Annotated in this window: 101 protein-coding genes, 7 tRNA genes and 1 pseudogene (1 of these 109 only partly in view); 66 read left to right on the forward strand and 43 right to left on the reverse strand. The window is 49.3% G+C overall.

What is annotated here, in order from left to right; all coding sequences use genetic code 11:
* Positions 1-220 precede the first annotated feature (220 nt).
* The 6 genes from hpnD (at position 221) to apaG (ending at position 5278) form a co-directional block, all read left to right on the forward strand.
* The gene (gene hpnD, locus ACTHS8_RS09020) at positions 221-1069 is read left to right on the forward strand and encodes a presqualene diphosphate synthase HpnD (protein ID WP_440373514.1); all 849 of its coding nucleotides are present in this window, start codon (positions 221-223) and stop codon (positions 1067-1069) included.
* The gene (gene hpnE, locus ACTHS8_RS09025) at positions 1066-2373 is read left to right on the forward strand and encodes a hydroxysqualene dehydroxylase HpnE (protein WP_440373515.1); all 1308 of its coding nucleotides are present in this window, start codon (positions 1066-1068) and stop codon (positions 2371-2373) included. The genes hpnD and hpnE overlap by 4 nt, the downstream gene beginning before the upstream one ends.
* A gap of 95 nt (positions 2374-2468) precedes the next feature.
* The gene (locus tag ACTHS8_RS09030; RefSeq protein ID WP_003682583.1) at positions 2469-3188 is read left to right on the forward strand and encodes an SDR family oxidoreductase; all 720 of its coding nucleotides are present in this window, start codon (positions 2469-2471) and stop codon (positions 3186-3188) included.
* 187 nt (positions 3189-3375) lie between these two features.
* Positions 3376-4332: a thiamine-phosphate kinase gene (gene thiL / locus ACTHS8_RS09035; RefSeq protein ID WP_440373516.1), complete on the forward strand. Its 957-nt coding sequence runs from the start codon at positions 3376-3378 to the stop codon at positions 4330-4332.
* Positions 4325-4813: a phosphatidylglycerophosphatase A family protein gene (locus ACTHS8_RS09040; RefSeq protein WP_440373517.1), complete on the forward strand. Its 489-nt coding sequence runs from the start codon at positions 4325-4327 to the stop codon at positions 4811-4813. Before thiL ends, ACTHS8_RS09040 begins: the two co-directional genes overlap by 8 nt.
* Positions 4814-4909: 96 nt before the next feature.
* Positions 4910-5278, forward strand: a complete 369-nt coding sequence (gene apaG, locus ACTHS8_RS09045; RefSeq protein ID WP_003682575.1) for a Co2+/Mg2+ efflux protein ApaG — start codon at positions 4910-4912, stop codon at positions 5276-5278.
* Between the two features lie 69 nt (positions 5279-5347).
* On the opposite strand, the gene ACTHS8_RS09050 is transcribed toward apaG, so the two are convergent.
* Positions 5348-5644: a DUF2288 domain-containing protein gene (locus ACTHS8_RS09050; protein WP_440373518.1), complete on the reverse strand. Its 297-nt coding sequence runs from the start codon at positions 5642-5644 to the stop codon at positions 5348-5350.
* Between the two features lie 270 nt (positions 5645-5914).
* Here ACTHS8_RS09050 and ACTHS8_RS09055 point away from each other — a divergent pair, with 270 nt between their 5' ends.
* From ACTHS8_RS09055 to ACTHS8_RS09070, 4 genes are all read left to right on the forward strand, one after another.
* Positions 5915-6640 carry a metal ABC transporter ATP-binding protein gene (locus tag ACTHS8_RS09055; protein ID WP_440373574.1) on the forward strand — a complete coding sequence of 242 codons (726 nt, stop codon included), beginning with the start codon at positions 5915-5917 and terminating at the stop codon, positions 6638-6640.
* 76 nt (positions 6641-6716) lie between these two features.
* Positions 6717-7592 (forward strand): metal ABC transporter permease, encoded by an 876-nt coding sequence (locus tag ACTHS8_RS09060; RefSeq protein ID WP_003685375.1) that lies wholly within the window; start codon positions 6717-6719, stop codon positions 7590-7592.
* A gap of 79 nt (positions 7593-7671) precedes the next feature.
* Positions 7672-8577 (forward strand): metal ABC transporter solute-binding protein, Zn/Mn family, encoded by a 906-nt coding sequence (locus tag ACTHS8_RS09065; RefSeq protein WP_049336292.1) that lies wholly within the window; start codon positions 7672-7674, stop codon positions 8575-8577.
* Positions 8578-8844: 267 nt separating this feature from the next.
* Entirely contained in the window at positions 8845-10182 is a 1338-nt protein-coding gene (locus tag ACTHS8_RS09070) for a sodium-dependent transporter (protein ID WP_440373519.1), read from the forward strand.
* A gap of 142 nt (positions 10183-10324) precedes the next feature.
* On the opposite strand, the gene ACTHS8_RS09075 is transcribed toward ACTHS8_RS09070, so the two are convergent.
* Entirely contained in the window at positions 10325-12301 is a 1977-nt protein-coding gene (locus ACTHS8_RS09075; protein WP_440373520.1) for a TonB-dependent copper receptor, read from the reverse strand.
* A 428-nt stretch (positions 12302-12729) separates the two neighbouring features.
* Here ACTHS8_RS09075 and ACTHS8_RS09080 point away from each other — a divergent pair, with 428 nt between their 5' ends.
* Both ACTHS8_RS09080 and ACTHS8_RS09085 read left to right on the forward strand, forming a co-directional pair.
* On the forward strand, positions 12730-13503 hold the full coding sequence (locus tag ACTHS8_RS09080; protein ID WP_440373521.1) for a FadR/GntR family transcriptional regulator: 774 nt from the start codon (positions 12730-12732) through the stop codon (positions 13501-13503).
* Positions 13504-13613: 110 nt separating this feature from the next.
* A complete protein-coding gene (locus ACTHS8_RS09085; protein WP_440373522.1) occupies positions 13614-14807 on the forward strand; it encodes an amino acid aminotransferase in 1194 nt (397 codons plus the stop codon).
* A gap of 91 nt (positions 14808-14898) precedes the next feature.
* On the opposite strand, the gene ACTHS8_RS09090 is transcribed toward ACTHS8_RS09085, so the two are convergent.
* A tRNA-Arg gene (locus ACTHS8_RS09090) sits at positions 14899-14974 on the reverse strand.
* A 285-nt stretch (positions 14975-15259) separates the two neighbouring features.
* Here ACTHS8_RS09090 and ACTHS8_RS09095 point away from each other — a divergent pair.
* Together ACTHS8_RS09095 and glmM are read left to right on the forward strand one after the other, a co-directional pair.
* Positions 15260-16111 carry a c-type cytochrome gene (locus ACTHS8_RS09095; protein WP_440373523.1) on the forward strand — a complete coding sequence of 284 codons (852 nt, stop codon included), beginning with the start codon at positions 15260-15262 and terminating at the stop codon, positions 16109-16111.
* Positions 16112-16309: 198 nt separating this feature from the next.
* Positions 16310-17647 (forward strand): phosphoglucosamine mutase, encoded by a 1338-nt coding sequence (gene glmM / locus ACTHS8_RS09100; RefSeq protein ID WP_070589678.1) that lies wholly within the window; start codon positions 16310-16312, stop codon positions 17645-17647.
* A 76-nt stretch (positions 17648-17723) separates the two neighbouring features.
* Here glmM and lolA read toward each other — a convergent pair whose 3' ends face one another.
* Positions 17724-18344, reverse strand: coding sequence for an outer membrane lipoprotein chaperone LolA (lolA, locus tag ACTHS8_RS09105; RefSeq protein ID WP_003682545.1), 621 nt, complete (start codon positions 18342-18344; stop codon positions 17724-17726).
* 289 nt (positions 18345-18633) lie between these two features.
* Here lolA and ACTHS8_RS09110 point away from each other — a divergent pair, with 289 nt between their 5' ends.
* The 4 genes from ACTHS8_RS09110 (at position 18634) to ACTHS8_RS09125 (ending at position 22438) form a co-directional block, all read left to right on the forward strand.
* Entirely contained in the window at positions 18634-19464 is an 831-nt protein-coding gene (locus ACTHS8_RS09110; protein WP_440373524.1) for a ferritin-like domain-containing protein, read from the forward strand.
* A gap of 16 nt (positions 19465-19480) precedes the next feature.
* Positions 19481-20425 (forward strand): cation diffusion facilitator family transporter, encoded by a 945-nt coding sequence (locus ACTHS8_RS09115; RefSeq protein ID WP_440373525.1) that lies wholly within the window; start codon positions 19481-19483, stop codon positions 20423-20425.
* A 69-nt stretch (positions 20426-20494) separates the two neighbouring features.
* The gene (locus ACTHS8_RS09120; RefSeq protein WP_063076243.1) at positions 20495-21145 is read left to right on the forward strand and encodes an HAD family hydrolase; all 651 of its coding nucleotides are present in this window, start codon (positions 20495-20497) and stop codon (positions 21143-21145) included.
* A gap of 99 nt (positions 21146-21244) precedes the next feature.
* Positions 21245-22438 carry an amino acid aminotransferase gene (locus tag ACTHS8_RS09125; RefSeq protein WP_070588069.1) on the forward strand — a complete coding sequence of 398 codons (1194 nt, stop codon included), beginning with the start codon at positions 21245-21247 and terminating at the stop codon, positions 22436-22438.
* Between the two features lie 65 nt (positions 22439-22503).
* On the opposite strand, the gene ACTHS8_RS09130 is transcribed toward ACTHS8_RS09125, so the two are convergent.
* Positions 22504-22917 carry a YqaA family protein gene (locus ACTHS8_RS09130; protein ID WP_440373526.1) on the reverse strand — a complete coding sequence of 138 codons (414 nt, stop codon included), beginning with the start codon at positions 22915-22917 and terminating at the stop codon, positions 22504-22506.
* A 272-nt stretch (positions 22918-23189) separates the two neighbouring features.
* Between ACTHS8_RS09130 and ACTHS8_RS09135 the strand changes: the two genes are divergently transcribed.
* The 4 genes from ACTHS8_RS09135 to nth all read left to right on the forward strand — a co-directional run bounded on the left by ACTHS8_RS09135 (position 23190) and on the right by nth (position 27454).
* Entirely contained in the window at positions 23190-24413 is a 1224-nt protein-coding gene (locus tag ACTHS8_RS09135; RefSeq protein ID WP_440373527.1) for a sugar MFS transporter, read from the forward strand.
* 91 nt (positions 24414-24504) lie between these two features.
* Positions 24505-25128: an alpha/beta fold hydrolase gene (locus tag ACTHS8_RS09140; protein ID WP_440373528.1), complete on the forward strand. Its 624-nt coding sequence runs from the start codon at positions 24505-24507 to the stop codon at positions 25126-25128.
* A gap of 180 nt (positions 25129-25308) precedes the next feature.
* Entirely contained in the window at positions 25309-26688 is a 1380-nt protein-coding gene (gene nhaC / locus ACTHS8_RS09145; RefSeq protein WP_070837379.1) for a Na+/H+ antiporter NhaC, read from the forward strand.
* A gap of 136 nt (positions 26689-26824) precedes the next feature.
* Positions 26825-27454, forward strand: coding sequence for an endonuclease III (gene nth, locus ACTHS8_RS09150; RefSeq protein WP_003685196.1), 630 nt, complete (start codon positions 26825-26827; stop codon positions 27452-27454).
* A 56-nt stretch (positions 27455-27510) separates the two neighbouring features.
* Here the strand turns inward: nth and putA are convergent, their stop codons facing one another.
* From putA to ACTHS8_RS09170, 4 genes are all read right to left on the reverse strand, one after another.
* Entirely contained in the window at positions 27511-31116 is a 3606-nt protein-coding gene (gene putA, locus ACTHS8_RS09155; RefSeq protein WP_440373529.1) for a bifunctional proline dehydrogenase/L-glutamate gamma-semialdehyde dehydrogenase PutA, read from the reverse strand.
* Between the two features lie 225 nt (positions 31117-31341).
* A complete protein-coding gene (gene putP, locus ACTHS8_RS09160) occupies positions 31342-32868 on the reverse strand; it encodes a sodium/proline symporter PutP (RefSeq protein ID WP_070646705.1) in 1527 nt (508 codons plus the stop codon).
* 456 nt (positions 32869-33324) lie between these two features.
* Positions 33325-34119, reverse strand: coding sequence for a formate/nitrite transporter family protein (locus ACTHS8_RS09165; RefSeq protein WP_070630334.1), 795 nt, complete (start codon positions 34117-34119; stop codon positions 33325-33327).
* Positions 34120-34370: 251 nt separating this feature from the next.
* Positions 34371-36584, reverse strand: a complete 2214-nt coding sequence (locus tag ACTHS8_RS09170) for a RelA/SpoT family protein (RefSeq protein WP_440373530.1) — start codon at positions 36582-36584, stop codon at positions 34371-34373.
* A gap of 88 nt (positions 36585-36672) precedes the next feature.
* Between ACTHS8_RS09170 and grxB the strand changes: the two genes are divergently transcribed.
* A complete protein-coding gene (gene grxB, locus ACTHS8_RS09175) occupies positions 36673-37383 on the forward strand; it encodes a glutaredoxin 2 (protein ID WP_440373531.1) in 711 nt (236 codons plus the stop codon).
* A 55-nt stretch (positions 37384-37438) separates the two neighbouring features.
* Here the strand turns inward: grxB and ACTHS8_RS09180 are convergent, their stop codons facing one another.
* The 3 genes from ACTHS8_RS09180 to ACTHS8_RS09190 are packed head-to-tail and all read right to left on the reverse strand — an operon-like array spanning position 37439 to position 40925.
* On the reverse strand, positions 37439-37957 hold the full coding sequence (locus tag ACTHS8_RS09180) for a PqiC family protein (RefSeq protein ID WP_070646708.1): 519 nt from the start codon (positions 37955-37957) through the stop codon (positions 37439-37441).
* Positions 37957-39618 carry an intermembrane transport protein PqiB gene (gene pqiB / locus ACTHS8_RS09185; RefSeq protein ID WP_440373532.1) on the reverse strand — a complete coding sequence of 554 codons (1662 nt, stop codon included), beginning with the start codon at positions 39616-39618 and terminating at the stop codon, positions 37957-37959. Before pqiB ends, ACTHS8_RS09180 begins: the two co-directional genes overlap by 1 nt.
* On the reverse strand, positions 39615-40925 hold the full coding sequence (locus tag ACTHS8_RS09190; protein ID WP_084824337.1) for a paraquat-inducible protein A: 1311 nt from the start codon (positions 40923-40925) through the stop codon (positions 39615-39617). The genes pqiB and ACTHS8_RS09190 overlap by 4 nt, the downstream gene beginning before the upstream one ends.
* Positions 40926-41328: 403 nt before the next feature.
* On the opposite strand from ACTHS8_RS09190, the gene ACTHS8_RS09195 reads away from it, so the two are divergent.
* Both ACTHS8_RS09195 and ACTHS8_RS09200 read left to right on the forward strand, forming a co-directional pair.
* Positions 41329-41952 carry a biliverdin-producing heme oxygenase gene (locus ACTHS8_RS09195; protein ID WP_063068912.1) on the forward strand — a complete coding sequence of 208 codons (624 nt, stop codon included), beginning with the start codon at positions 41329-41331 and terminating at the stop codon, positions 41950-41952.
* Positions 41953-42127: 175 nt separating this feature from the next.
* Entirely contained in the window at positions 42128-44500 is a 2373-nt protein-coding gene (locus ACTHS8_RS09200) for a TonB-dependent hemoglobin/transferrin/lactoferrin family receptor (RefSeq protein ID WP_440373533.1), read from the forward strand.
* Between the two features lie 77 nt (positions 44501-44577).
* On the opposite strand, the gene mnmC is transcribed toward ACTHS8_RS09200, so the two are convergent.
* A complete protein-coding gene (gene mnmC, locus ACTHS8_RS09205; protein WP_440373534.1) occupies positions 44578-46188 on the reverse strand; it encodes an FAD-dependent 5-carboxymethylaminomethyl-2-thiouridine(34) oxidoreductase MnmC in 1611 nt (536 codons plus the stop codon).
* Between the two features lie 125 nt (positions 46189-46313).
* Here mnmC and ACTHS8_RS09210 point away from each other — a divergent pair, with 125 nt between their 5' ends.
* On the forward strand, positions 46314-46904 hold the full coding sequence (locus ACTHS8_RS09210; RefSeq protein WP_308880930.1) for a tyrosine-protein phosphatase: 591 nt from the start codon (positions 46314-46316) through the stop codon (positions 46902-46904).
* Positions 46905-46977: 73 nt separating this feature from the next.
* Here the strand turns inward: ACTHS8_RS09210 and cysE are convergent, their stop codons facing one another.
* Positions 46978-47796 (reverse strand): serine O-acetyltransferase, encoded by an 819-nt coding sequence (gene cysE, locus ACTHS8_RS09215; protein WP_070583842.1) that lies wholly within the window; start codon positions 47794-47796, stop codon positions 46978-46980.
* A 150-nt stretch (positions 47797-47946) separates the two neighbouring features.
* On the opposite strand from cysE, the gene grpE reads away from it, so the two are divergent.
* The 3 genes from grpE (at position 47947) to ACTHS8_RS09230 (ending at position 51238) form a co-directional block, all read left to right on the forward strand.
* On the forward strand, positions 47947-48519 hold the full coding sequence (gene grpE, locus ACTHS8_RS09220; protein WP_440373535.1) for a nucleotide exchange factor GrpE: 573 nt from the start codon (positions 47947-47949) through the stop codon (positions 48517-48519).
* Between the two features lie 304 nt (positions 48520-48823).
* Positions 48824-50752 (forward strand): molecular chaperone DnaK, encoded by a 1929-nt coding sequence (gene dnaK / locus ACTHS8_RS09225; protein WP_440373536.1) that lies wholly within the window; start codon positions 48824-48826, stop codon positions 50750-50752.
* A gap of 267 nt (positions 50753-51019) precedes the next feature.
* On the forward strand, positions 51020-51238 hold the full coding sequence (locus tag ACTHS8_RS09230; RefSeq protein WP_440373537.1) for a hypothetical protein: 219 nt from the start codon (positions 51020-51022) through the stop codon (positions 51236-51238).
* Positions 51239-51311: 73 nt separating this feature from the next.
* On the opposite strand, the gene ACTHS8_RS09235 is transcribed toward ACTHS8_RS09230, so the two are convergent.
* Both ACTHS8_RS09235 and ACTHS8_RS09240 read right to left on the reverse strand, forming a co-directional pair.
* Positions 51312-52652: a DUF2868 domain-containing protein gene (locus ACTHS8_RS09235; protein WP_440373538.1), complete on the reverse strand. Its 1341-nt coding sequence runs from the start codon at positions 52650-52652 to the stop codon at positions 51312-51314.
* A gap of 120 nt (positions 52653-52772) precedes the next feature.
* Positions 52773-52857 (reverse strand) — tRNA-Leu (locus ACTHS8_RS09240).
* Positions 52858-53018: 161 nt separating this feature from the next.
* Here ACTHS8_RS09240 and ACTHS8_RS09245 point away from each other — a divergent pair.
* The 4 genes from ACTHS8_RS09245 (at position 53019) to ACTHS8_RS09260 (ending at position 54580) form a co-directional block, all read left to right on the forward strand.
* Positions 53019-53684, forward strand: a complete 666-nt coding sequence (locus ACTHS8_RS09245; RefSeq protein ID WP_440373539.1) for a hypothetical protein — start codon at positions 53019-53021, stop codon at positions 53682-53684.
* Positions 53677-54270: a GTP cyclohydrolase II gene (gene ribA, locus ACTHS8_RS09250; protein ID WP_003747497.1), complete on the forward strand. Its 594-nt coding sequence runs from the start codon at positions 53677-53679 to the stop codon at positions 54268-54270. The genes ACTHS8_RS09245 and ribA overlap by 8 nt, the downstream gene beginning before the upstream one ends.
* Before the next feature lie 125 nt (positions 54271-54395).
* Positions 54396-54471: transfer RNA gene (locus ACTHS8_RS09255), tRNA-Val, on the forward strand.
* Positions 54472-54503: 32 nt separating this feature from the next.
* A tRNA-Asp gene (locus ACTHS8_RS09260) sits at positions 54504-54580 on the forward strand.
* A 197-nt stretch (positions 54581-54777) separates the two neighbouring features.
* Here ACTHS8_RS09260 and parE read toward each other — a convergent pair.
* Positions 54778-56763 carry a DNA topoisomerase IV subunit B gene (gene parE / locus ACTHS8_RS09265; RefSeq protein WP_440373540.1) on the reverse strand — a complete coding sequence of 662 codons (1986 nt, stop codon included), beginning with the start codon at positions 56761-56763 and terminating at the stop codon, positions 54778-54780.
* 68 nt (positions 56764-56831) lie between these two features.
* Positions 56832-57368, reverse strand: coding sequence for an RNA pyrophosphohydrolase (locus tag ACTHS8_RS09270; RefSeq protein ID WP_004520487.1), 537 nt, complete (start codon positions 57366-57368; stop codon positions 56832-56834).
* A 328-nt stretch (positions 57369-57696) separates the two neighbouring features.
* On the opposite strand from ACTHS8_RS09270, the gene ACTHS8_RS09275 reads away from it, so the two are divergent.
* The 3 genes from ACTHS8_RS09275 (at position 57697) to ACTHS8_RS09285 (ending at position 60593) form a co-directional block, all read left to right on the forward strand.
* Positions 57697-58842, forward strand: a complete 1146-nt coding sequence (locus tag ACTHS8_RS09275) for a polyamine ABC transporter substrate-binding protein (protein WP_440373541.1) — start codon at positions 57697-57699, stop codon at positions 58840-58842.
* A gap of 107 nt (positions 58843-58949) precedes the next feature.
* Entirely contained in the window at positions 58950-59222 is a 273-nt protein-coding gene (locus tag ACTHS8_RS09280) for an ACT domain-containing protein (RefSeq protein WP_063076269.1), read from the forward strand.
* 15 nt (positions 59223-59237) lie between these two features.
* Positions 59238-60593, forward strand: coding sequence for a PFL family protein (locus tag ACTHS8_RS09285; protein WP_440373542.1), 1356 nt, complete (start codon positions 59238-59240; stop codon positions 60591-60593).
* Between the two features lie 52 nt (positions 60594-60645).
* Here the strand turns inward: ACTHS8_RS09285 and ACTHS8_RS09290 are convergent, their stop codons facing one another.
* Positions 60646-61134: a GNAT family N-acetyltransferase gene (locus ACTHS8_RS09290; protein WP_036472879.1), complete on the reverse strand. Its 489-nt coding sequence runs from the start codon at positions 61132-61134 to the stop codon at positions 60646-60648.
* Between the two features lie 130 nt (positions 61135-61264).
* On the reverse strand, positions 61265-62794 hold the full coding sequence (locus ACTHS8_RS09295) for a helicase HerA-like domain-containing protein (RefSeq protein WP_440373543.1): 1530 nt from the start codon (positions 62792-62794) through the stop codon (positions 61265-61267).
* Between the two features lie 241 nt (positions 62795-63035).
* On the opposite strand from ACTHS8_RS09295, the gene ACTHS8_RS09300 reads away from it, so the two are divergent.
* From ACTHS8_RS09300 to ACTHS8_RS09310, 3 genes and pseudogenes are all read left to right on the forward strand, one after another.
* The gene (locus ACTHS8_RS09300; RefSeq protein WP_188208627.1) at positions 63036-64265 is read left to right on the forward strand and encodes a multidrug effflux MFS transporter; all 1230 of its coding nucleotides are present in this window, start codon (positions 63036-63038) and stop codon (positions 64263-64265) included.
* Positions 64266-64326: 61 nt separating this feature from the next.
* Positions 64327-65136, forward strand: coding sequence for a glutamate racemase (murI, locus tag ACTHS8_RS09305; protein ID WP_049331752.1), 810 nt, complete (start codon positions 64327-64329; stop codon positions 65134-65136).
* A gap of 11 nt (positions 65137-65147) precedes the next feature.
* Positions 65148-65339, forward strand: a pseudogene (locus tag ACTHS8_RS09310) (UvrB/UvrC motif-containing protein); the annotation flags it as partial.
* Between the two features lie 71 nt (positions 65340-65410).
* Here the strand turns inward: ACTHS8_RS09310 and ACTHS8_RS09315 are convergent.
* A complete protein-coding gene (locus tag ACTHS8_RS09315) occupies positions 65411-65662 on the reverse strand; it encodes a helix-turn-helix domain-containing protein (protein WP_063068896.1) in 252 nt (83 codons plus the stop codon).
* A 66-nt stretch (positions 65663-65728) separates the two neighbouring features.
* Between ACTHS8_RS09315 and ACTHS8_RS09320 the strand changes: the two genes are divergently transcribed.
* From ACTHS8_RS09320 to ACTHS8_RS09330, 3 genes are read left to right on the forward strand one after another with little or no spacing between them, the layout of a single operon-like run.
* Positions 65729-66043, forward strand: coding sequence for a hypothetical protein (locus tag ACTHS8_RS09320; protein WP_198341516.1), 315 nt, complete (start codon positions 65729-65731; stop codon positions 66041-66043).
* A complete protein-coding gene (locus ACTHS8_RS09325) occupies positions 66015-66233 on the forward strand; it encodes a hypothetical protein (RefSeq protein ID WP_157686116.1) in 219 nt (72 codons plus the stop codon). Before ACTHS8_RS09320 ends, ACTHS8_RS09325 begins: the two co-directional genes overlap by 29 nt.
* A 2-nt stretch (positions 66234-66235) precedes the next feature.
* Entirely contained in the window at positions 66236-66373 is a 138-nt protein-coding gene (locus ACTHS8_RS09330) for a hypothetical protein (RefSeq protein WP_157686115.1), read from the forward strand.
* Positions 66374-66627: 254 nt separating this feature from the next.
* On the opposite strand, the gene ACTHS8_RS09335 is transcribed toward ACTHS8_RS09330, so the two are convergent.
* The 4 genes from ACTHS8_RS09335 to ACTHS8_RS09350 form a co-directional block, all read right to left on the reverse strand.
* A complete protein-coding gene (locus ACTHS8_RS09335; RefSeq protein ID WP_157686114.1) occupies positions 66628-66777 on the reverse strand; it encodes a hypothetical protein in 150 nt (49 codons plus the stop codon).
* Positions 66778-66882: 105 nt separating this feature from the next.
* Complete coding sequence (pgmB, locus tag ACTHS8_RS09340; protein ID WP_440373544.1) at positions 66883-67548, reverse strand: beta-phosphoglucomutase; 666 nt, start codon at positions 67546-67548, stop codon at positions 66883-66885.
* A gap of 12 nt (positions 67549-67560) precedes the next feature.
* On the reverse strand, positions 67561-69819 hold the full coding sequence (locus ACTHS8_RS09345; RefSeq protein WP_440373545.1) for a glycoside hydrolase family 65 protein: 2259 nt from the start codon (positions 69817-69819) through the stop codon (positions 67561-67563).
* A 74-nt stretch (positions 69820-69893) separates the two neighbouring features.
* Positions 69894-71246 (reverse strand): SLC45 family MFS transporter, encoded by a 1353-nt coding sequence (locus ACTHS8_RS09350; protein ID WP_107810734.1) that lies wholly within the window; start codon positions 71244-71246, stop codon positions 69894-69896.
* A gap of 339 nt (positions 71247-71585) precedes the next feature.
* On the opposite strand from ACTHS8_RS09350, the gene ettA reads away from it, so the two are divergent.
* On the forward strand, positions 71586-73262 hold the full coding sequence (gene ettA, locus ACTHS8_RS09355; RefSeq protein WP_440373546.1) for an energy-dependent translational throttle protein EttA: 1677 nt from the start codon (positions 71586-71588) through the stop codon (positions 73260-73262).
* 65 nt (positions 73263-73327) lie between these two features.
* On the opposite strand, the gene mtrR is transcribed toward ettA, so the two are convergent.
* Entirely contained in the window at positions 73328-73963 is a 636-nt protein-coding gene (gene mtrR / locus ACTHS8_RS09360) for a multidrug efflux system transcriptional repressor MtrR (protein WP_440373547.1), read from the reverse strand.
* Positions 73964-74187: 224 nt separating this feature from the next.
* Here mtrR and ACTHS8_RS09365 point away from each other — a divergent pair, with 224 nt between their 5' ends.
* The 3 genes from ACTHS8_RS09365 to ACTHS8_RS09375 are packed head-to-tail and all read left to right on the forward strand — an operon-like array spanning position 74188 to position 80143.
* Complete coding sequence (locus ACTHS8_RS09365; RefSeq protein WP_296185541.1) at positions 74188-75456, forward strand: efflux RND transporter periplasmic adaptor subunit; 1269 nt, start codon at positions 74188-74190, stop codon at positions 75454-75456.
* Positions 75457-75467: 11 nt separating this feature from the next.
* Positions 75468-78680: an efflux RND transporter permease subunit gene (locus ACTHS8_RS09370; protein ID WP_440373548.1), complete on the forward strand. Its 3213-nt coding sequence runs from the start codon at positions 75468-75470 to the stop codon at positions 78678-78680.
* Between the two features lie 56 nt (positions 78681-78736).
* Entirely contained in the window at positions 78737-80143 is a 1407-nt protein-coding gene (locus ACTHS8_RS09375) for an efflux transporter outer membrane subunit (protein ID WP_440373549.1), read from the forward strand.
* Positions 80144-80216: 73 nt separating this feature from the next.
* Here the strand turns inward: ACTHS8_RS09375 and ACTHS8_RS09380 are convergent, their stop codons facing one another.
* Together ACTHS8_RS09380 and ACTHS8_RS09385 are read right to left on the reverse strand one after the other, a co-directional pair.
* Positions 80217-81554 carry a GTPase/DUF3482 domain-containing protein gene (locus ACTHS8_RS09380; RefSeq protein WP_440373550.1) on the reverse strand — a complete coding sequence of 446 codons (1338 nt, stop codon included), beginning with the start codon at positions 81552-81554 and terminating at the stop codon, positions 80217-80219.
* A 575-nt stretch (positions 81555-82129) separates the two neighbouring features.
* Positions 82130-82591, reverse strand: a complete 462-nt coding sequence (locus ACTHS8_RS09385) for a winged helix-turn-helix transcriptional regulator (protein WP_003747450.1) — start codon at positions 82589-82591, stop codon at positions 82130-82132.
* A gap of 206 nt (positions 82592-82797) precedes the next feature.
* Between ACTHS8_RS09385 and alr the strand changes: the two genes are divergently transcribed.
* On the forward strand, positions 82798-83856 hold the full coding sequence (alr, locus tag ACTHS8_RS09390) for an alanine racemase (protein ID WP_440373551.1): 1059 nt from the start codon (positions 82798-82800) through the stop codon (positions 83854-83856).
* 59 nt (positions 83857-83915) lie between these two features.
* Here the strand turns inward: alr and ACTHS8_RS09395 are convergent, their stop codons facing one another.
* Positions 83916-84659, reverse strand: coding sequence for a pseudouridine synthase (locus tag ACTHS8_RS09395; protein WP_371509346.1), 744 nt, complete (start codon positions 84657-84659; stop codon positions 83916-83918).
* A 330-nt stretch (positions 84660-84989) separates the two neighbouring features.
* Between ACTHS8_RS09395 and ACTHS8_RS09400 the strand changes: the two genes are divergently transcribed.
* Together ACTHS8_RS09400 and ACTHS8_RS09405 are read left to right on the forward strand one after the other, a co-directional pair.
* Positions 84990-87071, forward strand: a complete 2082-nt coding sequence (locus ACTHS8_RS09400) for a carbon starvation CstA family protein (protein ID WP_440373552.1) — start codon at positions 84990-84992, stop codon at positions 87069-87071.
* Entirely contained in the window at positions 87061-87255 is a 195-nt protein-coding gene (locus ACTHS8_RS09405; RefSeq protein ID WP_128581713.1) for a YbdD/YjiX family protein, read from the forward strand. Before ACTHS8_RS09400 ends, ACTHS8_RS09405 begins: the two co-directional genes overlap by 11 nt.
* Positions 87256-87372: 117 nt before the next feature.
* On the opposite strand, the gene ACTHS8_RS09410 is transcribed toward ACTHS8_RS09405, so the two are convergent.
* From ACTHS8_RS09410 to ppsA, 5 genes are all read right to left on the reverse strand, one after another.
* Positions 87373-87663 (reverse strand): chaperone modulator CbpM, encoded by a 291-nt coding sequence (locus tag ACTHS8_RS09410; protein ID WP_003685006.1) that lies wholly within the window; start codon positions 87661-87663, stop codon positions 87373-87375.
* A 15-nt stretch (positions 87664-87678) separates the two neighbouring features.
* Positions 87679-88638 carry a DnaJ C-terminal domain-containing protein gene (locus ACTHS8_RS09415; protein ID WP_063068882.1) on the reverse strand — a complete coding sequence of 320 codons (960 nt, stop codon included), beginning with the start codon at positions 88636-88638 and terminating at the stop codon, positions 87679-87681.
* A gap of 192 nt (positions 88639-88830) precedes the next feature.
* Positions 88831-89325, reverse strand: a complete 495-nt coding sequence (locus tag ACTHS8_RS09420) for a hypothetical protein (RefSeq protein ID WP_036491298.1) — start codon at positions 89323-89325, stop codon at positions 88831-88833.
* A gap of 173 nt (positions 89326-89498) precedes the next feature.
* Positions 89499-90203, reverse strand: coding sequence for a peptidoglycan DD-metalloendopeptidase family protein (locus tag ACTHS8_RS09425; RefSeq protein WP_440373553.1), 705 nt, complete (start codon positions 90201-90203; stop codon positions 89499-89501).
* A gap of 270 nt (positions 90204-90473) precedes the next feature.
* Positions 90474-92858: a phosphoenolpyruvate synthase gene (ppsA, locus tag ACTHS8_RS09430; protein ID WP_440373554.1), complete on the reverse strand. Its 2385-nt coding sequence runs from the start codon at positions 92856-92858 to the stop codon at positions 90474-90476.
* Between the two features lie 417 nt (positions 92859-93275).
* Here ppsA and ppsR point away from each other — a divergent pair, with 417 nt between their 5' ends.
* The gene (gene ppsR / locus ACTHS8_RS09435; protein WP_440373555.1) at positions 93276-94097 is read left to right on the forward strand and encodes a posphoenolpyruvate synthetase regulatory kinase/phosphorylase PpsR; all 822 of its coding nucleotides are present in this window, start codon (positions 93276-93278) and stop codon (positions 94095-94097) included.
* A gap of 55 nt (positions 94098-94152) precedes the next feature.
* On the opposite strand, the gene dcd is transcribed toward ppsR, so the two are convergent.
* From dcd to ACTHS8_RS09455, 4 genes are all read right to left on the reverse strand, one after another.
* Positions 94153-94719: a dCTP deaminase gene (gene dcd / locus ACTHS8_RS09440; protein ID WP_003680541.1), complete on the reverse strand. Its 567-nt coding sequence runs from the start codon at positions 94717-94719 to the stop codon at positions 94153-94155.
* 125 nt (positions 94720-94844) lie between these two features.
* Positions 94845-95276: a hypothetical protein gene (locus tag ACTHS8_RS09445; protein ID WP_440373556.1), complete on the reverse strand. Its 432-nt coding sequence runs from the start codon at positions 95274-95276 to the stop codon at positions 94845-94847.
* Between the two features lie 24 nt (positions 95277-95300).
* Entirely contained in the window at positions 95301-96083 is a 783-nt protein-coding gene (locus tag ACTHS8_RS09450; RefSeq protein ID WP_440373575.1) for an ADP-ribosylglycohydrolase family protein, read from the reverse strand.
* Between the two features lie 77 nt (positions 96084-96160).
* Positions 96161-97060 (reverse strand): recombination-associated protein RdgC, encoded by a 900-nt coding sequence (locus ACTHS8_RS09455; RefSeq protein ID WP_049329148.1) that lies wholly within the window; start codon positions 97058-97060, stop codon positions 96161-96163.
* Between the two features lie 132 nt (positions 97061-97192).
* Between ACTHS8_RS09455 and ACTHS8_RS09460 the strand changes: the two genes are divergently transcribed.
* Both ACTHS8_RS09460 and serS read left to right on the forward strand, forming a co-directional pair.
* A tRNA-Glu gene (locus tag ACTHS8_RS09460) sits at positions 97193-97268 on the forward strand.
* A 126-nt stretch (positions 97269-97394) separates the two neighbouring features.
* A complete protein-coding gene (serS, locus tag ACTHS8_RS09465) occupies positions 97395-98690 on the forward strand; it encodes a serine--tRNA ligase (protein WP_440373557.1) in 1296 nt (431 codons plus the stop codon).
* A 65-nt stretch (positions 98691-98755) separates the two neighbouring features.
* On the opposite strand, the gene ACTHS8_RS09470 is transcribed toward serS, so the two are convergent.
* The 3 genes from ACTHS8_RS09470 to ACTHS8_RS09480 all read right to left on the reverse strand — a co-directional run bounded on the left by ACTHS8_RS09470 (position 98756) and on the right by ACTHS8_RS09480 (position 100253).
* The gene (locus ACTHS8_RS09470; RefSeq protein WP_440373558.1) at positions 98756-98992 is read right to left on the reverse strand and encodes a putative hemolysin; all 237 of its coding nucleotides are present in this window, start codon (positions 98990-98992) and stop codon (positions 98756-98758) included.
* Between the two features lie 129 nt (positions 98993-99121).
* The gene (locus tag ACTHS8_RS09475) at positions 99122-99925 is read right to left on the reverse strand and encodes a basic amino acid ABC transporter substrate-binding protein (protein ID WP_049332057.1); all 804 of its coding nucleotides are present in this window, start codon (positions 99923-99925) and stop codon (positions 99122-99124) included.
* A 76-nt stretch (positions 99926-100001) separates the two neighbouring features.
* Entirely contained in the window at positions 100002-100253 is a 252-nt protein-coding gene (locus ACTHS8_RS09480) for an NGO1151 family protein (protein ID WP_308186797.1), read from the reverse strand.
* A 162-nt stretch (positions 100254-100415) separates the two neighbouring features.
* Between ACTHS8_RS09480 and ACTHS8_RS09485 the strand changes: the two genes are divergently transcribed.
* From ACTHS8_RS09485 to ACTHS8_RS09500, 4 genes are all read left to right on the forward strand, one after another.
* Entirely contained in the window at positions 100416-101216 is an 801-nt protein-coding gene (locus ACTHS8_RS09485) for a hypothetical protein (RefSeq protein WP_440373559.1), read from the forward strand.
* Between the two features lie 121 nt (positions 101217-101337).
* The gene (locus ACTHS8_RS09490) at positions 101338-101898 is read left to right on the forward strand and encodes a DUF3465 domain-containing protein (protein WP_440373560.1); all 561 of its coding nucleotides are present in this window, start codon (positions 101338-101340) and stop codon (positions 101896-101898) included.
* A gap of 113 nt (positions 101899-102011) precedes the next feature.
* Positions 102012-103181 (forward strand): O-succinylhomoserine sulfhydrylase, encoded by a 1170-nt coding sequence (metZ, locus tag ACTHS8_RS09495; RefSeq protein ID WP_440373561.1) that lies wholly within the window; start codon positions 102012-102014, stop codon positions 103179-103181.
* A gap of 88 nt (positions 103182-103269) precedes the next feature.
* Positions 103270-103476 carry a DUF2788 domain-containing protein gene (locus ACTHS8_RS09500; RefSeq protein ID WP_003747401.1) on the forward strand — a complete coding sequence of 69 codons (207 nt, stop codon included), beginning with the start codon at positions 103270-103272 and terminating at the stop codon, positions 103474-103476.
* Between the two features lie 67 nt (positions 103477-103543).
* Here ACTHS8_RS09500 and ACTHS8_RS09505 read toward each other — a convergent pair whose 3' ends face one another.
* Positions 103544-104335 (reverse strand): Cof-type HAD-IIB family hydrolase, encoded by a 792-nt coding sequence (locus tag ACTHS8_RS09505; RefSeq protein WP_440373562.1) that lies wholly within the window; start codon positions 104333-104335, stop codon positions 103544-103546.
* Between the two features lie 197 nt (positions 104336-104532).
* The gene (locus ACTHS8_RS09510; RefSeq protein ID WP_440373563.1) at positions 104533-105924 is read right to left on the reverse strand and encodes an exonuclease domain-containing protein; all 1392 of its coding nucleotides are present in this window, start codon (positions 105922-105924) and stop codon (positions 104533-104535) included.
* A 115-nt stretch (positions 105925-106039) separates the two neighbouring features.
* Between ACTHS8_RS09510 and ACTHS8_RS09515 the strand changes: the two genes are divergently transcribed.
* The 10 genes from ACTHS8_RS09515 to bioD form a co-directional block, all read left to right on the forward strand.
* Positions 106040-106116 (forward strand) — tRNA-Arg (locus ACTHS8_RS09515).
* Positions 106117-106128: 12 nt separating this feature from the next.
* A tRNA-Glu gene (locus tag ACTHS8_RS09520) sits at positions 106129-106203 on the forward strand.
* Positions 106204-106371: 168 nt separating this feature from the next.
* Positions 106372-108597, forward strand: a complete 2226-nt coding sequence (locus tag ACTHS8_RS09525) for a DNA internalization-related competence protein ComEC/Rec2 (RefSeq protein ID WP_440373564.1) — start codon at positions 106372-106374, stop codon at positions 108595-108597.
* Positions 108598-109014: 417 nt separating this feature from the next.
* Positions 109015-109635, forward strand: coding sequence for a phosphoribosylanthranilate isomerase (locus ACTHS8_RS09530; protein ID WP_308880977.1), 621 nt, complete (start codon positions 109015-109017; stop codon positions 109633-109635).
* A 36-nt stretch (positions 109636-109671) separates the two neighbouring features.
* The gene (locus ACTHS8_RS09535; protein ID WP_440373565.1) at positions 109672-110274 is read left to right on the forward strand and encodes a DNA glycosylase; all 603 of its coding nucleotides are present in this window, start codon (positions 109672-109674) and stop codon (positions 110272-110274) included.
* Positions 110275-110278: 4 nt separating this feature from the next.
* Positions 110279-110689, forward strand: a complete 411-nt coding sequence (locus ACTHS8_RS09540; protein ID WP_440366991.1) for a hypothetical protein — start codon at positions 110279-110281, stop codon at positions 110687-110689.
* Between the two features lie 111 nt (positions 110690-110800).
* Positions 110801-112003 carry a tryptophan synthase subunit beta gene (gene trpB, locus ACTHS8_RS09545; protein WP_440373566.1) on the forward strand — a complete coding sequence of 401 codons (1203 nt, stop codon included), beginning with the start codon at positions 110801-110803 and terminating at the stop codon, positions 112001-112003.
* A gap of 194 nt (positions 112004-112197) precedes the next feature.
* Positions 112198-113103: a DMT family transporter gene (locus tag ACTHS8_RS09550; RefSeq protein ID WP_070590726.1), complete on the forward strand. Its 906-nt coding sequence runs from the start codon at positions 112198-112200 to the stop codon at positions 113101-113103.
* 52 nt (positions 113104-113155) lie between these two features.
* Complete coding sequence (bioA, locus tag ACTHS8_RS09555) at positions 113156-114445, forward strand: adenosylmethionine--8-amino-7-oxononanoate transaminase (protein WP_440373567.1); 1290 nt, start codon at positions 113156-113158, stop codon at positions 114443-114445.
* On the forward strand, positions 114442-114765 hold the 5' end (the start) of the coding sequence (bioD, locus tag ACTHS8_RS09560; protein ID WP_440373568.1) for a dethiobiotin synthase. The gene runs 333 nt beyond the window's last position; 324 of the gene's 657 nt are visible here — the first part of the coding sequence; it begins with the start codon at positions 114442-114444; the stop codon falls past the right edge of the window. The genes bioA and bioD overlap by 4 nt, the downstream gene beginning before the upstream one ends.

Here is a 114765-nt window from a genome sequence, read left to right on the forward strand (position 1 = left end):
ATAGGGCAACTGTACAGAGGGGCTATTCTTTGATACAGCTGTTGGTGGTGATATTGGTGGCTTCGATATTGGCGACGTAGGATATTAGGCCGTCTGAAAGATACTTAAAATCAGCTTTCAGATGGCCTTGTTGTAAGATGAATTTTTGATATTGGCGTACTTTTTTAAATACAGATAAAATCCCTGCTAATTATTTATAACGATATTTTTAGGATACACAGTGCTTGCTTTGGATTATTGTCATCAAAAGGCTGCAGAAAGCCATTCCAGTTTTTTATCCGGCTTTCGTTTTTTATCGGTAGAAAAACGGAATGCGATCACTGTTTTATACGCTTTTTGTCGTGAACTAGATGATGTGGTTGATGGCTGTACCGATCCAAATGTAGCTCAGATAACGTTGAATTGGTGGCGCAGTGATTTGGAGAAAGTCTTTAACAATGAGATGCCTGAGCATCCCGTTCATCAAGCTTTAAAAGATATTTGGGCAAATTTTGACTTGCCGAAGAATGAATTTGAAGCTTTGATTGATGGCATGCAGATGGATTTGGAGCAGGCTCGTTATGGTAGTTTTGATGAATTAAAGCTGTATTGCCACCGTGTTGCAGGGGTAGTAGGGCGTCTTATTGCGCGGATTTTAGGTTTTTCCAATCCGAAAACTTTGGAATATGCGGACAAAATGGGCTTGGCTTTGCAGTTGACGAACATTATTCGCGATGTGGGCGAAGATGCGCGACAGGGAAGAATTTATCTGCCGATAGAGGAAATGCAGAAGTTTGATGTTCCTGCCAACGTAATTATGCAGTGCAAACCGACAGACAATTTTGCAAAATTGATGCAATTTCAAGTGAATAGGGCGCGTAAAACTTATCGTGAGGCGATGATGCTTTTGCCGGCTGCGGATAAGAAATCGCAAAAAGTTGGCCTAATTATGGCGGCTATTTATTATGCGTTGTTGAATGAAATTGACCGTGATGGTGCGCAAAATGTGTTGACTTATAAAATTGCGATTCCTTCTCCACGTAAAAAACGTATTGCTTTGAAAACTTGGCTGTTTGGATTTAAACCATGAATACTAAGCGTCCAAAAATTGCTGTGATTGGTGCCGGTTGGGCAGGTTTGTCTGCAGCGGTTTCCCTGATTCATCGAGCCGATATTTCTTTGTTTGAGGCCGGGAGACAGGCTGGCGGTAGGGCGCGTGCCATAGCAGGGAAAGATGATGGATTCAGCTTTTTGGATAACGGGCAGCATATCTTGTTGGGTGCGTATCATGGTGTTCAAACTTTGATGCAACATATTGGCGTTCAACCTGAATCAGCCTTTTTACGCCAGCCTTTGCGATGGTACATCCATGAAGGATTACAGTTTCAGACGGCCTCTCTGCCTGCACCTTGGCATTTGCTTGTCGGCATCCTGCGTGCGAAAAATCTTTCTTTTTCATTGAAAATCAAATTGCTGTCGGATATGTCAGCATTGCAACGTTGGGCAGCTCATCATAAAACCGATTTGACGGTTGCAAAGTGGTTGAGAACACGAAATGTTCCCCGCAGCCTGCTTGGCCAATTTTGGCAACCTTTGGTTTGGGGTGCTTTAAATACTCCGTTAGAACAGGCATCGCTGCGCATTTTATGCAATGTATTGAATGATGGCGTGTGGTCTGAAAAGGCGAACAGCGATTATCTTTTGCCTAAGCAGGATTTAGGGCGGATCGTAGCCGAACCAGCTTTGGATTTTCTGCACAAACATGGTGCAAAGATACATCTTGAAACTCGTGTTTCCCATTTAAACCATCATATTGATGGCCGAATTGAAATCAATGGTGAAATATTTGATGCGGTTGTTTTGGCTGTTGCGCCATATCATGTTGACGCGCTTCTGCCTGAAGATACGCCTGACTATATTCAGACGGCCTATCAATCGTTGCACTATCATGCGATTACCACGGTTTATTTGCGTTATGCCCAAGCAGTTAAACTGCCTGCGCCTTTAACCGGGTTTGCCGATGGTACGGCGCAATGGGTGCTACATCGGGGGACGTTGGGCTTGCCGGATAATGAAGTCGTAGTCGTTATCAGCGTTTCCGATTGTACCGAGGCTTGGAAGGATAAAGATTTGGCCGAGAAAGTTCATGCGGACATTAAGCGGGTTTGTCCGGATTTGGATAAACCCGAAGCCGTACGCATTATTACGGAAAAACGCGCGACTACGGCTGCAACGGTTGATTTTATACAACCTGATTTCTCATGGTTGCACCATCGCCGTATTTATCCGGCCGGCGACTACCTCCATCCACGCTATCCGGCAACATTGGAGGCTGCGGTTCAGTCGGGCTTTGCCGCGGCTGAAAAGCTTATGCTAGATTTGCGGTTTGAATAAACTGAGGCCGTCTGAATGTTCAGACGGCCTTTTTGACTTTACAAAACTTACTAAGCCGATACAATATCCGAAACCATAAAGTTCAAGGAACAGTCATGACGACATTAGCGAACAAAACCATCTTGATTACCGGCGCATCCCAAGGCTTGGGCGAACAGGTTGCCAAAGCCTATGCAGCTGCCGGAGCGACTGTCATTTTGGTGGCGCGTCATCAAAAGCGTTTGGAAAAAGTATATGATGCCATTGTGGCTGCGGGCAGCCCTGAGCCGTTTGCCATTTGCTTTGATTTGATGAGCGCTGAGGAGAAAGAGTTTAAGCAATTTGCGGAAACTATTGATGAAGCAACCGGCGGAAAATTGGATGGCGTGGTGCATTGCGCCAGCTATTTCTATGCCTTGTCGCCATTGGACTTCCAAACCGTATCGGAATGGGTCAACCAATACCGTATCAATACCGTTGCGCCTATGGGCTTGACCCGTGCGCTGTTCCCATTGTTGAAGCAATCCGAAGACGCTTCTGTGATTTTTGTCGGCGAAAGCCACGGCGAAAAACCGCAAGCCTATTGGGGCGGTTTCGGTGCTTCCAAAGCCGCGCTCAATTATTTGTGTAAAGTGGCCGCAGACGAGTGGGAACGTTTTGACAATCTGCGTGCCAATGTTTTGGTGCCGGGTGCCATCAATTCGCCGCAACGTATCAAATCGCATCCGGGCGAATCGAAAAGCGAACGTAAAAACTACGAAGATGTCCTGCCGCAATTTATTTGGTGGGCAAGTCAAGAGAGCAGGGGGCGGACAGGCGAAATCGTCTATCTGTAAATATACCTGCTCAGAGTGGTTTGAAAACATGAGGCCGTCTGAAATCTGTATTTTCAGACGGCCTTTAACTTATTGAGTTTTATATCTGAATAATATGGAAGTTTGATGTTTGACGTGTTAGCAGGCAAACATTAGGCTGGCACAAAATTAGATATAGTAATCTAAGTTATAGTTGTATTGGATAAATATGACGGAATTTGACTTTATCAGACAATATTTGCAGCGACAAAAATCGGAAGGTCTGATTTTGGGCATAGGGGACGATGCCGCTATTATTCGCCCAAGTAACGGATTTGATTTATGTTTTAGCGCTGATATGTTGGTCAAAGGCAGACATTTTTTTGAAGATGTTTTGCCTGAAGATTTGGCATGGAAAATGCTTGCAGTAAATTTATCCGATATGGCCGCTATGGGTGCCAAGCCGCGTTGGGTGTTGCTCAGTGCTGCCTTGCCTGAATTGAATCAAGACTGGCTCAAACGTTTTTGCGATAGCTTTTTTGCTTTGGCTGCGCGTTTTGATACGGTGTTGATTGGTGGCGATACCACCAAAGGCGATTTGGTCTTTAATGTAACGATAGTAGGTGAAGTTCCGACAGGGTGTGCCCTGCGGCGTGATGCGGCCGAAGTCGGCGACGATATTTGGGTATCGGGTCGGTTGGGTTTGGCTGCCGCTGCTTTGAACCAACATCTGGGGCATTATCCATTGCCGTCTGAAATCATGGCGGTTTGCGATGATAAATTGCTCCGTCCAGAGCCGCGCGTTTCATTGGGGCAGGCATTGTTGCCGTTTGCCCATGCCGCGCAAGATGTTTCAGACGGCCTGGCTCAAGATGTGGGGCATATTTTGAAAGCCTCTGCTGTCGGGGCGGAAATATTTGCCGATTGTGTGCCGTCGTTGCCTGAATTGAAAAATGTGTTGTCGCGCGAACAATGGTTGTCGGCGGTATTGGCCGGCGGCGATGACTATGAACTGATTTTTACCGCTGCTCCAGAAGACAGGGAACGTGTTTGTCAGGCAGCGGAACAAAGTGGCGTACCAGTCGCTCGAATTGGTAAAATTACCGACTCAGGCCGTCTGAATATTTTAGATGCCGAAGGCGGCGTATTGGAACTGACTTCTTTAGGATTTGATCATTTTGGCTGAACGTAAACCTACTTTTTCTTGGCTGTTGCACAAACCATTGTGTTTTTTAGGATTCGGTTTCGGCAGCGGCTTGTCGCCGGTTGCGCCGGGTACGGCCGGAACGCTGGTAGCATTACCTCTGGCTTTTGTATTGTGCCTGTTGGGCATAGACGGCTGGATATTGCTTTTATTGTGTATTGCCTTGTTTTTCTGGGGCATCCGCATTTGCGGTTATACCGAGAAGGAGCTGGGCATTCAGGATTACGGCGGTATCGTTTGGGATGAAATTGTCGCGATGCTATTGGTGCTGTCGCTGATTCCGTTTAAATGGAGCTGGTGGCTGGCGGCTTTTGTTATTTTTCGCTTGTTTGATGCGTTGAAACCATGGCCGATCAAATGGTTTGACCGGCGGATTCATGGAGGTTTAGGCATTATGCTTGATGATTTGATTGCGGCTGTGATGACCTTGATGGTCTTGGGCCTGTTTTATTGGATTGCGTGATGCGTTTTAAGTGTTTCGACCCTTTGCAAAAATAGGGCAGACACGCCGGAATTATCCGGATTGAAATAAAATAAATACCATACGGGGTAAACAATTATGAATGAAATCGAGATTAACGTGGAGCCGCGTTATATGGCCGGTCAGAGCGACGTCTATCGCGACCGCTATGCCTTCAATTATCTGATTACCATCTGCAACCGCAGTGATGAAATCATTACTTTGCGTCAGCGTTTTTGGGAAATTACCGACGGACACGGTGAGACAGAGCAGGTCGGTCATGCCGGCCTGATTGAAGAGCAACCTGTTTTGTACCCGGGCGAAGCCTATGAGTATAACAGCGGTTCGCAAATCAGCACGCCTTGGGGCAGTATTGAAGGTGCGTATGAATTTGAAGACAGCATCGGCAAACGTTTCGTTATCGGGGTGCCGAAGCTTGAGTTCAAAGCAGGCTTTACTTTGCAATAGGCCGTCTGAAAAAATGGAAAACCGGAACATTTCGCATGTTCCGGTTTTTTATTTTTCAGACGGCCTTATTCAGTCTTTGCAAGGCTGTACCAATACCCACGGCGCCACGACAACCGCCCACATTTCCTGCTTATCCGCTAAAAATGTGCGCGCCATATCATCGCTGATGGCACCGAATCTGCCTTGTTCCATCCATTGTTTCAATGATGCGGCTTCATCTTCGGCAACATGGCGGGCAACGGCAATCAAATCCAAATCAGGCGCAACATAGACGGCGGCACCGCGTGCGAAGTGGGGTTGCAGCTCTTCCCATGAAATGCGGGCGGTTTCGGTATTGAGTTTTTCGTTTAAGAGTGGAATAGACATAGGACAATCATCAAATAAAAAATGGATTGTAACCGATATTCGGCCTTTTGCCCGATGCCGTCTGAAAACGAAAGAAATTTACAGGGTTAACGTTATACAGTATCATTTTAATGTTTTAATTTTCTTTCAGACGGCCTGTTGTCCGTATTCGGGCAAGGGCGGTTTTAGGCTTATGAATTCTGTATTGTTGACCGGATTGCTGCAAAGGCTGCTGATTGCGCTTGTTGCATTGGCGGCGTTGTGGGCTGTATATTTTTGGGCGGTATCGCCATGAGTATCGTGGTGGAGAATCTGACGGTCAGCTATCAGCGCAGGCCGGTGGTGCATCATGTCGATATGGTGTTTGAAGATGGCAAGATGTGGACGATTTTCGGACCGAACGGCGCGGGCAAATCGACTTTGCTCAAAGCCATTATGGGCTTGCAGAAGACGGACACGGGCAGTGTGCACTATGAAAATATGGCGCGCAAGGATATTGCCTATCTGCCGCAGCAGTCGGACATTGACCGCAGCCAGCCGATGACGGTGTTTGAACTGGCAGCGATGGGGTTGTGGTATGAAATCGGCTTTTTCGGACGCGTGAACGCGGCGCAGAAAAAGCGCGTAATGGCGGCGTTGGAACGCGTAGAAATGCAGGATTTTGCCACGCGCCAAATCGCGCACTTGTCCAATGGTCAGTTCCAACGTGTATTATTCGCGCGGATGCTGGTGCAGGATGCCAAATTTTTGTTGCTGGACGAACCGTTTAACGCGGTGGATGCGCGGACGACTTATGCGCTGTTGGAAGTTTTGCGCCAGTGCCATCAGGACGGTCAGGCGGTGATTGCCGTGTTGCATGATTACGAGCAGGTGAGGGCATATTTTGCCAACACGCTGCTTTTGGCACGTGAAAAAGTGACTGCCGGTGCGACGGAAAATGTGTTGACCGATGAATTTTTGGCACAGGCCAACCGAATGATGCAGAAACAGGAAGCGGCCGATTGGTGCGCGGTTTAATGGACAAGGCCGTCTGAAAGTAAGTATTTTTCAGACGGCCTAAGGCTTTCAGAGATTAATAAAAAAGCGATAAAACATGGATTTATATGATTTGGTCGTCGCGCCGTTCGCCGAATTTGACTTTATGCGCTATGCCTTGGCGTCGATTTTCTGCCTGGCATTGAGCGCGGCGCCCGTCGGTGTGTTTTTGGTAATGCGCCGCATGAGTTTGGTGGGTGATGCCTTGAGCCATGCGGTTTTGCCCGGTGCGGCCATTGGCTATATGTTTGCCGGTTTGAGTTTGCCTGCGATGAGTGTCGGTGGTTTTGCGGCCGGTTTGCTGATGGCTTTGTTGGCCGGTTTGGTCAGCCGGTTTACTTCATTGAAAGAAGACGCGAACTTTGCCGCATTTTATTTGAGCAGTCTTGCCATCGGCGTGGTTTTGGTCAGCAAAAATGGCAGCAGCGTCGATTTGCTGCATTTGCTGTTTGGTTCGGTGTTGGCGGTGGACATTCCGGCTTTGCAGCTGATTGCCGTTTCTGCGAGTGTCACCATTTTGCTGATGGCGGTCATGTTCCGCCCGCTGGTGTTGGAAAGCATAGACCCTTTGTTCCTCAAGGCTGTCGGCGGTAAGGGCGGTTTTTGGCATGTGCTGTTTTTGGTGCTGGTCGTGATGAATCTGGTTGCCGGTTTTCAGGCATTGGGTACGCTGATGTCGGTCGGCTTGATGATGTTGCCGGCGATTACCGCCAGACTGTGGGCGAAAAGCATGGGTTGGCTGATGATTTTGTCTGTCGCATTGGCTTTGCTTTGCGGCTTGGCAGGACTGTTGTTTTCCTACCATATCGAAATCCCGTCCGGCCCAGCGATTATTTTATGCTGTGGCACGCTTTACCTGATTTCCGTTGTGTTCGGTTGGGAAGGCGGCATTTTGGCAAAATGGCTGCGCCGCAAGAAACACCGTACGGCATGATTTTTCAGACGGCCGCTTGAATAATCAGGCGGTCTGTTTTATGATGATGTTAATGTTACGTTATATCACTGGAGAGAATATGAAACATTGGAAACTCGGCATCGTTGCCGCATTATTGACCGGTGCCGCTTATGCCGCTCCTTTGCCTGTTGTGACCAGCTTCAGCATTTTGGGCGACGTGGCCAAACAGATTGGCGGCGACCGTGTGGCCGTTCAAAGCTTGGTCGGTGCCAACCAAGACAGCCATGCCTACCACATGACCAGTGGTGACATCAAAAAAATCCGCAGCGCAAAATTGGTATTGCTCAACGGCTTGGGCTTGGAAGCCGCCGATGTACAGCGTGCAGTCAAACAGAGTAAAGTTCCTTTTGCCGAAGCGACCAAAGGCATTCAGGCTTTGAAAGCAGAAGAGGGCGGCCATCATCATGACCATGATCACGAAGGCCATCATCACGATCACGGCGAATTTGACCCGCACGTTTGGACCGACCCCGTCCTGATGGGTACTTACGCGCAAAACGTTGCCAATGCTTTGATTCAAGCCGACCCTGAAGGCAAAACCTATTATCAGCAACGTTTGGGCAACTATCAAATGCAGCTGAAAAAACTGCACAGCGATGCGCAGGCTGCCTTTAATGCCGTACCTGCCGCCAAGCGTAAAGTTTTGACCGGACACGATGCGTTCTCTTACATGGGCAAACGCTACAATATTGAATTTATCGCCCCTCAAGGCGTGAGCAGCGAAGCCGAGCCTTCTGCCAAACAAGTGGCTTCCATCATCCGCCAAATCAAACGCGAGGGCATTAAAGCCGTCTTTACTGAAAACATCAAAGACACGCGCATGATTGACCGTATTGCCAAAGAAACCGGCGTCAATGTCAGCGGACGTTTGTATTCCGATGCATTGGGTGGCGCACCGGCCAACAGCTACATCGGCATGTACCGCTACAATGTTAAAGTTTTGACCGATGCCATGAAAAAATAAAGCTGCTTGAGGATAAAGGCCGTCTGAAACTTTAAAAACAAGGTTTCAGACGGCCTTTTATATGCTTATTTTTAAAATAAACCGTCAAATTTAAAATATAAAAATAAAATTTGTGCTATTAAAAGTTTAGTTATCAAAAATTCATGCTAATTTGCTGGGTAAGTACGCACCATCCGTGCGAATTGCTTGTCGGCTGTCTGTCGGCCACTCACGGCTTGACTTCACCCTGTTACAATTCGGCATCTTCACGTTTCTTAATATTACATCATGAGCAACCATTCGTCTTGGTCATCCAAAATCGGCTTTGTGCTTGCTGCGGCAGGCTCGGCCATCGGTTTGGGTGCAATTTGGAAATTCCCTTATACGGCCGGTACAAACGGCGGCGCCGTATTCTTTCTTTTGTTTTTGATTTTCACCATTTTGGTGGCTTTACCGGTTCAACTGGCCGAGTTTTACATCGGCCGTACAGGCGGTAAAAACGCCATCGATTCTTTCAAAGTATTGCGCCCGGGTTCGCAGTGGCCGTGGGTCGGCCGCATGGGCGTGGCTGCTTGTTTTATCTTGCTGTCGTTTTACAGCGTGGTTGGCGGCTGGGTATTGAACTATGTGGTACACAGCTTTACCGGCGAAATTCACGTTGGCGCAGACTTTAAGGCCCTGTTTGAAAATACGATTTCTTCACCGTTTGGCTCGCTGTTTTACCAAGGTTTGTTCATGCTGATTACTATTTGGGTGGTCAAAGGCGGCGTTTCAGACGGCATTGAAAAGGCAAACCGCGTGTTGATGCCGGGTTTATTTATCCTCTTTATCGCGCTGGCTATCCGTTCGCTGACCTTACCCGGCGCAATGGATGGCGTGGCATTCTTGTTGAAACCGGATTGGTCGTATTTGAAGCCCGGTACGATGCTGACTGCTTTGGGGCAGGCGTTTTTTGCCTTGAGTATCGGCGTGTCCGCGATGATTACCTATGCTTCGTATTTGGGTAAAGATCAGGATATGTTCCGCTCCGGCCATATGATTATGTGGATGAACCTGTTTGTGTCGCTACTGGCCGGTTTGGTGATTTTCCCTGCAGTATTTGCCTTCGGTTTTGAACCCGGTCAAGGCCCTGGTTTGATTTTTGTCGTATTGCCTGCGGTATTCATGAAAATGCCGATGGGTACATATTTGTTTGCCGTGTTTATGCTGTTGGTTGTCTTTGCAACGCTGACTTCCGCGTTTTCCATGCTGGAAACCGTTATCGCGGCAACCATCCGCCAAGACGAGAAAAAACGCAGCAGCCACGCTTGGGTAACCGGCATTGCGATTTTCATAGTCGGTATTCCTTCGGCGCTGTCTTTCGGCGTATGGAGCGAGTTTAAAATTTTCGGTAAAACCATTTTTGATTTGTGGGATTTTATTATTTCTGCCGTCATCATGCCGATTGGCGCATTGAGCGTTGCCGTGTTTACATCATGGGTTCAGGACAAACAGTCTGTCCTGCGCGATGCGGGCATGGGCAGTACCATTCCGAAGCAACTGCTTTACCTGTGGTTGGGCGTGTTGCGCTATCTTGCGCCGATTGCGATTATTGTGGTGTTCATCAACTCTTTGGGTTTGATTTAATCCGATAGTGAACAAACAGTCCGGCGTTGCATTACTTCGCCGGACTGCTTGTTTTTAAAACATCGTTAAAAAATATCAAGGCCGTCTGAAAGCCGATATAAATCGGTTTTCAGACGGCCTTTTTATATACACGTGAGGCTGATTAGAACTTCGCTTGCAGTCTCAGCCATGCAGTACGGCCGGGTTCGTTCACACGCATGGTTTGAGTACCGGCAGACGGGTCGCCACCACGGCTGACGAATTCAGCATAGGTTTTGTTGAACACGTTGTCCACGCCGCCTTGCAATGCGGCGTATTTGCTGAATTTCCAACCTGCGTTGAGCGAGAGTACGCCAAAGCCCGAAGAAGCGCCGATGTCTTGGCCGACGATATTGCCTTGGCCTTTGCTGTAACGGTTTTGTTTGGCTACGACGCGCCATAATGCGCCCGCGCTGAATTTGCCGTTGTCAAAGGCGAGGGTGTTGTTCCACTCGAGCGGCGGAGTTTGTGCCAAAGGTTTGCCGTCGGTACGGTTTTTGCCGTGGGTGTAGGCGAGGCTGCTGCCGATTTCCCAATTAGGTGCAAACGTCCATTTGACTTCGGCTTCGCCGCCAAAGCGTGAAGCGTTGATGTTGCGCACGCCGAAATTCATGCCTTGGCGTTCCATCATGATGAAGTCTTTGATGTCGCTACCGAATACGGATACAGACGCGTGGAGGTTAGGACGTTTCCAGATTATACCCGCATCGATTTGGCGGTTTTGCTCTGCACGGATGGCTTTGTTTTCAGAGCGTAGGCGTTCCCAGTAGTCAGGTGCGCGTTCGGCAATACCGAAGCCGGCATAGTATTTCAGGCCGTTGTCCGTATTTCTTTCCCAACGCAGGAAGCCTGAGTTCAAATTGAATTTTTGATGTTTCAAAACGGGGTCGGTCACGCGCGCGGTATCGTAATGCGCTTTGACTTGGTCATGGCGCAAACCTGCTACCCAGCGTTGATTGTCGGTTTGCTGCCAAGCGGCTTCGGTGAAAATACCCCATTGTTTGAAACTTTGGTTGGGCATGTAAGGCTTGTGGCTGTAGCCGTCGCCGCCACGCTCCATGCGTGCGACGTGGACGTCGTCCAGATAGTCCAAACCGGTTTGCAGGTTGAGCTTGTCCCAGTCGAAAGTGGCTTTCAGACGGCCTGTATCAGTATTGCGTTTGGGGTTGTTGGCATTTTTAATCTGCTTGCCGGCAGGATTGTAGATGGTACGCAGGCTGTATGTGTCCATCACGTGGTCGATTTCGCTTTTACCGTAGCGCAGTTCCAACTCGCTGAACCATGGGGTAAGGTTGCGTTGGGTAAAACGGATATTCCACGCATCACGGTCAAATTTGCTGCCGTCCATCATGCGGTCGGCGTAGGCAACCTTGGCCCTGCTGCGCTCGTATGTACCGGCAATGGTGGTGTTTTCTGTCGGGGTAACACCCAGTTGCAACATTTGGCTGTCGCGTTTGAAGTTGGAATGAATGCGGTTGCCGTCGCCGTCTTTATAATCGTCGGCTTCGTTATGGGAGATATTGGTACGGATGTAGCCATATTTGCCGCCGAACTCGGCTTCCAGCGAGCCGTCAAGGCGGTCGTTGCTGCCTGCTGTCAGGGTGGCGTTAATGTTATAAGGTTTTTCAGTGAAATCAGGATCTTTACGGATAAATTGCACTGATCCGCTGACCAAGCCCATACCTTGGGTAACGGTTTGCGGGCCTTTGGTGACCACGACTTGATCAAATGAGTTTGGGTGGATATAGGCAGTCGGCGGGTCCATACGCATACCGCAACCGCCATAAATAAACTGGTCGTCGGCATTGACGGAGAGACGCGAGCCGCCCAAACCACGGAACAATGGATCGCCCGAGCTGCCGCCTTTGCGGATGATGCTCATATTAGGCACGGATTGTAAAAGGTCTGCCCCGTCACCGGCAGGGAGGGGTTGCAAAGCAGCTTTGGGGTTGAAAGTAACGCGGTTGGCTTTTTGTTGTTGTGTGCCGGTAACGGTGACAGGGGAAAGGGTAACTGTTTCTTCGGGTACAGGATCAGTATCTGCCCATGCTTGAGATACGGCTAAGACGATAGGCAAAATAAGTAATGGTGGGTATTTCATGTGGTTTCTCTCTATTATTAAGTATCGTATTAATTAATGCTTAAGTAGTATATATAAAGTTTAGTAAAATTAAAACATACTGTTTTTAACTTATATCAATATTTATCATTTTATTTGCATGTTTTGCTGGTTCGTGATTTGGTTATACCAGTAATGGTAAAATTTGATTCTTCTTAAGCAGTTAATGAAAAATATCAATATGGTTTTAAACTTGATTATTGGGAATTTCATTAATTTAATTATTTAACTGAAAGCAAGAAGATATTTGATACAGAAAGCGTCATTTGCTTATGATTTTCTATTGATGTTGCGATTTGATAACATTTCTTGACGAAAAAATAGGGGATTGATTAGAATGGGCGGCCAATTGGTCAATCCAATTTATGGCCGTCTGAATAAAACTGTCCTTCAATCATCAGGAATACAACATGACGAAATTGGTTCGTCCGCAAAAAATCAGCGATCAGGTTTTAGCCGTTTTGGAAGAACGTATCGCTACCGGCATTTATGAAGAAGGCAGTAAATTGCCTCCCGAACGTACGCTTGCGGAAGAATTCGGCGTATCGCGTCCGTCGGTCAGGGTGGCATTGAATATCTTGATTGCCAAGCAGGTTTTGGAAGCGCGGCAGGGCGATGGCTATTATGTTTCCGTCAAGCCGCAACAGGATTTTTTGCAAAGCTGGCAGGAGTTGCTCGGTAAACATACCAATTGGGAAACAGACGTATTCGATTTCAGTTGTCACGTTGAAGGCTGTATGGCGGCGCTGGCTGCCGAAAGACGGACTGACGCCGATTTGAAACGCATTGACTTCTGGCGGCAGAAGTTTGAAACGGCCTGCGAAAGCGGAAATTTGGAGCATCAAGCCGAGGCAGACGTCAGCTTCCATCAAACCATTGCCGATGCTGCACACAATATCCTATTCAGTCACCTTTCCAGCAGTCTGCTCAAAATGCTTTATCAGCAAACACGCAGCGGCATTATCTATATCCATCAAACCGAAGACCCTCGCCCGACATTGATTGCCCAGCACCGCTCTATTTTTGAAGCCGTTGCCCAGGCCAAGCCAGCAGAAGCTGCTGAAGCGGCCAAGCTACATTTGAATTATGTCGCGCGCCGCATTTTGCAGGACAGGGAATATCAAAGCCGCAGCGAGCATGCGGATGTATTGGCACAAAATGATTTGAAACGGGTAGATTGGTAGCGTTTAAAAATAATCAGGCCGTCTGAATTTTTCAGACGGCCTGATTTTGCAAACAAGGACTTTTAGTGCCACAATCTTCATCAATTCTGTCTGAAAACAAAGGAAGCACCATGTACCGTCATGTCGAGTATTATCCGGGCGACCCGATTTTGAGTTTGGTTGAAACCTTCAAACGCGACGAGCGTCCTGAAAAAGTCAATTTGAGCATAGGCATTTATTTTGATGACGAAGGCAAAATGCCGGTTTTGGAATCTGTGCGCCGTGCAGAAGCAGAGCGTGCGGCCGTACCGCGACCATCGCCTTATCTGCCGATGGAAGGTTTAGACACTTATCGGAGTGCGGTTCAGCGTTTGTTGTTTGGCAAGGATAATCCGGCATTGGCAGAAGGGCGCGTTGCGACCGTACAGACTTTAGGCGGCTCGGGGGCGTTGAAAGTCGCTGCCGACTTTTTGCACCGTTGGTTCCCTGATGCAAAAGCCTATGTCAGCGATCCGACTTGGGATAACCATAAAGGCATTTTTGAAGGCGCAGGTTTTGAAGTGGGGACGTATCCTTATTACAACCCTGAAACCGTCGGCGTGAAATTTGAAGAAATGACTGCGTTTTTCAAAACATTGCCGGAAAACAGCGTCTTGATTTTGCATCCATGCTGTCAAAACCCGACCGGCGTAGATATGTCGCAAGCGCAATGGGATGAGGTGTTGGACATCATCAAAACGCACAAGCTGATTCCGTTTATGGATATTGCCTATCAAGGTTTCGGCGAGGATTTGGACAGCGATGCCTATGCAATCCGTAAAGCCATCGAAATGGGTCTGCCTTTGTTTGTCAGCAACTCTTTCTCGAAAAACCTGTCGCTGTACGGCGAGCGCGTCGGCGGTTTGAGCGTAGTGTGTCCCAATAAGGAAGAAGCAGAGCTGGTGTTCGGACAGTTAAAATTTACCGTCCGCCGCATTTATTCCAGCCCTGCCGCGCATGGTGCATACACCGCTTCTGATGTGATGAACAGCGAGGAGCTGCGCGCTTTGTGGGAAAATGAGGTTTACGCCATGCGCGACCGCATCCGTGCCATGCGTCAGAAGCTTTATGATGTTTTGACGGCCAAAATCCCCAATCGTGATTTCAGCTATTTCATCAAACAGCGCGGTATGTTCAGCTATACAGGTCTGACCGTAGAGCAGGTACACCGCCTGCGCGACGAGTTTGCCGTTTATCTGCTGGATTCGGGCAGGATGTGTGTGGCCGGTTTGAATGCATCGAATATCGATTATGTGGCCGAGGCATTTGCCAAAGTGTTGCAATAGCCGTTCAATCTGAAATCGAATGTAGTTTTATTTGAAGTAAATCAAAAGGCCGTCTGAAAAATTTTCATCTTTCAGACGGCCTCTTTATAATTGGCGCACCCAACAGGGATCGAACCTGTGACCTCCAGCTTCGGAAACTGACACTCTTCCAACTGAGCTATGGGTGCGGAAGCCGTAAGGGTAACGCATATTGGCTTTATTGGCAAAGTTTATCTTGAAAGTGTCTGAAAGTGGCATTGGTGGCCACTTTTTTGCATGGCTGGAATAATCAATTAACTACAAAGGCTTATAGATTTCAGACGGCCTTTTTGAGGATTTTTGCGTATCTTTTTCTCAAGATGGATTGGAAAGCCTTTGCGAATTCAGTATAATCCAGCAAAATATTGTTAACTGCGTTTAACACATAAACTATAACTTACAGCACAACCTAACCTAACGGCGAGGCCTACCAAATGAAACAACTCCGCGACCACAAAGCCCAAGGCTCTGCATTGTTCACCCTTGTGAGCGGTATCGTTATTGTTATTGCAGTGATTTTCTTCCTGATCAAATTGGCAGGAAGCGGTTCATTCGGCGATGTTAACGAAACAACCGAAGCTGCGACTCAAACCCGTATCCAGCCAGTCGGCCAACTCAAACTGGGCGACGGCATCCCTGTCGGCGAACGTCAAGGTGACCAGATTTTCAACAAAATCTGTATCCAATGTCACGCGGCGGACAGCATTGTTCCTAATGCGCCTAAATTTGAAAACAAAGGCGATTGGGCTCCTCGTATCGCCCAAGGTTTTGATACCTTGTTCCAACACGCTTTGAACGGTTTCAACGCAATGCCTGCCAAAGGTGGTGCGGCTGATTTGACCGACCAAGAATTGAAACGCGCGATTACTTATATGGCCAACAAAGCCGGCGGTACTTTCCCTGATCCTGATGCTGCGGCTCCTGCCGATGCCGCTGCTTCCGGCGAAGCTGCTTCAGCTCCAGCGGCTGATGCTGCGGCTCCTGCCGATGCGGCCAAAGCAGATGACAAAGGTGCGGCAGCTCCAGCAGCCGGCGGTGCAGACGGCAAAAAAGTTTACGAAGCCAACTGCCAAGCATGTCACGGCGGTGCAGTTCCAGGTGTTCCTCATGTAGGTAAAAAAGAAGACTGGGCGCCTCGTATCAAACAAGGTAAAGACACCCTGCACAAACACGCACTCGAAGGCTTTAACGCAATGCCTGCCAAAGGCGGTAACGGCAGCCTGAGCGACGATGAAGTGAAAGCTGCAGTTGATTACATGGCTAATCAATCTGGTGCTAAATTCTAAGATTTGACTTTGAATCTCGAATAGAAAGCGCATTCTGTATAGGATGCGCTTTTTTCGTGCAGGAAGGCCTGATCTTGCTATAATACGGAAGTAGTAGATTGTGGTTTGTCTGAAAGATTCAGACGGCCTTCAAACACAATATTTTTTAAAGAAGTTCAACCATATTCACATACGACAAAACAATCACGGAGTTATCTCATGGCAAAAAAATATTTTGGTACCGACGGTGTGCGCGGCGAAGTCGGTCAATTCCCTATCAATCCTGATTTTGTCTTGAAATTAGGTTATGCGGCCGGTCAGGTTTTGGTACAGCACGAAGGTGAAATTAAACCGACCGTTTTAATCGGTAAAGACACACGTATTTCAGGCTATATGCTGGAAGCCGCGCTGATTGCCGGCTTTACTGCCGCCGGTGTCAATGTTATTCAAACCGGCCCTCTGCCAACCCCAGGCGTAGCGTATCTAACCCGAGCTTTGCGTTTGTCTGCCGGTGTGATGATTTCTGCTTCCCATAACGTTTATTCCGACAATGGCATTAAATTCTTTGCCGAAGGCGGTGTGAAGTTGAGCGATGAAATCGAGTTGGAAATCGAAGCCAAAATCGATGAAGAAATGAAAACCCAGCCGTCCAGCCGTTTGGGCCGCGCGCGCCGGATTAATGGTGCGGATGACCGCTACATCGAATTCTGTAAATCCACTTTCCCAAGCCATTTGGACTTGCGCGGTCTGAAATTGGTGGTCGATACCGCGAATGGTGCAGGCTATGCGGTTGCGCCTAAAGTATTCCACGAATTAGGCGCGCAAGTGGTCAGCATCGGTGATGAGCCAAACGGCTATAACATCAATGAGAAATGTGGTGCGACCCATCCGAAAGCTTTGCAAGCGGCTGTGTTGCAAAATGAAGCCGATTACGGCATTGCCTTGGATGGCGATGGCGACCGTTTGATGATGGTTGACCGCAATGGCAAAGTGTATGACGGCGACAGCCTGATTTATGTGATTGCCAAAGCACGCGCGCACGAAGGCGTGGAAATCGGCGGCGTGGTGGGTACAGTGATGACCAATATGGCGATGGAAATTGCTTTGAAAGAGCAGGGCGTTGATTTCTGCCGCGCCAAAGTGGGCGACCGCTATGTGTTGGAACAGCTCCACCAACGCGGTTGGCTGATTGGCGGTGAAGCCAGCGGCCATATTTTGTGCATGGACAAACACAATACCGGCGACGGCATCATTTCCGCGCTACAAGTTTTGGCCGCATTGCAAACCTTGAATCAAGACCTTGCCACCGTTTGTGCCGATTGGCAGCCGTATCCGCAAACCATGATTAACGTCCGCATCAAAAAAGGCCAAAACTGGCAGGACGCTTCCAAAGAAGCTTTGGCTGAAGTGGAAAAAGAACTCGAAGGCAAAGGCCGCGTGGTCTTGCGCGCATCCGGTACCGAGCCTGTCGTGCGCGTGATGGTGGAAGCCAAACAGGCAGACTGGGCGAAAAAAGGCGCAGAAAAAATTGCCGCTGCCATTCAAGGTCAAAAGTAACAGTGTGTTTGATTTTGAATTGAACTAAATAAAAGGCCGTCTGTTGTTCAGACGGCCTTTGTGTTTCATTAGAAGCTTAGTTGCTCAAGACATCAACGCCTTTAGGAGGGGTAAATTTGAACATACCGCTGGAAAGGTTAGGCTTGGTGTTCAAACCGCTGAAGCTGATGCTGGTTTGGTTGCCGAAGCTGTCTTTCAACTGCATGGCGGCGAGGTTGTCGCCTTTGAAGCCGATGCGGATGTATTGGTAGCCGGCGTTGTTTTTCTTAGGCGTAGCCAAAACGTAGTCGATACCGTTGGCAGAACCGTCTTCTTTCAGCGTGTAGCTGCTGTCCAATGCGGTTTTGTTGGAGAGGATGGCGGCAGGGCTGTCGCCGATGGTTTGGTCTTGTGAGGATTTGGTTACTTGCGCCAAATCTACGTCATAGAGCCAAATGGTTTTGCCGTCGCCAACAATGGTTTGTTTGTAGGGTTTGGTATATTCCCATTTGAACAAGCCCGGGCGCAGGATTTTGAATGTACCGTGTGTGGTTTGGGTTTTCTTTTTGCTGTGAACGGTTTGGCTGAAGTTGCCGCTAATACCGTCGGCGTCATTATTGAATTTTTTCAGGGCGTCCACTGCGCCGGCTTGTGCAAAGCCGATGGCTGAAGAAAGCAGCGCGGCAGCGGTCAGGGTGAACAGTCGGGTAGTTTTCATGTTTTGGTTCCTTGTTCGGAGAGATGGGTTCAGTATAGACGTTATGGTGTAACAGGCAAGGGGCTGAATGGTGGGTTTAATTTGTGTAAATATGAAAAATCCAATCAAGTGACTGAAATAATTTCATTTCTTCAGACGGCCTGTATTTGGTTTTGACGTTTTTTTAATGAATCACACAAGGGTTTGGTGTAGCATTTAATGTCATTTTACGGAAAGCATGAAATTATAGTCTTTCTGTTTGCTTTTTAAAACGGTTATAATATTTGTCTTTTTAAAACAATGGTTTTGTATGTATCTGAATCCTTATCCTTTATTGGAGCAGGCTTTGCTGTCGGACAATCCGGATGAAAAGGGAAGATTGACGCAGGCCTTGTTTGCGCAGTTGGGCGAGTCGGAAGGTTTGACGGTTGAAGAGTCGAAACCCGTGGATTGCCGTTTTGCCGGTCATCCTTCACGCCCGCGTTTGGTTGCGCCTTCGGAAGTCACGCCGCGCAAGATGAATACGCTCGAAGGCTATGCGGCGATGCTGCATGCGATTGCGCACATTGAATTTAATGCGATTAATCTGGCTTTGGATGCGGCGTATCGTTTTCGCAATATGCCGTTTCAGTTTGTACGCGATTGGGTAAGGGTGGCGAAAGAGGAAGTGTTCCATTTCGGCTTGATGCGTGGCCGTCTGAACAGTTTGGGCTACGATTACGGCGATTTTGAAGCGCACGGGCATTTGTGGGATATGGCGTATAAAACTGCTTACGATCCCTTGTTGCGCATGGCTTTGGTGCCGCGGGTGTTAGAGGCGCGCGGTTTGGATGTCACGCCGGGTATTCGTGCAAAAGTGGCGCAACGCGGCGATGTGGAAACCTGCGATGTGTTAGATATTATTTATCGCGATGAAGTGGGGCATGTCGCCATCGGCAATCATTGGTATCAGCATCTTTGCCGTGAGCGCGGTTTGGAACCGGTTGCCTTGTTCCGCAGCCTGATTGCGCGTTACGATATGTTTATCTTCCGCGGCTACGTCAATATCGAAGCACGGGAACGTGCAGGATTCAGCCGTTTTGAATTGGATATGTTGGAAGATTTTGAAAGAAGTTTGAAACAGAATAAAAAGGCCGTCTGAAACGGTAAGGGTTACCATGGCACATCATCACGATCATTCACATGCACACATGCATACCGCCAATAAACAGGTATTGCGCATTTCATTTTTCGTTATTGCCGGATTTATGCTGGTTGAGGCGGTTGGTGGCTGGCTGACCAACTCTTTGGCCCTGCTTTCCGATGCAGGGCATATGTTCAGCGATGCATTTTCGTTGGGCATGGCATTGTGGGCATTTAAGCTGGGCGAGAAACAGACTACGCTGCAAAAAACATTTGGCTATAAGCGTTTTGAAATTTTGACGGCGATGTTTAACGGCCTGTCGCTGGTGTTGATTGCGGCGATGATTTTTTATGAAGCAGTCAAACGATTGTTTTATCCGCCGGAGATTTTGACGGGCGGTATGCTGGTGGTCAGTATCATCGGTTTGCTGGTTAATATCGGCGTTGCCGTTTATATGTTGAAGAATGGCGATACTGAAGAAAACGTCAATATGCGCGGCGCGTACCTGCATGTAATCAGCGATTTGTTCGGCTCGATAGGGGCGATTGTCGCAGCGGTATTGATGATGGCGTATGGCTGGCAATGGGCGGATACGGTTGCCAGCGTATTGGTGGCGGCTTTGGTAGGGCGCAGTGGCTGGAAGCTGTTTAAACAGACTTTGCACATTTTGATGGAAGGCGCGCCGGAAAACATCCATACCGATGAGTTGCTCAGCGTTATCCGCAATACGGAAGGCGTAAAATCCGTTCACGACTTGCACGTTTGGACGATTACCAGCAATATCCACGTTTTGTCCTGCCATATTGTTGTCGATGGCAGTATGACGGTTGCAGAGTCCGAACAAATTGTCTACCGCATAGAACATGAATTGGCGCATCACAACATCGGGCATTGTACGATTCAGATTGAAAGCGAACAGCATCCGCATAAAGATGAAGTTTTGTGTTCGCAAGAAATGCACGAACATCATCACCATTAACCATATTCAGGCCGTCTGAAACTTGTTGGATTGTTCAGACGGCCTTCTAAAATCATCAAAGGAACACTTATGACCCAAGCCGTATTATTCGACCTTGACGGCACGCTTGCCGATACCGCACTTGATTTGGGTGGCGCGCTCAACACGGTATTGCGCCGACACGGTTTGCCAGAAAAAAGCATGGATGAAATCCGCCCGCAGGCCAGCCACGGTGCGAGCGGTTTGCTCAAACTTGGTGCAGGCATTACGCCCGAACATCCGGACTATATGCAATGGCGCAAAGAGTTTTTGGACGAATACAGCCGCTGCTATGCCGACCAAACCATCTTGTTCGACGGCGTAAACGAAATGTTGGAAGCCTTAGTTCAACGCGGTATCCAATGGGGCATTATTACCAACAAGCCTATGCGATTTACCGATGTCCTCGTGCCTAAGCTCGGGTTTACCGTGCCTCCTGCCGTCATTGTCAGCGGCGATACTTGCGATGAACCCAAGCCTAGCGTGAAGCCTATGTTTTATGCGTGCGAACAGATTGGTGTTGAGGCTAAGCGATGTTTTTATGTCGGCGATGCAGAACGCGATATGCAGGCAGGCAAAAATGCAGGCATGACGACCGTGCTTGCCGATTGGGGCTATATTTCTGCCGAAGACCAAACCGAAAACTGGCTTGCCGATTTCCGTATTGCCACGCCTTTGGATTTGTTGGCAATCTTGCGTTAAAACCCTGTAATAATCCGTTTTCAGACGGCCTGAAACGGCGTAAAATCGCACTAAGTTTGTATTTTTTCAACCGTTTTACTACTTGTAAAGAGAAAAATCATGTTTTTCAAGCATATCGAAGCTGCTCCTGCTGATCCGATTTTAGGTTTGGGCGAGGCGTTTAAAGCCGAAACCCGTCCGGAGAAAGTCAATCTCGGTATCGGCGTGTACAAAGACGCATCCGGCGCGACACCTATTGTCAAAGCTGTCAAGGAGGCTGAAAAACGCCTGTTGGAAAGCGAAACAACCAAAAATTACCTGACCATCGACGGTGTTGCCGACTACAACGAGCAAACCCAAATTCTGCTGTTTGGCAAGGACCACGAAATCATTGCCAGCCGTCGTGCCAAAACAGCGCAAAGCCTTGGCGGTACAGGCGCATTGCGTATTGCGGCCGAGTTTGCCAAACGGCAGTTGAACGCACAAACCATCTGGATTTCCAATCCGACTTGGCCTAACCACAACGCCATCGCCAAAGCAGTCGGTATCCAAGATAAACCTTATCGCTACTATGATGCCGCCAAACACGGTTTGGATTGGGACGGCATGATTGAAGACTTGAGCCAAGCGCAAAAAGGCGACATCGTCCTGCTGCACGGCTGCTGCCACAACCCTACAGGCATCGACCCTACGCCCGAACAATGGGAAACTCTGGCAAAACTTTCTGCCGAAAAAGGCTGGTTGCCACTGTTTGACTTTGCCTACCAAGGCTTTGGCAATGGCTTGGAAGAAGATGCCTACGGCTTGCGCGTGTTCTTGAAACACAATACAGAATTGCTGATTGCCAGCTCTTATTCTAAAAACTTCGGTATGTACAACGAGCGCGTCGGCGCGTTCACTTTGGTGGCCGAAGATGAAGAAACTGCAGCCCGCGCCCACAGCCAAGTCAAAACCATCATCCGTACCTTGTATTCCAACCCTGCTTCACATGGTGCGAACACCATTGCGTTGGTGTTGAAAAATGATGATTTGAAAGCACAATGGATTGCCGAACTCGACGAAATGCGCGGCCGCATCAAAGCCATGCGCCAAAAATTTGTCGAGTTGCTCAAAGCCAAAGGCGCAACTCAAGACTTTGATTTCATTATCGAACAAAACGGTATGTTCTCTTTCAGCGGCTTGACTCCCGAACAAGTTGATCGTTTGAAAAATGAGTTTGCCATTTATGCCGTCCGCTCCGGCCGCATTAATGTTGCAGGCATTACCGATGACAACATCGACTACCTGTGCGAAAGCATTGTGAAAGTCTTGTAATTGTCGAATTAAAGGCAAAGGCCGTCTGAATGATTCAGACGGCCTTTATTTTTAGTTGTGGTGGCTTATCCGGCAACTGAGTTCATTCCCCAATAAATCATGGCATAGCGCAGCAGTTTGCCTGTAATCAGAATAATGGCGCAATGCAAAGCATTGAGCCTGAGCCAGCCTGCGGCAAGGGGGAGGGCATCGCCGATAATCGGCAGCCATGCAAATAATAGCGGCCAAATCCCCCATCTTTGTATACGCGCCAATACTTTCTCAGACGGCCTTTTCTTGGCCGGAAACATTCTGCCCATGTAATACGAAACCATACTACCCAAGCCATTCGCCATACCGGCACATAAACATGCGCCGATGACATGTTGCGGATATTGGTACACAAATGCGGCGTATGCCGCCTCGGATGTACCCGGAAGTAGTGTGGCCGAAGTGAAGGCAGAAGCAATCAGGGCAAGGTAAGCGTAAAGAAGGGGCATGTTTTGAGTTGCATCAAGTGATATTGTAAAAAAGAAATAACAGGTTCAGTAAGAGGATTATGCCTTTATTTTTCAATATATCAAAAGATAAATCCAATATTATTGAATTTTTTAAAATTAAACGTCTAAAGAGTAATGTAGTCGGCTGTTAGAAAATAGTTTTCAAAGTGACGGATTATCAGTATGATACGGACGGCTGTTAATGAGTGTTAAGTTTAATGAACTGCTTTCAGCTCATTTTTGGCGAGTCTTAACAAAACGAAAGGCAAATTATGTCTGCGCATTCACAACAAAATCATACTCCTGCGCTGGTCGTCTTGACCACACTCTTCTTCATGATGGGTTTCATTACCTGCATGAACGATATTTTGATTCCGCATCTGAAAGATATTTTCGAGCTGACTTATGTTCAGGCGATGCTGATTCAGTTCTGCTTCTTTACCGCTTACGCAATTATGTCGATTCCTATGGGTTATTTTGTCGGCAAAATCGGCTATAAAAACGGTGTAATCGGCGGTTTCGTATTGACTGCCATCGGCTGTCTGTTGTTCTATCCTGCCGCCGGCAGCCATTCTTATCCTACTTTCTTGGGTGCGCTGTTTATTTTGGCTTCAGGTGTAACGCTGTTGCAAGTGGCGGGTAACCCTTATGTGACCCTGTTGTCTAAACCAGGTAAAGAATCTGCAACACTGATTTTGGTTCAGGCATTCAACTCTTTGGGTACGACCATTGCTCCGCAAATCGGCGCATTCCTGATTTTGGCTGATGCGACACAAACTGTCAGCAAAGCCGAGCAAATTTCTTCTGTTCAAATTCCATATTTAGGTTTGGCCGGTTTGCTGATTATTTTGGCTGTGTTCGTCAAAATGATTCGTCTGCCTGACGCAAACAAAATTGCTGAAGAAGAGAGCGAACACAACCATGATGGCAAACACAGCGTATGGCAATACCGTCATTTGGTTTTTGGTGCGGCCGGTATTTTCTGTTACGTTGGTGCAGAAGTATCTATCGGTTCTTTGTTGGTCAGCGTGTTGGGTTACCTGAAAGGGATGGACCACTCGTCTGCCGCAAAATATCTGTCGTTCTACTGGGGTGGCGCGATGGTTGGCCGCTTCTTAGGCTCTGTCATGATGGCAAAAATTGCGCCTAACCGCTATTTGGCATTTAACGCTACTGCTGCAGTTGCTTTGTTGGGCGTTGCTATGTTGGCAGGTAAAGCCAGTGCAGATATTGCGATGTGGGCATTGTTGGCTATCGGTTTCTTCAATTCCATCATGTTCCCAACGATTTTCTCTTTGGCAACCAAAGGCCTTGGCCGATTCACCAGCAGCGCTTCCGGCGTATTGTGTACTGCGATTGTCGGCGGTGCGGTTGTGCCTGTGGTACAAGGTTGGGCAGCGGATACTTACGGTCTGATGATTTCTTTCGTTGTATCAGCGATTTGTTACGTATACATCGTCTTCTTTGCTATAAAAGGCTACAAAGCTGACGAATGATTCATCATGATAAAAGGCCGTCTGAAACCTTATGGGATTTCAGACGGCCTTTTTACTTTGTGGCATAATGATTTAAATGACAGGAGGAAAAATGGCCAAAATCATTTTGCTGCATGGCTTGCACATGCATTCATGGGTAATGAAACCGCTGGCGCATTTGCTGGAACAAGAAGGTTTTGAAGTTACGCTGTTCGATTATTACAGTGTTTTACATTCGATGAACCGACATGTCGAAGATTTGTCGCGATGGATTGATGAGAACCATGCTGATGAAACGCTGCACTTTGTCGGCCATAGTTTGGGCGGGTTGGTCTTACGCAATTTTGCGGCGGCATATCCGGATAAAGTCAGCGGCCGTATCGTTACCATGGGGACGCCACACCAAGGCAGCCGTGCCGCGCAGCGTGTGTTCAACATGGGTTTGCAAAAGCCGGTATTGGGCGGCTCGTATAAAGGTGCATTGGACGGCAGCATGCCTGAATTGCCCGTAAGTGTTGAGTTGGGCAGTATTGCCGGCAATAAACCATATGGACTGGGCCGTGTTTTAGGTTTGCATGGCGAACATGATGGCACGGTTTTGGTCAGCGAAACGCATTGTCCGAATATGCGCGATCATGTTGTTTTGCCTGTCAGCCATAGCGGTATGCTGTTTAACCGTAAAACGGTCGGGCAAGTGGTGGCATTTTTGCATGATGGATGTTTTAAAAAGCAATAAAATTTCATTTATTTCAATTTAAAAGTATTTAATGTTAATAATTTAATATATTTTAAAGAAAGTGTCGCAGTTTTGCTGGGGCTGTTTTTATAAAATAACAGGCAGGCCGTCTGAAAATCGGGTTTCAGACGGCCTGTTATGCTAAAATCTGTTAAATACTTATTAAAAAGGCAAAGAACAATGTTTGCTTTCAAATCCTTACTTAATATGCCGCGCTTTGAGGCCATCGCTGTTGCCTTGGCTTTGGTGGCGGCAATGGGTTATACGATTATTTCGCTTGAATGGCTGCCGCATATGTCGATTGTGACGGCGATTGTGGTCTTGCTGTTGTACGGTTTGATGCGCGGCTTGAAATATCAAGACATGCAAAACGGCATGATAGGTGCGGTCGGGCAGGGCATGGGCGCGATTTATCTGTTTTTCTTTATCGGCCTGATGGTCAGCGCGTTGATGATGAGCGGTGCGATTCCGACGCTGATGTATTACGGTTTCGGATTGATTTCGCCGACTTATTTTTATTTCTCGGCGTTTGCGCTTTGCTCGATCATCGGTATTTCTATCGGCAGTAGTTTGACGACTTGTGCGACTGTCGGCGTGGCATTTATGGGTATGGCGGCTGCGTTTCATGCCGATATGGCGATGACGGCAGGTGCGATTGTGTCGGGTGCGTTCTTTGGCGATAAAATGTCGCCACTTTCCGATACGACCGGTATTTCCGCTTCGATTGTCGGCATTGATTTGTTCGAGCACATCAAAAACATGATGTACACCACTGTGCCTGCGTGGTTGATCAGTGCAGCGTTGATGTTGTGGCTCTTGCCCAATGTTGCCGCGCATGACATGAACAGCGTCGAAGCTTTCCGCGCACAATTGGAAGCAACCGGTTTGGTGCATGCCTATTCGCTGATTCCGTTTGCCTTGCTGGTTATCCTCGCCCTGATGCGCGTGAATGCCATTGTGGCCATGTTGTTTACCGTTATAGTGGCGCTGATTGTGACTTACTTCCACAGTACGCCTGATTTGAAACAGCTGGGCGCGTGGTTTTACAGCGGATACAAACTCGAAGGCGAAGCATTTAAAGACATTGCCCGTTTGATTTCTCGCGGCGGCTTGGAAAGCATGTTCTTTACGCAAACCATCGTGATACTCGGTATGAGCTTGGGCGGCCTGTTGTTCAGCATTGGTGTGATTCCGTCTTTGCTGGAAGCCATTCGTGCGTTCCTGACCAATGCCGGACGCGCTACTTTCAGCGTGGCTATGACATCGGTCGGTGTCAACTTCCTGATTGGCGAGCAATATTTGAGTATCCTGCTTTCCGGAGAAACCTTTAAGCCGGTTTATGACAAGCTTGGTCTGCATTCACGTAACCTTGCCCGTACGCTGGAAGATGCGGGTACGGTCATCAACCCGTTGGTGCCTTGGAGCGTCTGCGGCGTATTTATCAGCCATGCCTTGGGCGTGCCTGTTTGGGAATACCTGCCTTATGCCTTCTTCTGCTACTTGAGCTTGGCTCTGACGTTGGTGTTCGGCTGGACAGGGCTGACTTTGAGTAAGAAGTAAACCGCATTTAAAATAGCAATGCTTTTATCAAACAAGGCCGTCTGAAAACAATTTCAGACGGCCTTGTTTTACTTAAAGTAGCCGTATTAACATGATTTCACTATAATTGCTGCGCCAATAAAAAATAATCTAAACAATGAACAAACAAATCCGCCAAGAAATTTTCGAGCGTTTCCGCGCTGCCAATCCTCATCCGACTACCGAGTTGAATTTCAGCTCGCCGTTTGAGCTGCTTATCGCCGTTTTATTGTCCGCGCAGGCAACTGATGTCGGCGTGAACAAAGCGACTGCCAAACTCTTTCCCGTTGCCAATACGCCGCAAGCCATGTTGGATTTGGGGCTGGACGGCGTGATGGAATACACCAAAACCATAGGTCTCTACAAAACCAAATCCAAACACATCATGCAGACTTGCCGTATTTTGCTGGAGAAATACAACGGCGAAGTACCTGCCGACCGAGAGGCTTTGGAATCTTTGCCAGGCGTTGGCCGTAAAACGGCCAATGTGGTGTTGAATACTGCATTCGGGCAACCTGTTATGGCAGTCGATACCCATATTTTCCGTGTCTCCAACCGTACCAAAATTGCTCCGGGCAAGGATGTGCGCGAAGTTGAAGACAAGCTGATGCGCTTTATTCCCAAAGAATTTTTGATGGATGCACATCACTGGTTGATTTTGCATGGCCGCTATACGTGCAAGGCTTTGAAACCGCAATGCAGCAAATGCCTGATTAACGATTTGTGCGAATATCCGGCAAAAATGTAAATAAAAACATAAAAAAAGGCCGTCTGAATTTCAGACGGCCTTTGATTTGGCTACGATTAGTCGGCAACTGCCATCAGGCTGGCATTACCACCGGCAGCGGTAGTATTGATACTGCAAGAGATTTCTTCAAATACTTGCAGGATGTCCAGACCTTGTTCGGAAGGCAGAATGCGGATGAGCGCACCGTCGTGGCCGGCCAACTCTTGTTTGCGCTCGCTGCTCAAAGGCTCGATGGCGGCAACATGGCTGATGCCTGCGTTTTCAGGTTTGCTGTTGACTTGCAACAAACCGTCCAAATCGGCAGAGTAGGCAACCAGTGGGCTGTTTGGCTCAACAACGGTTTGAATGCCTGCGGCAGCCAGCTCGGTCAGGGCAGAGAAGGCTTGCAACAGAGTACCGCCGTGTACCCAAACGTGTTTCGGAGAGCGCCAGCTCAATGAGTTGCGTTCGCCGGTCGGGCCGACCAATACGGTTTCGGCTTTGCGCAGAGTGCGAACTCGCGCGTGACCCAAAGCTGCGGCTGCAGTTTTCTTCTCTTCTGCATTAAACGGCAGTTTGTGAACCAGAGTTTCCAAACGTTTGAGCGCGTCTTCATCTGCTTGGCCGATACGGCTGAGGGTTGGCGCAACCCATTCAGGAGTGCGAACCAAGCGTTGCAGATAGAATGGACCACCCGCTTTAGGACCGGTACCAGACAAGCCGTGACCGCCGAAAGGTTGTACGCCGACAACGGCACCGACGATGTTGCGGTTCACGTAGATGTTACCAGCTTCGATGCGGTCGCGGACGTGTTCGACAGTGCCTTCGATACGGCTGTGTACCCCGCTGGTCAACGCATAGCCTTTGGCGTTGATTTGGTCGATGAGTTGATCCAACTCGCTGGAGCGGTAGCGTACAACGTGCAATACAGGACCGAACACTTCGCGTTGCAACTCGTTCAAGTTGTTCAATTCAAACAGGATTGGACGAACGAAGGTAGAGTTGTTGTCATCAACGTCGGCGGCAGTTTTGATTTCGTGGTAAGCCTTTGCTACGCCTTTCATTTTATTGATGTGGGCCAACAGGTTTTGTTGGGCTTCAGCATCGATGACAGGGCCGATGTCTGTGGTCAATTGGATCGGTTTGCCGACAACCAGCTCGTCCATTGCGCCTTTGATGATGTTGATCATTTTATCGGCAACATCTTCTTGAACACACAAGATACGCAGGGCGGAACAACGTTGGCCCGCGCTGTCGAAGGCAGAGTTCAATACGTCGAGGCAGACTTGTTCCGGCAGGGCGGTAGAGTCCACGATCATCGCGTTTTGACCGCCGGTCTCGGCAATCAGGACAGGGCTGTCGTCGCGTTTGGACAGGGCTTTGTTGATCAGGCGCGCTACTTCGGTAGAACCGGTAAAGATCACGCCGCCGATGCGGGCATCGCCGGTCAGGGCAGAGCCGACATCGCCTGCGCCGAGTACGAGTTGCAGCGCAGAAGTCGGAATACCGGCTTGATGCATCAAGGAAACGGCGTAAGTAGCAATCAGGCTGGTTTGTTCGGCAGGTTTGGCGATAACGGTGTTACCGGCTGCCAATGCAGAAACCACTTCGCCGGTAAAGATGGCCAATGGGAAGTTCCATGGGCTGATGGCAACGATTGCGCCGACAGCTTTGGCATCTTTAGGCAGGGTGTTTTCAGCTTCGTTGGCATAGTAGCGGCAGAAGTCAACGGCTTCACGTACTTCGGCAACGGCGTTGTTCAGGGTTTTACCGGCTTCGCGGACGGCCAGCATCATCAATGCAGGCGTGTGTTGTTCCAACAAATCAGCAAAACGGCGCAGGCAGTTGGCGCGTTCTGAAGCAGGTTTGGCGCTCCACTCAGGCAGGGCGGCAACGGCTGCACCAATAGCTTCTTGAGCCAATGCCGCATCGGCAAAGCTGACAGTGCCGACAACATCGTTGTGGTCTGCAGGGTTGCGGACGGGTTGCGCTTCGCCCACGTTACGTGCTTCGCCATTGACGATAGACGCGGCGTGGAAGTCTTCGGAAGAAGCTTGGTTGAGTTTTTCTTGCAGGTTTTGCAATACGTTTTCGTTGCTGAAATCGACGCCTTGGGAGTTCAGACGGCCTTTGCCATACAAATCGCGCGGCAGAGGCAATGCCGGATGCAGGTGGATGCCTTGTTCGGCGATGGTGTCGAACGGGCTCTTAATCAGGCGGTCGATGCTGATGTTTTCGTCAACGATTTGGTTCACGAAAGAAGAGTTCGCACCGTTTTCCAACAGGCGGCGTACCAAGTAGGCAAGCAGGGTTTCGTGTGTGCCGACCGGGGCATACACGCGTACGCGGCGACCTAAGTTTTGCGGGCCGACCACTTGGTCGTACAGGGTTTCACCCATGCCGTGCAGACATTGGTGTTCGAAGTCTTTGCCTTTACCCATTTGGTAGATTGCGCCCAAAGTGTAGGCGTTGTGGGTGGCAAATTGTGGGAACACGGCATCTTGCGCATCCAAGAGTTTGCGTGCGCAGGCGAGGTAGGAGATGTCGGTGTGGACTTTACGGGTGTAAGTCGGATAGCCTTCCATGCCGTCTACTTGAGCCCATTTCACTTCGCTGTCCCAGTATGCGCCTTTAACCAAACGGATCATCAGTTTTTGGTTGTTGCGGCGGGCCAGGTCGATCAGGTAGTCGATAACGAACGGACAACGTTTTTGGTAGGCTTGAACAACAAAACCAATACCTTTGTAGCCGGCCAAGTCAGGGTCTGAAACCAAAGCTTCCATCAAGTCCAAAGACAATTCGAGACGGTTGGCTTCTTCGGCGTCGATGTTGATACCGATATCGTATTTTTTACCCAAAAGGAACAATTCTTTCAGGCGTGGCAACAGTTCGCTCATCACGCGTTCGTGTTGGGCGCGTGAGTAGCGAGGGTGGATGGCGGAAAGTTTAACGGAGATACCGTTGCCTTCGTAAACGCCTTGACCTGCGGCATCTTTACCGATGGCGTGAATGGCTTGAACGTAGTCGTTGTAGTAGCGGTTGGCATCTTCTTCGGTGTATGCGGCTTCACCTAACATATCAAAAGAGAAGCGGTAACCCATTTTCTCGCGCTCTTTACCGTTTTGCAGCGCTTCTTCAATGGTTTGGCCGGTTACGAACTGTTTGCCCAGCAGGCGCATGGCGTAGTTTACCCCTTGACGGATCAGGGGTGCGCCGCCTTTGCTGATCAGACGGCTCAATGCGGAACTCATCTGTTTGTCGTTTGTCGCGGTCAGTTTGCCGGTAATCAACAGACCCCATGCAGCCGCGTTAACGAAGAGGGAAGGGCTGTTGTTCAAGTGGCTTTTCCAGTTGCCTTCGGAGATTTTGTCGGCAATCAGGCGGTCGCGGGTTGCATTGTCCGGAATACGCAGCAGAGCCTCGGCCAGACACATCAGTGCAACACCTTCTTCACTGGAGAGAGAGAACTCGTGCATCAAGGCATCTACGCCGCTTGCTTTGGTGCGGCTGGAGCGGACTTGAGTAACCAAACGACGGGCAAGCTCGGAGGCGGCATTGCGCTCTTCGTCGGTCATCTGTGCACGTTGCAACATATCCTGAACGGCTTCGATTTCATCGCGGCGGTAGGCATCAGTTACAGCTTGACGCAGAGGAGTTTGTGTTGGAAAAGCGAAGTTAAACATTATTTATGTTCTCCAAAGGTTTTTTTCATGGTTTCAGACGGCCTGACTTTAAGACTGCTAAAACAGACATTCTGAAGGATAGTAATATCGTAATAAAATTATGATGCGGATACAAGATGTATCCGCATAAATTGCTGTTTTTTCTGATAAGGCTCAGATTATTTTGAAACAGTTTATTTCGTAAAGACGGCCTGCACGGAATCATGCAGGCCGTCTGAAAACGTCTTATTTAGAGGCGCGGTATTCTGCGTCTGCTTTTTCAAAGCGTTCTTGCAATTCGCGTGAAGGTTTTTTGTCGATCAGGGACACCAAAACAATCACGAGTGTGCAAATGATAAAGCCAGGAACGATTTCATAGACAGTAGCGAAACCTGTTTCTTGTGCGGCCAAAGCAGGTTTTTTGATCCACTCAGCCCAAACTACTACAGTCAGTGCACCTGCAATCATGCCGGAGAGTGCACCGTAGGCAGTAATGCGTTTCCACAGAACAGACAGGATAACAACCGGACCGAATGCGGCACCAAAGCCAGCCCATGCATAAGCTACCAAGCCCAATACTTTACTGTTAGGGTCAGAAGCAATCAGGATAGAAATCACGGCAATCGCCAATACCATCAGACGGCCAATCCATACCAATTCAGCTTGTTGTGCCTTTTTACGCAGGAAGCCTTTGTAGAAGTCTTCGGTAATCGCGCTGGAGCAAACCAACAATTGGCAAGACAGGGTAGACATTACAGCGGCAAGAATCGCGCTCAAGATGATACCGGCGATCCAAGGGTTGAAGAGCAGGGTAGCCAAAGCGATGAAGATACGTTCGTGGTTGCCGTTCATTTCTTCAACGTGAGCAGGGTTGGCACCGAAGTAGGCGATACCGAAGTAGCCGACAGCCACAGCACCGGCCATACACAGAATCATCCAAGTCATACCGATACGGCGTGCAGAAACCAGAGATTTAGCGCTTTCAGCAGCCATAAAACGGGCCAAAATGTGTGGTTGGCCGAAATAGCCCAAGCCCCAAGCGGCGGTAGAGATAATGCCGATGAAAGTAGTACCGGCAAACAGGCTTCCGTATTCTTTACCGGTAGAAGCGGCAACTTGTTGGATGGCCGCATTCATTTGATCTGCACCGCCCAAACCCAAATACACCATGATAGGAGTCAGTACCAATGCAAAAATCATCAAAGAAGCTTGCAGGGTATCGGTCCAGCTTACGGCCAAGAAACCGCCCAAGAAAGTGTAGGCGATGGTTGCGCCGGCACCCAGCCACATGGCTTGAGTGTAAGACAGATCGTGGAACAGGCTTTGGAACAGGGTAGCACCGGCTACGATGCCTGAAGCACAGTAAATAGTGAAGAAGAACAAGATAATCAGTGCAGAAACCACTTTCATCAAGTGACCGCCGGCACCGAAGCGGTGGAAGAAGTAATCAGGAAGCGTCAGCGCGTTGTTGGCGTATTCGGTATGTACGCGCAGACGGCCTGCAACCAAAAGCCAGTTGAGGTATGCACCCACAATCAGACCAATGGCAATCCAAGCTTCATTCAAACCGCTCAGGTAAATGGCACCTGGCAAGCCCATCAAAAGCCAGCCTGACATATCGGAAGCACCGGCAGACATCGCGGTCACGAACGGACCCAAGCTGCGGCCACCGAGGATGTAGTCATCGAAGTTTCGTGTTGAAAAATAGGCGGCCAGGCCGATCAGTAATACGGCGACCAAATAGATCGCGAAAGTGATATACATGGGATTCATGTACTTATTCCTCATCTAACTTATAAATACGGGTTTTGAAATTGCAAACAATTCGTACCCAAACTTTTTTCTAATAAAAATACAGCTTAAAAATCCTGTTTTTCACGAGAGAGTCAGGATAAATTATTTTCAAATACAATAGGATATGTAACCAATCCATATTAAATTGTAAATAATTAAATTTAGAATACAGTAAATTTTTTGTTTTGCAAAGCACGGAACACGGGCTTTATGAAAAATCGTAGCGCTTTTTAGGGGAAGTTATTTGAAAACAAAAGATTGCAAAAATTATCTTAATTTTGAGAAAAGGAAAGACAATGAAACTATCTTTCCTATAAATGAAACGTTGCGCGGAGAAAAAGCGTAATTATGCGACATGGAACGAGCTGTTCAGACGGCCTGATAATGGCACTATCCCGTATTTATGATGAATACGGGATAGTGAGTCAGCTTGAACTAAATAGAAAAATCATCTTTTAACAAATGTTTATAAGCGAAGAGATAGAAAGCGGCAACAAAAGACGATCCGCCGAGGACATTGCCTAAGAAGACAGGAATCATATTGTAGAAAAATTGACCCCAGCTGACATTTGCACCCGCCCAAATACCGGCCGGAATGATGAACATATTGGCAACAAAGTGTTGGAAACCGATCAACACGAAGATCATGACCGGAAACCAAGTTGCCAAAATACGGCCTGAAGTATGGCGTGAGCCGAAATAGAACCATATACCCATGCACACCATCCAGTTACATGCGATAGCGGAGACGAATGCACGGCCAAAGTCCATATTAACTTTGGCTTCGGCGATGGCAATGGTTTTAGCCGTAGCCGCTCCCTCTGCCAGGCCGACATAGTGGCCGAGGAAATAGGCCATGGCAACGGCGCCTGCCAGATTGCCCAAGCTGACGATGAGCCAGTTGCGTACCAGTTTGTAGGTGCTGACGCGTCCGGTCAATCTGCCCAAAGCCATAATCATCATATTGCCTGTTGCCAGCTCACCGCCTCCGATTAAGATACAAATCAGCGCAATTGGGAATACGGACGCACCCAAAAGGGCGGCCAGGCCGTTCCATTCGGCCGGAATGCCGCTGATGACGCGCAGGCAGGCAAGATAGCCGAAGCCGACATAGCCTCCGCCTAAAAAACTCAAAATCACCAACATTTTGATGCTGAACTCAGACTTGGCGCAGCTCTTGCCGATGGCTTCCTGCAAAATCTCGTGAGGGTACAAATCTCGTGTATCCATGAGGCTCCCTTAAATTGGAAATATCTTGTTTATCATGAGGATAATAAGTTTGCCTGAGAATGATGCCGGTAGGAAATAACGACTGGTTGTAAGAATAGAAGAGGGAGTTATATATTGAAGCGGCTAAGGCTGCAGCTGACTTTTTAAGAAAGATAAGTTGAGGCGTTGAGATATTGGTGTGTTAAAAACTTAAAAGGCCGTCTGAAAAAGTTGTTTTCAGACGGCCTTTGGATTTGCTTGGTGAGTTAGAACTACAAGCGCGTTACGCTTAAAATGCCTTTGATGTCGCCCAAGCTGGCTAATACGCGCGGCAGGTCGTTGACTTGGCGGACTTCAAGGGTAAAGCGCATACTGGCTTCCAAATCGCGCGATTGGGTTTGCACCGCGGTAACGTTGAGTTTATGACGCGCCAGTGCATCCGAAACGTCGCGCAGCAAACCGGAGCGGTCTTGGGCGCGGATTTCAACATCAACGGCAAACACTTGTCCTTCTTGCAAGGCTGCCCAGCTTGCGTTCAACACTTTTTCTGGCGCCTGTTCGGCAAGGTGGCGGAAAGAAGGGCAGGTGCAGCGGTGGACGGAAATGCCGCGGTCGCGTGTAACGAAGCCGATAATATCGTCAGGAGGTGCCGGTTTGCAGCATTTGGCAAGCGTGGTCATCAGGCCGTCTTCGCCGTCAATCAAAATGCCGTTTTTGCCGCCTTTTTTGATTTTGGACTGCTTGACGATATTGGTTTCATCAATCGGCACGGGAGGCGGTTCATTCAGCGCGCCGCAGGCTTTGTGGATGGCGCGGTTGGAAACTTCGCCCTGACCGATGGCCGTATAGAGTTCGTCGGTTTTTTTGAAGCCGAGTTTTTCCGCCAATGCTTGCAGATTGGGTTTGGGGAAGATTTTTGACAACTGTTTGTCCAGCTGGGCCCGGCCTTCTTCGCGCACGGTATCCGCATTTTGCTGGCGGATGTAAGCACGGATTTTGCTGATGGCGCGGTTGGATTTGACCCAGCCTTCGTAGAGCCAGTTGACGGAAGGATTTCCCTCTTTGGCGGTAATGATTTCAACGCGTTGCCCGTTTTCTAACGGCGTTGACAGCGGCACGATTTGTCCTTCGACTTTTGCGCCGCGGCAACGGTCGCCCACGCTGCTGTGCAGGGCATAGGCAAAGTCGATGGGGGTGGCGCCCATAGGCAGGGAGAGGACTTTGCCGTGCGGGGTCAAAACATAAATCGTATCGTTGAACAGCTCAGTTTTAAAGGCGGCGGCAAGGTCTTCTTTGCCGCTTTCGGCCATGTTTTCACGCCAGTCTAGGAGTTGGCGCAACCAAGCGATTTTTTGTTCGTAGGCGGAATCACCCTTGCCACCTTCTTTATAACGCCAGTGGGCGGCAACACCGAATTCGTTGAATTGGTGCATATCGAAGGTGCGGATTTGGACTTCCACGCCTTTGTCTTCCGGGCCGACGATAACGGTGTGCAAACTTTTATAGCCGTTGCCTTTCGGGTTGGCGATGTAGTCGTCGAACTCGCCCGGAATCGGCTGCCAGAGGCTGTGGACAATGCCCAACGTGGTGTAACACTCGGGAATGGTGTCAACCAAAATCCGTACGGCACGGATGTCGAACAGGCCGTCGAAAGTGAGTTTTCTCTTCACCATTTTTTTGTAAATGGAGTAGATGTGCTTCGGTCTTCCGGCAACTTCAAAATGAATATTGTATTTTTTCAGTTCCGTACGCAGGATATTGAGGAAGTTTTCGATGTATTCGAGGCGCTCGGTGCGTTTTTCGTCCAAAAGTAGGGCGATTTCACGGTATTTTTCCGGCTCTTGATGGCGGAAGCCCAAATCTTCGAGCTGCCATTTGAGTTGCCACACGCCCAAGCGGTTGGCGAGCGGGGCAAAAATGTCGAGGGTTTCTTTGGCAACGGCGCGCTTTTCAGGATTGTCGGGAACGTTGCTTAAAAATTGCAGGGTGCGCGTGCGCATCGCCAGTTTGATCAGGACGACGCGGATGTCGGTAACCATCGCCAACAGCATTTTGCGCATGGTTTCGGCCTGTTGGCTGCGTTCTTCCGGTGTGGCAAGGCTGTCCACGCGGGCGAATTGGGTCAGTTTCTGGACTTCGTCCACGCCTTTGACCAGTTCGCAAACGGTACTGTTGCAGCGTTCGGTAACCAATTCGCGCCAAGTGGGAACGTATTTGCCGATGTCGGACAAAATCGTGGCGGCCACGGCATCAGGCAAGAGGTCGAGTTCGCTGACGATTTGCATCGAGCCGAGAAAATGTTCCATTAAAGGCTCGCCGTAAGTCGTTAGGGCATCGGCAGGATAATGTTCTTTAGACAGGTCAAAGGCCGTCTGAATCAGGTTTTTATCGGAATCGGGCAGCGCGGCAACATAGCCGTCGAACCATGCGAGGAGGCCTTCCAGCGTTGCACTCGATGTTTGGGGCGTTTGGCGAATAGTGGTCATGGCGTGCGTTTTTTTCTTTTTGATAAAAACGTTGCCATTGTAACAGTTTCTTGCCGACAGCCCTAGATTTGTATGCGAATGTGGCACTATGTTTCAGGACACCTTGTTTCAGACGGCCTTGGGTGTTATGGTTAACCGTTTTGAAATTTTAAGGAGTATTTCGATGAAACTGTATATTTACGACCATTGCCCGTTTTGCGTCCGTGCGCGGATGATTTTTGGCTTGCGCGATGTGGCGGTGGAAGAGGTCATCTTGGCGAACGATGACGAAGCTACGCCGATTGGCATGATTGGCTCAAAACAAGTGCCGATTTTGCAAAAAGAAGACGGTTCGTTTATGGGCGAAAGTTTGGATATTGTCCGCTATATCGATCAAGGCCGTCTGAAAGAGGAAGTTCGTCCAGAAATGCAGGCTTGGTTGGATAAAGTGGGCGAATACAATAACAAATTGGTACAGCCGCGCATGGTCAAAATCGGCCTGCCCGAATTTGATACCGATGAGGCGAAAAAATACTTTATCGACAAAAAAGAGAAAAGTATCGGCAATTTCGAGACTAATCTGAACAAAACGGCGCAGTATCTGGAGCGTCTGCATCAAGACTTAGCAGAACTGGAAGCGCTGGTGTGCGAAGGCGAGGGCTTGGGCGGTGAAATCAGTTTGGAAGATATCCTGACTTTCCCTATTTTGCGCAACCTGACCGTTGTGCGCGGTATTCAATGGCCGCAAAAATTGATGGATTATTTGTTGGCGATGAGCGAGCGTTCCGGCGTGGCTTTGTATTTTGACCGCGCGTTGTAATGAATGTTTGAAACATGAAAAAGGCCGTCTGAAAGTTTTTCAGACGGCCTTTTGTTTAATAGGCAATCGTATCGGCAACCTGTGACAAACCGTTTTCCAACGATTCGAGCATGGCGGTATAGCCGTCGCCTTGTTGCGGCGTGACGGCGTTAAATGGTTTGCTGCGTCCGTCCGGCCATTGTGCATAACCGCTGATGGTGGTCTGCCCCTGATAGCTGCCTTGGAAGGCTTCGATATAGACTTTCAGGGTTTGGCTGCTTTGGCTGCGTGAAGCAGGCACGAAGGTGCGATGCGGATTGAGGCGGTTGAGCTTGTTGCTGAGATTTGCTGCCAATGCGCCATCGAGCGGTGCCGCCCAAAGGTGGTTTTTCGCTAGATTCACATGATAGGCATCGGTTTGGTAAACGAGGCCGCCGTTGGCAAGCGGTTCGGCAAGGTTGACTTTGACCGCAATTTCATTGCCATGCGCAGCCGGGCGGATGTACTGGCTGTCGGGCAGGACGAAATATTGTGTGCTTTGCGCAGTACCGCAGGCGGCAAGCGTCAGGGCGGCGGCAATCGGGAAGAGGCGCATTATCGGCTTCCTTTCGGGATAGGGTCTTTGCTGCTGCTGTTGAAAATCAGCGCGTTGGGTTTTTCTTTCAAAGTATTAATCACGGGTTGAACGTCTTTTAAGGTTTTGTCCAAACTTTGCAGCGTATTTTGTACGTCGCCATAGATAGGCGATTGCGGCGATACGCCTTGCAGGGTTTGACGCAATTCTTTCAGGGTTTGGTTCAACTCGTTCGGAATGTTTTGCGTTTGCGGTTTGCCGACCAGTTTATCGATGGAGCTTAGGGCAGCATTGGCAGATTTGAGGGTGGATTTGAGTTCGGCAAGCGAACCGTTCAAGCCGGCAACAGTTTTATCCAATGGCAGATTGTTGAATTTGTCTAACAAGTCGGCCACTTTTGCCTGCAAATCGTCCAAACCGCCGCCTTGGGTTGCGATAACGGTATCGCCTGCATAAACGGTATGCGGTCGCAGCTTAGGCGAGGCAGAAGGCTGATCGTTCAACTCAATCATTTTGCTGCCGGTCAGCAGGTTGTTGCTGGAGATGGTGGCGGTCAGGCCTTTGTTTAAGGCCGTCTGAAATTGTTGTTTCCAATGCTCTTTGCTTTGCTCGTCGGCATTGATTTCCAAACGGGAAGGCTCAATGCGGATGCGCACGGGAATCCAGCCGTTTTCAAACAAATGCAGGCTGTCGTTGCGGTCGAAATAGGGGACATCGGAAACTACGCCGACATTCAGGCCTTTGTATTCGACGGGAGAACCGGCAGTCAGACCGCGTACTGATTGTTTGAAGAATGCAGTGTAATACAGCGAGCGGTCGTCAGGCAGATTGGCCACTTCGCTGCGGCTGTCATAAAGCGTGAAGCTGTCTTCGCTTTTGACGTTTTTACTGTCGCTTGTTTTGGGCGAATCAAACGAAATCGCACCAGACAGTAGTGCAGCCAGAGGAGCGGAGTTGAGTTTGACACCGCTGCCTGTGGTTTCGATATTGATGCCGCTTTCCAGCCAGAAACGGCTGGCGGAATTAATCAGTTTGTCGTTGGGACTTTGGATGAAGATGGTGTAATGCACGCTTTGGTCGGACGGGTCGAAATGCGCGCTTTCTACTTGGCCGACCATAAAATTTTCATACAAAACAGGGCTGCTGACGTTGAGGATACGGTCGTTTTTGCCGACCAAATTCAGGCGCAGGCCGCTTTGACCGATGGCGGCAATCGGTGGAATGTCTTGGACGACAAATACATCTTTGGTTTCTTGGCTTTTGCCAGGTGTAAATGCAATATATGAACCGGAAAGCAAGGTTCCCAAGCCGGTAACGCCGCTTTGGTCGATACGCGGTTTGACCACCCAAAATTGGGTATCGCTGCGGATAAGGTCTTTGGCATCGGCGCTGAGCTGCGCAGTGACTTCCACGCCTTTTTGGTCGTCGCGCAATTTGATGCGGGTAACGCGTCCGACATCGACATTCAACACTTTAATAACGGTGTTGTTGACTTCGATGCCTTCCGCGCTGTCCATCAACAGTGTAACGACAGGGCCGCGGTTGCGGATGTCTTTAACCAAAAGCCAGCCGCCGGCAATCAGCGCAATCAGCGGAATCAGCCACACGACAGACGTGAAGACATTGGTTTTCTTGACACGCGCCGGTGCGTGATAATTGGGTGAAGAATCGTGTTTTTTCATTGTGTTAAGGTCTGGTCAGAATCAAGGCCGTCTGAAAGCTGCTGTTGCTTGTCCCAAATCAGACGGGGATCGAAATAATAGGCAGAAAGCATGGTCAAAATAACGACCAGGCAGAAGTAAATCGCTGCACCACCCGGCACGACGCGTGCCATATTGGTGTGGAACGAACTCATCAAAAGAATAATCACAAAAATATCAATCATCGACCAGCGGCCGATGGATTCGGTAATCCGATACAAAACCGACATTTTGTCCGCGCTCATCACAGGTTTGAAGTATGCGGAATAAATCAAAACCGCCATCGCAATAATCTTCAAAACCGGCAGCATAATACTGGCACTAAAGATAATCACGGCAATCAACCGGTCGCCTTCGTCCCACATATAAACAATGCCGTTGAAAATCGTATTGATCTCCAAAGCCGTCGGGTTGGACGAAATCATAATCGGCAGGATGTTGGCAGGGAAATACAGGATAAACGCCGCCACTAAAAACGCCAGCGAAATGCTCAGGCTTTTCGGGCGGCGGCGGTATAAGTCTGCGCCGCATACGCCGCAAGGCTGCTCGTCTTTATTGCGGAAATACAGGCAGCGGCTGCAACAGATTTTGTCTTCAGAGGCCGTCTGAACCGCATGGCCGCCGGTTAAACGGTGAATCTTATAATAAACCCAATGCTGCGGAATCGATACCGAAGTCCGAATCAGCATGACCGACAGCGGAAACATCAGATAAAACGCCGAGCCGAACTCTACCGTAGCAACGGACGAGAGCTTGATATACGCCACCAAAGTGGAGATGAAAAACACATCCACCATAATCCAATGACGCAGCCGCACCAATACACGCGTCGCAAAGCGCAGCGCAGGGTAGGCCTTTTCGCGTATCAAAGCCGTATAAACATACAGGCAGAGCAGTAAAAACAGTAAAGGCGCACCGAAAGTAAGGATAAACATCACTTCCGCCAGAAAACCATAATCCAGCGAAATCAAAAGCCGCATCATTTGCGGCAACGACAAAATCGATGTCACGCCGAACAAATCGACGCGGATATACACCATATTGTACGCAAACGCCATCAGAATCAAGGTTGTCAGCGCATAGGCGATCGGCGCGATATACGGATTGTTTTCCACCTCTACGATTTCATGGTTGCATACCGGACAATGCGCTTCCTGCCCCTGACGCAGGCGCGGAATATCCATACGGCAGCCGCAATCGGGGCATTCCACCGTATGTGCAGGCAGCGTCGCATCAGGAAGATAAGACTTGTAGCGCCACCAGCGATGGTAGGCAGGAATCCGTTTCATGGTTCGGCAGGGGGTAAAGAAGGTGCAAAGAGTGTCGCATTATAAATGAAAACAGCAGGATAGCACAAATTTAGCAGATATTTGGTTGAATGGCGGCTGTTTAATAAGGTTTGGGCTGTCTGAAAAGTTTGAAAAGACTTCAAAAGATTATTGCTATGGGCTGTTAAATTTTATTAATAGGTCTTGGTTTTGTTTATTGTCATTATTATGAAAATAATATATATTCTTATTCCTGAAAAACACGATGAGACTTGTAGATTTGTGGAAGGTGTGCGATCAATGAACCTGAAGCAGGTTAAAAGTTATCTTCTTTGTTTTTAAAACGATTCTTTTCAAATCGGACGGTATTTTTAACCATAAAGGCCGTCTGAAACTATTAGTCTCTTAATTCAAAGGAAACATCATGAGTGAAACCCAAGAGCTGACTTTCGCCAAACGCTTGAAAGAGCAAACCACGACAACGCACGACAGCGTTGATAACTTGGTTATGTCCGTTCAACCTTTTTCCAGCAAAGAAAACTACATCAAATTCTTGAAACTTCAATCTGTTTTCCACAAGGCTGTTGACCATATCTATAAAGATGCCGAATTGAACAAAGCCATTCCAGAGCTTGAATACATGGCGCGTTACGATGCCGTGACTCAAGACTTGAAAGACTTGGGTGAAGAGCCTTACAAATTTGACAAAGAATTGCCACACGAAACCGGCAATAAAGCCATCGGCTGGCTGTATTGCGCCGAAGGTTCTAATTTGGGCGCGGCATTCTTGTTCAAACACGCTCAAAAACTTGAATACAACGGCGAATTCGGCGCACGCCACCTGGCTCCGCATCCAAACGGCCGCGGCAAACACTGGCGCGCTTTTGTCGAGCATCTAAACGCTTTGAACTTGACTCCGGAAGCTGAAGCGGAAGCCATTCAAGGCGCACAAGAAGCTTTTGAATTCTATAAAGTTGTCTTGCGTGAAACCTTCGGTTTGCCGGAAGGTGCGGAAGCGCCTGAAGGTATGACGCCGCACAGACTCTAAAAAATAATTAAATCAAACAGACAAGGTCTCGGCGTAGATGTTTGCAGGGGCCTTTAATTACACTACAAAGTTTTGTTTGAACGGGTTGCTGTCTTATTAATTATTAATGATTATCAGAAAATTTATTATGTATTAACTGATGGATGAACAATCCATTACATCTTGAGTTGATAATATGAAACCATTACAAATGCTCCCTATTGCCGCGCTGGTCGGCAGTATTTTCGGCAGTCCAGTCTTGGCAGCAGATGAAGCTGCGACTGAAACCACACCCGTTAAAGCAGAGATAAAAGAAGTCCGCGTTAAAGGTCAGCGTAATGCGCCTGCAACCGTGGAACGTGTCAACCTTGGCCGTATCCAACAAGAAATGGTGCGCGACAACAAAGACTTGGTACGTTATTCCACAGACGTCGGCTTGAGCGACAGCGGCCGCCATCAAAAAGGCTTTGCTATTCGCGGCGTGGAAGGCAACCGTGTCGGCGTCAGCATTGACGGCGTAAACCTGCCTGATTCCGAAGAAAACTCGCTGTATGCCCGTTATGGCAACTTCAACAGCTCGCGCCTGTCTATTGACCCCGAACTGGTGCGCAACATCGACATCGTGAAAGGGGCGGACTCTTTCAATACCGGCAGCGGTGCATTGGGTGGCGGCGTGAATTACCAAACCCTGCAAGGGCGTGATTTGCTGTTGTCTGAGCGGCAGTTCGGCGTGATGATGAAAAACGGTTACAGCAGCCGCAACCGCGAATGGACAAATACACTTGGGTTCGGCGTGAGCAACGACCGCGTGGATGCCGCTTTGCTGTATTCGCAACGTCGTGGTCATGAGACTGAAAGCGCGGGCGAGCGTGGTTATCCGGTAGAGGGCGCCGGCAGCGGAGCGAATATCCGTGGTTCTGCGCGCGGTATTCCTGACCCGTCCAAACACAAATACCACAGCTTCTTGGGTAAGATTGCTTACCAAATCAACGACAACCATCGTATCGGCGCATCTCTCAACGGTCAGCAGGGCCACAATTACACGATCGAAGAGTCTTATAACCTGACCGCTTCTTCTTGGCGCGAAGCCGATGACGTAAACAGACGGCGCAATGCCAACCTGTTTTACGAGTGGACGCCCGATTCGAATTGGTTGTCGTTGTTGAAAGCGGACTTCGATTATCAGAAAACCAAAGTAGCGGCGGTTAACTACAAAGGCTCGTTCCCGATGGATTATTCCACTTGGACGCGCAACTACAATCAGAAGGATTTGGACGAAATCTACAACCGCAGCATGGATACAACCTTCAAACGCATTACATTGCGTATGGACAGCCAACCGTTGCAAATGGGCGGCCAACATCGCTTGTCGTTTAAAACTTTCGCCAGCCAGCGTGAGTTTGAAAACTTAAACCGCGACGACTACTACTTCAGCGGCCGCATCGTCCGAACAGCCAGCACCATCCAGCATCCGGTGAAAACCAACAACTACGGTTTCTCGCTGTCTGATCAAATCCAATGGAACGACGTGTTTAGCAGCCGCGCAGGTATCCGTTACGACTACACCAAAATGACGCCGCAGCAACTGAATGCCGAGTGTCATGCTTGTGACAAAACACCACCTGCAGCCAACACTTATAAAGGCTGGAGCGGTTTTGTCGGATTGGCTGCACAGCTGAGTCAGACATGGCGTTTGGGTTACGATGTAACTTCCGGTTTCCGCGTGCCGAATGCGTCTGAAGTGTATTTCACTTACAACCACGGCTCAGGTACCTGGTTGCCTAATCCGAACCTGAAAGCCGAGCGCAGCACCACCCATACCCTTTCTCTGCAAGGCCGCAGCGAAAAAGGTACTTTGGATGCCAACCTGTATCAAAGCAATTACCGCAACTTCTTGTCTGAAGAGCAGAGGCTGACCACCAGTGGCGATGTCGGCTGTACTCAGATGAATTACTATTATGGTATTTGTAGCAATCCTTATTCCGAAAAACTGGAATGGCAGATGCAAAACATCGACAAGGCCCGAATCCGTGGTCTTGAGCTGACAGGCCGTCTGAATTTAGGTCAAGTGGTTTCTTTTGTACCTGAAGGCTGGAAATTGTTTGGTTCTGTCGGTTACGCGAAGAGCAAACTGTCAGGCAACAACAGCCTGTTGTCCACTCAGCCTCTGAAAGTGATTGCCGGTGTCGATTACGAAAGCCCGAGCGAAAAATGGGGTGTGTTCTCCCGCCTGACTTATTTGGGTGCGAAAAAAGCCAAAGAAGCTCAATATACCGTGTTTGAAAACACCGGTTGGGGTACGCCTTTGCAAGAAAAAGTAGTGGATTATCCATGGCTGAACAAATCGGCTTACGTGTTCGATATGTACGGTTTCTACAAACCGGTGAAAAACCTGACCCTGCGTGCAGGCGTGTATAATGTGTTCAACCGCAAATACACCACTTGGGATTCCCTGCGCGGCCTGTATAGTTACAGCACCACCAACGGCGTTGACCGCGATGGCAAAGGTTTAGATCGTTACCGCGCCCCAGGCCGGAATTACGCCGTCTCGCTGGAATGGAAATTCTAAGCAGTTGACGGATAGCTAAAGGCCGTCTGAAAGTTTTGATGACTTTCAGACGGCCTTTTTTATTTAAAACGAAATCTTTAAACGGATAACAACGGCTGCTGCCGAACAATCGCGCGGATGATGGCGCGGTTGGGGTGTAGCGCGGTTCTCAGCCTTTGCGATAGCGGATGCGGCAAGCCGAGTATTTCGGCTGCAATGGCGGCGGCGCAGATGGGGGCTGTCGCCAGTCCGCGCGTGCCGTGTGCCGTATTGATGTAGGCATGGGGCAGGTAAGGGCAGGGGATATTGTCGAGGCGGTAGTTTTTGTCCAATGCCAGCTTGGCGTAGGCGGACTGCATGGCGGCGATGTCGCCGAGCGCGCCGACAACGGGCAAGTGGTCGAGGCTGTCGCAACGTAGGGCGGCATGGCCTTGTGTGTCGAGAAGGCTGTCTGAAAACGAATCTTGCTCAAACAGGGATTGTGCCAATGGGGGATTGAGCTGTTGCAGAGCGGCGCGGTTTTCGGTTTCTTCGTGCGGATACCAAGTTTCATCGTTGCTGTTGAGGACAAATGTCGCGCCATAGCAGTGGCGGCCTTGCCAGCTTGGGCTGATGTAGCTTTCGCCGGAAATGGCGCAATTCAGCTTTTGTGAAAACGGGCTGGCGGACACAACGCCGGTTTGTCCGCGGATTTGGCGGAAAGGCAGGGCGGAGACGTTGGTGTCGGCGGCAGTCGGGCTGTGCGCGCCCATACAGTAAACAATATGGCTGGCATTGAAATGCGCGTTTGGCGTGTGTGCCGTCCATTGTGTGCCGTCATGTGATACTGCGGTCAGCGGCGAGTGTTCGTGCAACTCAATCAGCGGATGATTCAATAAGGCATGCACGACAGTGGGTGGATTCAGCCATACGCCTTGCGGCCAGTAAAGGCCGTCTGAAAATACGTCTATGCCTGCAATGTGTGCTGCCTCTTCGGCAGATACGCTGCGGTAGAGGTGTTTATGCTGGTGTTGCAAACCCAAGGCCTGATTGCGTTTGCGTTCGCTGTCGTCAAAATTCAAATGCAATACGCCGTCGCCGCCCCATACGTCGGAATCAGGCAGCAAGTCTTCCAACAATCGGCGCGTGTAGCCGTAGCCTGTCAGCAGCAGCTCGGTTTGTTCGGTATCGTGTGGCGAGATTTTGGCGTAGAGCAAGCCTTGGCGGTTGCCGCTGCCTGCCTGCGCTGCTTTGCCTGCCTCCAAAACCATAACGCGTACGCCGTGTTCCGCCAGTTTGCGTGCAGTCGCTGCACCGGCAATGCCTGCGCCGATAATCAGGACGTGTTCGGGCGCGGCTTGATGTTCAGGCCGTCTGAACCAAGGTTTTAGGGGAGTTGGGGCGGATTGGGGTATGGCTTCGGTTTGCCATTCGATATGATGGAAATGTTCGTGTAAGCGGTCGGCGCGGTGTGGCGGAACCAGCCAGAGATGTACATCAGGCAATAGGTTTTCTAAAACATTGACGCTGTTGAACTGAAGGCATTTCATGGCTTGAACGAGGCGGTTATTCAGACGGCCTTCAAGCTCGGAGGGATGATTCGATAATGGAAAATCGGGAATATGGTTTTCAGGCAGGCAGACAATCAAATAAAGCGGCGCGGTATGTTGTTCGATGCCGCGGCAAAGGGTAGCAAGGGAAGGCGTGGTGTTCCAAGCAAGGCAGGTCATGATGAAAGGCCGTCTGAAAAAAGAGGCTTTATTGTAACGCGGTTTGCTCGGATAGAATATCCGAACGGGTTTTGATAGAATCGCATGATATTTTGATTTTCAATTGATTTTCATACAGGAATTTTATGCGCCGTCTTTTATTGTGCCTTCTCGCTTCCGGCTTGCCCATCGCTTGCTCGTCCGCGTCGCCGGATAATGGCAGCAAAGCCGTTCAGTCCGAACGCTGGGCAACGCCTGTCAAACACGATGCCAACCTTTATCGCATCGACGACAAGCTTTACCGCAGCGAGCAGCCTGTTTCCGAAGATGGCGAAGCCATCGTCAAGCTGGGCATTCAAAGCGTGATCAACTTGCGCTTTTTCGACCGCAACGATGACGACCATTTGAAAGAGCATGGTTTGACCTTGCTAAATCGTCCGTTGCTGTCATGGAGCATCAAGCCGAAAGAGATTGCGGAAATCCTATACTTGATTGAAAAACAACAGCAAAACGGCGCAGTGCTTATCCATTGTTATCACGGCGCGGACCGTACCGGTTTGATTGCCGGAATGTACCGCATCATTTATCAAGGCTGGCCGGTGGAAGAAGCAAAAGCCGAAATGCAACATGGTCCTTACGGTTATCACAGCATTTGGAAAAACATTGCCAACCTGTTTACCGAAGAGAAAGTCAAGCAGGTTAAAACGCACTTGGAAGCCTTGCGCAAACGCGGTTAACACTAGGATTTAAATGATAAAAGGCCGTCTGAAAGAACAAATCTTTCAGATGGCCTTTTAAATGGCAGATTGCTTAAATCACAAAATCCGTAGATGATAATTGAATGCTTTGATCCATATCGGCAGACGGAGTTTTGGAAGAGCGGCCGACCGGTTTGGCCGGTACGCCGACAACGGTAATCGAAGACGGTACGTCGGCAACCACCACGCTGCCTGCGCCGATTTTGGCATTTTCGCCGATACGGATGTTGCCTAAAATCGAAGCGTTCGCACCAATCATTACGCCATTGCCGATTTTCGGGTGGCGGTCGCCGCTTTCTTTGCCCGAACCGCCCAGCGTTACGCCGTGGAGGATGGAAATGTTGTTGCCTAAGACGGCGGTTTCGCCGGCCACAAAACCAGTGGCATGGTCGAGCATCAAACCGTGACCGAAACGGGCGGCAGGGTGAATGTCAACACCGAAGACTTCCGACATGCGGTTTTGCAGGAAATACGCCAGCGTTTTACGGCCGTTTTGATAGAGCCAGTGGTTGATACGGTGCGCCTGTACGGCGTGGAAACCTTTGAAATACAACAGCGGCAGCGAATATTCGTCACAAGCTGGGTCGCGCTCATAAATGGCTTTCAAGTCGGCCTCGACGCATTTGCTGATACGGGTGTCCACGCTCAAAGCTTGTTGATAAATTTCAAACAGCGCACGCACATCCATAATCGGGCTGCCGAGCTTACTGGAAAGATGGTAGGCAAGTACCGAATCGAGCGAATCGTGGCGTAACACGGTTTGGTGCAGGAAGCTTGCCAGCATCGGCTCGGCCGCGGCGGCCGCTTCGGTTTCTTCGCGGATGGTGTGCCACAGATTAAAATCGGTTGAATTCAAATGGTCTTTTTTCATATTCGAGGCCGTCTGAAGAATAAAATCAGATGGCTATCTTACCGTTTTCCAACGTCTTTTAACAAGGCATTTGATAATCGACGTTCAAATGCTTGAAGTTTTTTCAGACGGCCTTATATATGGGTCATTGAATGCTAACACTCTAAAAGGATGTCAGAAATGACGGATCGTAACAAACAACACCAAAATGAAGTCGAAGAAGCGGCAGCCGTAGAGACTGCTGAAGCGGTTGAAACCGAACAAGCCGAAGCACAAGCCGAGCCAACTTACGAAGATCTGCAGGCGCGTATTGCCGAGTTGGAAGGCCAGCTCAAAGACAGCGAGCTGCGCGGTTTGGCAAACGAGCAAAACCTGCGCCGCCGCCATCAGCAAGAAATCGCCGATACCCATAAATTTGCCGGACAAAAATTTGCGGCCGAAATGCTGCCTGTCAAAGACTACCTTGAAATGGCGCTGCTCGACCAAAGCGGTAATTTCGATGCCCTGAAAATGGGCGTGCAAATGACTTTGAACGAGTTGCAAAAAGCGTTTGATGCCACCCATATTAAAGAAATCAATCCTCAGGCAGGCGAGAAACTTGACCCGCATTACCACCAAGCCATGCAGGCAGTGGTCAGCGAGCAAGAACCAAACACCATCGTCAGCGTGATGAAAAAAGGCTATACATTATCCGACCGCGTCCTGCGTCCTGCGATGGTTGTCGTGGCGAAAAAAGAAGATTGAAGGCACCGCTTGATACAGTTTATCAAGCATAAAATCTTTAGACGGCCTTATCCGGTTTCAAAGCCCGATATTCCGCTATTGGAAAATTATTCCGATAAACCGGAATCGGAAAATTAAAGCCGGCCGTCTGAAAAAAGAATAAGCGGCTTGTGGATAAATAAATCAAGTATTTGAATTTAATTTAAAAAAAAATTTAAATTAAGCCTTGAAAAAAAATGAAGCAACCTTATTTACAAGCCATCGGAACGAAATGTTCCACAGGATTATTAATTTAGAAAAGTTTATTTATTAGGAGCAACATAATATGGCAAAAGTAATCGGTATTGACTTAGGTACAACCAACTCTTGTTTGGCCATTTCTGAAAACGGTCAAACCAAAGTGATCGAAAATGCAGAAGGTGCACGCACCACTCCTTCCGTTATCGCTTATCTGGACGGCGGCGAAGTCCTCGTCGGCGCACCCGCCAAACGCCAAGCGGTAACCAACGCTAAAAACACCATCTACGCTGTAAAACGTTTGATCGGTCATAAATTTGAAGACAAAGAAGTTCAACGCGACATCGAATCCATGCCTTTCGAAATCATCAAAGCCAACAACGGCGACGCATGGGTGAAAGCGCAAGGCAAAGAGCTGTCTCCGCCGCAAGTTTCCGCAGAAGTCCTGCGTAAAATGAAAGAAGCCGCCGAAGCTTACTTGGGTGAAAAAGTCACTGAAGCCGTGATTACCGTTCCAGCCTACTTCAACGACAGCCAACGTCAAGCGACTAAAGACGCAGGTCGCATCGCAGGTTTGGAAGTAAAACGTATCATCAACGAACCAACCGCAGCCGCTTTGGCGTTCGGTATGGATAAAGGCGACAACAAAGACCGCAAAGTAGCTGTATATGACTTGGGTGGTGGTACTTTCGATATTTCCATCATCGAAATTGCCAACCTCGACGGCGACAAACAATTTGAAGTATTGGCTACCAACGGCGATACTTTCTTGGGTGGCGAAGACTTCGACCAACGCTTGATCGACTACATCATTGACGAGTTCAAAAAAGAGCAAGGCATTGATTTGAAACAAGACGTAATGGCTCTGCAACGTCTGAAAGAAGCTGCCGAAAAAGCCAAAATCGAATTGTCCAGCGGTCAGCAAACTGAAATCAACCTGCCATACATCACTATGGACGCAACAGGTCCTAAACACTTGGCCATGAAAATTACCCGTGCCAAATTTGAAAGCCTGGTTGAAGATTTGATCCAACGTTCTATCGAGCCTTGTAAAGTTGCATTGAAAGATGCCGGCTTGAGCACCAGCGACATCGACGACGTAATTTTGGTCGGTGGTCAAAGCCGTATGCCGAAAGTACAAGAAGCCGTTAAAGCCTTCTTCGGTAAAGAACCTCGTAAAGACGTGAACCCTGACGAAGCTGTTGCCGTAGGTGCAGCGATTCAAGGCGAAGTATTGAGCGGCGGCCGTAGCGACGTATTGCTGCTGGACGTAACTCCTCTGTCTTTGGGTATCGAAACCATGGGCGGCGTGATGACCAAGCTGATTCAAAAGAACACTACTATTCCGACTAAAGCGTCTCAAGTGTTCTCTACTGCCGAAGACAACCAAAGCGCAGTAACCATCCATGTGCTGCAAGGCGAACGCGAGCGCGCTTCTGCCAACAAATCTTTGGGTCAGTTCAACTTGACCGACATCGCACCTGCACCACGCGGTATGCCGCAAATTGAAGTTACTTTCGACATCGACGCCAACGGTATCTTGCACGTTTCCGCCAAAGACAAAGGTACTGGCAAAGCGGCCAACATCACCATCCAAGGTTCTTCAGGTTTGAGCGAAGAAGAAATCGAACGCATGGTGAAAGATGCCGAAGCCAACGCTGAAGAAGATAAAAAACTGACTGAATTGGTCGCTTCCCGCAACCAAGCCGAAGCCCTGATTCATTCTGTGAAAAAATCTCTGACTGACTACGGCGACAAACTCGATGCTGCTGAGAAAGAAAAAATCGAAGCTGCGTTGAAAGAAGCTGAAGAAGCAGTTAAAGGCGACGACAAAGCCGCTATCGATGCCAAAGCCGAAGCTTTGGGTGCAGCCAGCCAAAAATTGGGCGAAATGGTTTACGCTCAAGCGCAAGCTGAAGCACAAGCAGGCGAGGGCGCACAAGCCGAGTCTTCTGCTAAGAAAGACGACGACATCGTAGATGCCGACTTTGAAGAAGTAAAAGACGACAAAAAATAATTGATGCCGTCTGAAAAAGCGCGAATCGAAAGGTTCGCGCTTTTTGTCGTTTGGGAAATGTGTAAAGACGCTTTGTCAAAATTGACGGTAAACTTTCAAAACCATGCTACATCATTGTGTTGCCATACTTCTATTGCCGAATTTTGAACAGATTTCGCCGAATGCTGACAGCAGCTGACAGTTAAAGCCATTAATATTTTGTCCATCGCTTGAGTGCGAATAAATTCTTATTTTTACCTCAAATCAACCCCTTGAAAGAAGATAAATATGAAAAAACTGATTCAAATGACCTCCTTGATGGTTGCAGCTGCCGGTTTGGTATTGGCTCCTGTCGCTTCTGCACACGGCAAACACGAAATGCATCCGAAACAAGAACGTATGCACAAAAAAGCCAAACCGCAAAAAATGAAAAAAACTGCACCTAAAGCCAAATACCACGCAGCCAAGCCCAAACAGCATCAAGAGCATCGCCACGACCATCATTAAGATGAATCCTCAACAATAAATAAGGCCGTCTGAAACCCAAACATCAGGTTTCAGACGGCCTTTAGTTTATCTGTCAAATAGAGGTTTGCCGTTTTTCTTGTGCCAAACGGGTCGGCTCCAACCAGGCAATGTTTCTTTCTGCAAGCGCATTGCGCCAATAATCCAGTTTGGTATCCAAATCTTCAGAGAAACTGTCTTGATTCAAAAGCTGAATGATAACACCGCCGTCCGTAGCTTCAGCCAAGCGGCTGATTTGACGCAAAATGCCACGATCGGGAACAGTTTGCGTGCGTACGCCGATGAGAAGTTGCGCCGGAGTTTGTTTCAATTCGGCTTCTAATTGTTCCAAATCTTTTCTGCCGGCGACCACGCCTTTGTCTATCCATTCTTGCGCCAAAACACCGGAAAACCAAAGCGGCTCAGGCCATTCAGTTTCCAGTGTAACTGCCCATTTGGGCGCATTATTCAGCGTAATTTTAGATGAAACGGGAACGATGTTTTCCTGAAAATCATCGGCATCAACAATTTTCGTTTGCCATGTGCGGAGGATGTTTTGATAGTAGGGCTGATTCAAATCCAAACGTTCGCGAAGGGTTTTTAAAGTAATCTTGCAAGCCAGCCAAGCAAGCAAGCGCGGCAGAATACCATAGCAGATGATGCTGCCGATGAGTAAACCCGCCCAAGCGCGTGCATCTTCGATATGATTGTTCAGACGGCCTGCAATTACGGCCTGACTGTCGGGAACAGGAAAGCCCAAACGTTCCGGCAGCCATGACAAAGCTTCAACCGTTTTCACCAACGCCGTATTGCTTAAAAGCGTACTTTCCCAGTTGAACGTATATTGACGCACCAAAAGCAGCAGCAAAACAGAAACCAACATTCCCGACAGCGTGCAAAGCCACAGGCCGTGTGAAGTTGCACCAATCAGCCAACGCGTTTGCGGTTTGCGCCATTCGTCCACATAAAGCCGCAAAATTGCCTGATTGACCGGATCTTTACCTCGGAACCAAGTTGCCGGACTGCTGATAAAGTGCACATTTTTCAAACGCAAGAATAAAGTCGCCAGCCACACCAGCAGCATGACCGTATTCATGCCCAAAATCCCGGCCAATACCAGAAAAAAGTTCAGCCCTTGATTGTCCATCAAAAGATAAGTACTGGAAAAACCGACCGTAAACAACAATGTCGCTGCAACAATCCAAAGCCAAAACGAGCCTGTCTCCACCTGTTGCAACACATATTTCAAATGCTGGTCGCGGTCAATAATTTGGGCACGGCGTATCAGTTTTTCCTCATTGCCGCCATCAATATGTCGCAACGCTTCCGTCGCCTGCACAGGATCTCCCGGAAAAATATAGGCACGTTCTTCAAGGATACGGACCAATTCGACAAGTTTTTGCGATGGATTCAACATAAATGATAGGCCGTCTGAAAGATACAATGGAAACAGCTGTAAAAGCAGTTTCGATTTTGAATAGGGTATATAGTGGAATAGATGTAAAAAAAGCAGCCCGAAAGCTGCTCATTTTGAGTGTGGTGCGGACGGAGAGACTCGAACTCTCACACCTCGCGGCGCCAGAACCTAAATCTGGTGCGTCTACCAATTTCGCCACGTCCGCACTAATTTGAACCGTGGATTATACACAAGATTAATGGGGGCGCAAAGTCTTGTTTGCTTGAATTTTTCGGTTTATCCCTTATATAATGATTTATTCCGGCCGTCTGAAAGCAGGGTTTGTTTTCAGACGGCCTCAACTTTACTATTGGTGAGGAAGGGCAGATGCCTGCTTTATTGATTAAAGATTTTTTGCAGACGCAAGGTTTGAAGTTGCCTGCGGATGAGATACATGTTGCTTATTTGACTGCCCAGGCTGTGATTAAAATGGGCAATGCTTCTGTTGAGCGTTCGATTTTGTGGCCGTCTGAAGACGGTTGGCAGTTGGCAGATTATGTTGATGCCGAACATGAATTGTTGCTGAAACAGATTTTTATGGCTTTGGATTCGGTTGCCGAGCGCACCGAGCATTTGAAAAGTGCAGCGGTTTATACAGCGTTTCCGAAAGATGGCGCGTTGTCGCTGGTTCGACTGAGCCGTTGGGGCGTACCGTTGGAAAATGTGATTCCAATCGACGAGCAGGCCGGACAGGCTTTTTTGGCTGTGCGTACGGCGCAAAGCGGTTGGATGAATGTTTGTCAGAATGTGGCGTATTGGCAGGAAATTGGTGAATTGTCGGCCGAACGCAATCATCTCGGCTTGAGTCAGATTTCTGTTCCTGTCTGTATGCCCAGCGGTGCGGTTTTGGGTGTGGTACATGCCGAGTTTGATGTCAAAGACGGCGCGCCAGACGAAGTATTGGTGGCTTGGATTGCCCTTGCTTTGGCCTTGTCGGATTCTTTGAAAAATCTGTTAGGCGTGGCTGAAAAAGAGGAAGCGGAAAATGAGTAAGGCCTTGAAGTTTGTCGCGTCATGCCGTTTGCCTACAGAATGGGGTGAGTTTACCATGCACGGCTTTGAAGAAGAGGGCGGTCAGGAGCATGTCGCATTGACGATGGGCGATGTTTCAGACGGCCTGCCTGTGTTGTCGCGTATTCATTCCGAGTGCTTGACCGGTGATGCTTTATTTTCGGTGAAATGTGATTGCGGCCCTCAACTTCAAGCAGCGATGCAGGCCGTTCAGAAAGAAGGGCGTGGCGTTATCGTATATTTGCGCCAAGAAGGTAGGGGCATTGGTTTGATAAACAAAATCCGTGCTTATCGTTTGCAAGATCAGGGCTTGGATACGGTTGAGGCCAATGTTGCACTCGGCCTTCCTGTTGATGCGCGCGACTTTACTTTGGCCAAACAGATTTATGATTATCTGCATATTCGTGAAGTCAGATTGTTGACCAATAATCCTGAAAAAATCCAAACGTTGAAAGATTCCGGCATTAATGTGGTCGAACGGATTGCATTACATGTCGGCGAAAATGTGGAAAATGAACGTTATCTGCATACTAAAGCGGATAAATTGGGACATTTGATTTTCGATTGATAGATAGGCATAACGGTAATTTTTGCGTTTAAATAAAATATTCTATATTCTTTCAATGGGATATATTTTTATTTAAATAAAAACCTTGCGCATGGTCTGATTTTTTGATTTAATGTCAGCTTATCGGGTGATTAGCTCAGTTGGTAGAGCGTCTGCCTTACAAGCAGAATGTCGGCGGTTCGACTCCGTCATCACCCACCAAGTTTCCTTTCATTGTCTTTGACAGTGGATGCGCGGTGGTAGCTCAGTTGGTTAGAGTACCGGCCTGTCACGCCGGGGGTCGCGGGTTCGAGCCCCGTCCGCCGCGCCATTATTTAAAAAGCACTGATTATATCAGTGCTTTTTTATTTGTCTTAAACACACAATTCAGCTGCGAAAATAGAAATAGGTAAGTAACAGGATATTGAAAGTTAAATACTGTTTAACCTTAATTTCTGATGATTTTAAAAAAAGGCCGTCTGAAACTTTTAAAGTTTCAGACGGCCTTTAGTCTATTGAAACAATAGATTAAATATCCAATTCTGCCGTATCACCTTCTTTTTCCATCCATGCGCGGCGGGCGGCGGCTTCGCCTTTTCCCATCAGTTTGACGAAGATGTCGCGTGTTTCGTCATCCGCACCTTCGGGGATTTGTACCTGCAACAGGCGGCGGGTGTCGGGGTGCATGGTGGTGTCTTTGAGCTGGTCGGGGTTCATCTCGCCCAAGCCTTTGAAACGGCTGATGGAATAAGCAGTTTCTTTAACGCCTTCTTTTTGCAGTCGCTCCAAAATGCTATCGAGTTCGTTTTGGTCGAGGGCGTAGAATTTGCGGGCAGGTTTGTTTTTGCCTTGTACGTTGACATCGACGCGGAACAGCGGCGGCTGGGCGACGTAGATGTGTCCGTCGGCGACCAGTTTCGGGAAGTGGCGGTAGAACAGGGTCAGCAGTAAAACTTGAATATGTGAGCCGTCCACGTCGGCATCGGACAGGATGGCGATTTTGCCGTAGCGTAGGCCGCTTAAATCAGGATTGTCGTTGATTCCATGCGGATCGACGCCGATGGCGACGGAAATATCATGGATTTCGGCATTGCCGAAGAGCTGGTCCGGGTGGACTTCAAAGCTGTTGAGGACTTTGCCGCGCAGGGGCAGGATGGCCTGTGTGGCTTTGTCGCGGGCAAGTTTGGCAGAGCCACCAGCGGAATCACCTTCGACGAGGAAGAGTTCGTTTTCTCGGATGTCTTCACTTTCGCAGTCGGTCAGCTTACCGGGTAAGACAGCGACGCCGCTGCCTTTTTTCTTTTCAATCTTTTTAACCGAACGCATCCGCGCTTGTGCCTGACGGATGGCGAGTTCGGCAATTTTTTTGCCGTAGTCCACGTTTTGGTTCAGCCACAATTCCAAAGGGTCGCCCGATACGGTGGCAACCAGTTTCAGTGCATCGCGGTTGGTCAGCTTGTCTTTAGTTTGACCTTGGAACTGTGGATCGAGGACGCGGGCAGAGAGGACGAAGGCGGTTTTACCAAACACGTCGTCGCTTTGTACTTTCACGCCGCGCGGCAAGAGGTTGTGCAGATTGATGAAGTTGTTGACGGCATTGAACACAGCTTGTTTCAAGCCTGCTTCGTGCGTGCCACCCAATGGCGTGGGAATCAGGTTGACATAGCTTTCGTTGGCGCACGAGCCTTCTTCCAGCCAAGTCAGGGCAAATGCTGCGCCTTCTCCAATGCTGAAATCGCCGTTGTGGCTGTCTGAAATGTAGTTTTCGCAGGAGAAGATAGGCACGGCTTCTTGTGCGTCGGCAATGAGGTTGGTCAGATAGCTTTTCAGGCCGTCTGGATAGTGCCAGGTTTGGGTGTGTGCTTCGTCTTCGCCTTTGATCGGACGGGTCAGGGAAACGCGTACGCCCGGCAGTAAGACTGCTTTGGCGCGCAACAGGCGTTCGAGTTCGGGAATGCTGTAATTTGGGCTTTCAAAATATTTGCCGTCCGGCCACACGCATACTTCGGTGCCGCTGTCTTTGACGGCGCATTTGCCCACTTCAGTCAATGGCTCGATGACGTCGCCACCGGAAAAGACGATGCGGTGGACTTTGCCTTCACGTTTGACTGTTACTTCAAGGCGGGTGGAAAGGGCGTTGGTAACAGATACGCCGACGCCGTGCAGACCGCCTGAAAAGGCATAGGCGCTGCCGCCGTCTTTTTTGTTGAACTTGCCGCCTGCATGCAGACGGGTAAACACGAGTTCGACCACGGGTACACCTTCTTCAGGGTGCAGGCCGACGGGAATGCCGCGGCCGTTATCACGGACGGAAAGCGAACCGTCTTCATGAATTTGCACGTCGATTGCAGTCGCGAAACCGCCCAATGCCTCGTCTGCTGCGTTATCAATCACTTCCTGACAGATATGGGTCGGGCTGTCGGTACGGGTGTACATGCCGGGACGTTCTTTGACCGGCTCCAAGCCTTTGAGGACGGTAATGCTGGATTCGCTGTATTGATTGTTTTTAGCCATAGGAATAATGTAAAGGCCGTCTGAAAGGATGAAAAACAACGCTTTCAGACGGCCTGAAAGCGTTTGGGTTATAGGTTTTCTATTGGATTGCGACGGATAAAGTCTTCATAGCTTTCTATGCCGCGCAGGAAACGGGAGAGTTCGGTCAATGCGTCTAAATACACGCCGCGCTTGAAGTCGATGACTTCGTCAACCGGCGCCCAGTATTGGTGCCAGCGCCAGCCGTCGAATTCAGGATGATGGCAGGCGCGGAGGTTGACGTCGCTGTCGCGGCCGACCAAGCGCAAAAGATACCAAATCTGTTTTTGTCCGCGATACGAACCGCGCCATTCACGGCGCACCCAGTGGCTGGGCACGTCATAACGCAACCAGTCGCGCGTACGGCCAACGATTTTGATGTGTTGCGGTAACAGGCCGACTTCTTCGTACAATTCTCGGTACATGGCGGTCTCAGGACTTTCGCCCGGCTTGATGCCGCCCTGCGGAAACTGCCATGAATGTTCGCGTACGCGTTTGCCCCAAAAGACTTCGTTACGTTCGTTAATCAGGATAATACCGACATTGGGGCGATAGCCTTCTCTGTCTAACACGGTGTCGCCCTTCATTAAATTCAATCGTGCAATTTTCCCACAAATTGGGCGGTTTTGACAAATCTTGAGGCCGTCTGAATAAGCCCACAGTTTTTTCCAGACGGCATGAAACCGTTTCTCAAAAAATGTTGTTTATGAATAAAACCATAGCTTCAGGCCGTCTGAAAAATGAAAATTTTTTCTGCTTTAAGGTCTTGCATTCAAAAGCTTTTTGCCGTTTAATGCAAACCTTGCTGAATCAAGGGCAAAGGACACATGCCGGCCGCCCCCACAGTTTCCCTTTTGTAAGTGGCATCTGCCACCGCTGCAATATTTTCACCCCCCGAACAAAAGGTCTGAAACCATGAAAAAATCTTTGATGGCGGCGGCAATCGTGAGCCTCGTCTTGACTGCGTGTAGCGGAGGACAAGGCACCGCCGCAGAATCTTCCGCATCTCAAACTCAAACTTCTTCCTCTCAAACGGATAAACTCAATATCTACAACTGGTCGGATTATGTTGATCCTGCCACGCTGTCTGCGTTTGAAAAAAATACGCATATCAACGTCCGCTACGATTACTACGACAGCAACGAAGCACTGGAAGCCAAGCTGCTGACCGGCAAGTCGGGTTATGACCTGGTTGCGCCGTCTATTGCCAATGTTGGCCGTCAGATTAAAGCCGGCGCGTATCAAAAAATCGACAAATCGCAAATTCCCGATTACGCCAATATCGATCCTGATTTGTTGAAAATGATGGAAGCCGTTGATCCGGGCAACGAATATGCCGTCCCTTATTTCTGGGGCATCAATACGCTGGCAATCAACAAACAGCAGGTTCAAAAGGCTTTGGGTACGGACAAGCTGCCTGAAAACGAATGGGATTTGGTGTTCAATCCTGAATACACGAAAAAGCTGAAATCCTGCGGCATCAGTTATTTTGACAGCGCCATCGAGCAAATTCCTTTGGCTTTGCATTATTTGGGCAAAGATCCGAACAGCGAAAACCCTGACGACATCAAAGCTGCTGTTGAAATGATGAAAAAAGTGCGTCCCGACATCAAACGCTTTACCTCGTCGGGCTATATCGACGATATGGCGGCCGGTAATCTTTGCGTATCGGTGGGTTATGGTGGCGACCTCAATATTGCCAAAACCCGTGCCAAGGAGGCTGGAAACGGTGTCGAAGTCGAAGTATTGGCGCCGAAAAGCGGCGTCGGTATCTGGGTGGATTCGCTGATGATTCCGCGTGATGCGCAAAATGTGGCCAATGCACACAAATACATCAATCACACGCTCAATCCGGAAACAGCGGCCAAAAACGGCAACTATGTGACTTATGCTCCGGCCAGCCGTCCGGCGCGTGATTTGATGGATGAAAAGTACACATCCGATGCATCGATTTTCCCAAGTAAAGAATTGATGGAAAAAAGCTTCATCGTTTCGCCCAAGTCAACCGATGCGAGCAAACTCAGCGTTCGTTTGTGGCAGGCTTTGAAAGCAGGGCGATAATTAAAATTGAAATTTGAATACTCAGGCCGTCTGAAACAGTTTTTCAGACGGCCTGAGTGTTATAATTGTCAACACTTTTCAAATATCCTATCAGGAGAAACAGCGTTATGAGCAATTCAGTCATCACCGTCATCGGCAAAGACCGTGTGGGCATTGTGTACGACGTTTCCAAAATTTTAGCGGAAAACCAAATCAATATTCTCAACATCAGCCAACAGCTGATGGACGATTTTTTTACCATGATTATTTTGGTGGACACTTCAAAATGCACCAAATCGCGTCAAGAGGTTTTGGATTTGTTTGCGGAAGAGAGCAAAAAACTCGCGCTTGATATCCGTATGCAAAACGAAGAAATTTTCCAAGCCATGCACCGTATTTAAGTCGGAGGGAGAGCCATGAGTATTCAATCCGGCGAGATTTTAGAAACCGTCAAAATGGTGGCCGACCAGAATTTTGACGTGCGCACCATTACCATCGGCATTGATTTGCACGACTGCATCAGCAGCGATATCAATGTGTTGAACCAAAATATTTACAATAAAATCACCACGGTCGGCAAAGACTTGGTGGCGACGGCAAAATATCTGTCTGCCAAATACGGCGTACCGATTGTGAATCAGCGTATTTCCGTTACGCCGATTGCCCAAATCGCCGCGGCCACCCATGCCGATTCCTATGTCAGCGTGGCGCAAACTTTGGATAAAGCTGCCAAAGCCATCGGCGTGTCCTTTATCGGCGGCTTTTCCGCGTTAGTGCAAAAAGGCATGTCGCCTTCGGACGAAGTGCTGATCCGTTCCATTCCCGAAGCGATGAAGACTACCGATATCGTGTGCAGCTCCATCAATATCGGCAGCACGCGTGCCGGTATCAATATGGATGCGGTCAAGCTGGCAGGCGAAACCATCAAACGCACGGCCGAAATCACACCCGAAGGTTTTGGCTGCGCCAAAATCGTCGTGTTCTGTAATGCAGTGGAAGACAATCCGTTTATGGCGGGCGCGTTTCACGGTTCGGGCGAAGCGGATGCCATTATCAATGTCGGCGTGTCCGGCCCAGGTGTCGTAAAAGCCGCGTTGGAAAATTCAGATGCAACGACATTGACCGAAGTTGCGGAAGTAGTGAAGAAAACTGCTTTCAAAATTACCCGAGTGGGCGAACTTATCGGCCGCGAAGCCTCAAAAATGCTGAATATCCCGTTTGGTATTCTCGACTTGTCATTGGCGCCAACCCCTGCCGTCGGCGATTCGGTGGCACGCATCCTTGAAGAGATGGGTTTGAGCGTCTGCGGTACGCACGGTACAACAGCGGCTTTGGCATTGCTGAATGATGCCGTGAAAAAAGGCGGCATGATGGCTTCCAGCGCGGTCGGCGGTTTGAGCGGCGCGTTTATCCCTGTTTCGGAAGACGAGGGCATGATTGCCGCTGCCGAAGCCGGTGTATTGACGCTGGATAAACTCGAAGCCATGACTGCCGTCTGCTCCGTTGGTTTGGATATGATTGCAGTTCCCGGCGATACACCTGCACACACCATTTCCGGCATCATCGCCGATGAAGCCGCCATCGGCATGATCAACAGCAAAACCACCGCCGTGCGCATTATTCCGGTAACCGGTAAAACCGTCGGCGACAGCGTCGAGTTTGGCGGCCTGTTGGGCTACGCGCCTGTAATGCCGGTTAAAGAAGGCTCGTGCGAAGTGTTCGTCAACCGAGGCGGTAGAATCCCGGCTCCGGTTCAATCGATGAAAAACTGATTGGATTGATGAATAAAAAAAGGCCGTCTGAAATTGATTTTCAGACGGCCTTTTACCGAATCGTTTTGCTGTAAATATATTGCAGCCCCTTTGTGCCCATAAAGGTTCGCCCCGTATCGGCAAATCCGCAGCTTTGGTACAGGCCGATGGCGGCGCGGTTGGCGTGGTGTACGCCGAACACGATTTCGTCGCAGTCGGGCAATATGCTGCGGATGAGCGGCGCCAATTTATCGTCAGCCAGCGCCGCGCGGGCGCAGCCTTGACCCTGATATGCGGGGTTGACCGACATCGAGCGCAGCAATACGGCGCGGGGGTTGGCGCTGTAAGTAAGGCGGTCGCTGCCTTTATCAAGGATGAAAAATCCGATGGGGCGGTTTTGGCACAAAATGGTTACGGCCAAACAGTCGGGCGCGGCGAACCGGCCGTTTTGCAGCCGCTCTTGGGGCGAAACCGAGTATTGTGCTTGCTCTCCGTGCAGACGGTAGTCCAAATCGGCGGCGTGTGCGGGGTCGTACAGCACAAGGGTAACGGTTTGGGGCATGGCGTGTTTTCCTGTTTGGCGGGCACTTGGCTTGTTTTCAGGCTGCTTTGAGGCCGTCTGAAAGCAAGGTGTCGGATACAAGTATCCGACTTGCGGCTATTGCAATAAAGGCAGTATGTTCGCAGGCTGATTATTTAAACATATTTTTAATAATGCCCATTACACTGCGGGAAATGGCGTTGGTTACTTGGCGGTTGATTTGGCTGCCGATGGCGTCGGCAACGTTGTAGCCCAAACCTTGGCCGGATTTTTTACGTCCGCCGCTCAAGCCGCCGATCAGTCCGCCGAGGATGCCGGGATCGGCATTGGCAGCTTCTTTTTCTGCGGCTTTTTGCGCTTTTTCCTGCTCTTTGGCGGCATTTGCGGCTTCTTTTTCAGCGGCTGCTTGGCTGTCTGCTTCGGCCAATGCTTCAAAAGCGGAGTAGTTGTCCACCATGTCTTTATAGGTTGGATACAAATCATCGTTTTGGAACAAACGGTTGCGCTCTTCTGCAGCAAGCGGGGTCAGGGCCGATTGCGGCGGCAGTATGAGGGCGCGCTCTACCGGCTCTGGCATACCTTTTTCATCAAGGAAGGAAACGAGGGCTTCGCCGACGCCCAGTTCGGCAATCGCTTCGGCAACTTTGATATTCGGATTACTGCGGAAGGTTTCGGCAGCAGCTTTGACTGCTTTTTGGTCGCGCGGTGTGAAGGCGCGCAGGGCATGTTGTACGCGGTTACCCAGTTGGCCGAGAATGGTATCGGGCAAGTCAAGCGGGTTTTGGGTAACGAAATATACGCCCACGCCTTTGGAACGGATCAGGCGCACGACTTGTTCGATTTGTTCGACCAGTGCATTGGCGGCATTGTCGAACATCAAATGTGCTTCGTCGAAGAACATCACGAATTTTGGTTTGTCCAAATCGCCGACTTCGGGCAGGGTTTCAAACAATTCTGCCAGCATCCACAGCAAAAACGCGCTGTACATACGCGGCGAGCGCATCAGTTTTTCGGAATTAAGGATGTTGATGATGCCTTTGCCGTTGTCGGTTTGCATCCAGTCTTGCAAGTTGAGGGAAGGTTCGCCGAAGAATTTTTCTGCGCCTTCGTTTTCCAAAGTCAGCAGTTGGCGTTGAATCGCGCCGATACTGGCGGCAGAAACGTTGCCGTATTGCGTGCGGTATTCCGAAGCGTGGTCGGAAACGTGTTTCAACATGCTGCGCAGATCTTTTAAGTCCAGAATGTGCCAGCCTCTGTCGTCTGCAACTTTGAACACGAGGTTGAGCAGGCCTTCTTGCGTGTCGTTCAGATTCATCAGGCGGGCCAAAAGCATAGGGCCCATTTCTGAAACAGTCACGCGTACCGGAATGCCGGTTTCGCCGTAAACATCCCAAAAGCGCACGGGGAAACTTTGCAGCCATTGCTCGCCCAAGCCAAACTCGGCAATGCGTTCGCCCACTTTGCCGCTGTTGGCACCGGCTTGCGCGATGCCCGACAAATCGCCTTTGACATCGACCAAGAATACAGGGACGCCTTCGCTGCTGAAGGCTTCCGCCATGCGGCGCAGGGTAACGGTTTTACCCGTACCGGTCGCCCCGGCGATTAAGCCGTGGCGGTTTGCCATTTTGCCTTGGATTTCGAGCGTTTTTCCGTCGGCACGCGCAATTTGAAATGTAGTCATGATTATTCCTTAGAATCCGTGATGTGAAACAATTTGTTGTCTTAAGAAACAAGCATTTTAGCGTTTGAAGCAAGGGGATTCAACCAAGCAAAGTTTCAGACGGCCTTAAGTTTTGCAAAGGTTTTTTTGCAGTGATTGGACAAGGTTGAAATCTGCTATAATTCCATCCAATCCGCAACCGTCTGACAAGGCGGTTGTTTTCTTTGTTTGTTGAATATTTTTTACGAAAGCGAAAGTCGGAATGACTGCACAACAAGCCCCTTTGGGCGAAAAAACCATGGCCGTGCTGATGGCGATGTTGGTCGCGCTGATGCCGTTTTCTGTCGATGCCTATCTGCCTGCGATTCCCGAAATGGCGAAGTCACTGGGTTCGGACATTCACCGCATCGAGCAAAGCCTGAGCTTTTTTATGTTTGGCGTGGCGTTTGGTCAGGTAGTTGGTGGGTCGATTTCGGATATTAAAGGCCGCAAACCGGTCGCCTTGGTGGGCTTAAGCATTTACTTTGCCGCCGTTATCGGTTTGACGATGGTGAATAATGTCGAGCAGCTGCTGAACTTGCGTGCCTTGCAGGCGTTTGGCGCGGGGATGACCGTGGTGATTTCCGGCGCGATGGTGCGCGATTATTATTCCGGACGCAAAGCCGCGCAGATGTTTGCCTTAATCGGCATCATTCTGATGATTGTGCCGCTGATGGCACCGATGATTGGTGCTGGCTTGCAGAATTTGGGCGGCTGGCGCATGATTTTCGGTTTTCTGGCCTGCTATTCGCTGCTGCTTTGGGGTTTGATGTGGTATTTCCTGCCCAAGCCGCACCAAAAAGGCAAAATCAGCATGGACGTGTTCGGCGTGGTGGCAGGCAGGTTTAAACGCGTTTTGAGAACGCGCGCTGCAATGGGCTATTTGTTTTTCCAAGCTTTCAGTTTCGGTTCGATGTTCGCCTTTTTGACCGAATCGTCGTTCGTGTACCAACATCTGTATCATGTTTCACCAAACCAATATGCTTGGATATTTGCGCTCAATATCATTACCATGATGTCGTTTAACCGCGTTACCGCATGGCGTTTGAAAACCGGTACGCATCCGCAAAACATCCTCAAATGGGGCATTATCGTCCAATTTACCGCCAATCTGCTGATGACGGTTTTGGTGTTGTCGCTGTCTTTGCCGCCTTTGTGGGCTTTGGTACCATGCGTGATGTTTTCAGTTGGTACGCAAGGCTTGGTCGGAGCGAACACTCAGGCCTGTTTTATGAGCTATTTCAGCGCAGAGGGTGGCAGCGCAAATGCGGTTTTAGGCGTATTCCAATCCCTTATCGGCGCATCGGTCGGCATGGCAACGACTTGGCTGCACAATGGTTCCGCCTTGGTGATGACCGGTATGATGTTGAGCTCGACCGTGTGCGGTATCGTGCTGTTGTGGATTTGCTCGCATCAGGCTTGGGTGGAAAACGATAAAAAAGAATATGTTTAACCTTCAGGCCGTCTGAAAAACGGTTTCAGACGGCCTTAACACTATATTGAAGAAATTAACCATGAGTACCAGCAAACAACGCCCCATCGGCGTATTCGATTCCGGCGTCGGCGGCTTGACCAACGTCCGCGCCCTGATGGAACGCCTGCCGATGGAAAACATCATCTATTTCGGTGATACCGCACGCGTTCCCTACGGCACCAAATCACGCGCCACTATAGAAACCTTCGCCATGCAGATTGTCGATTTCCTGCTGGAAAACGATGTCAAAGCACTCGTCATCGCGTGCAACACCATCGCCGCCGTTGCCGGACAAAAAATCCGTCAAAAAGCAGGCAATATGCCCGTATTGGACGTCATTTCCGCCGGTGCGGAAGCTGCTTTGCAAACCACCAAAAACAACCGAATCGGCATTATCGCAACCAACACTACCGTCAACAGCAATGCCTACGCGCGTGCCATCCATTCAAAAAACAACGACACGCTGGTGCGCACGCAAGCCGCGCCCCTGCTTGTGCCATTGGTGGAAGAGGGCTGGCTCGATCACGAAGTCACCCGCCTGACCGTACGCGAGTACCTGAAGCCACTCTTGGCGGACGACATCGACACGCTGGTGTTGGGTTGTACCCACTTCCCACTGCTCAAACCGCTTATCGGTCGCGAAGCGCAAAACGTCACCTTGGTCGATTCTGCCATCACTACCGCCGAAGCCACCGCCAAAGCCTTGGCGCAAGCAGGTTTGCTGAACACGGAAAACGACAATCCGGATTACCGCTTCTACGTCAGCGACATCCCACTGCGCTTCCGCACCATCGGCGAACGCTTCTTGGGTAGAAGTATGGAGCAGATTGAGATGGTAACGTTGGGTTGATGGGTAATATTAAAGGCCGTCTGAAAGGCAAAAACAAGGTTAAAGTCGGAGAAATTCACAATGAAGAAGATGCCTTGGAATAAATTGCGAAATTGGAAAGAGCCATGCAGCAGGCTGCTAGAGATTTGCAGTTTGAAGAGGCGGCTGTGTTGAGGGATAGGATTAGGGGGATTAAGGAAGGGTTGTTGTTTGGGAGTGAATGAAACAATAAAACGACCAGCCATTTGTGCGACTGGTCATTTTTTATGATTAAAAGCACTGTGTTTAAAATATTTTATTCTTCGACATGGCTTATCGCATTCTTGGATAAGAGATGCTCTAAGGGTAATTCCAAAGCGTCTGCAATCCGCCCCATAACATCAATAGAAACAGCTCTGTTTCCACGTTCAACCTCGCAGATGTATGCACGGCTAACTTGAGCTTCAAAAGCGAGAGCCTCTTGGGAAATTTCTTTCAAGCGACGTATCTTCCGCATATTTTGGGCAAAAATCAGACGGTACGGATGTATTTCATTGTTTATGTCCATTTATTCAGTATGGAAAGATACTGAATTTTAAACAATTCACGATAGGAAGAAATTAGTCAACTATAGTTGATATTTTTAAAAAAATTGTATAAGATAACTACATCATGGTTGAATTATTGCCATGACGGTTTAGTTAAAAATAACAAGTTTTGGAAGGTTATTATGTCTGAAGAAAATGCAAAAGTTGCGGGTAGTGTCTCAGGTGTAGGTACCGCTGCGGGCATAGGGGCTGCCGCTTCAACAATGAGTGCATCAGCCATAACAGGTACATTGGCAACTATCGGTGGCGGAAGTATGGCAGTTGGTATCGGTATTGTTGCCGCTGCTCCATTGGCAGTTGGAGCAATAACTTATGGATTATATTCGCTATTTGATGATTGAAGAAACAATAAAGGTAAAATTACAAATGAGTTTTTTAAAGAAACTACTTGGTTCCGCCACTAAGGGGGTTGTTAATGGCGTAATTAGTTATGGTAAAAACAAAGCTGATGGTAGCCATGACCACCGCTACAATATAGGCAGTGATAGAACACCTGCCCAACAATCAGGTGATAAGAAACGGAGGAAATAATCATGAAATATCGTGTATTCAATCCGAAACTCTTAAACTGGCGTGGTTATCAAGGCTCTTGCGAATACTGCGGTGATATGCATTACGATAGCGAATATTGTGATACTTGCGGTATGCCGCCGTGCAGATGTATGTGCTGATTAACAAGCCGTAACAAGCAAGCGTAGGTTGGGTCAAGACCCAACAAAACTGTTAAATTTCACAGAGTGTTGGATTTTCAACCCAACCTACATTTTGCTCAAGTGGCACATAATAAAAAGGTCGTCTGAAAACCGTGAATCCATTTTCAGACGACCTTTGTTTCATTCCAAACAACAAATATAATAGCTTAAAGGCTGTTTTCTTCCTGTTGGTTCAAGACCCAACGAAATCCATTTTAAAAAGAACCCTCCCATCATGACCTATCCACAAGCAAGCCGTAGCCTGCATCTCCACCAACCGCGTGCGTGGCTGTGCCACACACCTTACCTGCGGCGGCACAAACTTTAAAACCGAGGTGTAGGGTGTGTGCGGTACGCACGCACGCGTTGTCTGTCGTTCTCACCACTGTTTCAAACTTTCAGAAGACCTCAAACGTCGTCTGGAAACTTTTAGAATAAAGGCCGTCTGAAATCCAGTTTTCAGACGGCCTTTTTACTTCCTTAGTATTTTACCTGCCCGACTGTTCCCATACGTTTTGCAGGTAGACGTAGGTCAGCTCGGCGGTGCCGGAGACCAGCGCGATGTCGCTGCCCAAGTCTTCGGCTCTACCCACACCGATGGGTAAGGCGCCGGCGGCTTTGATGGCGGCGACGCCGGCGGCGGCGTCTTCAATGCCGATGCAGTGGCGGATGTCCGCGCCTACGCCCTCGGCAGCGGCGAGGAAGATGTCGGGGGCGGGTTTGGAATGCGCGACGGCGGCAGGGTCGGCAATGGCGTCAAAGAAGTGGGTCAGCCCCATGCGTTCTAGCAGGAACGGACCGTTTTTGCTGGCAGACGCGAGGGCAATTTTTTTGCCGTTTGCCCTCAATGCTTCCAGCAGCGGCAAAATGCCGGGGTACACATCTTCGGGTTTGACTGCCTGAATCATCTCGACGTAGTTGTCGTTTTTGCGGCGGGTCAGTTCGGCGAACTCGGCTTCGCTGACGGTTTTGCCGCCGTGCGCGAGGATGCGTTTGAGAGAATCGTCGCGCGACACGCCTTTGAGCTGCTCGTTAAACTTGCGGTCGATGCTGATGCCCAGTTCTTCGGCGAGCTTTTTCCATGCGCGGTAGTGGTATTCGGCGGTGTCGGTGATGACGCCGTCGAGGTCAAACAGGACTGCGGTAAAAGTCATTTTGCGCCCTCCTTATTTTTCCAACGCAACGGTGTGGCTGCCGTTGAGCGTGATGTCTTTGCCGTACACCTGCAAATCGAGCGGTTCGCCTTTGAGCAGGGTGAAGACGACGTTTTCTTTGCCGACGGCAACTTTAATCAGACGGCCTCGGTAGTTGATGTGGAAGGCGTAGCCTGTCCACGCACTCGGCAGGAACGGGGCGAAGCTGAGTTTGCCGCCCCAAGTTTTCATTTGGGCGAAACCTTGGACGATGGCGAGCCACGAACCGGTCATGGAGGTGATGTGCAGGCCGTCTTCGGTGTCGTTGTTGTAGTTGTCCAAGTCCAGGCGGGCGGTGCGCTGGTACATTTCCACGGCTTTTTCTTCTTTGCCCAGTTCGGCGGCGAGAATAGAGTGGATACACGGCGACAGCGAGCTTTCATGCACGGTCATCGGTTCGTAGAAGTCGAAGTTGCGGCGTTTTTCGTCCATGTTGAAACGGTCGCCGAAGAAGTAGATGCCTTGCAAGACGTCTGCCTGTTTGATGAAGGGTGAACGCAGGATTTTGTCCCACGACCATTTCTGGTTGAGTGGCAAATCGTCGGGCGAAAGCGCGGACACGGGGCGGATGTCTTTGTCGAGGAAGCCGTCGTGCTGCACGAATACGCCGAGTTCTTCGTCATACGGACGGTACATATTGGCGCTGATGTCCGCCCATTTTTCCAACTCGGCGGCACTCACGTTCAAATCTGGACGCGGGTATTTCGCCAAGGCTTCTCTGGTGTAATCCAATACCCATGCGGCAAGGGTGTTGGTGTACCAGTTGTTGTTGATGTTGTTTTCGTATTCGTTCGGGCCGGTTACGCCGTGAATCATGTATTTGCCGTTGCGTTTGGAGAAGTGGACGCGGTCCGCCCAGAAGCGGGACACTTCGACCAATACTTCCAAGCCTTCTTTGGCAAGATAGCTTTCGTCGCCGGTGTAGTTGGTGTAGTTGTAGATGGCGTAAGGAATCGCGCCGTTGCGGTGGATTTCCTCGAAGGTGATTTCCCATTCGTTGTGGCACTCGATGCCCGTAAACGTCACCATCGGATAGAGTGCGCCCGCCAAGCCCTGTTCGCGCGCGTTGTGCTGCGCCTGCGGCAGTTGGTTGCGGCGGTATTGCAGCAGGTTGCGGGTAACTTCGGGTTCAGCCAGTGCGAGGTAAAGCGGCACAGCGTAGGCTTCTGTATCCCAATAGGTCGCGCCGCCGTATTTTTCGCCGGTAAAGCCTTTCGGGCCGATATTCAGGCGCGCGTCTTCGCCGTAGTAGGTGGAGAACAGTTGGAACAGGTTGAAGCGGATGCCCTGCTGCGCTTCGTCGCTGCCTTCAATGACCACATCGGAGATTTCCCAACGGTGCAGCCAGCCTGCTTTGTGTGCGTCCAGCAAGGTTTCAAATGCAACGCCTGCGATTTTTTCCGACAAGGCGCGGCCTGCGGCTTTCACCGCTTCCAAGCCCTGATAATCGCGGCTGGTGGTAACAATCACGCGTTTTTCAAAGGTTTCGGGCGTGCTGCCGACTTCGGCTTCAAAAGAATTGGAGACCTGCCAGTCGGTTTGGCTGCCGCCAAGGGCTTTAAAGCTGCCGGCGAAGGTTTGCTCGGCGTTGACGATAAATTGTTCCACGCCGAAGGGATTGGCGACGGTTTGGGTGGCAATGTAGGAGCGGTCGTCTGAAACGCCTTTGTCCAATACCTGCCAGAATTTTTCTTCGTAGTTGGAGTCTTCGTTTTTCACGTCGGCATCGATGATGGAATCGATGCGGACTTGGTGGGTTTTGCCGTCAACAGATACGGCTTCCCAGCGGATGAGAGCTAGCTCTTTTTGCGCGACCGACAGGAATTTGCACACATCGAAACGCACGCCGAATACGGTGAACGAGCGGCGCAACACGCCGTGCTGCATATCGAGTTCGACGGAGAAGTCGGCAACGTCGTTTTTCGCCAAGTCCACCTCTTGTTCATCAACAAAGATTTTAACTTTGCTGAAATTGAGCGCATTGATGGCTTTGCCGAAATATTTAGGATAGCCGTTTTTCCACCAGCCAACGCGGGTTTTGTCAGGGAACCACACGCCGGCTATGTAGGTGCCCAAGTGGCTGTCGGCGGAGTAGGTTTCTTCAAAGTTGCCACGCATGCCCATATATCCGTTGCCCAAGCTGGTCAGGCTCTCTTGCAGCCGTTTGTGTTCTTTTTCCAGTTTTGCCGAACGCAGCGTCCAAGGGCTGATTTCCATGATTCTTGTATACATTTATGAAGCTCCTGTTATTAAAATCGTAAGTTCGGCAAAGGTTTCAGACGGCCTTTGCCGATGGTATGGATGGATTATTCGCCGTGGGTCTCTTTAATCAGACATACAGAGAAGGCTCCCAGCAGCAAGACCGCGCCTGCAACCAAGAACATGGTTGCCTGATGGCTGCCCAGCATAGGGAAGAGGATAAAGCTCAGCAGGGAGGCAACGATTTGAGGCATACAGATAGAGCCGTTAAACAGACCCAAATAAGTACCCATGTGTTTGCCGGAGAGGGCATTGGTTACAATCGTCAAAGGATAGGTAATAATACCTGCCCACGCAATACCGATTAAGGTATAAGACAGGATCAGCGCGTATTGATTGTGGATGAAGAAGATAGAGAAGAAACCGAGCGCGCCTAAAGCCAAGCAACCGAAATAACCGACTTTATGGTATTGATTCGGTACTTTTGCCAGAATAAACGAGCAGATAACGGCAGCAATGGATTGTACCGCCGCCAAAACGCCGTACCAGTTGCCCGCTTCCTGATAGCCTACGGAAGAGGCATCGGTTGTCTGCCAAACGTTTTCTGCAATCGCGCCTGCCGAGTAAGTCCACATATATTGGAAGGCAAACCAGCAGAAGAATTGCACTAAAGTAACCGTCCAAAACGCTTTAGGCGCAGTTTTCAAAAGTTCGAACCAGTTGGCTTTTTCCTGATTCGCGGCGACATCGATGCCGTGATAGCGGGCGTAGGTTTCCGGATCGTATTCTTTGACTTTGAAGATGGTGAACGCACTGGTAATAATCAGCAACGCTGCGCCCACATAGAATGCTACGACCACGGTCTGCGGCACAACGCCTTTTTCGGCCGTGTTCGCCAAACCGATATACGCAAACACAAACGGCAGAATCGCCGCCACAACCGCGCCCGTATTCGCTAAGAAACTTTGAATCCCGTAGGCGTAGCTTTTCTGCTCCTCGTTGACCATGTCGCCGACCATCATCTTAAACGGCTGCATTGCCATATTGGAGGACACGTCCAACAGCGCAATCATCAGCGCGCCAAACGACAAAGCCGCCAAAGAAGCGTAACCAAAACCGAAGCTGCCCGAGTTCGGCATCAGAATCATGACGATAACCGCAATCAGCGTACCGTAAAGCAGATAGGGCAGACGGCGGCCGCCCAAGCGCGGCATCCAAGTGCGGTCTGAGTAGTAGCCCACAATTGGCTGAACCAACATACCGGCCAATGGGGGCAGAATGAAAAACCAGCCCAAATTGTGCGGGTCGGCGCCTAAAGTTTGAAAAATTCGGCTCATTTGTGAGCTTTGCAGGGTAAAGGCCGTCTGAACGCCGAGATAGCCGAAGCTCAGCATCCAAATCGTACTTTTTGCCAGTGACGGCAAACCTTGTTTTGCTGTTTTTTGCGTATTTTCCGACATGAGGTAAATCCTTTTTTAAAAAGTATTTTTATTGAGAAATCTGAAAGGTTCCTTGGTGTGGTGTTCTCTGTCGTTATTGTTTGTGTGCGTACTTTCAAGGATATAGGTGCATTTTATGAAGAGCGCCGGATATTGGCAATGCCAGTTCAAGGATAAACTGGCTTAAATCAAATTTTCTGCGGTTTGGCATTGATACCGTCGGGCAATGAGGGTATCGGTTCGGCTCGGCGTATATTTTGATGCTTATTTCTATTTTCAGACGGCATTTGAACAAGCAAGTATTTGGGCAATAGGTTAAAATGGGCCGTCTGAAATTTGTTTGACGGAAACGAGAAAACTATGTCCCAACAATACGTCTATTCTATGCTGCGCGTGAGCAAGGTTGTGCCGCCGCAAAAAACCATTATTAAAGACATTTCCCTTTCATTTTTCCCCGGTGCAAAAATTGGTTTGCTCGGTTTGAACGGTGCGGGTAAATCTACTGTACTGCGGATTATGGCGGGCGTGGATAAAGAATTCGAGGGCGAAGCCGTGCCGATGTGCGGCATTAAAATCGGCTACCTGCCGCAAGAGCCTGAGCTTGATCCTGAGAAAACCGTGCGTGAGGAAGTGGAAAGCGGTTTGGGCGAAGTAGCTGCTGCACAAAAACGCTTGGAAGAAGTGTATGCCGAGTATGCCAATCCTGATGCGGATTTTGACGCATTAGCGGAAGAACAAGGTCGCTTGGAAGCGATTATTGCGGCTGGTTCATCTACCGGCGGCGGTGCGGAACACGAATTGGAAATTGCTGCTGACGCGCTGCGCCTGCCTGATTGGGATGCCAAAATCGGCAATTTGTCCGGCGGTGAAAAACGCCGTGTGGCTTTGTGCAAACTCTTATTGAGCAAGCCCGATATGCTACTGCTTGACGAGCCGACCAACCACTTGGACGCAGAATCTGTCGAATGGCTGGAGCAATTCTTGGTACGCTTCCCAGGTACCGTGGTTGCGGTAACGCACGACCGCTACTTCTTGGACAATGCCGCCGAATGGATTTTGGAACTCGACCGCGGACACGGTATTCCGTGGAAAGGCAATTACTCGTCTTGGCTGGAGCAGAAAGAAAAACGCTTGGAAAACGAGGCGAAATCCGAAGCCGCGCGCGTGAAAGCGATGAAGCAGGAATTGGAATGGGTGCGCCAAAATGCCAAAGGCCGCCAAGCCAAGTCCAAAGCGCGTTTGGCGCGTTTTGAAGAAATGAGCAACTACGAATACCAAAAACGCAATGAAACGCAGGAAATCTTTATCCCTGTTGCCGAGCGTTTGGGTAACGAAGTGATTGAATTTGTGAACGTTTCCAAATCGTTTGGCGATAAAGTGCTGATTGACGATTTGAGCTTCAAAGTACCTGCTGGCGCGATTGTCGGCATCATCGGCCCGAATGGCGCGGGTAAATCTACGCTGTTTAAAATGATTGCGGGCAAAGAGCAGCCTGATTCGGGCGAAGTGAAAATCGGGCAAACCGTGAAAATGAGCCTGATTGACCAAAGCCGTGAAGGTTTGCAAAACGACAAAACCGTGTTCGACAACATTGCCGAAGGTCGCGACATTTTGCAGGTTGGCCAGTTTGAAATTCCAGCCCGCCAATATTTGGGACGCTTCAACTTTAAAGGCAGCGACCAAAGCAAAATCGCAGGTCAATTGTCTGGTGGTGAACGCGGTCGTCTGCACTTGGCAAAAACTTTGTTGAGTGGCGGCAATGTGTTGCTGCTAGACGAACCGTCCAACGACCTTGACGTGGAAACCCTGCGCGCGCTGGAAGATGCATTGCTGGAATTTGCCGGCAGCGTGATGGTGATTTCGCACGACCGCTGGTTCCTCGACCGTATCGCTACGCATATCTTGGCTTGTGAAGGCGACTCTAAATGGGTGTTCTTTGACGGCAACTATCAGGAATACGAAGCCGATAAGAAACGCCGTTTGGGCGAAGAGGGCGCGAAACCGAAACGTATCCGTTACAAACCGGTAACACGTTAATTAGGTTTGAACCCAAAGGCCGTCTGAAACTTTTAATGTTTCAGACGGCCTTTTATTTTTGATGTTTATGATTGTTTTCTTAATTGCGGATGGTTTTCCAATGTATCAATGATGATTTCAATCATACGTGGGGCAGTTTGTGCTAAATCGAAGCCTTGACCTGAAGAAAGCCAGCGCCAAATCAAGCCGTCTAATGAAGACTTGATGAATATGACCGCCATGTTGATATCTAAATTATCCGCCAACGCTTTTTGTTGTACTGCATCAGTCAGGACAGCAACGATTTTTTCACGCCATAGTGATTGGTGTTTTTTAGCGATGGCAATAACCGCCTCGTTTTGCTCGGTGTGTTCGCATTTTAAAAACAAAATGCTGTGAAATTTATAGTGAAGCTCGTTGTGTTGCAGGCGCTCGAAGAAACAGGTCAGGGTCAGGCGGAAGCTTGACCAAGCCTGTTCGTTATTATTGTTCGAGTCTTCTTTTATGCAGCTTTCGATGTCGTCGCAAATCCGTTGGAACAAGGCGTCAAACAAATCTTCTTTGTTTTTGAAATGCCAATACAGCGCGCCGCGCGTTACGCCTGCGGCTTGGGCGATTTCGTTGAGCGAGGTGCGGGCAATGCCTTTCTTATAAAACGTATCCAATGCGGCAAGCATGAGATATTCTTTGGTTTTTAAGGCTTCGGTTTTGGTTCTTCTCATGGTTTTTTGTAGGAAATGTAAATTTATGGTTCGGATTATAAAAAATTACTTCTGAACATGCAAGAATGTATGTATAATTCGATTCAATACTTGATAGTGTTTCTCAGCACTATATAAATAATATAATCAGCCAAAAGCAGGCAATTTCTGTTTGTGAAATATGAGATTAAAGTAATCAATTTTTAATTAGTCAAACCCTTATTTATCATAGAGATAGGAAAATTATGGCTCTTTATGCTTCTAAAATGATGCGTGTCGCGGCAATTGCAGCAGCTACTGCGTTGGCGCTTTCCGCTTGCGGCAAAGGCGATGAAAAAGCAGCCGGCCAACAGGCGCAAGGCAGTCAGCAACAGCAAAAACAACCTGCGCCTGAAGTCCGTGTGGTTACTGTGCATCCGGAAACCGTTGCATTGACAACCGAATTGCCGGGCCGTCTGGAATCGTTGCGTACTGCCGAAGTTCGCGCCCAAGTCGGCGGTATTCTGCAAAAACGCCTGTTCCAAGAGGGCAGCTATGTGCAAGCCGGTCAGCCTTTGTACCAAATCGACAGCTCAACTTATGAAGCAAACTTAGAAAGCGCACGCGCCCAGTTGGCGAGTGCGCAAGCTACTTTGGCTAAAGCGAATGCCGACTTAGCCCGCTACAAACCGCTGGTTGCCGCCGATGCCATCAGCCAACAAGAATATGATGCGGCCGTAACGGCCAAGCGTTCGGCAGAGGCAGGCGTCAAATCCGCTCAAGCAGCCATCAAATCTGCCGGTATCAGCCTGAACCGCTCCCGCATTACTGCGCCGATTTCCGGCTTTATCGGTCAATCTAAAGTTTCTGAAGGTACGCTGCTGAATTCCGGCGATACCACTGTTTTGGCCACCATCCAACAAACCAATCCGATGTATGTCAATGTTACCCAGTCTGCGAGTGAGGTCATGAAACTGCGTCAACAGGTTGCCGAAGGCAAATTGTTGGCGGCAAACGGCGCGATTGCAGTGGATATCAAATTTGACGACGGTACGGTTTACCCTGAAAAAGGCCGTCTGCTGTTTGCAGATCCGACTGTCAACGAAACGACCGGTCAAATTACCTTGCGCGCTGCCATTCCTAATGACAGAAATATCTTGATGCCGGGCTTGTATGTACGCGTATTGATGGAGCAAGTGGCTGTTGATAATGCATTTGTAGTGCCGCAACAAGCAGTTACCCGCGGTACAAAAGATACTGTGATGGTGGTGAATGACAAGAGCGAAATGGAAGCGCGTGTCGTGACCGTAGCCCAACAGCAAGGTACTAATTGGGTGATTACAGACGGCCTGAAAGACGGCGACAAAGTGGTTGTCGAAGGTACCAGCATTGCCGCTATGTCAGGTGCTAAAAAGGTAACGCCGAAAGAATGGACGCCGCCTGCAAACGCCGCAGCGGCAACCCCGGCAGTTTCAGACGGCCAGGCTGCATCCGAGGCCAAGCCTGAAGCTAAAGCTGCATCTGAAGCCAAATAAGGAACGCGTGAATGTCTAAGTTTTTTATTGACCGCCCCATCTTTGCATGGGTTATTGCGATTTTTATCATCGCAGCGGGTATTTTCGGCATTCAAAAACTGCCGATTTCCCAATATCCGTCCGTTGCTGCACCGACTATTACTTTGCGCGCTACTTATCCGGGCGCTTCGGCTCAGGTAATGGAAGACAGCGTACTGGCCGTTATCGAACGTAATATGTACGGTGTGGAAGGTTTGGACTATATGACGACTTCTGCCAATTCCAGTGGCAGCGGCAGCGTCAGTCTGACGTTTACACCGGAAACCAATGAAGATTTGGCGCAGGTAGACGTGCAGAACAAATTGTCGGAAGTGTTGTCCACATTGCCGTCTACCGTACAGCAATATGGTGTAACCGTATCTAAAGCGCGTTCCAACTTCTTGCAAGTGGTCATGCTTTCTTCTGAAAAGCAATCCATTGAGGAAATGAACGATTACGCCCAGCGCAATATCATTCCTGAACTGCAGCGTATTGACGGCGTAGGGCAGGTACAATTGTTTGGTGCGCAACGCGCCATGCGTATTTGGGTTGACCCGAAAAAACTGCAAAACTACAACCTGTCTTTTGCAACGGTAACCAATGCGCTTGCGACACAAAATATCCAAATTTCTGCAGGCTCTATCGGTTCTTTGCCGGCGGCTGCAGGTCAGACTATTTCAGCAACTGTGACGGCGCAAGGTCAGCTGAGCACTGCTGAAGAGTTTGGCAACATCATTTTGGTATCCAATACCGATGGTTCTAATGTCTATCTGAAAGACGTTGCCAAAGTCAGCTTGGGTATGCAGGACTATTCTACTTCCACACGTTTGAACGGCGTGAACACCACCGGTATGGCAGTGATGCTGTCCAACAGCGGTAACGCTTTGGCAACGGCGACTGCCGTGAAAGAAAAAATGGCGGTTTTGCAGAAGTATTTCCCGGACGGCATGAGCTGGAAAGTTCCTTACGATACTTCCAAATTTGTGGAAATTTCGATTGAGAAAGTGATCCATACGCTTTTGGAAGCCATCGTATTGGTATTCTTAGTGATGTATCTCTTCCTGCAAAACATCCGCTTTACGCTGATTCCGACCATTGTTGTACCGATTTCCCTGTTGGGCGGTTTTGCCTTTATCTCATACATGGGTATGTCGATTAACGTATTGACCATGTTTGCGATGGTATTGGTAATTGGTATTGTGGTCGATGATGCGATTGTGGTCGTTGAAAACGTTGAGCATATTATGGCGAGCGAAGGTCTGCCGCCTAAGGCTGCAACCAAAAAAGCGATGAGTCAGATTTCCGGCGCGGTGATCGGTATTACTGCCGTGTTGATGTCCGTATTTGTGCCGCTGGCAATGTTTAGCGGTGCAACCGGTAACATTTACAAACAGTTTGCCCTGACCATGGTGGCATCGATCGGCTTCTCCGCATTCCTTGCTTTGACGCTGACTCCGGCATTGTGTGCCACCATGCTCAAGCCGATTCAGAAGGGTCATCACGAAGAGAAAAAAGGTTTCTTCGGTTGGTTTAACAAGAAATTCGACAACTGGACACACGGCTACGAAGGCTGGGTAGCCAAAGTCTTGCGCAAGACTTTGCGCATGATGGTTGTCTATATCGGTTTGACTGTTGTGGGCGTATTCCTGTTTATGCGTCTGCCGACTTCCTTCTTGCCGACTGAAGACCAAGGTAACTTGATGTTGAGCGTACAGCTGCCTGCCGGCGCGACCAAAGAGCGTACCGATGCAACTTTGGCTCAAATCACTCAACTGGCGAAATCTGTACCTGAGATCGAGAACATTGTTACCGTTTCCGGCTTTAGTTTTAGCGGTTCCGGCCAAAACATGGCTTTGGGCTTTGTCATTCTGAAAGACTGGAGCGAACGTACTGCTCCGGGCAGCGATGCGACTTCTATTTCCGGTAAGTTGACCGGCATGATGATGGCTACGCTGAAAGACGGTTTCGGTTTGGCGATTGTGCCTCCTGCCATTATGGAATTGGGTACAGGCTCCGGCTTGACGATTTACCTGCAAGACCGTAACAACAGCGGCCATGCCGCATTATTGGCCAAGCGCAATGAGTTGATTGACAAAATGCGCAAAAGCGGTTTGTTTAACCCAAGTACCGTTCGTGCGAGCGGTTTGGAAGATGCGCCGCAGTTGAAAATCGACATCGACCGCTCTGCCGCAGCAGCACAAGGTATTTCGTTCTCTGACATCCGTACTGCTTTGGCTTCTGCTTTGGGTTCGTCTTATGTAAACGACTTCCCGAATCAAGGCCGTCTGCAACGCGTGATGGTACAAGCTGATGCGAGTGCCCGTATGCAGCCTGCCGATATTCTGAACCTGACTGTACCGAATAAATCCGGCGTTGCCGTACCGCTTTCTACCATTGCTACTGTTTCTTGGGAAAACGGTATGGAACAAAGCGTCCGCTTCAATGGTTATCCGGCAATGGAGCTTTCCGGCTCGCCTGTTAATGGCGTGTCTTCCGGTCAAGCCATGGCTGCGGTACAGCAAATGGTTGATGACATGGGTGGCGGTTACAGCCTGGAATGGGGCGGCCAGTCTCGTGAAGAGGCCAAAGGCAGCTCGCAAACTGTCGTGTTGTATGCATTGGCCGCTGCCGCTGTATTCTTGGTATTGGCTGCTTTGTACGAAAGCTGGTCTATCCCGTTGGCGGTTATCCTTGTGATTCCGTTGGGCTTGATTGGCGCGGCATTGGGCGTGACCGGCCGCAACATGTTTGAAGCACTGCTGGGCAGCATTCCGGCATACGCCAACGATATCTACTTCCAAGTCGGTTTCGTTACGGTGATGGGTTTGAGTGCGAAAAACGCGATTTTGATTATCGAGTTTGCCAAAGACCTGCAAGCGCAAGGCAAGAGCGCGCTTGAAGCTGCGCTTGCCGCCGCACACCTGCGTTTCCGTCCGATTATCATGACTTCGTTTGCCTTCATCTTGGGCGTGGTACCGCTTTATGTTGCCAGCGGTGCCAGCTCCGCCAGCCAACGTGCGATTGGTACGACCGTGGTCTGGGGTATGTTGATCGGTACGATTCTGTCTGTGTTCCTTGTGCCTTTGTTCTATGTGGTTGTGCGCAAATTCTTTAAAGAAACCGCACACGAGCATGAGATGGCCGCCAAACACGCCGCTGAAGCCGGCATGATTGAAGACGGTAAACAAGATTCAGACAAGCACTAAAGCAAAGGCCGTCTGAAAAATTTTCAGACGGCCTCAAAATGCTAAAGGATTCTAAAATGAAGAAGATTACATTCAAACCTGTACTGACCGCCATTGCCGCCGCCGTGGCTTTGTCGGCCTGTACCATGATACCGAAATATGAGCAGCCCCAAGTTGCCGTTGCCGATACGTTTAAATACGACACTGTTGACGACGGTATCCGTGCCGCTGAATTGGGTTGGCAAGATTACTTTGCCGATCCGCGCCTTCACCGCCTGATCGACATCGCATTGGAACGCAATACCGATTTGCGTACAGCCGCACTGAATGCGGAAATCTACCGCAAGCAATATATGATTGCGCGTAATAATTTGTTGCCAACCGTCAATGCCAGCGGTACAGGTTCGCGTCAAGGCAGCTTGAGCGGCGGAAGCGTCAGCAGCCAATACAGCGTGGGTTTGGGCGCGGCCTCTTATGAACTCGACCTTTTCGGCCGAGTCCGCAGCACCAGCGAAGCCGCTTTGCAAGGTTATTTCAATGTAGCCGCCAACCGCGATGCCGCACATCTGACCTTGATTTCTACCGTTGCCAAAGCCTATTTTAACGAACGCTACGCTGAAGAAAGCATGGCATTGGCACAACGTGTGTTGCAAACCCGTGAGGCGACTTACAAGCTCTCGCAATTGCGCCATAAAGCAGGCGTGATTTCCGCCGTTGATTTGCGCCAACAGGAAGCGTTGATTGAATCGGCCAAAGCCGATTACGCATCCGCAGTGAAAAACCGTGAGCAAGCACGCAATTCTTTGGCCATGCTGATTAATCAACCTTTGCCCGAAGACTTGCCTGCCGGTTTGCCTTTGAGCAAACAGTTCAAATTGACCAAACTGCCTGCCGGTTTGAGTTCGGACGTATTGCTCAACCGCCCGGATATCCGCGCAGCCGAACACTCGCTCAAACAAGCCAATGCCAATATCGGTGCGGCACGTGCGGCCTTCTTCCCTCGCATCAGCCTGACCGGTTCGGTCGGTACGGCTTCCGGCGAGTTGAGCGGCCTGTTTAAGAGCGGTACAGGTGTTTGGGCTTTTGCACCGTCCATCACGCTGCCTATCTTTGACTGGGGTACCAACAAAGCCAATCTTGACGTAGCCAAACTGCGCCAACAGGTACAAATTGTTGCTTATGAAGCCGCTGTTCAATCCGCATTTAAAGACGTTTCCAATGCTTTGGTTGCGCGCGAACAGCTGGATAAAAGCTATGAAGCGTTGAGCAAGCAAAGCCGTGCCTACAACGACAGCCTGCGCCTCATCAGCCTGCGTTACAAACATGGCGTATCCAGCGCATTGGATTTATTAGATGCCGAACGCAGCAGTTACGGCGCAGAAACTGCTCTTTTGGCTAATCAGCTGACCCGTCTGGAAAACCTTGCCGACTTGTATAAAGCGCTTGGTGGCGGTTTGAAACGCGAAACCAAAGCTGCCGAATAAGTTTTGTCAGCTAAAATCAAAAGGCCGTCTGAAACGTTTGGGTTTCAGACGGCCTTTTTGTTAAACAGAGATTTTAAACTTTTAATTTCTCGCTTAAAGAACCGACATAGGCTGAGCGTTCGTTACGGCTGGCTTCGGGCTGGTGTGTGTTGAGCGAAGACCATTTGCGGTTGCTGCGTGCTTTGTTGAGTTCGCTTGGCAGTTTGGCCGCATTCCATGGCGCTTTGCGTTCGTTTAACTCGATATGCGATTGAGCCGCATGGCCGCGCGTTTGCAAGACGTGCAACAAATCCAGTGCGCGTGCGGCGAGCAGGGTAAGGGTTTCCGGATCGGTATGCAGGGTTTGTCGGCCGTTGATTTTGTCGGTGATGTCTTGGGCATTGGGCAAAATGCCGCCCAATAGTCCGCCGATGGCCGTACCCAAACCAAGCGAACCGCCAAGCGTGGCAATGTCCAAGCCTAAGCCGATGAGTGCGCCTGCGGTTGCGCCGGTACCGGTACGGATGCCGTAATGTTTGAGCAATTCGCTGTCAAACGGATCTTGTTTGAAGGCTTTGGGCATCCATGTGCTGTCGCTGCCGACTTCGTCGTGATAGAAGCGGTAAAGTGTGAACAGGCGTTGTTGCATTTGCCGCTCAAGTTGTCGGATTTCCGATTGCATGACTTCCAAAGTCGGGGCAGGGTCGTCGTTTTCGGCAATTTCTTGGGTAAATGCAGCGGCATCCAGCAGAAAATCGGCAATTTCACGGCGCGCTTCCGTATCCAGCCGTTGCCACTCGCGACGGCGCATATTGATGAGGCGGTCGAGGGTGTCGCGCTTAGGTAACATGGTGGCAAGGTTGTCCCACAATCGGATTTCGCCTTCAAAGTCGAAGGCAACGGTATCGAAACCGGCGTAAACATGCAGGTTTCTGCGGGCGAGCATATTGGTCCAAGCGGTCAGGTCTTGATTTTGGGTAAAGTTGAACACGGGCATGATGGGCTTGGCGCACCAAGACAAAATGGTCAGCTCGTCTTTGTATTTGTCGAGGACAGGTTCCCGCGCATCGATAACGTACATGGCCATATCGCTTTGCATGACTTGGCGCAGCACTTTGGCCTCTTGGTTGAATTCGTGATGCGCTTCATGATTGCTGAGGAATTGCTGGATGCGCTCAATGCCGTCATCGCGTGCGGATGTGTGGGTTTCCAGCCAGTCCAACACGCCGCCGGCATCTTCGAGGCCGGGTGTGTCGTAGAGGTAAACCAAGCTGTCATCGCCATCGTTGATGAGGGCTTCTTCGACATGGCGCGTGGTCGAGGGCGCGTTTTTCACTTCGCCGAAGGTGCTGTCGCGCAAAAGCGTACGTAAGAGCGAGGTTTTGCCTGTGTTGGTATGGCCGACGACGGCAAGGGAAAGTGGGGTGGTCATGGTTGTGGGTTGGGACGGATATGGGCTATGAATGTGTGAGTATGGGGCTGTTTGCCTGTAGTGGCAATATGTGTTTCAGACGGCCCTGAATTTCCTTTATATATGGGCGAAAATAGCCAGAAAAAGAGGGGAATAGCGGATTTGTTGTTTTTTGGCAAAATGCTTGAAAATAGGTAGGAAAACAGTTGACAGTCGGGTAGAAGGCTAGGATAATTCGCGCCGTTGAGTTGCTTGATGCAGCTTGATTTTTCTCCTCTATTTCTCCTTTGTAGACTTGGCGCATATCGAAACGGTATGCGCATTTTTTTATCTGAATTGAAACATGATTACATTTAAGTTCTGTAAATTGGATAATTAAGAAACTTTACAAGAAAAATACTTGCATGGTTGAATCTCTTGTTGCATAATTCGTTTCGTTAGCTGGTTCGAGTAGTCAGTTAATAGTTTCTCCTCTATTTCTCCTTTGTAGACTTGGCACACATTCTATCGGATGTGTGCATTTTTTTTTGCCTGTTTAAAACAAAGGCCGTCTGAATGTTGTAATCTTTCAGACGGCCTTTGTTGGTTAAATGGAATTAGATGTCTAATACTACTTCTTCTTTGACTTCTTCCATGACAACATAGCTGCGGCTTTCGGCTGCAGCCGGCAGTTGCAGCAGGATATTGCCGAGCATATCGCGATAGGCGGACATATTGGGCAGGCGGACTTTGATGAGGTAGTCGTATTCGCCGGAGACCAAGTGGCATTCCAAAATTTGCGGAATCTTCAGCACTTCGCGTTTGAAGTCTTCAAAAATATTGCCGGATTTTGAACGCAGTTTCAGTTCGACAAAGACCAAGAGGCTTTGACCTAAGGCATGTGGATTCAGATGGGCGTGATAGCCGGTGATGAGGTTGTCGCGTTCCAAGCGTCGGACACGTTCGGTTACCGGCGTAGTGGAGAGGCCGACTTTTTCAGCCAATTCGGTCATGGGGATGCGTGCGTTTTGTTGCAGGAGCTTGAGAATTTTTAAGTCGGTTTTGTCGAGTTCTTTCATGGCTTTGATGCTTGTCGTTTTCAATTTGGATGACATCATAACCTTAAAACAGGCTCAGAAGAAGCATAAATCCTTAAAGGTAAGGCGGAAGGAAGATATTAATCTTGTGTATTTCATGGAATCCTGTATGGTTTTTGACCTATAATATTCGCTTCAAAGTAATAGGGCAGGCCGTCTGAAACGGATGCCGATAAGAGGAATACATTATGCGTCCGCTCAATGCGCAAATCCGTTTGGATAATTTACGTCAAAATTATCGTCTTCTCAAAGAGTTGCACGGCAATAAATTGTTGGCTGTGATTAAGGCCGATGCTTACGGGCATGGCGCGGTCAGATGTGCACATGCGTTGGCGGATATTGCCGACGGTTTTGCGGTGGCAACGGTAGATGAAGGCGTGGAATTGCGTCAAAACGGCATTAAAAATCCGATTGTTTTATTGGAAGGCGTGTTTGAGGCTGCAGAGTATGCGGATGTTGACCGTTATGATTTGTGGCCGGCAATCGGCAGCCAATGGCAGTTGGAGGCGTTTGTGCATCATGAGTGGCGACGTCCGACAACTGTATGGCTGAAAATGGACTCGGGTATGCACCGTGCCGGTTTCTTTCCGCATAACTATGCCGCCGCCTATACTGCATTGAAACAATCCGAATCGGTTGAAAACATTGTGAAATTCAGCCATTTTGCCTGCGCGGACGAACCGGAAAACGGCATGACCGAAATGCAGCTTGAAGCGTTTGATTTGGCGTGTGAGGGTTTGGAAGGCGAAGAGAGCTTGGCCAATTCCGCCGCGATTTTGAACGTGCCTGAAGCGCGGCGCGATTGGGGACGTGCCGGTCTGGCCTTGTATGGTATTTCGCCTTTCGGCGGCGTGGATGAGCGTTTGAAACCTGTTATGCGCCTGACTTCCCGTGTTTTCGGCGAGCGCGTGTTGCAACCACATTCTCCGATTGGCTACGGCGCAACGTTCTACACCAGCAAATCTACCCGTGTCGGTTTGATTGCCTGTGGCTATGCCGACGGCTATCCGCGTCGTGCTTCTACTAATTCCCCTGTGGCAGTGGATGGCAAACGCAGCCGTATTATCGGCAGGGTATCTATGGATATGATTACGGTTGAGCTGGAAGCCTCGAAAGAAGGCTTGGGCGCGGAAGTCGAGCTTTGGGGCGATGTGATTAATATCAATGAAGTTTCCGAAGTTGCCGGTATGATTCCGTACGAAATCCTCTGCAATATTAAACGTGCGAAGTTTACTTATATCGAGTAAGCAGTAAAAGATCGGGCCGTCTGAAATGTGTTTTCAGACGGCCTTTTTGTTATCTGCAATTAAAACGATTCGTCAGCGCGTAAATAACGCCACTTGCCCGGCGGCAGTCGGCCGAGTTTTACTTTGCCCATGCGGATGCGTTTCAAACCGACGACGCGCAGGCCGACCAGTTCGCACATGCGGCGGATTTGGCGTTTTTTGCCTTGTTGCAAAATAAAGCGCAACTGGTCTTCGTTTTGCCATTCGACTTTGGCGGGGCGCAATTTTTCTCCGTCCAAACTCAAGCCATGGTTGAGCAGGGCGAGGCCTTTGTCGTCCAGTTTGCCACGGACGCGGACAAGGTATTCTTTTTCGCTGCTGCTGTTTTCGCCAATCAGCTGTTTGGCAATGCGGCCATCCTGAGTGAGTACCAATAATCCGACGGAGTCGATATCCAGGCGGCCGGCAGGGGCTAAGCCGAATTTGTGCTTTTCGCTGAAAGGGATACGGCTGTCGTCGCCTTCCCAATGGTTGTCGGCGGTAATGAGTTCGGCAGCGGACTTATAGCCTTTTTCTGCCTGCGCGCTGACGTAGCCGACGGGTTTGTTCAGAAGGATGGTTACGCGCGCTGCTTGTTTTTCATGGGCTTGTTTGTTGAGGTCGATACGGTCGCGCTCGGTGACTTTTTGACCGAGTACGGCGGTTTGGCCGTTGACTTTGACCCAGCCTTGCTCAATGTAGCTGTCTGCCTCGCGGCGCGAGCATAAGCCCAATTGTGCCATGCGTTTGGAGAGGCGCATGGTTTCGGAATCGTTGTTTTGCATGGTATGGCAATATAGAGAAATGGGAATGTCGGATTATAGCATTGACCGTTTGTTAGGCCGTCTGAAAACTGAAGATTTGGGTTTTCAGACGGCCTTTCATTTGCGATATGCTAAGAAATTTTTAGTTTTAAAGTAAAAACTAAAGGGTGTATTGTCTGTTTGTGTTAACCTTACGGACGAACTAATCATTTTGTTTTCAGTCGAATTTGGGTTGAAATGACATTTTACTCATAAAATCATGAAGACTATAATGATTGGTCTTTCTGAAGCGCATTAAGGCAGTTTGTCGCTAAAGCAAGCCTTTGTGCATCACGTTTTAAGGATAAATTAATGAAATCGCTCAAATCATTTTTGATCTGGGGTATCGTGGTTTTGGTAGGCTTGGCCTCCTTTACTACTTTAGCTCTCAGCCGTGGCGAGCAGGTCAGTGCGATTTGGATGGTTACGGCCGCCATTTCGGTATACTGCATTGCCTACCGTTTTTACAGTCTTTACATTGCCAACCGTGTGATGCAGCTTGATCCTAACCGTCTGACTCCGGCAGAACGCCACAATGACGGCTTGGACTATGTTCCCACACATAAAGGCGTACTGTTCGGCCACCACTTTGCCGCTATTGCCGGCGCAGGCCCTTTGGTTGGTCCTGTATTGGCAGCGCAAATGGGTTATCTGCCCGGTACTTTGTGGATTATCTTCGGCGTGGTATTTGCCGGTGCCGTACAGGATATGATGGTCTTGTTCGTCTCCATGCGCCGTGACGGTAAGTCTTTGGGCGATATCGTGAAACAAGAACTCGGTACCGTCCCAGGCGTGATTGCATCCATCGGTATTTTGATGATTATGGTCATCATTATGGCGGTGTTGGCGCTGATCGTTGTGAAAGCATTGGTTCACAGCCCTTGGGGTACGTTCACCATCGCAGCGACTATGCCGATTGCCCTGTTTATGGGTATCTACACCCGTTATATCCGTCCGGGCAAAATTGGTGAGATTTCCATCGTTGGTTTTATTTTGCTGATGTTGGCTGTGATTTATGGTGAAGATGTTGCCAATAGCTCCTTTGGTCACTGGTTTGACCTTGACGGCATTCAGCTGACTTGGGCGATTATGATTTACGGTTTCGTGGCTTCCGTATTGCCGGTTTGGCTCTTGCTGACTCCGCGCGACTATCTGTCTACCTTCCTGAAAATCGGTACGATTGCAGCTTTGGCGTTGGGTATCGTTATTGTTAACCCGACTCTGCAAATGCCTGCAGTTACCCACTTTATCGATGGTTCAGGCCCGGTATTCTCCGGTGCACTGTTCCCATTCTTGTTCATTACCATTGCTTGTGGTGCGGTTTCAGGCTTCCATGCGCTGATTTCTTCAGGTACCACGCCAAAAATGGTGGAAAACGAAACCCACGTTCGCATGATTGGTTACGGCGGCATGATTATGGAAAGCTTTGTGGCCATTATGGCTCTGGCTGCCGCCGCTTCGCTTGAACCAGGCGTGTACTTCGCGATGAACAGCCCGGCCGCGCTGATTGGTACAGATGCCAACACAGCTGCCGAAGTCATCACCACTAAACTGAACTTCCCTGTTGATGCCGCAACCCTGTTACACACTGCTAAAGAAGTGGGCGAAAACACCATTCTGTCTCGTGCAGGTGGCGCACCAACCCTTGCAGTCGGTATGGCACACATCATGAGCCGTCTGATTCCGGGCGAAGCCATGATGGCGTTCTGGTATCACTTTGCCTTGCTGTTTGAAGCCTTGTTTATCTTGACCGCGGTTGATGCCGGTACACGCGTTGCCCGTTTCATGATTCAAGACTTGGGCAGTATCTTCTACAAACCATTCGGTAACACGGACTCTATCCCTGCCAACTTGGTTGCAACATTCTTGGCTGTGGCATTGTGGGGTTACTTCCTCTATACCGGCGTAACCGACCCTCTGGGTGGTATCAACTCGCTCTGGCCGTTGTTCGGTATCGCCAACCAAATGCTTGCAGGCGTAGCGTTGATTATGTGTACCGTCGTATTGGTGAAAATGAAACGCGACCGCTATGTTTGGGTAACCTTGGTTCCTGCTGTCGGTGTATTGTTTGTGACCTGCTATGCCGGTTTGCAAAAACTGTTCCACAGCGACCCACGTGTCAGCTTCTTGGCTCACGCAGGCAAATACCGCGATGCCTTGGCTTCAGGTGAAGTTCTTGCTCCTGCAAAAGACATTGGCGAAATGTCACAAATCATCTTCAACGACCAAATCAATGCCGGTCTGACCGCTTTGTTCCTGGCAGTTGTCGTGATTGTCGCCGTGTACGGTTTCCGTACCGCCATGAAAGCCCGTAAAGTTGGCTGGCCAACTGCTAAAGAAATTCCAGCAGTGTACCGCGACGGTAAACAGCCGGAGGTTCAGAATGAAGCATAAGCTCGCATCTTGGTGGAAAACCATCAAGCTGACAGCAAACTTGATGGCCGGTGTCCCAGATTATGAAAACTACGTTGCCCGTCAACGCAGACATAATCCCGACGCACCGGTCATGACCGAGCTACAATTCCAAGACTACTGCCGAAAACGCCGTTGCGGCAGCAACGGTGGACGCTGTTGTTAATGAAGGCATAAAAAGGCCGTCTGAAAATATTTTCAGACGGCCTTTCATTATGGAATATCAATAAACATCAAAGATTTTGTCTTGTCATCAATATTTAATCGAACAACTTGCCACTATTTACTCTTCTTCGAGTAGTACCAGCGGACGCTGTATTTTTCTGAGTTCTTCCACCTCGTCTAACAACCGCATAATCAGCCCCAATGCGGGAATGCCGGCCTCAAAATCACGGCTTAAGCGTTGTGCGCGACGGATGCGGGCAAGATGAAAACCACTGAAGGTGCTTTTTTCAGGTGCACCATCGATGCTGATGATGTCTTCTGCTATAAGTTCCAACAGCCAATCGCGACGGCAGCGGCTGGCGGCAACGATTTCTTCAAAAGTAAGGGTAATATCGGAGGACTGAATCATAATTTATCCTTTCTCTTATGCTTGTTTTGCGGCAAAGTGTTCGGCCAATTTTTCCCATGCGGCACGGTCGGCTTCGCTCTCTACTGGCGGAACATTAATGCGGATATTAAGATAAAGGTCTCCGGCTTCTTTTGCAGGAATACCTTTGCCTTTAAGGCGGATGCTTTTACCGCTTTGGCTGTTGGCAGGCAGATTGACCTGTAAGCGGCCTGAAGCGGTAGGGACGATGATTTTGCCGCCCAATACGGCTTCCCAAGGTTTGACATCTATTGTTTGATATACGTCTTTCCTGTTTTTGACATATAAATCAGGTTGGTCGTGGAACTTGATTTTTAAGTACAAGTCACCGTTTTCCCCGCCGTTGTATCCCGGCAAACCTTGACCGGCCAAACGGATTTGTTGGCCTTCTGCAATGCCTTTGGGGATTTTGACGTTGAGGGTTTTATTTTGATAAACCGCACGTCCGTATTCGTCTAGAGTCGGCACATTCAAAGTCATGCTACGTTCTGCGCCAACATACGCTGCGTAAATATCAATACTCAATTCAGCATGTTGATCCTCGCCTTTTATTGGGCCGCGGGGTTGCTCGGAACGAGTGTGGGATTGGCGGAATGATGAAAACAGATCTTCAAAATTGAAGTCTCCCGCTCCGAATGGTTCGCCTTCATGACGTTCATAGTGGAAGCCGCCACCGTTAAATCCATTGCCAAACGGATTGCCACCTTGACCGAACGGATTGCCTCCGGCGCTGCGTCCGTAAGGATTAGCCAACATTTCATCGTATTCGGCCCGCTTTTCTTTATCGGAAAGCGTTTCGTAGGCACGGTTGATTTCTACTGTACGTTCGGCTGCGTCAGGTTCTTTGCTGACATCGGGGTGGTATTTGCGCACCAGTTTTCGGTAGGCTTTTTTGATTTCGGCCTCATCCGCATCTTTGGCAACGCCTAGTATTTCATAATAGTTTTTTTCTGCCATGTTATTCCTTTGACTGCTCATATACAAAATTCTTATAGTTTTAATAATTGAGGGTAGATATTCTAAAATCAAGGGCATTGGAAATAAAATTCTCTATTTCTGACAATGATTAATGGGTAATTTATTTCTTTGTTTTTAGAGAAATAGAAAATATAAAGGCCGTCTGAAATACGGTTTTTCAGACGGCCTTTATCAAATTGGGGTTTTATTTGTCTTGAGCGTTTTTTGTTCGCTAACAATCCATTGGGCAATATCTGAACCCAAGACTTTAGAAGTGCGATTTAAGACTGCACAAGAGCTTTTATAAACACCGAGCATGCCACCGGAAGAATTGCGGGTGAAGGTTTTTTTATTGACTTCTTCGCCATCAACATACAAAGTGGCAACGGCTGTAATACTTTTGGCGTGGCCGACAAAGGCTACGCCTGCGCTCATGGCGGAAGTAATGGAGATATCTGCGTATGTGCCTTGTTTTTTACCGTCACGGACAATAGTTACATCACTTTTGGCTGCAGTTTCTTGCAAAGATTTGGACATGACGTTGCCAATTTGTAAACACTCGGAAACGATACGGGTATCGATTTCTTCTGCATGACGGTAAGGGATGCTTTCATCAATATGGACATCTGCGCTGGCAAATGCAGAAGCAAACAAGAATGCGGTTGCAAGGATGCGGTTAGGAGACATAGTAGAGCACCTAAAATAGAATGTTAAAAAGAGTCGCCATTGTATAACGGCGTTTTCACTCAATCAACATAAGTTCAGTAGGTAAATGCTTTGTTGAAATGGGTGTGTATGATAAGACAAATCAAAAGGCCGTCTGAAATACTGCTATTTCAGACGGCCTTTTGATTGGAGCATTAATTCGTTCTGGTCAAATAAGGCAGGGGATCGACTGCTTTGCCGTTTAGACGAACTTCAAAATGCAGCTTGACGCTGTCTGTATCGCTGCTGCCCATGGTGGCAATAACTTGGCCGGCTTGGACTTTTTGATCTTTTTGTACTAAAAGCGTGTCGTTGTGGGCATAGGCGGTAATGGTGTAGTCATTGTGGCTGATCAAAATCAGCTTACCGTAGCCGCGGACTTCTTCGCCAACGTAGATGACGGTACCGGCTGCGGCGGAGCGGATTTGTTGGCCTTGTGTGCCTGCAATATCTATGCCTTTACTGGTTGTGCCGTTATAGCGTTGGATAATGGAGGATGAGGCGTTATCGGTCGGCCATTGCAAGCTTAACCGGTTGATCGGGGTAACGGCGGTTGCTTGGCGTTGCTGCGTAGCAGTGTTGCGTGGGGCAACATGACGGCGGACGCGCAATACTTGGCCGACTTCGATTTGTGAGGCGTTGGGAAGGTTATTCCATGCAACCAGTGTATTGACGTTTTGTCCGTAGCGTTTGGCGATTTGGGTCAGGGTATCGCCGGGGCGGACTTTGTAGTAGCCGTCGGGTACGGCGCGGTTGGAAGAAGTGTTGTTGCCGGCGCAGGCTGCTAAGACGGCAATGGTGCTGATGAGGGCCAGACGTTTTAAGGCCGTCTGAAAGGTGGAAATAAAATTTGTATTCATGGGTTGTTTCGAAATGTATCGTTATGCTGTGTATGATAGATAGGAAGAGTGAAAAAAGGTTCACTCAAAAGGCATGGGATAAAATGCGGAAAGGCAATATAGTACCATTGAGAATTTGTGGGTATGGCAGAATCTTTTTATATCTTTTTGATGCAAAGGGACTTTTTTGAAAAGGTAAAAGAACGTGAAAGTTCTTTCAGACGGCATTGAATAAGGCAATAAAAATCCCCTGCTGAGATAGACGGGCAGGGGATTTTTGTCTCATCGAACTTATTTGTTCAATTCGTTAGCCAGATACAGCCAGGTTTCAATGACGGTATCAGGGTTGAGCGATACGCTCTCGATACCTTCTTCAACCAGCCATTTGGCAAAGTCCGGATGGTCTGATGGGCCTTGACCGCAAATACCGACGTATTTGTTTTGTTTGCGGCAAGCAGAGATTGCCAAGTGCAACATCACTTTAACGGCAGGATTACGCTCGTCGAAGGAGTCGGATACCAAACCGCTGTCACGGTCGAGGCCGAGGGTCAGCTGGGTCATGTCGTTAGAGCCGATGGAGAAGCCGTCGAAGTATTGCAGGAATTGTTCTGCCAATACTGCGTTGCTTGGCAATTCGCACATCATGATCAGGCGCAGGCCGTTTTTGCCGCGTTCCAAACCGTTTTCTTTCAGGGCTTTGACAACAGCTTCGGCTTCACCCAAAGTGCGGACGAATGGAATCATGATTTCGACGTTGGTCAAACCCATTTCGTCACGGACGCGTTTCAAGGCTTTGCACTCGAGTGCGAAGCAGTCTTTGAAGTTATCGGCTACATAACGCGCTGCACCACGGAAGCCCAACATTGGGTTTTCTTCGTGCGGTTCGTAGATGCTGCCGCCCACCAAGTTGGCGTATTCGTTGGATTTGAAGTCAGACATACGGACGATGGTTTTGCGAGGGTAAACCGAAGCAGCCAAAGTTGCCACGCCTTCTGCGATTTTATCGACATAGAAGTCGACAGGAGAAGCGTAGCCGGCGATGCGGCGGGTAATTTCCGCTTTCAATTCGTCGTCTTGTTTGTCAAATTCCAACAAAGCTTTAGGGTGGATACCGATTTGACGGTTGATGATGAATTCCATACGTGCCAAGCCGATGCCTTCGCTAGGCAGGTTGGCGAAGCTGAATGCCAATTCAGGGTTACCAACGTTCATCATCACTTTGACAGGGGCTTTAGGCATATTGTCCAAAGCAACATCGGTAACTTGTACGTCCAGCAGGCCGGAGTAGATGAAGCCAGTATCGCCTTCGGCACAAGATACGGTAACTTCTTGGCCGTCTGAAAGCAGATCGGTAGCATCGCCACAACCTACAACAGCCGGAATACCCAATTCACGCGCGATAATCGCTGCGTGGCAGGTACGGCCGCCACGGTTGGTCACGATGGCGGAAGCACGTTTCATCACCGGTTCCCAATCCGGGTCGGTCATGTCGGTAACGAGTACGTCGCCTGCTTCAACGGAATCCATCTCGGAAGCATCTTTCACCAGGCGCACTTTGCCTTGGCCGACTTTTTGACCGATGGCACGGCCTTCGCACAAGACAACTTTTTCGCCGTTGATAGAGAAGCGACGCAGATTGCGGCTGCTGTCTTCTTGGGATTTCACGGTCTCAGGACGGGCTTGCAGGATGTAGAGTTTGCCGTCCAAACCGTCGCGGCCCCATTCGATGTCCATTGGGCGGCCGTAGTGTTTTTCGATGGTCAGCGCGTAATGAGCCAACTCGGTTACTTCGGCATCGGTAATGGAGAAGCGTTGACGGTCTTCTTCAGGTACATCAACGTTGGTCACAGATTTACCGGCTTCGGCTTTGTCGGTAAAGATCATTTTAATTTGTTTCGAACCCATGGTTTTGCGCAGGATAGCTGGTTTGCCTGCTTTCAAAGTAGGTTTGAATACATAGAATTCGTCAGGGTTTACCGCGCCTTGTACGACGTTTTCGCCCAGACCGTAAGAAGAGGTAACGAAAACGACTTGGTCGTAACCGGATTCGGTATCGATGGTGAACATCACACCGGAGGCACCACTGTCAGAGCGCACCATGCGTTGTACGCCGGCAGAAAGGGCAACGATGTCGTGTTCGAAGCCTTTGTGGACACGGTAAGAAATGGCACGGTCGTTGTACAGGGAAGCGAATACATGGCGCATTGCTTCTTTAACGTTATCCAAGCCGTTGATGTTCAGGAAGGTTTCTTGTTGGCCGGCGAAAGAAGCGTCCGGCAAGTCTTCTGCTGTTGCGGAAGAACGTACGGCAACGGAAATGTCCGCACCGCCGGCATCGGCAACCATTTTGTTCCAAGCTGTTTCGATTTCAGCATCCAGCTGCTCAGGGAACGGAGTATCCAAAATCCATTGACGGATTTCTTTACCCACGCGTGCCAATTCGGCAACGTCTTCAACATCCAGCTGTTTCAGGGCTTCGGAAATACGCTCGCTCAGACCATTGTGAGCCAGGAAAGCACGATAAGCTTCGGCTGTGGTTGCAAAACCGCCGGGAACGCGCACGCCTTTTTCAGTCAGTTGGCTGATCATTTCGCCCAAAGAGGCATTTTTACCGCCCACTCGCTCAACGTCAGTCATACGCAGGTTTTCAAACCAAATAACGTAGTTTTCGGCCATTTGTGTGTCCAATCCAATCCAAAAAATGTTAAAAAAGAAACAAATCCGCCTGCTTATTGTAGCCATTCGTTTGATGGCTGTCATGTGTTTTATCTTTTTAAAAATCACAAATTCGTCTGTGATATTGTGCTTTTCAGGCGTGTAGCCTTCTGAAATATGAATATCAGATTCATGTTTTTACGTGTTATCTTCTTGTTAAATATGGAAAACAAAATAAGTTAATAAATTTAAGAATCGAAATTTATTTTGCAAATGTGGAATATAATTCCAATAAATCTAAAAAAATAAAATTTTATTCCAATTTGAAATTTGTTCAAATTTGTTGTAATCCTGTGTAATCTACCGGGAATCGCTTTATTGCAAAGGCTGTAACTGCTATGATTGCCGTCTGAAACGTTACCCTCTGAAGGATTCATTATGACTGCTCCACGTCAAGTCTTCTATATTTCCGACCGCACCGGTCTGACCGCCGAAAATATCGGTGAAGCCCTGTTGAACCAATTCGGCAATGTCGAGTTCAAGCGCCATGTTCATCCATTTATCGATACGCCTGAAAAAGCGTTGGCCGTAGTGGATGAAGTCAATAAGACAGCCGAACAGTTTGGCGATCGTTCGATTGCTTTTGTCAGCGTGGTAAATCATGAAATCCGTGAAATCATCAAAAAATCCAATGCATTCCATATTGATTTCTTTGAAACGTTCTTGGGTTTGCTAGAAAAAGAATTGAATGTTGAAGCAACGATTGCCGAGCGAGGCCACCATGGTATCGGCAATACCAAGCGTTATGATGCGCGTATGGAAGCAGTGAACTTCTCGCTCAGCCATGACGACGGCGTCAGCGATAAAAACCTGCAGGAAGCGGATGTGATTTTGATGGGCGTGTCCCGTTCGGGCAAAACGCCGACCTGTCTCTATCTGGCTCTGCAATACGGTATCCGCGCCGCTAATTATCCATTGATTCCCGATGACTTGGAATCGACCGATTTGCCGCGTATGGTCAAACCTTATAAAGACAAGCTGTTCGGCTTGACTATTCAGCCCGAGCGTCTGCAGGCTATCCGTCAGGAACGCCGTCCTAATTCGACCTATGCCAAAATCGATACTTGCCGCAGCGAGATTGCCGATGCGCAAAATATGTTCAAACGCCATGGAGTGCCGTTTACCAATACAACGGATAAATCTGTGGAAGAACTCGCCGTTCATATCTTGCAGGCTTGTAAGCTGAAACGCCGTTTCTAAATGAAATGACAAAAGGCCGTCTGAAATTTCAGACGGCCTTTTTTTATTTGGTACATTAGGTTTTAGGCAGGGTAACACCGGTTTGTCCCATGTATTTGCCGTTGCGGTCTTTGTATGAAGTTTCGCAGACTTCATCGCTTTCAAAGAACAAGACTTGGGCCACGCCTTCGCCGGCATAAATTTTGGCAGGCAGGGGAGTGGTGTTGGAAAACTCAAGTGTAACGTAGCCTTCCCACTCAGGCTCGAACGGGGTAACGTTGACGATGATGCCGCAGCGAGCATAGGTGGATTTACCCAGGCAGACGGTCAGGACGTTGCGCGGGATGCGGAAATATTCGACTGTGCGCGCCAAAGCAAAGGAGTTGGGCGGAATGATGCAGCAGTCGTCTTCGACGGTGACGAAGTTTTTCGGGTCGAAGTTTTTCGGGTCGACGATGGTGCTGTTGATATTGGTGAAGATTTTGAATTCATTGGCACAACGGATATCGTAGCCGTAGCTGGACGTGCCGTAGGAGATGATGCGTTGGCCGTTGGCCTCTTTGATTTGGTTGGGCTCGAACGGCTCAATCATGCCGTGTTCTTCGGCCATGCGGCGTATCCATTTGTCGGATTTAATGCTCATGGTGGTTGTCCTGGGGTGAGGGTTGTTTGGAAATTCTTTAAAATCAACACAACAGCCTTTAGGCAGGCTTGTCAATTGATGTTTCAGACGGCCTTAAATATGGATAAGGCCGTCTGAAAGGCTGTTTATTTGGTTTTGGAAGCAGATTTCTTAGGCAGTTTGACTTCTTTAATCATACCGTCTTCGCATTTCATGATGAAGACGGGTGTGCCGTTTAGAGAGGCGGTAAAGTTTCCGTGCGCCTTGCCTTTTTTGAACATGCCTTCCAGTGTCATATTGCGTAATTTGGCGCTGTTAGAGGAGAAAGGTTCGATAAAGGTTTCGCTGTTGCCGGAAACGGTATATACGCCTTTGCCGTCAAATTTGCCGTTTTTAAAGGCGCCGACATAGCTGCGGCCGTCTTGGCATTTCCATGTGCCTTTGCCGGATGGTTTGCCGTCTTTGCCGACATCACCATCGTAAACGCAACCTTTTTCCTGATAAGGATTGATGGTTTCGGCAATGGCAGGCGTACCCAGCATGAAGGCGATAGGGAGTAGGGCGAGGTATTTCATCATTATTATTCCTTTTGGTAGGCAGTTTCAGACGGCCTGATATTGGGATTCAAAAGTCAGCAGGGTTTCAGCAATACGGCGTGGCAAGATGGCTAAAGCGTGTTCGCGCATGGATGCAGGGATACCGTAGTAGGCTTCGGCAATGCTGCCGGTAATGGCTGCCAAGGTATCGCTGTCTCCGCCCAGGGAAACCGCCAGTCGGATGGCGTGTTCAAAATCATCGCTTTCAAGAAAGGCGGTAACTGCTTGAGGTACGGTTTCCTGACAGCTTTCGTTGAAATGATAATGCGGGCGGATTTGGTCGCAACTTTGGCTCAAGTCGTAGCTAAATTGCCGTGTAATGTTTTCTTTGATTTGCGCTTTGCCTATACCGGTACGCGCCCAAAAGATGGCGGCGGCTACGGCTTGTGCACCTTTAATGCCTTCCGGGTGGTTGTGCGTTACGATGGCGGATTGTTCGGCAAAATGCAGGGTTTCTTCCAATGAGGCAAATGCCCAACCAACGGCAGAAACACGCATGGCCGAGCCGTTGCCCCAGCTATTATAAGATTCTGGATCTTTCCATTCTATCCATTGTGAGAAGCGGCCGCCATATGCGCCTTTAGGACAGGGATATGTCCTACACCAGCCTTGCAAAATAGAGGCCAAATTATCGTTACAACCTTGTAAAACCCAATCGGCAATGGCAACAGTGCAAATCGTGTCGTCGGTAAAGTCGCTGTCGGGGCTGAAAATGTCAAAATCGGTATGACGATAGTTGTCAAACTCGAATCTTGATCCGGCAATATCGCCAATGACTGCGCCCAACATCATGACATCCTTTCTGATACTTCATTTATATTTCAGACGGCCTTTGATATTTCCCAATCAAAAGGCCGTCTGAAAAATTATTCTTGCCAGCCGCCCAAATAAGAAACCAGTTCTTCCAACATGGTGCTGATGGCTTCGGTCATCAGGATTTGCGAGGCAAAGGCAAGGCTGGCGGCATCGTCGCCATTGCTTTCGGCTTCTTCTTGCAAAACGTCTAAATACTGGATGCGTTTGAGGGTAAAGTCTTGGGTAAGGATAAACGCAATCTGTTCGCGCCATACCAAGCCCAGCTGGGTAACGGTTTTGCCGTTTTTGACGTGCTGTACCACTTCATCGGCGGTCAGGTCTTGTTTGGAAACTTTGACGACCGGAACAACATCGCCTACGCCTTTGAGTTCGCAATCGCTGTCCAATTCAAAACCACCTTCGCAGTGGCCTTGCAGCAGCCAGCTGGTCATCAGGGAGGAGGGCGATTGTTTGGTGTTGGGCAGGGCTGCTTCAAGACCGCCCAAGGCTTCGCGCAGTTTGGTCAGGATATTTTCCGCTTTGGCAGATGCGGCATTGTTGACCAAAAGATATCCGTGGCGCGTGTCGAAAATCGCCTGTGTGCGGCTGCTGCGCGTAAAGGCACGGGGCAGCAGGTCGTCAGTAATCTGTTCTTTCAGCTCTTGTTTTTCCTTACGGCCGACATTGCGCGCTTCGTTGTTTTGGATTTCCAAAACCTTTTCATCCAAAATATCGCGGATCACGCCGGCAGGCAGGACTTTTTCTTCTTTTTTCAGAGCAACGCGCCAAGTGTAATCGGCAGGGAAAACCAGCTCGGGCGAAAAGGAAACAGGCGTGGCAAAGCCTTCGCTAAACCAGTCCAAACCCTGACAATGGGCAAATTCGGATTGCGCCAATTTGTCAGAAAGGACTTCCAATTCGGGCAACTTGTCTTTGTTGAGCGGATAAAAACTGATTTGCTTAAACCACATGGCGAGTTTTCCTTTTATTAAAACCGGCATTATACAGGGAAAATAACATACGGAAATCGGCAGCATCTTTAAAAATGCAGTAAAGGCGTTGACAGAAGAAAAGGCTTTCTGTATAGTTCGCGCTTCGGTTACGCGCCCATCGTCTAGAGGCCTAGGACACTGCCCTTTCACGGCGGCAACCGGGGTTCGAATCCCCGTGGGCGTGCCAGAATTCTTAAAAAAACGCTCCTGCTTTTTGCAGGGGCGTTTTTTGTTTTCAGACGGCCTGTCGCTGTGAAAATATCTTTAAATTGGTTTACAATAATGCCATTCTGAATCTTAACGAGAGAAAACAATGTTAGACATCCAATTGCTCCGCAGCAATACCGCCGCAGTTGCCGAACGTTTGGCCGCCCGCGGTTACGAGTTTGATATCGCGCGTTTTAATGCTTTGGAAGAGCAACGCAAAGCCGTTCAAGTGAAAACAGAAGAGTTGCAGGCTTCACGCAACAGTATTTCCAAACAAATCGGCGCGTTGAAAGGCCAAGGCAAACACGAAGAGGCTCAAGCTGCAATGGATCAGGTTGCTCAAATCAAAGTGGATTTGGAGCAGGCTGCCGCTGATTTGGATGCTGTTCAGAAAGAATTGGATGCTTGGCTGCTAACCATTCCGAACCTGCCGCACGAAAGCGTACCTGCCGGTAAAGATGAAACTGAAAACGTTGAAGTCCGCAAAGTCGGCACGCCGCGCGAATTTGATTTTGAAATCAAAGACCATGTTGATTTGGGCGAGCCTTTGGGCTTGGATTTTGAAGGCGGTGCGAAGCTGTCAGGCGCACGCTTTACCGTGATGAAAGGCCAAATTGCCCGCCTGCATCGCGCTTTGGCTCAGTTCATGCTGGATACGCACACGCTGAAACACGGTTACACCGAACATTACACGCCCTACATCGTGGACGACACCACCCTGCAAGGCACAGGCCAACTGCCTAAATTTGCAGAAGACTTGTTCCACGTTACCCGTGGCGGCGACGAGAGTAAGAAAACGCAATATCTGATTCCGACCGCAGAAGTGACGCTGACCAATACTGTTGCTGACAGCATCGTGGCTGGCAGTGATTTGCCGTTGAAATTGACTGCGCATTCCCCATGTTTCCGTTCCGAAGCGGGCGCATACGGCAAAGACGTGCGCGGTTTGATTCGCCAGCACCAATTCGACAAAGTGGAAATGGTGCAAATCGTTCATCCGGAAAAATCATATGAAGCGCTGGAAGAAATGGTCGGACACGCTGAAAATATTTTGAAAGCGTTGGAACTGCCATACCGCGTGATCATTTTGTGTACCGGCGACATGGGTTTCGGCGCAACCAAAACCTACGACTTGGAAGTTTGGGTTCCTGCGCAAAATACCTACCGCGAAATTTCCAGCTGCTCCAACTGCGAAGATTTCCAAGCTCGCCGCATGAAAGCGCGTTTCAAAGATGAAAACGGTAAAAACCGTTTGGTGCATACTTTGAACGGCTCTGGCTTGGCAGTCGGCCGTACTTTGGTGGCGGTTTTGGAAAATCATCAAAATGCCGACGGCAGCATTAATGTTCCTGCTGCGTTGCAACCGTATATGGGCGGCGTGACCAAACTGGAAGTAAAATAATCGCTGTTTAAAAGAAAATGCCGTCTGAAACTTGGGTTCAGACGGCATTTTATATGATTGAACAATTATTTGTTGTGTTGACGGAAATATTCCCATTCTTCGACAACGGTACCGTCAGATAAGTGGCACACGCCGTATTCTCCACCGTCTTTGTCTTTTTTGATTTCGGATTTGCCGCCTTGTTTGAGGCAGAATTCGGAAGCCGGATTGGCCATGCCGATAGGAGATTCTTGTTTTTCAGAAGCGGAGCAGGCGGCCAAAGCAGTTGCGGCAGCGAGACTGAGGATAACGGGTTTGATCATGGCGTGTCTTTCATTTGAAGGATAAAAACAAGCGGATTATAGGGGGCGCTTGCGTTTAATTGAGTTAACCAGATTAAAGGCCGTCTGAAAAATTTTCAGACGGCCTTTAGTTTAAGAAGTCAAACCGGATTATTTGGCTGCTTCGGCTTTTTCGCCTTCTTTAGCAAAGTATTTGGCGTAAATTTTGTCGTATTCGCCACTTTCGCGTACTTTTTTCAGCGCATCGTTCAACATTTTGATGGTTGCTTCGTCGCCTTTGCGTGCAGCGATGCCGTAGTTTTCGATAGTGAAGTCAGGCAGGGAGATGAAATCCAAGCCTTTGGTCGGGTTGTTTTTCACATAGTTGGCAATGACTGCGCTGTCGCTGACGACGGAATCCAGACCGCCGTTTTCCAATTCTTTGATAATCAGAGGAACGCTTTCAAAGCGGGCGATTTTCGGATTGTCGTTGCCCAAGAGTTTGGAAACGGAGAAGTCGCCGGTGTAGCCAGTTACCACGCCGACTTTGGCCATGTTTTTCAGGTCTTCGGAAGAGGCTACTTTTTTGCCTTTTGGAACGAGGACAACTTGGGTGATTTCAAAGTATGGATCGCTGAAGAGCATGCTTTGTTTGCGGTCGTCAGTGATGGTTACGCCGGACATAACGATGTCCACGTCGCCGTTGTTCAGAGAAGGGAAGAGGCTTTCCCATGGCTGGTGTTTGAATTCGACTTTGAAGTTGCCGGCTTTAGCCATGGCGTTCATCAAGTCAACGTCAAAACCTTCCACTTTGCCGGCAGAATCCAAAGATTCAAATGGGGCAAACTCGGCGTTAGAGCCGACACGGTACACTTTATCGGCAGGAGCAGAGGCATTGTTGCTTTGACCGCCGCAGGCAGTCAGGGCAAGGGCGGAACAAGCGAGGGCAGTGGCCAGCCATTTTTTCATGTTCATGATATGTGCTTTCTTAATAAAATGTTAACGGATAAAATCTTAGTTTAGCATAATTTTGTGAACAAACTAGCTGAAATTAGTGGTCTTTTTCTCGGAAAAATGCGTAGGTTACGTCATGGAAGAGGTCGGTGTGCGGACTGTCTTCATAGCTTAATTCCGCCAACGCGTCTTCAAAGGCAAGCTGGATGGATTCTACGGCATCGTTGGCCATGTCGGAGGGCAGGGAGCGGATAAGGCCTTTGAGTGCGGTAGCGAGGACGTGGTTTTGCATACGCAAAGTGTCGTTTGCCTCTTCCAGATATTCGAGGCGTTGTTCGATGCTGCTCATGATGTATCCTTGGGTATTAAATAAAATAGTGATTATATAGCGAATTAATATTAAAATGTGACGCTTGCGCCGGCTTGCCGGATATGTCCAACCATCGGCCGTATTTCAAGTGATTTTAGGCTTGAATGCGGTTCACAATAAAAATGAAAAAACGAGATTATTATGGAAAACAACCGTCTTGACCCCACAGCCCTCGAGGAAGAAGACCTGAATTGGGAAAAACGCCTGGAAAGATTGCGTCAGGCACGACAATTTAATACTGCGCCGACTCATGCACCATTGGTCAAAAAATCGGACGAAGCTGTCGAAGCTGCGCCCAAAACCGCGTCTAAAAAAGAATATAAGTTGGATGCGGACAATCGTGAAAAAGTATTGGAAGAATATTTGTACCGTTGGCAGCTGGAACACAATACTGCCCTTGCTGACGAGGGCGAAGCAGTGGAAACCGATGCGATGGTGGTTTTGCAGGACAACTGGTTGAGCGCGCAATCGGCATTGCAGGCTGCGGCTTCAGAGCGTCATATCGAATCAACCCGCACCGTTAGACTGAATCCGAAATCAGGTGCCGTAGATTTTGATGTGCCTGAAGTGGAAGAAACTGAAAAACCGGAAAATGATGATACGGAAGCGGCTGAAGAGGCGGTTTCAGACGGCCTTGAACAAGAACCGGCCATCAATGTCCATATCAATGTATTGAACCCTCAAGCAATTGGCCGTCGGCAAGTATTCTGCGTTTCTGAAAAAGATTTGACCGAGCGTCTGATTAAGCGTTTGCGTCCTCATGTGGCCGATGCAGTCAACGGCATGATTCGGATTGCCGTGCAAAAACAAATGGCCTTGTTCACTTACCAGTTGCAGCAAATGCTGAACGAGCAGGCGCCGGGCTTGGTAGAGGATGTGTTGGAACACAACGTCAAACGCATTTTGGACGATATGAAGACTGAAATGAAATACCGCCGTTGAGTATCCAGGCCGTCTGAAAAGTTTCGGACGGCCTTCGGCGTAAATTTCCCTTAAAATTTTACGAAGCGTGTATAATAGCGGCTCACGTTTTCGTGATAAATATCCTTTCTAAATAGTTGATATGCCCGATGCAGAATCGGGCATTTTTTTTGAGATTGTTATGAATAAAAATAAAATCATTGTATTGCTGATTGCTTTGGTTGCCGTATTTGCCTATAACAAAATGCAAAACAAGCAGCCGGTACAATCGCAGAATCAGCAGAAAGTAGAAGCCGTTCAAAAACAAAATAATGTGGGCAAAAAGAATGCCGATACGGCTCAGCAGCAAATCGGTTCGGGCAAGGAATCAGCCGAAGCGGTTTTGAAACAGGCGTTTGAAAACGAGCAAAGCGATATTCAGGTTGAGGGCGAGGGCACGGTATGGAAAACCCTGCCGGATGACAACAAAGGCACGCGCCATCAACGCTTTATTTTGAAACTTTCCAGCGGTCAAACGCTTTTGGTGGCGCATAATATCGATTTGGCTGACAAAATCAAAGGCTTGAAAAAAGGTGATAAAGTAGCGTTTTACGGCGAATATGAATGGTCGGAGCAAGGCGGCGTTATCCATTGGACGCATCATGATCCGGCAGGCCGTCATGAAGACGGTTGGCTGAAGCACGGCGGACAGGTTTACCAATAACCGTTCAGACGGCCTCCTGCTTGAAAGATGACAGGAATAAGCGCAAAATGTTAACAAATTAAACAGGCGTATTGTTTACTGCGCCCATCGAAACATACGGTAGATTGAAAAAAATGAGCAAAAAACTTCATCCTCAAACGCTTGCCATCCGCAGTGGCAAAGAGCAAACCGAATATTATGAACACAATCAGGCTCTGTTTTTGACCAGCAGCTTCATGTGGGAAAACGCCCAACATGCGGCTGATTTGTTTTCTAAAAAAATCAAAGGTTTTACTTATACCCGTACGGCCAATCCGACTACTGCAGCCTTTGAAAAACGCATTGCCGCATTGGAGGGTGCAGAGCGCGCAGTGGCCACTTCGACCGGTATGTCCGCGATTCAAGCAGCGTTTTTTACCTTCTTGCAAGCCGGTGATCATGTTATTTCCAGCCGCAGCCTGTTTGGTACAACTGTCGGTTTCATCAATAACATCGTTACCAAGTTCGGCATCGAAGTCAGCCATGTATCGCCGGTTGATGTAGATGAATGGAAAGCTGCCATCAAGCCCAATACCAAACTGTTTTTCTTGGAAACTCCGTCCAATCCATTGGGCGAAGTTGCCGATTTGGAAGTGCTGGCTGAACTGGCGCACAGCATCGGCGCGCTTTTGGTGGTGGACAATAGCCTCTTATCGCCCGTCGGTTCTCAGCCTTTGAAACACGGTGCGGATATTTCCGTTTCTTCCGCAACCAAAGCCATCGACGGCCACGGCCGCGTGATGGGCGGCGTATTGGCCGGTTCGGAAGAGCTGATGACGCAAGTTGCCATATATTGCAACTCTTGCGGTTTGGCAATGTCTCCGTTTAACGCATGGCAATTGTTGAGCGGCGTGGAAACCCTATCGCTGCGTATGGAAAAACAATTCGACAACGCCCTGAAAATCGCCCAATGGCTGCAACAACAGCCGCAAGTCCAAGCCGTGTACTACACCGGTTTGCCCGACCATCCGCAAGCTGAACTGATTCGCAAGCAACAAAACGGCGGCGGCATCGTCATCGGCTTTGAAGTCGCCGACCAAGAAGCTGCATGGAAAGTTGTGGACGGTGTGGCGCTTTTCTCCCGTACTGCCAACCTCGGCGACGTGCGCTCAACCATCACCCATCCGTGGACAACCACGCACGGCCGGATGCAGCCTGAAGAAAAACTCGCCGCCAATATTCGCCCGGGCTTGATCCGCCTCTCTGTCGGCTTGGAATACGTTGACGATTTGATTGATGATTTGCAACAAGCATTGAACAAATAATCTAAAAACAAATTTCAGACGGCCTTAAATTTTAATAGGCCGTCTGAAAGCAATTAAACACACATCTTAAGAATAAAAGGAAAAAATAATGTCTGAAGCAGAATTCGCCTCGTGGGCAATGAAAATCCTCCTCACCGGCCTGATTATCTTTTTGGGCTTTATCGTTTGGAACTTGGGTAAAGAATCCAAGGCCGGCAAATTCGGCATTGCCATGCTCTTCTTAGTTTTAGGCTTGGGTGTGTTTGGATTCGTATTTAAAGAATTGCTGATTAGCTTTTTGGTATTGCCAAAGTAAGCAGAAAGTTTATAGATAGAACAAGGCCGTCTGAAAAAATGTTCAGACGGCCTTTTGATTTGATGTTTTAAATTACGCCTAAGTCTTGCAAGCCACGCAGTACTCCGTCTTCATCGACACTTGGGCAGACGAATTGTGCGGCAGCTTTGGCTGCTTCTTCGCCATTGCCCATGGCAACGCCAAATCCGACGGTTGACAGCATTTCCAAGTCGTTGAAGCTGTCGCCGAATGCCATTACTTTGCTCATATCAATGCCCAGTTTTTCCACTGCGTGGGCGATGCCGCGTGCTTTTGAACCTTCTTTGCGCAGCAGGTCCACAGCATATTCATGCCAGCGGACGGATTTGAAGCCTTGTTGCTGGGTTAGTGGGTGCAGGATTTTTTCTTCTTCCTTATCCACAAAGACCAACATTTGATAAACAGGTTGTTTGCGGAAATATTCTTTGTCAGTCAGGAAGTTGGGCAGGATATGCGATAAACCTTCGACAACGCGCGGCGAATGTGAGGAAGCGGCAATTTCTTGGTTGTTGACAAAGGCGTAGTCTATTTTGTGTTGTTCAAGCAGGTTGATGGCGGTTTCGATGTCGGCAATGTCCAAGGGGTAGCTTTGCAGGGGTTCGCCGTGAAAGGAAATATATTGACCGTTGATAGTAACGAGCATGTCGATACCGCATTCTTGAATCAAGGCTTTGATTTTGGTGGGAAAGGCGGCTTCAGGACGGCCGGTAGCAATGGCAGTCAAAATGCCTTTGGCTTTCAATGCGCGCATAGCTTGGGCAACCGAAGGGCGCAGGGTATCCGTGTATTTGCGGTAGAGGGTGTCGTCGATGTCAAAAAAGATGATTTCAGGGTTGTTCATGGTTTACTCGTCGGGCTGGGTATACACAGCTTTCATTGAAAATTGTGTGAACAGCTTGTGTATAAATTGGTTTAGTATTTGATTGCTATTATAAAAATAAGTTCTGATTAAAATTTAGGCAGTTTTTGTTTTGAGAATAAAGCGGAAAGTTATTCACAATAGGCCGTCTGAAGATTTGGTTTTCAGACGGCCTTGTTTTAAGCAATCAAACGGATATTTTCTTTGTCTTGCCTGAATTTGTTTTTAATCACGATAGGCAGGCTGCTGTCGAAATACCAGCTTCCATCAGGCAAAGCCAACGCGCCGCCGGCGCAGAGCAGGGTAATGCTGTTTCCGGTCAGGGGATCGGTTTCGGTAATCTCAATTTCGTGCGCTTTGCCCCAATCGGTTACGGGGAGTAGGGCGGCAAGCTCGGTAATGCGTTGGTTTTGATGTTTGATGCCGTTTGGCTGGCGGCAGTCGCCGTTGCATTTGCCGACGGCCTCGACTGGGCAGGGTTCGCCCTTTGCGTAGCTGGTCGGCAAAATGTTGAGCGAATCTGGGCAGAGTCTGTGTTCTTGCGACCATTGCGTCAAAGCGCGTTTGGCTGCTTTTTTGTGGGCAAACAAACCGTAAGGGCGCCAGTTTCTGGTGCCGCTGTTTAACAAGACAATGCGTGCTTGAAGGCTGCCGTGTTCGTCAGCAATAAAGCGGACGGTAGAAAACGATGTGGACTTTTCAGACGGCATCAGTTGGTATTCCTGCATGGTCTGGGCTTTGAGCCATAATGTATGGAGCTGCCCGACTGCCGGAATAAAACGGATGGAGGTTGCGGCTTTGATATGCGGCGGCAGTTTTTTGCTGTGCAACAGGGTGGCGGTTTCGCTGTATGCACGTTCATGTGCTTCAATGGCTTGGGCTTTGCCGAAATGGTCAAGCCAAACCAATACGCCGTAACTGTCAGGCAGGGCATAGAGCTGTTGGGCAAGCGCATCAGGCAGCCAAGTGGGCAACATTTTCGGATTCATCAATACACGGACGTGTTCGTCCCATTGTTGATGATTTTTTTCTGTCAGACTTAATTCGAGATAATCACACAATGCGACAACATCGGTCATGGCGCGGTGGCGGTTGGCCGTCTGAATGCCGGTGCGTTCGATAATGCTGTCGAGGCTGTGTTTGTAAAACTCAGGATACAGGCGGCGAGACAGTTGAACCGTACAGAGCGAGGGTGCGGCAAAGTCAGTATGGATACGGGCAAACTCGTGGCGCAGGAAGGTGTAGTCAAAGCGGCTGTTGTGTGCAACAACCACTGCACCTTGCAATAGCGGCAACAAATCGGCTGCAATATCGGCAAAGACAGGCGCGTTTTTCACCGTTTCATCATGAATTCCGGTCAGCCTGGCAACAAATTCGGGAATGCTGCGGCAAGGATTGACCAATTGCTCGTAATGTGTGGCGCGTCCTTGCTCAAAACGAACAAGGGCAACTTCCGTTATCCTGTCTTGATAGAAATTTCCACCGGTCGTCTCCAAATCCACCACGACCACAGGCCGTCCCAAACGGGAAAATGCTTCGGATAAGAGCGGCCAGCGTGCGAAATCTGACATTTTATTCTCTGTAAATTCAATAGCAAATGCGCATTTTACACGCTGTCTGCAAGTTTTCCAAATAAAACGCTTGACAGTAAATAGCCCTCTCTTTATAATTCAAATCTTTCTTGATGCACCCGTAGCTCAGTTGGATAGAGTATCTGGCTACGAACCAGAGGGTCGGGCGTTCGAATCGCTCCGGGTGCGCCACAGAAAATCTCCGCGCCCATCGTCTAGCGGTTAGGACATCGCCCTTTCACGGCGGTAACCGGGGTTCGATTCCCCGTGGGCGTGCCAGTTTATAAAAAAGCGCAATCTGTTTCAGATTGCGCTTTTTTGCGTCTATCGGTTTTGAAATGATTTGAACCTATCTTTTATCTGCTAATGCTGGTTGGCATTTGTCATAATCTGCTAAAAGCATTTATTATTACATATCTAATAATCATAATTTAAGGGAAAACGTTCATGGCGTGGCGGTTTGTGTTGCCTGCTTGGGTGGTGGGTGTAGTGCTTTCGTTTGCGTTGCCGTTTGTACCGCCATGGTGGGCTTGGTTGTCTGTAATCATTGGCGCGCTTGCGTTGTGTCGAAGATTTGCTGTAGCTTGGTTGGTGCTGGCCGTCTGTGTGGGCATGGCGTTTGGCGTGTGGAGAACCCAACTGGCTTTGTCTAAGCAATGGCCTGTGGATAAAGCAGCAGCTCAAGTTTTAACGGTTGAAGTGGCGGATATGCCGCGTGATGATGGACGGCGTGTGCAGTTTGCGGCAAGGGCTTGGGATGAACAGGGGCAGGCTTTTGATTTGATGTTGTCGGATTATCAGCGGCGTGATTGGGCGGTGGGCAGTCGGTGGTCTGTATCGGCGCGGGTGAAGCCGGTGATTGGTGAAGTGAATGTGCGCGGTTTGAACCGTGAAACATGGGCTTTGGCCAATGGTATCGATGGCATGGGTACTTTGGGGCGTGACAGGAAACCCGTGCGGCAAGGTGGCGGTTTCGGTTTGGCTAATATGCGTGATGCGGTAAGCCGGAGTTGGCAGAGAACGGCGAACAAGTATCCTGAGTTTTCAGACGGCATAGGGCTGATGCGTGCTTTGAGTATTGGCGAGCAGTCGGCATTGCGGCCGCCTTTGTGGCAGGCATTCCGTCCTTTGGGACTGACGCACTTGGTCAGTATTTCGGGCTTGCATGTGACGATGGTGGCGGTATTGTTTGCCTGGCTGATCAAGCGAATTTTCCGTTATTTGCCGTGGATTCCGGCGAAACCGCGTGTGTGGATATTGGCCGGCGGTGTTGCCGGTGCTTTGTTTTATGCGCTTTTGGCCGGTTTTTCCGTGCCGACGCAACGCAGTGTGTTGATGTTGGCTGCGTTTGCGTGGGCATGGTGGCGTGGCAGTGGCGGCTCGGGCTGGACGGCGTGGTGGCAGGCTTTGGCCGTTGTTTTGCTGTTGGATCCGTTGGCTGTATTGGGCGTGGGAACGTGGTTGTCTTTCGGTTTGGTTGCTGCTTTGATTTGGGCTTCATCAGGCCGTCTGAAAGAGTCGGGTTGGCGTTTGGCTGTACGGGGGCAATGGGCGGCGACGGTATTGTCGGTGGTATTACTGGGCTATTTGTTTGCTTCGTTACCTTTGCTCAGTCCGTTGGTTAATGCGCTGGCTATTCCTTGGTTTTCTTGGGTGTTGACGCCGTTGGCTTTGCTGGGTTCGGTTTTTCCGTTTGAACTTGTCCAGTTGGTAGCGGCATTTTGGGCGGAATATACTTTACGTGGTTTGGTATGGCTGGCTACGGTATCGCCTGAATTTGCCGTCGCAGCGGCGCCCGTGCCTTTGCTGGTGTTGGCGATGATGGCGGCTTTGCTGTTATTGCTGCCTAAAGGAATGGGCTTAAAACCTTGGGCATGTCTGGTTTTATTGGGCTTTGTGTTTTACCGTCCTGCCAAGCTGGAGGAGGGGGTGGCAAGGGTTACGGTGATGGATGCAGGGCAAGGTTTATCGGTGTTGATACAAACGCGTAACCGCAATCTTTTGTTTGATACGGGAACGGAGCAAGTGGCGCAAACAGGTATTGTGCCGAGTTTGAATGCTATGGGTGTGCGCCGTTTGGACAGCCTGATTTTGTCGCACCATGACATTGACCATGACGGCGGTTTTCAAAGTGTAGCGGCTGTCGGTACCGATAAATTGCTTGCCGGACAACCTGAGTTTTATCCGAATGCAGAGTTTTGCCAAGAAGACAAATGGCAATGGGACGGCGTAGATTTCGAGTTGCTCCGGCCGTCTGAAAATTCCGGCAAGGAAGATAACGACCAAAGCTGCGTATTGCGTGTTGTGGCAAACGGCAAAGCCTTGTTGATAACCGGTGATTTGGGCGTAAAGGGCGAGGCCGGTTTGATTGAGAAATACGACAATGCGCTGTATAGCCAAGTGTTGGTATTGGGACATCACGGCAGCAGCACGGCTTCGTCGGGCAGCTTTTTGCATACGGTTTCGCCGCAATATGCCGTGGCATCCAGCGGCTATGCCAATGCCTACAAACATCCGACCGTTGCCGTACAAAATCGTGTCCGCGCACACGGCATTACTTTGTTGAGAACGGATTTGTCAGGCGCGTTGGTGTTTGCTTTGGGACAGGGCGATATATTTCAAGGCCGTCTGAAAAAGGATAAGTTTTATTGGCAGAAGAAACCGTTTGAGTAAAAAGGATAAAAGGCCGTCTGAAAGTCTTTTTCAGACGGCCTTGATATTTTTGTTTGATGGGCATTATCCAAATTTTGTGTGAATCCAATTGTGGATAGTTTGGTTTAATTATTGATAATAAAGAATAAACTAAATTTGATTAAATAATAGGCAAATAGAAAAGAGAAAAATAATTACAAAGTTATTAGTAATTATCGGTATGATATTCTGTATATCAAGCAGAGCCTAAAGCAGCACAGAGTTCGTGCGTTTCTACAACGAAGATGCTGCGCAGCTGACGGCCGCCAATATTATCGGCTGATGGTTGTTTTGAAGTTTAAGGCCGTCTGAACTTGATATTTCATGTTCAGACGGCCTTAAACTTTGTGTTTGTTAACTATATAATATCCGACCCATTTGTTTAAAAAGGCCATCGCCATGAACACCATACGCACCAAAATTTGCGGTATTACCCAACCTGAAGACGCACTGGCTGCGGCCGAATTGGGTGCGGATGCCATCGGGCTGGTGTTTTACGCCAAGAGTAAACGGGCTGTGAGTATTGAGCAGGCGCAGGCGGTTGTGAGAAATTTGCCGCCGTTTGTATCGGTGGTGGCCTTGTTTGTGAATGAAAACGAGCAAACCATCCGTGAGATTTTGCGTCAGGTGCCGATAGATGTGATTCAGTTTCACGGCGATGAGGACGATGATTTTTGCCGTCGGTTTGACCGCCCGTATTTGAAGGCCGTGCGCGTACAGTCCGCTGCCGATATTCAGACGGCCTGTGCCAAATTTCCGAATGCCCGCGCTTTGCTGTTTGATGCCTATCATCCGACCGAGTACGGCGGTACGGGACAAAGTTTCGACTGGACCATGTTGCACGGCAATATCGGCAAACCATGGATACTTGCCGGCGGATTGACTGCGGAAAACGTTGCCGAAGCGGTGAAAATCAGTGGCGCGGCGGCGGTGGATGTGTCCGGCGGCGTTGAAATCTCCGGCGGGGTTAAGAGCAGGGAGAAAATGGCGGCGTTTATTCAGGCGGTAAAGGCCGTCTGAAAATTTGTTTGAATGAAAAGCAACCGGAATACAGCTATGCAAGAGCCAATCGTTGAGTCCCATCCCTTCGCAGCCTTGTTGCCGCCGCAGGCAACGGTCATGATGATGGGGACGTTTCCGCCTAAAGAAGAAAAACACGCAATGCAGTTTCATTATCCGAATTTTCAAAACGATATGTGGCGCGTGTATGGGCTGGTGTTTTTCGGCGATGCGGCGCATTTTCAAAAGCCGGGAGAAAAGGCGTTTGATGCCGATAAAATCAAAGCGTTTTTAAGTGAGAAGGGGATTGCATCCTGTCCGACTGTATTGAAGGCGATACGCGAACATGGCAATGCTTCGGATAAGTTTTTAAAAGTGATAGAAACCGTCGATTTGGTGGCAGTATTGGCGCAAATGCCTGAGTGCTGCCATCTTTGTACCACCGGTGGCAAGGCAACCGAAGTTTTGTTGAAGATTCAAGGAAACGGCATGAAAATGCCGAAGACAGGTGAAACAGTACCGTTCCCTTATGCAGGACGTGATTTGACCCTAACGCGCCTGCCTTCGACTTCGCGTGCCTATCCTTTAAGTTTGGCAAAAAAAGCGGCGGCATATCGGGCTTTTTTTGAAACGGCTGGATTGACTGTTTTTCAGGAGTAGAGCGATGGACCGTTATGAAATCTCTTTAATGACGTTTATGGCTTTGTGGTGGCTTTTTAATGTCGTCTCAGTGTGGCTGAAGGCCAAACAATGGCATATCAAGGTATTGTTGGGCGGAACGCTTTTGTATGTGATACAAATATCTGCAGTCATTATGTCTGTTAACGGCCTTAATTGGATATTTTTGAACATAAGCACTATAAATACCAATGAGTTGATTATTGCTTTGCTTGTGCTTAACTTTCTGGGTTGTTGGTTGCTGGCACTGTGGCTGGGGATGTTGGCATTGAAACTATGCCTGAGAAACAAAAACGAAGAAAAATATATCGCGCCGCCGTTGGGTACGGCATTGATTGCAACATCGAGCTGTACGCTGTTGTTCCTATTTTGTCTGCTGATATTATTATTCAATTAGTTGCCGACAAGATGAATAGAAAACGGCTATAATTGCTGACAATTTTACTTTCAGACGGCCTTGTACTGAATCAGGCCGTCTGAAACCATAAAACGAACAAGGAAAAATCCCATGAAAAATTATCACGCTCCCGACGAGAACGGCTTTTTCGGCGAACACGGCGGCCTGTACGTTTCCGAAACCCTGATTCCGGCTTTGCAAGAATTGGCAGAAGCCTATAAAGCAGCGAAAGAAGATCCTTCATTTTGGGAAGAGTTCCGCCATGATTTGAAACACTATGTCGGCCGTCCCAGCCCTGTTTACCATGCCGCGCGATTGTCCGAGCATTTGGGCGGCGCGCAAATCTGGCTGAAGCGTGAAGATTTGAACCACACCGGCGCGCACAAAGTCAACAACACCATCGGTCAGGCATTGCTCGCCCGCCGCATGGGCAAAAAACGCGTGATTGCCGAGACCGGCGCGGGGCAGCACGGCGTGGCTTCTGCTACCGTTGCAGCACGTTTCGGCATGACTTGCGACGTGTACATGGGTGCGGACGATATCCAACGTCAAATGCCGAACGTGTTTCGCATGAAATTATTGGGTGCGAACGTGGTCAGCGTTGACAGCGGCAGCCGCACTTTGAAAGACGCGATGAACGAAGCCATGCGCGAATGGGTGGCGCGTGTGGATGATACGTTCTACATCATCGGTACTGCCGCCGGCCCTGCGCCGTATCCTGAAATGGTACGCGATTTCCAATGCGTGATCGGCAATGAAGCCAAAGAACAAATGTTGGAAGCCATCGGTCGCCAACCTGACGTTGCCGTTGCCTGTGTAGGCGGCGGCTCGAACGCCATCGGTTTGTTCTACCCTTATATCGAAGAAGAAAACGTGCGCCTCATCGGCGTGGAAGCCGGCGGTTTGGGCGTGGATACCCCCGACCACGCCGCACCGATTACCAGCAAAGCCCCCATCGGCATATTGCACGGCTTCCGCAGCTACCTGATGCAGGACGAAAACGGTCAAGTTTTGGGGACGCACTCCGTTTCCGCAGGCTTGGACTACCCAGGCATCGGCCCGGAACACAGCCATTTGAACGACATCAACCGCGTCGAATACACCGTTGCCAAAGACGACGAAGCACTCGAAGCCTTTGACTTGCTCTGCCGTTTCGAGGGCATTATTCCTGCGCTGGAATCCAGCCATGCCGTTGCTTGGGCGGTGAAAAACGCGCCGAAAATGAGCAAAGACCAAGTGATTTTGGTCAACCTCTCTGGTCGTGGCGATAAAGACATCAATACCGTGGCAAAACTCAAAGGCATTGAGTTGTAAGCCTTATTGATTGAGTAGCAAAGGCCGTCTGAAAAAGCTGGATTTCAGTCTTTCAGACGGCCTTTGTTTCCGTAATGATTCAGCGTAGTATTTTATCCGCGCAAACTCTATCAAGTATCGGCGGCTAAGGGAATTTATCCTTCCAAACTGAGCTTGTACGCTTTCTAAACCGATTATTCAAGTTATCCATCACCATGAAACATTTAGCAATCCATCTAAAACTATTGGGCATGGCGGCGTTTTGGGGCGCATCTTGGCCGATGGGGCGGATGCTGGGACAAGCACTGCCGCCTTTAACGGGCGGTATGCTGCGCTTTTTGACGGCGGCAATCTTGCTTTTGGGCTGGCTGTTTGCACGGTATCGGTTGCGTACTTTGGCGGTTTTGTCACGCAAACAATGGCTTGGGTTGGCACTGGCGGCGGCATTCGGCGTTTTTGGTTTTACCGTATTGTCTATGCTGGGTTTGCAACGGATTCCTGCTTCAAGGGCGACGGTGTTGGTCACGTTTAATCCTGTGTTGACAATGTTTTTTGCGGCTTTGCTATTTGGAGAGAAACTCAACGGCAAGATTGTGTCGGGTATGTTGTTGGCAGTGGCAGGCTCGATATGGGCGGTCACGCATGGCGAGATTGCGGCGTTTTTGTCGGGCGGTGGCATAGGGTGGGGCGAAGTGCTGGTATTTTGTAGCCTTTGCTGCTTGGTTACTTATACGATGATAGGCAGGGCGGTGTTGCAGGGGATTGATGCGCTGACGGTCACCGTGGCCACTGCTTGGCTGGGTGCAATGATGTTGTTGCCGCCTGCGTTGATTTCAGACGGCCTGCCGTTTGGTATGCTTGCCGAAATGGACGGCAGGGGCTGGTTTGCTTTGATTGGCCTGTCTGTCGGCGCAACGGTTTTGAGCTATGCGTGGTATTTTGAAGGCGTGAAGACTTTGGGCGCAGGCAGCGCGGCGGCGTACATCACTTTGGTGCCGGTATTCGGTATTTTGTGTTCCGCTTGGTTTTTGGGCGAGGCATTGCATGTTTCCTTGGTTGCCGGCTGTTTGGCGGCGGTGGGCGGATTGGCGTTGATGCAGTACGGAAGACGTGCCGTCTGAAATAGAAAATATGTTATATAATAATGAAACTAATCAAACCATTGTTTTCAACATGTCTGAACCTTCCTCCCTGCTCGATTTTGACCGCGCCCATTTGCTTCATCCCTATACATCCATGACCGACCCGTTGCCTGTTTATCCGGTGCGCCGTGCGGAGGGCGTGCATATTGAATTGGCGGACGGCACGCGGCTGATTGACGGGATGTCGTCTTGGTGGTGTGCGATACACGGCTACAATCATCCTTTTTTAAATCAGGCGGTTGAGGCGCAGATTAAGCAAATGTCTCATGTGATGTTCGGCGGTTTGACGCATGAACCTGCGGTGGAATTGGGCAAGTTGTTGGTCGGGATTTTGCCTCAGGGTCTGGACCGTATTTTTTATGCGGATTCGGGGTCGGTTTCGGTGGAAGTCGCGCTGAAAATGGCGGTGCAATACCAGCAGGCGCGGGGTTTGACGGCGAAGCAGAATATTGCGACGGTGCGGCGCGGGTATCATGGCGATACTTGGAACGCGATGTCCGTCTGCGATCCGGAAACGGGAATGCACCATATTTTCGGCAGCGCTCTGCCGCAGCGTTATTTTGTCGATAATCCGAAAAGCCGCTTCGACGATGAATGGGACGAGGCGGATTTGCAGCCTGTCCGCGCCTTGTTTGAAGCGCATCATGCGGATATCGCCGCCTTTATTTTAGAACCGGTCGTGCAGGGCGCGGGCGGCATGTATTTTTATCATCCGCAGTATCTTCGCAGATTGCGCGATTTGTGCGACGAATTTGATATCGTGTTGATTTTTGACGAAATTGCCACCGGATTCGGGCGCACGGGCAAGATGTTTGCCTGCGAACACGCGAATGTCGTGCCGGATATTATGTGTATCGGTAAGGGCTTGAGCGGCGGCTATATGACGTTGGCGGCGGCAATCACTTCGCAAAAAGTCACCGAAACGATTTCGCGCGGCGAAGCGGGCGTTTTTATGCACGGCCCAACGTTTATGGCGAACCCGCTGGCGTGTGCCGTTGCCTGCGCTTCGGTCAAGCTGCTTTTGTCCCAAGACTGGCAGGCAAATATCCGCCGCATCGAAAGCATCCTGAAAGGTCGTCTGAAAACCGCATGGGACATTCGCGGCGTGAAAGACGTGCGCGTTTTGGGTGCCATCGGGGTGATCGAGTTGGAAAAAGGCGTGGACATGGCGCGTTTTCAAGCGGACTGCGTGGCGCAGGGCATTTGGGTGCGCCCGTTCGGCAGGCTGGTATATCTGATGCCACCTTACATCATTTCAGACGGCCTTTTGACCGAAATTGCCGATAAAACCGTGCAAATTTTGAGGGAACACAGCAAATGAAAGGCGTTTACTTCGTCAGCGGCATTGATACGGACATCGGCAAAACTGTCGCCACCGGCGTGTTGGCAAAACAATTATTGCAGCAGGGCAAAAGCGTGATCACGCAAAAGCCTGTGCAAACCGGTTGCCAAGACATCGCTGAAGACATCGCCGTCCACCGTAAAATTATGGGCATACCCATGCAGGAAGCCGACAAACAAGGGCTGACCATGCCCGAAATCTTCAGCTATCCGGCTTCTCCCCATCTCGCCGCCCGTCTTGACGGCAGGGCTTTGGACTTAGAGAAAATCTGTACTGCCACTCAAGAATTGGCGGCGCAA

This window comes from Neisseria sp. P0016.S008 (assembly GCF_051957775.1).
Classification (GTDB): Bacteria; Pseudomonadota; Gammaproteobacteria; order Burkholderiales; family Neisseriaceae; genus Neisseria; species Neisseria flavescens_B.

Bases quoted from the DNA above. Each gene is read 5' to 3' on its own strand.
- ACTHS8_RS09275 (WP_440373541.1), top strand. From the start codon at position 57,697: ATGAAAAAATCTTTGATGGCGGCGGCAATCGTGAGCCTCGTCTTGACT.
- ACTHS8_RS09050 (WP_440373518.1), bottom strand. From the start codon at position 5,644: ATGTCTATTCCACTCTTAAACGAAAAACTCAATACCGAAACCGCCCGC.
- ACTHS8_RS09500 (WP_003747401.1), top strand. From the start codon at position 103,270: ATGTCTGAAGCAGAATTCGCCTCGTGGGCAATGAAAATCCTCCTCACC.
- ACTHS8_RS09190 (WP_084824337.1), bottom strand. From the start codon at position 40,925: ATGAAACGGATTCCTGCCTACCATCGCTGGTGGCGCTACAAGTCTTAT.
- apaG (WP_003682575.1), top strand. From the start codon at position 4,910: ATGAATGAAATCGAGATTAACGTGGAGCCGCGTTATATGGCCGGTCAG.
- ppsA (WP_440373554.1), bottom strand. From the start codon at position 92,858: ATGGCCGAAAACTACGTTATTTGGTTTGAAAACCTGCGTATGACTGAC.
- ACTHS8_RS09485 (WP_440373559.1), top strand. From the start codon at position 100,416: ATGGAAAACAACCGTCTTGACCCCACAGCCCTCGAGGAAGAAGACCTG.
- ACTHS8_RS09510 (WP_440373563.1), bottom strand. From the start codon at position 105,924: ATGTCAGATTTCGCACGCTGGCCGCTCTTATCCGAAGCATTTTCCCGT.
- bioA (WP_440373567.1), top strand. From the start codon at position 113,156: ATGTCTGAACCTTCCTCCCTGCTCGATTTTGACCGCGCCCATTTGCTT.
- nhaC (WP_070837379.1), top strand. From the start codon at position 25,309: ATGTTTGCTTTCAAATCCTTACTTAATATGCCGCGCTTTGAGGCCATC.
- lolA (WP_003682545.1), bottom strand. From the start codon at position 18,344: ATGAAAACTACCCGACTGTTCACCCTGACCGCTGCCGCGCTGCTTTCT.
- ACTHS8_RS09370 (WP_440373548.1), top strand. From the start codon at position 75,468: ATGTCTAAGTTTTTTATTGACCGCCCCATCTTTGCATGGGTTATTGCG.
- ACTHS8_RS09285 (WP_440373542.1), top strand. From the start codon at position 59,238: ATGAGTATTCAATCCGGCGAGATTTTAGAAACCGTCAAAATGGTGGCC.
- ACTHS8_RS09350 (WP_107810734.1), bottom strand. From the start codon at position 71,246: ATGTCGGAAAATACGCAAAAAACAGCAAAACAAGGTTTGCCGTCACTG.
- ACTHS8_RS09130 (WP_440373526.1), bottom strand. From the start codon at position 22,917: ATGCCCCTTCTTTACGCTTACCTTGCCCTGATTGCTTCTGCCTTCACT.
- alr (WP_440373551.1), top strand. From the start codon at position 82,798: ATGCGTCCGCTCAATGCGCAAATCCGTTTGGATAATTTACGTCAAAAT.
- ACTHS8_RS09195 (WP_063068912.1), top strand. From the start codon at position 41,329: ATGAGTGAAACCCAAGAGCTGACTTTCGCCAAACGCTTGAAAGAGCAA.
- hpnE (WP_440373515.1), top strand. From the start codon at position 1,066: ATGAATACTAAGCGTCCAAAAATTGCTGTGATTGGTGCCGGTTGGGCA.
- ACTHS8_RS09425 (WP_440373553.1), bottom strand. From the start codon at position 90,203: ATGAATACAAATTTTATTTCCACCTTTCAGACGGCCTTAAAACGTCTG.
- ACTHS8_RS09170 (WP_440373530.1), bottom strand. From the start codon at position 36,584: ATGACCACTATTCGCCAAACGCCCCAAACATCGAGTGCAACGCTGGAA.
- ACTHS8_RS09400 (WP_440373552.1), top strand. From the start codon at position 84,990: ATGAAATCGCTCAAATCATTTTTGATCTGGGGTATCGTGGTTTTGGTA.
- ACTHS8_RS09230 (WP_440373537.1), top strand. From the start codon at position 51,020: ATGAAAAAACTGATTCAAATGACCTCCTTGATGGTTGCAGCTGCCGGT.
- ACTHS8_RS09345 (WP_440373545.1), bottom strand. From the start codon at position 69,819: ATGTATACAAGAATCATGGAAATCAGCCCTTGGACGCTGCGTTCGGCA.
- glmM (WP_070589678.1), top strand. From the start codon at position 16,310: ATGGCAAAAAAATATTTTGGTACCGACGGTGTGCGCGGCGAAGTCGGT.
- dcd (WP_003680541.1), bottom strand. From the start codon at position 94,719: ATGAGCATTAAATCCGACAAATGGATACGCCGCATGGCCGAAGAACAC.
- ACTHS8_RS09295 (WP_440373543.1), bottom strand. From the start codon at position 62,794: ATGACTACATTTCAAATTGCGCGTGCCGACGGAAAAACGCTCGAAATC.
- ACTHS8_RS09385 (WP_003747450.1), bottom strand. From the start codon at position 82,591: ATGAAAGAACTCGACAAAACCGACTTAAAAATTCTCAAGCTCCTGCAA.
- ACTHS8_RS09395 (WP_371509346.1), bottom strand. From the start codon at position 84,659: ATGCAAAACAACGATTCCGAAACCATGCGCCTCTCCAAACGCATGGCA.
- ACTHS8_RS09330 (WP_157686115.1), top strand. From the start codon at position 66,236: ATGAAATATCGTGTATTCAATCCGAAACTCTTAAACTGGCGTGGTTAT.
- ACTHS8_RS09095 (WP_440373523.1), top strand. From the start codon at position 15,260: ATGAAACAACTCCGCGACCACAAAGCCCAAGGCTCTGCATTGTTCACC.
- ACTHS8_RS09065 (WP_049336292.1), top strand. From the start codon at position 7,672: ATGAAACATTGGAAACTCGGCATCGTTGCCGCATTATTGACCGGTGCC.
- ACTHS8_RS09115 (WP_440373525.1), top strand. From the start codon at position 19,481: ATGGCACATCATCACGATCATTCACATGCACACATGCATACCGCCAAT.
- ACTHS8_RS09060 (WP_003685375.1), top strand. From the start codon at position 6,717: ATGGATTTATATGATTTGGTCGTCGCGCCGTTCGCCGAATTTGACTTT.
- ACTHS8_RS09365 (WP_296185541.1), top strand. From the start codon at position 74,188: ATGGCTCTTTATGCTTCTAAAATGATGCGTGTCGCGGCAATTGCAGCA.
- ACTHS8_RS09550 (WP_070590726.1), top strand. From the start codon at position 112,198: ATGAAACATTTAGCAATCCATCTAAAACTATTGGGCATGGCGGCGTTT.
- ACTHS8_RS09535 (WP_440373565.1), top strand. From the start codon at position 109,672: ATGCAAGAGCCAATCGTTGAGTCCCATCCCTTCGCAGCCTTGTTGCCG.
- ACTHS8_RS09210 (WP_308880930.1), top strand. From the start codon at position 46,314: ATGCGCCGTCTTTTATTGTGCCTTCTCGCTTCCGGCTTGCCCATCGCT.
- ACTHS8_RS09455 (WP_049329148.1), bottom strand. From the start codon at position 97,060: ATGTGGTTTAAGCAAATCAGTTTTTATCCGCTCAACAAAGACAAGTTG.
- ACTHS8_RS09030 (WP_003682583.1), top strand. From the start codon at position 2,469: ATGACGACATTAGCGAACAAAACCATCTTGATTACCGGCGCATCCCAA.
- ACTHS8_RS09290 (WP_036472879.1), bottom strand. From the start codon at position 61,134: ATGCCCCAAACCGTTACCCTTGTGCTGTACGACCCCGCACACGCCGCC.
- ACTHS8_RS09490 (WP_440373560.1), top strand. From the start codon at position 101,338: ATGCCCGATGCAGAATCGGGCATTTTTTTTGAGATTGTTATGAATAAA.
- ACTHS8_RS09315 (WP_063068896.1), bottom strand. From the start codon at position 65,662: ATGGACATAAACAATGAAATACATCCGTACCGTCTGATTTTTGCCCAA.
- ACTHS8_RS09070 (WP_440373519.1), top strand. From the start codon at position 8,845: ATGAGCAACCATTCGTCTTGGTCATCCAAAATCGGCTTTGTGCTTGCT.
- ACTHS8_RS09410 (WP_003685006.1), bottom strand. From the start codon at position 87,663: ATGATTCAGTCCTCCGATATTACCCTTACTTTTGAAGAAATCGTTGCC.
- ACTHS8_RS09280 (WP_063076269.1), top strand. From the start codon at position 58,950: ATGAGCAATTCAGTCATCACCGTCATCGGCAAAGACCGTGTGGGCATT.
- ACTHS8_RS09245 (WP_440373539.1), top strand. From the start codon at position 53,019: ATGCCTGCTTTATTGATTAAAGATTTTTTGCAGACGCAAGGTTTGAAG.
- cysE (WP_070583842.1), bottom strand. From the start codon at position 47,796: ATGAAAAAAGACCATTTGAATTCAACCGATTTTAATCTGTGGCACACC.
- dnaK (WP_440373536.1), top strand. From the start codon at position 48,824: ATGGCAAAAGTAATCGGTATTGACTTAGGTACAACCAACTCTTGTTTG.
- pgmB (WP_440373544.1), bottom strand. From the start codon at position 67,548: ATGACTTTTACCGCAGTCCTGTTTGACCTCGACGGCGTCATCACCGAC.
- ACTHS8_RS09180 (WP_070646708.1), bottom strand. From the start codon at position 37,957: ATGCGCCTCTTCCCGATTGCCGCCGCCCTGACGCTTGCCGCCTGCGGT.
- ACTHS8_RS09135 (WP_440373527.1), top strand. From the start codon at position 23,190: ATGTCTGCGCATTCACAACAAAATCATACTCCTGCGCTGGTCGTCTTG.
- ACTHS8_RS09540 (WP_440366991.1), top strand. From the start codon at position 110,279: ATGGACCGTTATGAAATCTCTTTAATGACGTTTATGGCTTTGTGGTGG.
- ACTHS8_RS09120 (WP_063076243.1), top strand. From the start codon at position 20,495: ATGACCCAAGCCGTATTATTCGACCTTGACGGCACGCTTGCCGATACC.
- ACTHS8_RS09300 (WP_188208627.1), top strand. From the start codon at position 63,036: ATGACTGCACAACAAGCCCCTTTGGGCGAAAAAACCATGGCCGTGCTG.
- ACTHS8_RS09200 (WP_440373533.1), top strand. From the start codon at position 42,128: ATGAAACCATTACAAATGCTCCCTATTGCCGCGCTGGTCGGCAGTATT.
- ppsR (WP_440373555.1), top strand. From the start codon at position 93,276: ATGACTGCTCCACGTCAAGTCTTCTATATTTCCGACCGCACCGGTCTG.
- ACTHS8_RS09080 (WP_440373521.1), top strand. From the start codon at position 12,730: ATGACGAAATTGGTTCGTCCGCAAAAAATCAGCGATCAGGTTTTAGCC.
- thiL (WP_440373516.1), top strand. From the start codon at position 3,376: ATGACGGAATTTGACTTTATCAGACAATATTTGCAGCGACAAAAATCG.
- ACTHS8_RS09055 (WP_440373574.1), top strand. From the start codon at position 5,915: ATGAGTATCGTGGTGGAGAATCTGACGGTCAGCTATCAGCGCAGGCCG.
- metZ (WP_440373561.1), top strand. From the start codon at position 102,012: ATGAGCAAAAAACTTCATCCTCAAACGCTTGCCATCCGCAGTGGCAAA.
- ACTHS8_RS09530 (WP_308880977.1), top strand. From the start codon at position 109,015: ATGAACACCATACGCACCAAAATTTGCGGTATTACCCAACCTGAAGAC.
- ACTHS8_RS09420 (WP_036491298.1), bottom strand. From the start codon at position 89,325: ATGTCTCCTAACCGCATCCTTGCAACCGCATTCTTGTTTGCTTCTGCA.
- ACTHS8_RS09140 (WP_440373528.1), top strand. From the start codon at position 24,505: ATGGCCAAAATCATTTTGCTGCATGGCTTGCACATGCATTCATGGGTA.
- ACTHS8_RS09110 (WP_440373524.1), top strand. From the start codon at position 18,634: ATGTATCTGAATCCTTATCCTTTATTGGAGCAGGCTTTGCTGTCGGAC.
- ACTHS8_RS09085 (WP_440373522.1), top strand. From the start codon at position 13,614: ATGTACCGTCATGTCGAGTATTATCCGGGCGACCCGATTTTGAGTTTG.
- grpE (WP_440373535.1), top strand. From the start codon at position 47,947: ATGTCAGAAATGACGGATCGTAACAAACAACACCAAAATGAAGTCGAA.
- ribA (WP_003747497.1), top strand. From the start codon at position 53,677: ATGAGTAAGGCCTTGAAGTTTGTCGCGTCATGCCGTTTGCCTACAGAA.
- serS (WP_440373557.1), top strand. From the start codon at position 97,395: ATGTTAGACATCCAATTGCTCCGCAGCAATACCGCCGCAGTTGCCGAA.
- ACTHS8_RS09235 (WP_440373538.1), bottom strand. From the start codon at position 52,652: ATGTTGAATCCATCGCAAAAACTTGTCGAATTGGTCCGTATCCTTGAA.
- nth (WP_003685196.1), top strand. From the start codon at position 26,825: ATGAACAAACAAATCCGCCAAGAAATTTTCGAGCGTTTCCGCGCTGCC.
- trpB (WP_440373566.1), top strand. From the start codon at position 110,801: ATGAAAAATTATCACGCTCCCGACGAGAACGGCTTTTTCGGCGAACAC.
- ACTHS8_RS09325 (WP_157686116.1), top strand. From the start codon at position 66,015: ATGGATTATATTCGCTATTTGATGATTGAAGAAACAATAAAGGTAAAA.
- ACTHS8_RS09470 (WP_440373558.1), bottom strand. From the start codon at position 98,992: ATGATCAAACCCGTTATCCTCAGTCTCGCTGCCGCAACTGCTTTGGCC.
- ACTHS8_RS09445 (WP_440373556.1), bottom strand. From the start codon at position 95,276: ATGATGAAATACCTCGCCCTACTCCCTATCGCCTTCATGCTGGGTACG.
- ACTHS8_RS09075 (WP_440373520.1), bottom strand. From the start codon at position 12,301: ATGAAATACCCACCATTACTTATTTTGCCTATCGTCTTAGCCGTATCT.
- ACTHS8_RS09475 (WP_049332057.1), bottom strand. From the start codon at position 99,925: ATGAACATGAAAAAATGGCTGGCCACTGCCCTCGCTTGTTCCGCCCTT.
- ettA (WP_440373546.1), top strand. From the start codon at position 71,586: ATGTCCCAACAATACGTCTATTCTATGCTGCGCGTGAGCAAGGTTGTG.
- ACTHS8_RS09505 (WP_440373562.1), bottom strand. From the start codon at position 104,335: ATGAACAACCCTGAAATCATCTTTTTTGACATCGACGACACCCTCTAC.
- ACTHS8_RS09165 (WP_070630334.1), bottom strand. From the start codon at position 34,119: ATGGATACACGAGATTTGTACCCTCACGAGATTTTGCAGGAAGCCATC.
- parE (WP_440373540.1), bottom strand. From the start codon at position 56,763: ATGGCTAAAAACAATCAATACAGCGAATCCAGCATTACCGTCCTCAAA.
- ACTHS8_RS09380 (WP_440373550.1), bottom strand. From the start codon at position 81,554: ATGACCACCCCACTTTCCCTTGCCGTCGTCGGCCATACCAACACAGGC.
- ACTHS8_RS09125 (WP_070588069.1), top strand. From the start codon at position 21,245: ATGTTTTTCAAGCATATCGAAGCTGCTCCTGCTGATCCGATTTTAGGT.
- mtrR (WP_440373547.1), bottom strand. From the start codon at position 73,963: ATGAGAAGAACCAAAACCGAAGCCTTAAAAACCAAAGAATATCTCATG.
- ACTHS8_RS09375 (WP_440373549.1), top strand. From the start codon at position 78,737: ATGAAGAAGATTACATTCAAACCTGTACTGACCGCCATTGCCGCCGCC.
- ACTHS8_RS09405 (WP_128581713.1), top strand. From the start codon at position 87,061: ATGAAGCATAAGCTCGCATCTTGGTGGAAAACCATCAAGCTGACAGCA.
- putA (WP_440373529.1), bottom strand. From the start codon at position 31,116: ATGTTTAACTTCGCTTTTCCAACACAAACTCCTCTGCGTCAAGCTGTA.
- pqiB (WP_440373532.1), bottom strand. From the start codon at position 39,618: ATGAAAAAACACGATTCTTCACCCAATTATCACGCACCGGCGCGTGTC.
- ACTHS8_RS09480 (WP_308186797.1), bottom strand. From the start codon at position 100,253: ATGAGCAGCATCGAACAACGCCTCGAATATCTGGAAGAGGCAAACGAC.
- mnmC (WP_440373534.1), bottom strand. From the start codon at position 46,188: ATGACCTGCCTTGCTTGGAACACCACGCCTTCCCTTGCTACCCTTTGC.
- ACTHS8_RS09450 (WP_440373575.1), bottom strand. From the start codon at position 96,083: ATGTTGGGCGCAGTCATTGGCGATATTGCCGGATCAAGATTCGAGTTT.
- ACTHS8_RS09525 (WP_440373564.1), top strand. From the start codon at position 106,372: ATGGCGTGGCGGTTTGTGTTGCCTGCTTGGGTGGTGGGTGTAGTGCTT.
- grxB (WP_440373531.1), top strand. From the start codon at position 36,673: ATGTTTCAGGACACCTTGTTTCAGACGGCCTTGGGTGTTATGGTTAAC.
- ACTHS8_RS09270 (WP_004520487.1), bottom strand. From the start codon at position 57,368: ATGAAGGGCGACACCGTGTTAGACAGAGAAGGCTATCGCCCCAATGTC.
- putP (WP_070646705.1), bottom strand. From the start codon at position 32,868: ATGAATCCCATGTATATCACTTTCGCGATCTATTTGGTCGCCGTATTA.
- murI (WP_049331752.1), top strand. From the start codon at position 64,327: ATGAGTACCAGCAAACAACGCCCCATCGGCGTATTCGATTCCGGCGTC.
- ACTHS8_RS09415 (WP_063068882.1), bottom strand. From the start codon at position 88,638: ATGGCAGAAAAAAACTATTATGAAATACTAGGCGTTGCCAAAGATGCG.